The sequence below is a fragment of the Formosa sp. S-31 genome, assembly GCF_051172795.1.
In the GTDB taxonomy this organism is placed as follows: Bacteria; Bacteroidota; Bacteroidia; order Flavobacteriales; family Flavobacteriaceae; genus Formosa.
In genome coordinates, this window is sequence record NZ_JAENDK010000008.1 from 727,259 (window position 1) to 842,601 (window position 115,343).

88 protein-coding genes and 2 tRNA genes (2 of these 90 running past the window's edge) are annotated in these 115,343 nt (G+C 35.8%); 28 read left to right on the top strand and 62 right to left on the bottom strand.

Annotation, left to right across the window (positions count from 1 at the left end; genetic code table 11):
• The 4 genes in view from I3217_RS12830 to I3217_RS12845 are tightly spaced (at most 33 nt apart) and all read right to left on the bottom strand, a layout consistent with a single transcriptional unit that may run on beyond the window.
• A protein-coding gene (locus tag I3217_RS12830; RefSeq protein ID WP_435050160.1) for a heparin lyase I family protein crosses the window boundary here: on the bottom strand, positions 1-238 show its 5' end (the start). Its footprint begins 665 nt before the window's first position; only the first 238 of its 903 coding nucleotides appear in the window; it begins with the start codon at positions 236-238; its stop codon lies beyond the left edge, outside the window.
• Positions 239-271: 33 nt separating this feature from the next.
• On the bottom strand, positions 272-1,315 hold the full coding sequence (locus tag I3217_RS12835) for a glycosyltransferase family 4 protein (protein ID WP_435050161.1): 1,044 nt from the start codon (positions 1,313-1,315) through the stop codon (positions 272-274).
• Entirely contained in the window at positions 1,312-2,562 is a 1,251-nt protein-coding gene (locus tag I3217_RS12840) for a hypothetical protein (protein ID WP_435050162.1), read from the bottom strand. The genes I3217_RS12835 and I3217_RS12840 overlap by 4 nt, the downstream gene beginning before the upstream one ends.
• A 3-nt stretch (positions 2,563-2,565) precedes the next feature.
• On the bottom strand, positions 2,566-3,843 hold the full coding sequence (locus I3217_RS12845; protein WP_435050163.1) for a flippase: 1,278 nt from the start codon (positions 3,841-3,843) through the stop codon (positions 2,566-2,568).
• A gap of 138 nt (positions 3,844-3,981) precedes the next feature.
• Between I3217_RS12845 and I3217_RS12850 the strand changes: the two genes are divergently transcribed.
• Positions 3,982-4,836: a sulfotransferase gene (locus I3217_RS12850; RefSeq protein ID WP_435050164.1), complete on the top strand. Its 855-nt coding sequence runs from the start codon at positions 3,982-3,984 to the stop codon at positions 4,834-4,836.
• A 3-nt stretch (positions 4,837-4,839) separates the two neighbouring features.
• On the top strand, positions 4,840-5,823 hold the full coding sequence (locus tag I3217_RS12855; RefSeq protein WP_435050165.1) for a hypothetical protein: 984 nt from the start codon (positions 4,840-4,842) through the stop codon (positions 5,821-5,823).
• A 12-nt stretch (positions 5,824-5,835) separates the two neighbouring features.
• Here I3217_RS12855 and I3217_RS12860 read toward each other — a convergent pair whose 3' ends face one another.
• The 16 genes from I3217_RS12860 to I3217_RS12935 form a co-directional block, all read right to left on the bottom strand.
• Positions 5,836-6,618 (bottom strand): WecB/TagA/CpsF family glycosyltransferase, encoded by a 783-nt coding sequence (locus I3217_RS12860; RefSeq protein WP_435050166.1) that lies wholly within the window; start codon positions 6,616-6,618, stop codon positions 5,836-5,838.
• Positions 6,605-7,816, bottom strand: a complete 1,212-nt coding sequence (wecC, locus tag I3217_RS12865; protein ID WP_435050167.1) for a UDP-N-acetyl-D-mannosamine dehydrogenase — start codon at positions 7,814-7,816, stop codon at positions 6,605-6,607. The genes I3217_RS12860 and wecC overlap by 14 nt, the downstream gene beginning before the upstream one ends.
• Positions 7,817-7,819: 3 nt before the next feature.
• Positions 7,820-8,953, bottom strand: a complete 1,134-nt coding sequence (gene wecB / locus I3217_RS12870) for a non-hydrolyzing UDP-N-acetylglucosamine 2-epimerase (RefSeq protein ID WP_435050168.1) — start codon at positions 8,951-8,953, stop codon at positions 7,820-7,822.
• Positions 8,954-9,041: 88 nt separating this feature from the next.
• Positions 9,042-10,295, bottom strand: coding sequence for a sulfate adenylyltransferase subunit CysN (gene cysN / locus I3217_RS12875; protein WP_435050169.1), 1,254 nt, complete (start codon positions 10,293-10,295; stop codon positions 9,042-9,044).
• A 32-nt stretch (positions 10,296-10,327) separates the two neighbouring features.
• Positions 10,328-11,236 carry a sulfate adenylyltransferase subunit CysD gene (gene cysD / locus I3217_RS12880; protein ID WP_435050170.1) on the bottom strand — a complete coding sequence of 303 codons (909 nt, stop codon included), beginning with the start codon at positions 11,234-11,236 and terminating at the stop codon, positions 10,328-10,330.
• A 4-nt stretch (positions 11,237-11,240) separates the two neighbouring features.
• Positions 11,241-11,834, bottom strand: a complete 594-nt coding sequence (gene cysC / locus I3217_RS12885; protein WP_435050171.1) for an adenylyl-sulfate kinase — start codon at positions 11,832-11,834, stop codon at positions 11,241-11,243.
• Complete coding sequence (locus I3217_RS12890) at positions 11,834-12,247, bottom strand: DUF2061 domain-containing protein (protein ID WP_435050172.1); 414 nt, start codon at positions 12,245-12,247, stop codon at positions 11,834-11,836. The genes cysC and I3217_RS12890 overlap by 1 nt, the downstream gene beginning before the upstream one ends.
• Positions 12,247-13,041, bottom strand: coding sequence for a 3'(2'),5'-bisphosphate nucleotidase CysQ (gene cysQ / locus I3217_RS12895; protein ID WP_435050173.1), 795 nt, complete (start codon positions 13,039-13,041; stop codon positions 12,247-12,249). The genes I3217_RS12890 and cysQ overlap by 1 nt, the downstream gene beginning before the upstream one ends.
• 3 nt (positions 13,042-13,044) lie before the next feature.
• A complete protein-coding gene (gene rfbD, locus I3217_RS12900; protein WP_435050174.1) occupies positions 13,045-13,896 on the bottom strand; it encodes a dTDP-4-dehydrorhamnose reductase in 852 nt (283 codons plus the stop codon).
• Entirely contained in the window at positions 13,893-14,438 is a 546-nt protein-coding gene (gene rfbC, locus I3217_RS12905) for a dTDP-4-dehydrorhamnose 3,5-epimerase (protein ID WP_435050175.1), read from the bottom strand. The genes rfbD and rfbC overlap by 4 nt, the downstream gene beginning before the upstream one ends.
• Positions 14,438-15,304 (bottom strand): glucose-1-phosphate thymidylyltransferase RfbA, encoded by an 867-nt coding sequence (gene rfbA / locus I3217_RS12910; protein ID WP_435050176.1) that lies wholly within the window; start codon positions 15,302-15,304, stop codon positions 14,438-14,440. Before rfbA ends, rfbC begins: the two co-directional genes overlap by 1 nt.
• 2 nt (positions 15,305-15,306) lie before the next feature.
• On the bottom strand, positions 15,307-16,326 hold the full coding sequence (rfbB, locus tag I3217_RS12915; RefSeq protein ID WP_435050177.1) for a dTDP-glucose 4,6-dehydratase: 1,020 nt from the start codon (positions 16,324-16,326) through the stop codon (positions 15,307-15,309).
• Positions 16,316-17,398 (bottom strand): hypothetical protein, encoded by a 1,083-nt coding sequence (locus tag I3217_RS12920; RefSeq protein ID WP_435050178.1) that lies wholly within the window; start codon positions 17,396-17,398, stop codon positions 16,316-16,318. Before I3217_RS12920 ends, rfbB begins: the two co-directional genes overlap by 11 nt.
• Positions 17,399-17,403: 5 nt before the next feature.
• Complete coding sequence (locus I3217_RS12925) at positions 17,404-19,092, bottom strand: DUF6909 family protein (RefSeq protein ID WP_435050179.1); 1,689 nt, start codon at positions 19,090-19,092, stop codon at positions 17,404-17,406.
• 28 nt (positions 19,093-19,120) lie between these two features.
• Positions 19,121-20,620, bottom strand: a complete 1,500-nt coding sequence (locus tag I3217_RS12930) for a GH3 auxin-responsive promoter family protein (RefSeq protein ID WP_435050180.1) — start codon at positions 20,618-20,620, stop codon at positions 19,121-19,123.
• Between the two features lies 1 nt (position 20,621).
• A complete protein-coding gene (locus I3217_RS12935) occupies positions 20,622-21,491 on the bottom strand; it encodes a M23 family metallopeptidase (RefSeq protein WP_435050181.1) in 870 nt (289 codons plus the stop codon).
• Positions 21,492-21,608: 117 nt separating this feature from the next.
• Between I3217_RS12935 and tatA the strand changes: the two genes are divergently transcribed.
• A complete protein-coding gene (tatA, locus tag I3217_RS12940) occupies positions 21,609-21,785 on the top strand; it encodes a twin-arginine translocase TatA/TatE family subunit (protein WP_435050182.1) in 177 nt (58 codons plus the stop codon).
• A gap of 72 nt (positions 21,786-21,857) precedes the next feature.
• On the opposite strand, the gene I3217_RS12945 is transcribed toward tatA, so the two are convergent.
• The 3 genes from I3217_RS12945 to I3217_RS12955 form a co-directional block, all read right to left on the bottom strand.
• A complete protein-coding gene (locus I3217_RS12945; RefSeq protein ID WP_435050183.1) occupies positions 21,858-22,841 on the bottom strand; it encodes a DUF4837 family protein in 984 nt (327 codons plus the stop codon).
• A gap of 23 nt (positions 22,842-22,864) precedes the next feature.
• Entirely contained in the window at positions 22,865-24,505 is a 1,641-nt protein-coding gene (locus tag I3217_RS12950) for a LysM peptidoglycan-binding domain-containing protein (RefSeq protein ID WP_435050184.1), read from the bottom strand.
• 110 nt (positions 24,506-24,615) lie between these two features.
• Positions 24,616-25,803, bottom strand: a complete 1,188-nt coding sequence (locus I3217_RS12955) for a phosphoglycerate kinase (protein ID WP_435050185.1) — start codon at positions 25,801-25,803, stop codon at positions 24,616-24,618.
• A gap of 209 nt (positions 25,804-26,012) precedes the next feature.
• Between I3217_RS12955 and holB the strand changes: the two genes are divergently transcribed.
• Together holB and I3217_RS12965 are read left to right on the top strand one after the other, a co-directional pair.
• Positions 26,013-27,164, top strand: a complete 1,152-nt coding sequence (gene holB / locus I3217_RS12960) for a DNA polymerase III subunit delta' (RefSeq protein ID WP_435050186.1) — start codon at positions 26,013-26,015, stop codon at positions 27,162-27,164.
• 7 nt (positions 27,165-27,171) lie between these two features.
• On the top strand, positions 27,172-27,567 hold the full coding sequence (locus I3217_RS12965) for a DoxX family protein (RefSeq protein ID WP_435050187.1): 396 nt from the start codon (positions 27,172-27,174) through the stop codon (positions 27,565-27,567).
• An 8-nt stretch (positions 27,568-27,575) separates the two neighbouring features.
• Here I3217_RS12965 and I3217_RS12970 read toward each other — a convergent pair whose 3' ends face one another.
• The 7 genes from I3217_RS12970 to I3217_RS13000 all read right to left on the bottom strand — a co-directional run bounded on the left by I3217_RS12970 (position 27,576) and on the right by I3217_RS13000 (position 38,332).
• Complete coding sequence (locus I3217_RS12970) at positions 27,576-28,418, bottom strand: DUF4249 domain-containing protein (RefSeq protein ID WP_435050188.1); 843 nt, start codon at positions 28,416-28,418, stop codon at positions 27,576-27,578.
• A 5-nt stretch (positions 28,419-28,423) separates the two neighbouring features.
• Positions 28,424-30,793, bottom strand: coding sequence for a TonB-dependent receptor (locus I3217_RS12975; protein WP_435050189.1), 2,370 nt, complete (start codon positions 30,791-30,793; stop codon positions 28,424-28,426).
• Between the two features lie 133 nt (positions 30,794-30,926).
• Positions 30,927-31,439, bottom strand: coding sequence for an OmpH family outer membrane protein (locus I3217_RS12980; RefSeq protein ID WP_435050190.1), 513 nt, complete (start codon positions 31,437-31,439; stop codon positions 30,927-30,929).
• A gap of 231 nt (positions 31,440-31,670) precedes the next feature.
• Positions 31,671-32,528, bottom strand: a complete 858-nt coding sequence (locus I3217_RS12985; RefSeq protein ID WP_435050191.1) for a class I SAM-dependent methyltransferase — start codon at positions 32,526-32,528, stop codon at positions 31,671-31,673.
• A gap of 77 nt (positions 32,529-32,605) precedes the next feature.
• Positions 32,606-34,477 carry a tRNA uridine-5-carboxymethylaminomethyl(34) synthesis enzyme MnmG gene (gene mnmG / locus I3217_RS12990; protein ID WP_435050192.1) on the bottom strand — a complete coding sequence of 624 codons (1,872 nt, stop codon included), beginning with the start codon at positions 34,475-34,477 and terminating at the stop codon, positions 32,606-32,608.
• A 70-nt stretch (positions 34,478-34,547) separates the two neighbouring features.
• The gene (gene ybeY, locus I3217_RS12995; protein ID WP_435050193.1) at positions 34,548-34,955 is read right to left on the bottom strand and encodes an rRNA maturation RNase YbeY; all 408 of its coding nucleotides are present in this window, start codon (positions 34,953-34,955) and stop codon (positions 34,548-34,550) included.
• On the bottom strand, positions 34,952-38,332 hold the full coding sequence (locus tag I3217_RS13000; RefSeq protein ID WP_435050194.1) for a hypothetical protein: 3,381 nt from the start codon (positions 38,330-38,332) through the stop codon (positions 34,952-34,954). Before I3217_RS13000 ends, ybeY begins: the two co-directional genes overlap by 4 nt.
• 165 nt (positions 38,333-38,497) lie before the next feature.
• On the opposite strand from I3217_RS13000, the gene gltX reads away from it, so the two are divergent.
• A complete protein-coding gene (gene gltX, locus I3217_RS13005) occupies positions 38,498-40,009 on the top strand; it encodes a glutamate--tRNA ligase (RefSeq protein ID WP_435050195.1) in 1,512 nt (503 codons plus the stop codon).
• Positions 40,010-40,061: 52 nt separating this feature from the next.
• Here gltX and I3217_RS13010 read toward each other — a convergent pair whose 3' ends face one another.
• Positions 40,062-41,861 carry a T9SS type A sorting domain-containing protein gene (locus I3217_RS13010; RefSeq protein WP_435050196.1) on the bottom strand — a complete coding sequence of 600 codons (1,800 nt, stop codon included), beginning with the start codon at positions 41,859-41,861 and terminating at the stop codon, positions 40,062-40,064.
• Between the two features lie 310 nt (positions 41,862-42,171).
• Between I3217_RS13010 and I3217_RS13015 the strand changes: the two genes are divergently transcribed.
• Both I3217_RS13015 and I3217_RS13020 read left to right on the top strand, forming a co-directional pair.
• Positions 42,172-43,095 (top strand): SPFH domain-containing protein, encoded by a 924-nt coding sequence (locus tag I3217_RS13015; RefSeq protein ID WP_435050197.1) that lies wholly within the window; start codon positions 42,172-42,174, stop codon positions 43,093-43,095.
• A gap of 4 nt (positions 43,096-43,099) precedes the next feature.
• Positions 43,100-43,417: a heavy metal-binding domain-containing protein gene (locus tag I3217_RS13020; protein ID WP_435050198.1), complete on the top strand. Its 318-nt coding sequence runs from the start codon at positions 43,100-43,102 to the stop codon at positions 43,415-43,417.
• Positions 43,418-43,490: 73 nt separating this feature from the next.
• On the opposite strand, the gene I3217_RS13025 is transcribed toward I3217_RS13020, so the two are convergent.
• Entirely contained in the window at positions 43,491-43,700 is a 210-nt protein-coding gene (locus tag I3217_RS13025; RefSeq protein WP_435050199.1) for a hypothetical protein, read from the bottom strand.
• Between the two features lie 105 nt (positions 43,701-43,805).
• A complete protein-coding gene (locus tag I3217_RS13030; RefSeq protein ID WP_435050200.1) occupies positions 43,806-45,815 on the bottom strand; it encodes a glutamine--tRNA ligase/YqeY domain fusion protein in 2,010 nt (669 codons plus the stop codon).
• Between the two features lie 130 nt (positions 45,816-45,945).
• Between I3217_RS13030 and folB the strand changes: the two genes are divergently transcribed.
• Both folB and I3217_RS13040 read left to right on the top strand, forming a co-directional pair.
• Positions 45,946-46,314 carry a dihydroneopterin aldolase gene (gene folB, locus I3217_RS13035; protein ID WP_435050201.1) on the top strand — a complete coding sequence of 123 codons (369 nt, stop codon included), beginning with the start codon at positions 45,946-45,948 and terminating at the stop codon, positions 46,312-46,314.
• A 47-nt stretch (positions 46,315-46,361) separates the two neighbouring features.
• Positions 46,362-46,432: transfer RNA gene (locus I3217_RS13040), tRNA-Cys, on the top strand.
• Between the two features lie 92 nt (positions 46,433-46,524).
• On the opposite strand, the gene I3217_RS13045 is transcribed toward I3217_RS13040, so the two are convergent.
• From I3217_RS13045 to rnr, 3 genes are read right to left on the bottom strand one after another with little or no spacing between them, the layout of a single operon-like run.
• Positions 46,525-47,205: a LysE family translocator gene (locus tag I3217_RS13045; RefSeq protein ID WP_435050202.1), complete on the bottom strand. Its 681-nt coding sequence runs from the start codon at positions 47,203-47,205 to the stop codon at positions 46,525-46,527.
• Between the two features lie 42 nt (positions 47,206-47,247).
• A complete protein-coding gene (locus I3217_RS13050; protein WP_435050203.1) occupies positions 47,248-47,922 on the bottom strand; it encodes a head GIN domain-containing protein in 675 nt (224 codons plus the stop codon).
• 15 nt (positions 47,923-47,937) lie between these two features.
• Positions 47,938-50,127 carry a ribonuclease R gene (gene rnr / locus I3217_RS13055; RefSeq protein WP_435050204.1) on the bottom strand — a complete coding sequence of 730 codons (2,190 nt, stop codon included), beginning with the start codon at positions 50,125-50,127 and terminating at the stop codon, positions 47,938-47,940.
• Positions 50,128-50,860: 733 nt separating this feature from the next.
• Between rnr and I3217_RS13060 the strand changes: the two genes are divergently transcribed.
• The 3 genes from I3217_RS13060 (at position 50,861) to I3217_RS13070 (ending at position 52,721) form a co-directional block, all read left to right on the top strand.
• On the top strand, positions 50,861-51,295 hold the full coding sequence (locus I3217_RS13060) for an RpiB/LacA/LacB family sugar-phosphate isomerase (protein WP_435050205.1): 435 nt from the start codon (positions 50,861-50,863) through the stop codon (positions 51,293-51,295).
• Positions 51,296-52,210, top strand: a complete 915-nt coding sequence (locus I3217_RS13065) for a cation diffusion facilitator family transporter (RefSeq protein WP_435050206.1) — start codon at positions 51,296-51,298, stop codon at positions 52,208-52,210.
• Positions 52,211-52,277: 67 nt separating this feature from the next.
• Positions 52,278-52,721 (top strand): GNAT family N-acetyltransferase, encoded by a 444-nt coding sequence (locus I3217_RS13070; protein WP_435050207.1) that lies wholly within the window; start codon positions 52,278-52,280, stop codon positions 52,719-52,721.
• On the opposite strand, the gene I3217_RS13075 is transcribed toward I3217_RS13070, so the two are convergent.
• The 7 genes from I3217_RS13075 to I3217_RS13105 all read right to left on the bottom strand — a co-directional run bounded on the left by I3217_RS13075 (position 52,722) and on the right by I3217_RS13105 (position 61,311).
• On the bottom strand, positions 52,722-54,365 hold the full coding sequence (locus tag I3217_RS13075) for a S41 family peptidase (RefSeq protein WP_435050208.1): 1,644 nt from the start codon (positions 54,363-54,365) through the stop codon (positions 52,722-52,724).
• 46 nt (positions 54,366-54,411) lie between these two features.
• A complete protein-coding gene (gene rnpA / locus I3217_RS13080; protein ID WP_435050209.1) occupies positions 54,412-54,789 on the bottom strand; it encodes a ribonuclease P protein component in 378 nt (125 codons plus the stop codon).
• Between the two features lie 3 nt (positions 54,790-54,792).
• The gene (gene pncA / locus I3217_RS13085; protein WP_435050210.1) at positions 54,793-55,398 is read right to left on the bottom strand and encodes a bifunctional nicotinamidase/pyrazinamidase; all 606 of its coding nucleotides are present in this window, start codon (positions 55,396-55,398) and stop codon (positions 54,793-54,795) included.
• Positions 55,398-56,804, bottom strand: a complete 1,407-nt coding sequence (locus tag I3217_RS13090; protein WP_435050211.1) for a nicotinate phosphoribosyltransferase — start codon at positions 56,802-56,804, stop codon at positions 55,398-55,400. The genes pncA and I3217_RS13090 overlap by 1 nt, the downstream gene beginning before the upstream one ends.
• Before the next feature lie 85 nt (positions 56,805-56,889).
• Positions 56,890-58,749, bottom strand: a complete 1,860-nt coding sequence (locus I3217_RS13095) for a M1 family metallopeptidase (protein WP_435050212.1) — start codon at positions 58,747-58,749, stop codon at positions 56,890-56,892.
• 68 nt (positions 58,750-58,817) lie between these two features.
• Complete coding sequence (locus I3217_RS13100; RefSeq protein ID WP_435050213.1) at positions 58,818-60,428, bottom strand: S8 family peptidase; 1,611 nt, start codon at positions 60,426-60,428, stop codon at positions 58,818-58,820.
• Between the two features lie 22 nt (positions 60,429-60,450).
• Positions 60,451-61,311: an MBL fold metallo-hydrolase gene (locus tag I3217_RS13105; protein ID WP_435050214.1), complete on the bottom strand. Its 861-nt coding sequence runs from the start codon at positions 61,309-61,311 to the stop codon at positions 60,451-60,453.
• Between the two features lie 151 nt (positions 61,312-61,462).
• Here I3217_RS13105 and I3217_RS13110 point away from each other — a divergent pair, with 151 nt between their 5' ends.
• The gene (locus tag I3217_RS13110) at positions 61,463-63,298 is read left to right on the top strand and encodes a cation:proton antiporter (protein WP_435050215.1); all 1,836 of its coding nucleotides are present in this window, start codon (positions 61,463-61,465) and stop codon (positions 63,296-63,298) included.
• 10 nt (positions 63,299-63,308) lie between these two features.
• On the opposite strand, the gene I3217_RS13115 is transcribed toward I3217_RS13110, so the two are convergent.
• From I3217_RS13115 to lepA, 5 genes are all read right to left on the bottom strand, one after another.
• Positions 63,309-65,708, bottom strand: coding sequence for a glycoside hydrolase family 31 protein (locus I3217_RS13115; protein ID WP_435050216.1), 2,400 nt, complete (start codon positions 65,706-65,708; stop codon positions 63,309-63,311).
• Between the two features lie 140 nt (positions 65,709-65,848).
• Positions 65,849-67,759 (bottom strand): 1,4-alpha-glucan branching protein GlgB, encoded by a 1,911-nt coding sequence (glgB, locus tag I3217_RS13120; RefSeq protein WP_435050217.1) that lies wholly within the window; start codon positions 67,757-67,759, stop codon positions 65,849-65,851.
• 51 nt (positions 67,760-67,810) lie between these two features.
• Complete coding sequence (locus tag I3217_RS13125; protein WP_435050218.1) at positions 67,811-69,079, bottom strand: glucose-1-phosphate adenylyltransferase; 1,269 nt, start codon at positions 69,077-69,079, stop codon at positions 67,811-67,813.
• Entirely contained in the window at positions 69,076-70,488 is a 1,413-nt protein-coding gene (locus I3217_RS13130; RefSeq protein WP_435050219.1) for a glycogen synthase, read from the bottom strand. Before I3217_RS13130 ends, I3217_RS13125 begins: the two co-directional genes overlap by 4 nt.
• A gap of 127 nt (positions 70,489-70,615) precedes the next feature.
• Positions 70,616-72,412, bottom strand: coding sequence for a translation elongation factor 4 (lepA, locus tag I3217_RS13135; protein WP_435050220.1), 1,797 nt, complete (start codon positions 72,410-72,412; stop codon positions 70,616-70,618).
• A 168-nt stretch (positions 72,413-72,580) separates the two neighbouring features.
• On the opposite strand from lepA, the gene I3217_RS13140 reads away from it, so the two are divergent.
• Together I3217_RS13140 and dusB are read left to right on the top strand one after the other, a co-directional pair.
• Positions 72,581-74,983: a TonB-dependent receptor domain-containing protein gene (locus I3217_RS13140; protein ID WP_435050221.1), complete on the top strand. Its 2,403-nt coding sequence runs from the start codon at positions 72,581-72,583 to the stop codon at positions 74,981-74,983.
• Positions 74,984-75,109: 126 nt separating this feature from the next.
• Entirely contained in the window at positions 75,110-76,105 is a 996-nt protein-coding gene (gene dusB, locus I3217_RS13145) for a tRNA dihydrouridine synthase DusB (protein WP_435050222.1), read from the top strand.
• Positions 76,106-76,193: 88 nt separating this feature from the next.
• Here the strand turns inward: dusB and I3217_RS13150 are convergent, their stop codons facing one another.
• Together I3217_RS13150 and rbfA are read right to left on the bottom strand one after the other, a co-directional pair.
• Complete coding sequence (locus tag I3217_RS13150; protein WP_435050223.1) at positions 76,194-77,399, bottom strand: ABC transporter permease; 1,206 nt, start codon at positions 77,397-77,399, stop codon at positions 76,194-76,196.
• The gene (rbfA, locus tag I3217_RS13155; protein WP_435050224.1) at positions 77,400-77,795 is read right to left on the bottom strand and encodes a 30S ribosome-binding factor RbfA; all 396 of its coding nucleotides are present in this window, start codon (positions 77,793-77,795) and stop codon (positions 77,400-77,402) included.
• A gap of 197 nt (positions 77,796-77,992) precedes the next feature.
• Between rbfA and I3217_RS13160 the strand changes: the two genes are divergently transcribed.
• From I3217_RS13160 to I3217_RS13175, 4 genes are all read left to right on the top strand, one after another.
• Positions 77,993-78,066: transfer RNA gene (locus I3217_RS13160), tRNA-Ile, on the top strand.
• Between the two features lie 314 nt (positions 78,067-78,380).
• Positions 78,381-79,970 carry a tetratricopeptide repeat protein gene (locus tag I3217_RS13165; protein ID WP_435050225.1) on the top strand — a complete coding sequence of 530 codons (1,590 nt, stop codon included), beginning with the start codon at positions 78,381-78,383 and terminating at the stop codon, positions 79,968-79,970.
• 178 nt (positions 79,971-80,148) lie between these two features.
• Positions 80,149-81,213, top strand: coding sequence for a type IX secretion system outer membrane channel protein PorV (gene porV, locus I3217_RS13170; protein WP_435050226.1), 1,065 nt, complete (start codon positions 80,149-80,151; stop codon positions 81,211-81,213).
• 13 nt (positions 81,214-81,226) lie between these two features.
• On the top strand, positions 81,227-88,807 hold the full coding sequence (locus tag I3217_RS13175; RefSeq protein ID WP_435050227.1) for a S8 family serine peptidase: 7,581 nt from the start codon (positions 81,227-81,229) through the stop codon (positions 88,805-88,807).
• A 72-nt stretch (positions 88,808-88,879) separates the two neighbouring features.
• Here I3217_RS13175 and I3217_RS13180 read toward each other — a convergent pair whose 3' ends face one another.
• The 5 genes from I3217_RS13180 to I3217_RS13200 form a co-directional block, all read right to left on the bottom strand.
• The gene (locus I3217_RS13180; RefSeq protein ID WP_435050228.1) at positions 88,880-90,073 is read right to left on the bottom strand and encodes a TlpA family protein disulfide reductase; all 1,194 of its coding nucleotides are present in this window, start codon (positions 90,071-90,073) and stop codon (positions 88,880-88,882) included.
• 89 nt (positions 90,074-90,162) lie between these two features.
• Complete coding sequence (locus I3217_RS13185) at positions 90,163-91,131, bottom strand: hypothetical protein (protein ID WP_435050229.1); 969 nt, start codon at positions 91,129-91,131, stop codon at positions 90,163-90,165.
• 34 nt (positions 91,132-91,165) lie between these two features.
• Entirely contained in the window at positions 91,166-92,557 is a 1,392-nt protein-coding gene (locus I3217_RS13190) for a RagB/SusD family nutrient uptake outer membrane protein (protein ID WP_435050230.1), read from the bottom strand.
• 11 nt (positions 92,558-92,568) lie between these two features.
• Positions 92,569-96,084, bottom strand: a complete 3,516-nt coding sequence (locus tag I3217_RS13195) for a SusC/RagA family TonB-linked outer membrane protein (protein ID WP_435050231.1) — start codon at positions 96,082-96,084, stop codon at positions 92,569-92,571.
• Positions 96,085-96,294: 210 nt separating this feature from the next.
• Positions 96,295-97,437, bottom strand: a complete 1,143-nt coding sequence (locus tag I3217_RS13200) for a FecR family protein (RefSeq protein ID WP_435050232.1) — start codon at positions 97,435-97,437, stop codon at positions 96,295-96,297.
• Between the two features lie 123 nt (positions 97,438-97,560).
• Between I3217_RS13200 and I3217_RS13205 the strand changes: the two genes are divergently transcribed.
• The 8 genes from I3217_RS13205 to I3217_RS13240 all read left to right on the top strand — a co-directional run bounded on the left by I3217_RS13205 (position 97,561) and on the right by I3217_RS13240 (position 107,178).
• Positions 97,561-98,121 (top strand): RNA polymerase sigma factor, encoded by a 561-nt coding sequence (locus tag I3217_RS13205; RefSeq protein WP_435050233.1) that lies wholly within the window; start codon positions 97,561-97,563, stop codon positions 98,119-98,121.
• A gap of 92 nt (positions 98,122-98,213) precedes the next feature.
• Positions 98,214-99,878: an ATP-binding protein gene (locus I3217_RS13210; RefSeq protein WP_435050234.1), complete on the top strand. Its 1,665-nt coding sequence runs from the start codon at positions 98,214-98,216 to the stop codon at positions 99,876-99,878.
• Position 99,879: 1 nt separating this feature from the next.
• On the top strand, positions 99,880-100,545 hold the full coding sequence (locus I3217_RS13215) for a response regulator (RefSeq protein ID WP_435050235.1): 666 nt from the start codon (positions 99,880-99,882) through the stop codon (positions 100,543-100,545).
• A gap of 243 nt (positions 100,546-100,788) precedes the next feature.
• Positions 100,789-101,856 (top strand): zinc-binding metallopeptidase family protein, encoded by a 1,068-nt coding sequence (locus I3217_RS13220; RefSeq protein WP_435050236.1) that lies wholly within the window; start codon positions 100,789-100,791, stop codon positions 101,854-101,856.
• 73 nt (positions 101,857-101,929) lie between these two features.
• Positions 101,930-102,640: a class I SAM-dependent methyltransferase gene (locus tag I3217_RS13225; RefSeq protein ID WP_435050237.1), complete on the top strand. Its 711-nt coding sequence runs from the start codon at positions 101,930-101,932 to the stop codon at positions 102,638-102,640.
• Positions 102,641-102,799: 159 nt separating this feature from the next.
• Positions 102,800-105,352, top strand: coding sequence for a TonB-dependent receptor domain-containing protein (locus I3217_RS13230; protein WP_435050238.1), 2,553 nt, complete (start codon positions 102,800-102,802; stop codon positions 105,350-105,352).
• A gap of 4 nt (positions 105,353-105,356) precedes the next feature.
• The gene (locus tag I3217_RS13235) at positions 105,357-106,745 is read left to right on the top strand and encodes a hypothetical protein (protein WP_435050239.1); all 1,389 of its coding nucleotides are present in this window, start codon (positions 105,357-105,359) and stop codon (positions 106,743-106,745) included.
• A 46-nt stretch (positions 106,746-106,791) separates the two neighbouring features.
• On the top strand, positions 106,792-107,178 hold the full coding sequence (locus I3217_RS13240) for a VOC family protein (RefSeq protein ID WP_435050240.1): 387 nt from the start codon (positions 106,792-106,794) through the stop codon (positions 107,176-107,178).
• Here I3217_RS13240 and I3217_RS13245 read toward each other — a convergent pair.
• The 7 genes from I3217_RS13245 to I3217_RS13275 form a co-directional block, all read right to left on the bottom strand.
• Entirely contained in the window at positions 107,175-108,128 is a 954-nt protein-coding gene (locus I3217_RS13245) for an alpha/beta hydrolase (RefSeq protein WP_435050241.1), read from the bottom strand. The genes I3217_RS13240 and I3217_RS13245 overlap by 4 nt on opposite strands.
• Before the next feature lies 1 nt (position 108,129).
• The gene (locus I3217_RS13250; RefSeq protein WP_435050242.1) at positions 108,130-108,906 is read right to left on the bottom strand and encodes a rhamnogalacturonan acetylesterase; all 777 of its coding nucleotides are present in this window, start codon (positions 108,904-108,906) and stop codon (positions 108,130-108,132) included.
• The gene (gene pelA, locus I3217_RS13255; RefSeq protein WP_435050243.1) at positions 108,894-110,906 is read right to left on the bottom strand and encodes a pectate lyase; all 2,013 of its coding nucleotides are present in this window, start codon (positions 110,904-110,906) and stop codon (positions 108,894-108,896) included. The genes I3217_RS13250 and pelA overlap by 13 nt, the downstream gene beginning before the upstream one ends.
• A gap of 111 nt (positions 110,907-111,017) precedes the next feature.
• Positions 111,018-112,244, bottom strand: coding sequence for a glycoside hydrolase family 88/105 protein (locus I3217_RS13260; RefSeq protein ID WP_435050244.1), 1,227 nt, complete (start codon positions 112,242-112,244; stop codon positions 111,018-111,020).
• A 4-nt stretch (positions 112,245-112,248) separates the two neighbouring features.
• A complete protein-coding gene (locus I3217_RS13265) occupies positions 112,249-113,274 on the bottom strand; it encodes a DUF4861 family protein (protein WP_435050245.1) in 1,026 nt (341 codons plus the stop codon).
• A gap of 10 nt (positions 113,275-113,284) precedes the next feature.
• The gene (locus I3217_RS13270) at positions 113,285-114,214 is read right to left on the bottom strand and encodes an alpha/beta hydrolase fold domain-containing protein (RefSeq protein ID WP_435050246.1); all 930 of its coding nucleotides are present in this window, start codon (positions 114,212-114,214) and stop codon (positions 113,285-113,287) included.
• 97 nt (positions 114,215-114,311) lie between these two features.
• Positions 114,312-115,343, bottom strand: partial view of a RagB/SusD family nutrient uptake outer membrane protein gene (locus I3217_RS13275; protein WP_435050247.1) — the 3' portion only. It continues 576 nt past the right edge of the window; the window shows 1,032 of its 1,608 coding nt (coding positions 577-1,608); its start codon lies off the right edge, out of view; its stop codon occupies positions 114,312-114,314.

Here is a 115,343-nt window from a genome sequence, read left to right on the forward strand (position 1 = left end):
ATACACCCGTTCTATTCATTTCGGTTATTAAATAACCATCATTCATTCTTCCTTTTCCCGAAATTGTATCCATCAAAAAACAGTTATAATCCGTGATTTCAAAATTTCTATATCCCTTTTCTCTGGAAGGAAGTGTATTAAAATCATCCGTAAAACGTAAACGATTTTTTTTCTCATTTTGAGCATTAAATTTTAAAGAACTTAAAATAACTAAAAGAATAAAAGGATAATACTTCATAACTAATACTTAATATTATTTTTTTTACAAAACTTAATTGTTTTCACTATTCAGACCTTCATATATTTCAATTAGTTTTAAACATACGCCAGTCAAAGAAATTTCCCTGAAATATGTCCTGGTTTTCTCAACCATTTCGTCATATTGGATAACATCTATTTTTGCTAAGAACTCCATTTTTTCCAATAAAGCCAGACTATTATCTACAGGTATAATAAATCCGTTTTCCCCTTCAAACACCTGTTCTTTGGTCTGTGGAATGTCTGATACCAGAACAGGAACACCACAATACATAGACTCTATAGTTGATGTAGGAAACCCTTCATTTCTGGTAGGCAATAATAAAAACTTGCTTTTAACCAATATTTTTTGAATTTCCTGCTGTGTTAACCCCTCGTATAAAAACACATTGCTGTATTTATTAACTAAAGCTTCTATCTCGTGTAAATAATCACCCTGACCTATAAAACAAATCGATATTGACGAATTCATTCGTTTAACTGCCTCTATAATTAGATCGACTCCCTTTCTATGAACAAAAGATCCTACATAAACAAAGTCATATACTTTTTTTGTTTTTTCATAAAAAAACACCTTATCATTAACACCTACAGGTAAAATTAAATCAGATTGAACGTCCAATTTTTCAACAAGAATATCACCAAGTGCCTTTCCTACAGAAATATGACAATCTACTTTACTGGCTAGCTTCTTTAATTGATACTGATTTTTTGAATTTACTTTTTTTGTTAAATCAGAACCATGATAAGTAACGACAACCTTTGTTTCTTTATGAAAAATCTTATACAGGTTAACAAGATAAATTAACGGAAAAAAATAATGCAGATGAATTATATCGTATCTCCGAAATAAAAATGGAAAAAACTTAAAAAAAGTCTTAACATACTTAAACACACTACCGATTTTGGTAGTAAATTTTCGTTCCATATAAAAGACATCTATAAAACTATCTTTAGGTAAAAGTGACTTAAGTGTTAAGTATTGATTTTTAACAAAAATACCCGCAAAAGACTTTTCTTTAGACGGATACATGTTACTAACAATTAGTATTCTCATGGAGTTATGGTCTTAATATTATGAACGTGAGCGTAACCAAAAGCTAGCACTAATGCAAAAAAACTATTCATAAATAAAGGAGTAGTTAAACAATAAAAAATGGTTATCCAGTTTAAGGTTATAAACAAATTTTTATGATATACCTCGGCAGGGAATTTTTTCATCATAAAAAATAAACTTAAGAATAAAAGAACCCCTATAAAGCCAAACTCACCAACTATAGAAGCGAAATTACTATCATAAACACCATCCATATTAATAAAGAAATATCTATGTGCTACATGATACATTTCATAAACAACACTGCCCTCAGATAATACTGTTCCAAATGTAGCAGCTCCAGTCCCTATTGGGAAGAAATCAATAAAAATTTTACCAGATAAACAGTACATAATACCTCTTATGTAATAGCTATCCAGAGTGAAAAATAACGATAGATTTTGGATTGTTTTCTCAATAAAATTTGTCTTATAATAAACAACAATTAAAGACAGTACAACACCAATAAAAGCCGCTATCATGTACTTTGGTTGAAAAATAATACGTTTAAACTTTACAAACGGTAAAATAAACAGCATTATCAGTGCTGTTCTGCTTTTTACAGCTATAAAGAAAATAAAGATTAAAGAAAACCAGATCCAGTACTTTTTGTTACTAATAAGAGCGCCAAAATTGGATTTAATTGCAAAATAAATTAAGAATAAAAAAGACAGAAGATTAGCCTTAATAAATCCCCCATAAATAACCTTACCCTTTTTAGCGTATGGCCTTAAATACTCCTCTATTTGCATAAAATCGTAAAAGCTATTCCTAAATAAGAGCTCCAATAGTAAGCCAACAAGAGAAAAATAAACTATATATTTAAGAATGCTTAATAAGTTAATTTTAGATCCATTTTTGGAATAATAATAAAAAAATGAGAAATAAATAAAGAACTTTAAATGTATAATAGTTTGGAGAAGAATATCTATTAAAGTATGATGTTTCCCAAAAACTATGGAAATAAAAATGAAATAAATAAAAACTGATGTTAAACTTAAATAAAATAAATTCACTTTGTTTCTAAAAAGCATGTCCACAACAAGCACCGCTAAGATTAAAAGAATTGATATTTCATCCAAGCTTTTAAATACTTTTGAATTAAAAACTGATATAAGTAAATCTTGAAAAAAGATAGCAAAAACAAACAGAGCTGTAAAAAACTCAAAAGCTCTAATTCCACTTAATTTCAAAATAGCTTTCGACATTTTTTACTTTATAAAAATTACTCTTTTTATATAAACCACACTCGTCACATTCCAAAACGCTAAGCTTACTGCTGTAGCTGTTGCCACTCCATTTATTCCATATTTTTTCACCAAAAGTAGGTTCAAACTTATATTTATAATTAAAGCGATAAATAAAATATTTTGAAATACTTTTTGATGACCTGTCATTTGAAGTATAGACCCTACAGGGCCACAAATAGCGTTAAACAACTGGCCGACACATAAAATAATCAAAGCTGTGGATGCCATATAAAATTCAGTCCCAAAAATGCCTAAAATAAATCCTTTAAACAAAATAATTCCAAAAACAACAACTACCGAAACCCCTAAATTTATCAGAGTAGAAAATTTCACAAGCCTTTTAAATAAAGCCATATCATCATTATGGAAAGCCTTAGATAATTTTGGAGCTAAAATAGAGTCAATTGCCTGAAAAGTAAAACTTGTAACTGCTGCTACTTTTAATACAACACTATACATTCCAACAACACTACTGTCCCTGAATACACCTAAAATGATTGTATCCGACCAACCTAAAAAAACAATCATTGACCCTGCAAATAACATAGGCAGTGATTGCACAACAAAGGTTTTGGAGCGATACTTAGACGTCTTAACTCTTGGGAATATAAATTTATAGATATAATAAAACGACATTGCAAAAAGCCCAAAAATAGCCAGACTATGTGCAATAACGGCATAAACTGGATCTTTTTTAATACCGAAAAGTAATGCTCCAAAAAATAATAAAGTAAAAACAAATCGCCCACCGTTAAACAAAAAGGAGTACAACGTATTTTTTCTTAACCCTCTAAAAACAGCTGCATTAATTAAAATAAATGTATAAAAAACTATACAAGGAGCCGTCCATTGCAAATAAACATTAAGCTCTGGATCATCGAAAAACAAAACGCTTATTGTTGGTGAAAAATAAAATACCAACAAAGACACCAATACACTTAATGCTAAAATATAAGGAAGTAACTTAAAATAAACACCTTTTGCATTATCCAGATTGCCTTCTATCGCAAAAACCTTTACCAAGCTAATGTCAATACCCAAGCGACAAAACAAAGAACCAATTATCATGAAAGAAAAACTCAAAGCTAAGCGACCTTGTGTTTCTGCTCCAAAAAATTTAACAGTATAATAAATAAATATATAGCCTGCTAAAAAGCCCATAACTCTAATTAACAGAGCTACAATTCCTTTCTTAAGAACTTCGGAAAAGTCTTGATTTTCTTGAATTTTTTTTAGCAATTACTTCTTCTTTAAGCAGGAATAATCCTATTTTACAATTATAAATTGAAAAAGCAAAACTAGTTAAATATAATAAATGAAACATGGGATGTGCTTTTAAATTTATACATAAATTTGTGGCACATAAAATCATTTTTATTGAAACAAAATAACATTCTATATTTATTAGGTTCAGGACGAAGTGGCACAACATTATTAGCAACAATATTAAACAGCACTAATAAAGTTTTAACTTCTGGAGAATTACATCAATTTTACACTTATTTTAAAAACGACTCATCGTGTTCATGTGGAGATTCAGTTCATAAATGTACATTTTGGAAAAAAGTTATAGATGATTTAAATCTACCTAAAGACAAAATTGAGATCTGTGAAAAAAAACAAAATAACGAAGAAGGTCACCGGTATATCCCGTTGATTTTATTGGGCAAAAAAGCATCTCCAGATTATGTTATTTCACAAAAACAATTGTTTAATTCCATTACTAAACACAGCAAAAAACAATGGATTTTAGACTCTTCAAAATACATTGGCCGTTTTTTACTATTAAATCAAATAACTGGCTTTAATATAAAAGGAATTTATGTTGTAAGAGACGTAAGAGGTGTTATTAATTCTTTTAGCAAACAGGTACAAACCCCTCGCAAACCTTTAAACACTATTTTTTATTATTTGTTAACTAATTTCTTTGGTCAATTAATCTGTTGGACTAATAAAAATATTATAAAAGTACGTTATGAAGATTTAGTACAGAACCCAAATAAAACCATCGAAACGATTTACAATAATTTATTAAACTCTGAAACCGAAAATAAAACCTTAAATGAAGAGTTTAAAATGCCTCATATAATAGGGGGAAACAGATTAAAAACGAACAAAACAATTAAAATAAAGAAAGATAATGCCTGGGAATCAATTATTTCGAGGCCAAAACAAATATTATATTATATACTTTGTCTCCCTTTTATGATTATTAACAACTACAAAATATAGATTATGAATATTTATATCACTTTAGATTATGAATTATTTTTTGGTGATCGAAGCGGAGGTGTTGAAGACTGTATTATAACTCCAACCAATGAGCTTCTTAAAATTGTAGATCCCTTAAAGATAAAATTAGTGTTTTTTGTAGATGTTGGTTATGTTTCTAAATTAAGAGAATACAAAGAAACATTCCCTAGATTAAATGAAGATTACCATAAAATTACTTCACAAATAAAAATGCTTTCTTTGAACGGCCATGGTATAGAATTACATATTCATCCACATTGGGAAAATAGCAGCTATAATGGAGAAAAGTGGATTTTTGACACTTCTCAATATAAGCTTCAGGATTTCTCTAAAGCAGAAGCTTATAGCATTGTAACAAAATATGCTAGTATTTTAGAAAGTATTTCTGGTAAAAAGGCAGTTGCCTATCGTGCTGGAGGCTGGAGTGCTCAACCTTTTTATCATATAAAACAAGCTTTAAAAGACTCTGGAATTTATTTAGATAGCACGGTTTTCCCAAAGGGGTATCATGCATCAAATCATCAGGAATACAATTTTAAAAACGTACCGCAATACAAAACAGAATATAAATTTGAAGATGATTTAACTATCCCTCATCCTGATGGATATTTTACAGAATACCCTATAAGTTCTTACAAAATAAGTCCTTTTTTCTTTTGGCGTTTTGCTTTTGAAAAACTAAAAAAAGATAGTAAACACCTTGCTTTCGGAAACGGTTCTGCTATTTCAAAACCTAAAAAGGAAATACTAAAATTAATGTCTCAATACTCCAATAGTGTTGTTTCTATTGATGGATATAAAGCCTCTTTTCTAAAAAAGGCTTTTATAAAATACAAAGAAAATACTGGAAATAACGGTAATTTTGTTATCATTGGTCATCCAAAGGCCTTTACACTATATTCTATAAATAAAACAAAAGCATTTATAGAATCTGTTTACGAAGAACATACTTTTAAAGTATTTTAATCAATTCAAACACTAATTAGAACCAATTAACCTTTCTTTAAGCACTAATAATAAAAATTTAGAATTACCTACTAAATATCGTTTCCACATACGTTTAGGTTCCTGTAAAAACCTATAAAACCATTCCAAACCTGAATTTTGCATCCAGAGAGGAGCCCTTTTAACCAAACCTGAAACAACATCAAAACTACCTCCAACGCCCATAGTAAAATTCACTTTGGACAATTCCTTTCTATTTTGGTATAAAAAATTCTCTTTTTTAGGAGAGCTTATAGCAACAAATAATAGTTGTGCTCCACTGCTAGAAATTTCCGCAGCAATATCTTTTTCCTCTTCTTTTAAAAAATACCCATTCCTATACCCTGCGATAAGATCTTTACTATATTTTTTTGAGTAATGATTTACAACTTTTGACACAATCTCTTCCTTCGCGCCTAAAAAGTAAACTTTGTATCCTTTATTGTGAGCTAATTCAATTAGGTTCTCCATTAAATCAATTCCTGCGACCCGTTCCTTTAATGGCTTGCCACATATTTTCGAAGCCCAAACTACAGCCATTCCATCTGCATTAATAATATCGCAATTATTAACACTTTTCCTTAGTTCCAAATCGCGCTGCATTTCAACAATTTTGGATGCATTAACAACAACATGTCGTAATCGGATATTTTCTACAATTGACTGATTTATTCTGTCAACAGTTTCCCTCATTGTAAAATTATCAACGCTTGTGTTCAAAAAATGAGCCCTTGAAGTCATTGGTGTAATCGGAAAAATTAATCTAAGAAATTGCATTACAAAAATCTAATACCACTTTATCTTTTTCTATTTCTAATGTTTTAAACTCCTTATGCCCCACTAAAAATGCAATAATATCTGCCTTTTTAGCAGCCTCTTTGTAGTCTGTAATTTTAAATACTTTATGTTCCGTAATATTAGGTTCTACAATAAAATATTCTTCATTATTCGAATTCTGAAGTACTTTTTGAGCTATATATTTAGCAGGTGACTCTCTTAAATCGTCTATATCTGGCTTAAATGCTAAGCCCATTAAAGCTATACTTGGTTTTCTTCCATTTTTCAACTCAAATTCGAGTTTAGCAGTTTGAACTTTTTCTGCACACCAAAAAGATTTATAATTATTTATTTCCCTAGCTTTTCCAATAATTTTAGATTCCATTGGGTACTCAGCAACAATAAAATACGGATCGACAGCAATACAATGCCCTCCAACTCCACATCCTGGTTGAAGGATATTTACTCTTGGATGTTTATTTGCTAACTCTATAAGCTCCCAAACATTTATATCCGCCTTATCACAAATCAGTGATAATTCATTAGCAAATGCAATTTGAACATCTCGAGAAGAATTTTCTACCAACTTACACATCTCTGCAGTTCGTGCATTCGTTTTATGTAAATCCCCCTTTATAAACTGTTTATAAAAAGCTATAGCTTTTTCTGTAGATTTATCATCTACCCCACCAATAACACGGTCATTGTTAACCAATTCATACATTACATTCCCAGGCAAAACACGTTCTGGGCAATATGCGATGTTAATTTTGTCTCTTAATTCTGGTCTTTCAGAATAAATTAAATCCATCATTTTCTCTGTTGTTCCAACAGGAGACGTAGATTCTATAATATATAAATCATCTTCTTTTAACAATGAAATTATAGACTTGGTTGCAGCTTCAACAAAGGAAATATCTGGTTCATTTTTACCCTTAAATGGTGTAGGAACTACTATCAAATAAGTATTCGCCATTACAGGAAAGGTATCTGCAGCTAAATAGCCCCCTTTTACCGCTTTGGCAACTGCTAAATCTAATTCAGGTTCTACTATATGAATTTTTCCTGCATTAATTGTCTCTACCACCTTAGAGTTTATATCTACTCCATGAACTTTAATTTTGTTTTGTGCGATTAAAGCTGCTGTAGGCAAACCTATGTAACCTAAACCAATCATTACAACTTCTGGTTGTTTCATTCTCTACTTTAAATTTTTAATATAATCTACTATTCGGTTACTTGCCTGTCCATCTCCATAAGGGTTATGACGAGTACTCATAGATATATAAATATCATTATCATTAATTAATTTATTGGTTTCCGCTATGATTTTTGATTTATCTGTACCAACCAAAATTACTGTTCCCGCAGCTACAGCTTCTGGTCTTTCAGTAGTATCTCTCATAACTAAAACTGGCTTTCCCAAACTAGGCGCTTCTTCTTGTACACCTCCACTATCTGTAATTATTAAATAAGATTTTTCCATCAACCAAACAAATGATGGATAAGATAATGGTGCTACTAATTTAATATTTGTTACACCTGATAACAATTCATAAACTGGAGCTTGAACATTAGGATTTAAATGAACGGGATAAATTATTTGATAATTTGGATGTTGTAATGCTATTTCCTTTAATGCTTCACAAATATTCTGAAATCCTTGACCATGATTTTCTCTTCTATGACCAGTAACCAATATAATTTTCTTAGAAGTATCAATAACTTCGCTGTTTAAATAATCTATCTCTTTATCGATAAATGTTGAAGAATTCACTTTATTAACACTAAACAACAAAGCATCAATAACAGTATTACCTGTAACAATTATAGATGAATCTTTTTTATTTTCCTTTAATAAATTTTGCTTTGAGTTAGCCGTAGGCGCAAAATGAAAATTAGAGATTACACCTGTTACCGATCTATTCATTTCTTCTGGAAAAGGCGATTGCAAGTTGAACGTTCTCAAACCTGCTTCAACATGGCAAACTTTTGCACCGGAATAAAAACCAGCAATACTGGTTGCCATGGTAGTGGTAGTATCACCATGCACAAAAACATAATCTGGATGGAATTGTTCTAAAACAGGCTTTAAATCATTGATTATGTCTGCGGTTAAACCGTATAGATTTTGATTAGGCTTCATAATATCTAAATCAAAATCAGGAACTATCTCAAAAAAATGAAGTACTTGATCCAACATTTCCCTATGTTGAGCGGTTATACAAACCTTTGTATCAAACACTTCATTTTGAGATAAAAAAGCTTTTGCCAATGGCGCCATTTTTATGGCTTCTGGCCGAGTTCCAAATATAATTAGTATTTTTTTCTTCATGTTTAAACTTGAGGACAGTAATTTTGAATAATTACTTTTTCAATATAAAAACGCAAAAATACTATTAAAATTCTGTAAACAAAGATATTTACACTATCATTCCTGCTGCTACAGTTTCATTAGTGTCATCATCAATTAAGATAATACTTCCTGTAGTTCTGTTTTCTCTGTATGGATCACACATTAAAGGCTTGGTGGTACGGATTTTAACTCTGGAAATATCATTCATTTTTAAATCCTTATCGTCTGTATTTCGATCTAAGGTATTGATATCATATTTGTAAACCACTTCTTTAATCATAGCCTTCTGCTCGTTAGAGGTATGACGTATACTATATTTCGCTCTTGGCTTAGCCGGCACATTATTCAACCAACATAACATCACTTCTACATCCTGAGACGCTTCCGGTTTGTTATTAGATTTCACAATCATATCTCCGCGGCTAATATCAATATCATCTTCTAATGTAATTGAAACTGACATTGGAGCGAAAGCTTCTTCTAAACTGGCATCTAAAGTATCTATCGACTTTATTTTAGATGTAAAACCAGAAGGCATGACAGTTACCTCATCTCCTACTCTTAAAATTCCACTGGCCAAACGCCCTGCATACCCACGGTAATCTCTGTGAGATTCGTTTTGTGGTCTTAAAACAGTTTGTACCGGAAAACGTGCATCAATTTTATTTACATCACTCGCTATGTGCATGGTTTCCAAAGTGTGTAATAATGGAGCTCCCTGATACCAGTCCATATACTCTGAACGATTTACTACATTATCTCCATTTAATGCACTAATAGGGATAAATCTAACATCTTTAACCAATAGCTTTGATGAAAACTCTTCAAACTCCTCAATAACCTTATTATAGGCCTCTTCAGAATAATCCACCAAATCCATTTTATTTATACACACAATTACATGTGGAATTTGTAATAAAGACGCTATAAATGAATGTCTTTTTGTTTGTTCAATTACACCATGACGTGCATCTACTAAAATTATAGCTGCATTGGCTGTAGAAGCTCCTGTAACCATATTTCGGGTATACTGAATATGTCCAGGAGTATCTGCTATAATGAATTTACGCTTTGGTGTTGTAAAATATCTGTAAGCTACATCTATGGTAATTCCTTGCTCACGTTCGTCTCTTAAACCGTCCGTAAACAACGCTAAATCTACACCTTCATGTCCTTTTTTCTTACTGGTGTTTTCTATAGCTTGTAACTGATCTTCGAAAATAGATTTTGAATCGTATAATAAACGACCAATTAAGGTACTCTTTCCATCGTCTACACTTCCTGCAGTTGTAAATCTTAATAATTGGTTATTATCTAACATATGTACGTATTCTTAAATGATTAATAGTTAATTTAAAAGTATCCCTGACGTTTTCTGTCCTCCATTGCAGATTCAGATCGCTTATCATCGCTTCTGTTACCACGCTCCGTTTGGCGCATACCAGAAACCTCATCAGCAATTTTCTCCAAAGTATCTGCATCTGATTCTATACCACCTGTAATGGTAATATCTCCCAAGGTTCTAAATCTAATTTTCTTAGTAACTACTTCTTCATGCTCTTCCAACACTAAAAATTCTGAATTTGGAATCCATGCATCTTGTCTCCAAACTACTTCACGCTCGTGTGCGAAATATAGAGAAGGAATATCGATATTTTCTCTTTTAATATAGTTCCAAACATCCATTTCTGTCCAGTTACTAATTGGAAACGCTCTGAAATGCTCTCCTTCAAAATGTTTACCATTAAAAATATTCCAAAGTTCCGGACGTTGGTTTTTAGGATCCCATTGTCCAAAATCATCACGATGAGAGAAGAAACGTTCCTTAGCTCTTGCCTTTTCCTCGTCACGTCTTCCTCCTCCTATAGCACAATCTATTTTATTAGATTCTATAGCATCTAAAAGCGTAGTAATTTGAAGTGCATTACGCGTTGCATTTTTACCCTTTTCTTCTGCAACACGACCTTCATCAATAGATTCCTGTACCGAACCCACAATTAAATTTACACCTAAATCCTTAATGATATCATCTCTGAATTTTATAGTTTCAGGGAAGTTATGCCCTGTATCCACATGCATTAAAGCGAATGGTATTTTTGAAGGATAAAATGCCTTTTTGGCTAAATGTGTAACTACAATAGAATCTTTACCTCCTGAAAACAAGATTACAGGATTCTGGAACTGCGCCCACACTTCTCTCAAGACAAATATTGCTTCACTTTCTAATTCGTCTAAATAATTTAAATAATACTTACTACTCATCGCTTTATATTTTTAATTTGGGTAATATATATTCTACTATTTTATTTGCAGCGTCCTCTATAGACACTTCTTCTGTTTTAATTTCAATATCCGGATTTTCTGGAGCTTCATAAGGAGCTGAAATACCTGTCATGTTCTTAATTTCTCCAGCTCTTGCTTTTTTATAAAGACCTTTTACATCACGGCGTTCACATTCCTCTACACTGGTATTTATATAGATTTCAACAAAGTTATCATCTTTAACTATGTTTTTAATATTTAGCCTATCTTTTTTATAAGGAGACACAAAAGCAGCCAGAGTAACCACTCCGGCATCAATCATCAGATTAGAAATTTCGGCTATTCTCCTAATATTTTCTGTACGATCTTCTGGTGCAAAAGTTAAATCGCTATTAATTCCTTTACGAATATTATCACCGTCAAGTGTATAGGTTTTTACTCCCTTCTCGAATAATTTCTGCTCTACAACATTGGCTATAGTCGATTTACCAGAACCCGAGAGTCCTGTAAACCAAAGCAAAAAGGAATTATGTGCATTTTTATTTCTACGATCACCTCTAGATATCTGATAATCGTGTGGTATAATATTCTCTTTCATTAGTCGTGTACTTTTCTGTTTTCAAGGCCGTAGTTAATTTTATACCATGCCTTTTCGTGTAAATAATAGAAGAACATTTTAGTTAAAACCTCTGTAAAACCAACTTTTAATCCGACAAGCGGATCTCCGGAAATTAACCAGGCCAGAGTCATAGTATCTAGGGTTCCTACCATTCGCCAGGTTACTGTTTTTAGCAAATGACGCTTATTACTTTCCGGCATGGGTACCTTAAACCAGGCACGCTCATGTAAATAATACAAAAGCATTTTAGTAGCCACCTCAGCAAAACCTATTTTAAGTCCGGTAAGCGGGTCACCAGAAATTAACCAGGACAAAATTATGGTATCTATAGTACCTACAATTCTCCAGGTTATCGCCTTTGCAATATGCCTTTTTCTTGAATTATCCTGCATTATTTAGACACTAAAAACCAAGGGTTTAATAAATTCTCTTTGTTATACAATAAGGGCTTATCTGTTTCCTTAGAGATTACTTCTATACCGACTGCATTACAAATAGCCTGACCTGCAGCTGTATCCCATTCCATGGTTGGAGCAAATCTTGGGTATACGTCTGCCTGCCCTTCTGCCACCAAACAGAATTTTAAAGAACTACCTTTAGATACAATTTCAACTTCACTACCCTTTTCCTTAAGTGTATCTACAAAATCTAAAGTCTCCTGACTCATATGAGAACGACTTCCGACAACCTGTACTAAATCAGAATTAGCTTCTTTAGGTTCTAGTACTTTAGAATTTTCAATTATAAAATCCATAGAAAATTCATGAGCGTTTAATACTGCTTTAAATGCTTTCTGATTTTTTACATCGGCATAATACAAGGTATGAACTGCAGGTACATAAATAACACCTAAAACAGGGACTCCTGCCTCTACTAAGGCTATATTTACTGTAAACTCACCATTACGTTTTATAAACTCTTTAGTTCCATCAACGGGGTCAACAACCCAACAGGTATCCCATGTTTTCCGTATTGTAAAATCAGTCTGCTTATTTTCTTCACTAATTATGGGTAATTCTGTTGGAATTAAAAACGAATTAATGATATCATTAGCTTTTTTGTCAGCTTCAGTTAAAGGTGATTTATCATCTTTCAATTCAACATCAAAAGGTGTATTATACACTTGCATTATCACCTCTCCTGCTTTAATCGAAGCTTCTATGGCGGTTTGTAATAGGTTATTCATATTTTATAATTTGTTAATAGCGTGCTTTAAACTATCTCTCCAATAAGGAATTTCTAGTTTAAAAGTTTCTTTTATTTTCGACTTATCCATAACGCTAAACTTAGGCCGCTCGGCCGGTGTAGGATACTCTACTGATTTAATAGGGTATAAATGTATGGAAGTTTTTCCTAATTCAAAAATTGCGTAAGCAAAGTCGTACCAACTTGCAACACCTTCATTACTATAATGATATAATCCATATTTAGAATTATCTTCTAAAATGATTTTCAGCATAACTTCAGCTAAATCTGTAGCATAAGTCGGTGTACCAATTTGATCTGCCACAACTTTTAACTCAGTTCTGCTTTCAGCCAGCTTCAACATGGTTTTCATGAAGTTATTAGCATGTTCTGAATACAACCAGGATGTTCTGAAAATGAAAAATTCTTCACAATAATTTTGAATTTCCTGTTCTCCCTGCAATTTGGTTAAACCATAAACCCCTAAAGGATTTACTTCGTCTGTTTCTTTATACAAACTAGACGACTTTCCATCAAATACGAAATCTGTAGATATATGTATAAGTTTTGCTTTATGGTTCTTACAAGCGATTGCTAAATGTTTTGCTCCATTCTTATTGACTTTAACTGCCAATTCCATCTCAGATTCTGCCTTATCTACAGCTGTATAAGCCGCACAATTAATAACCCAATCAATTTTATTGTCCTTAAAATATTGGTTTACCTTGTCCTCAGCTGTAATATCCAAGTCTTCAGAGTCCGTATAAATACATTTTACGAGGTTAATTTCTTTAGTAACATCTTTTATGCATGCCGCTAATTGTCCGTTTCCTCCGGTCACTAAAACGTTTATCATACAAAAGCATTTTCTAAAGTTGGTAAAACCATATCTTTTTCGGAAATCAACATTTCGCTTTCATCAATTTCCCAATCGATATTTAAAGTTTTATCATTATAAATAATCCCGCCTTCTGAATCCTTATTATAAAAATTATCACATTTATATGAAAAAATTGCAGTCTCGCTCAAAACAACAAAACCATGAGCAAATCCTCGTGGCACGAATAATTGTTTTTTATTGTCTTCTGTTAATTTAACAGTAACGTGTTGACCAAAAGTTGGTGAGTTTTCTCTTAAATCTACAGCCACATCTAAAACTTCTCCTTTAACTACACGAACCAATTTTGCCTGAGCATGTTCTCCTGTTTGATAATGAAGTCCTCGTAATACTCCTCTAGATGAAAAAGATTCATTATCCTGCACAAAAGTTACATCTTGTTTAGTTAATTCTTTAAATTTAAGAGCATTAAAAGTTTCCAAGAAATACCCTCTTTTGTCACCAAACACTTGGGGTTCTATAACAAAACAATCTTTTAATTTTGTTTCTGTAACTTTCATTATTTTTTATTTAATAATCCCAATAAATTTTTCCCGTAACCACTCTTTAGTAATGGTTGAGCCAAGGCTTCAAATTCTTCTGCAGAAATATAGCCCATTTCATATGCTGCTGCTTCTATAGAACCTATTTTCAATCCCTGACGTTCTTCAATAACCTCAACAAATTGCGATGCCTGCATTAAAGACTGAAATGTTCCTGTATCTAACCACGCTGTTCCTCGATCCAAAATACTAACATTTAATTTACCTTGCTCCAAATAAACCTTATTAACATCGGTTATTTCTAATTCTCCACGGTGACTTGGTTTAATATTTTTAGCAATTTCAACCACAGAATTATCGTAAAAATAAATACCTGGTACTGCATAATTGGACTTTGGGTTTACAGGTTTTTCTTCAATTGAAATTGCATGTCCTTCTTCATCAAAATCCACTACTCCATAGCGTTCAGGGTCATGAACTCTATAGGCATAAATAATACCTCCTTCTGGGTCGTTATTTGCCTGTAATAAGTTGGCTAACCCAGTTCCATAAAATATATTATCACCTAAAATTAAAGCCACTTTATCATCACCTATAAAATCCGATCCAATAACAAATGCTTCTGCAAGCCCATTAGGGTGTTCCTGAACGGCATATTCAAAACGGCATCCAAATTTCTTTCCGTCTCCAAGTAAATCCTTAAATAAGGGTAAATCCTTCGGAGTGGAAATGATTAAAATTTCCTTTATACCGGCATACATTAAAGTAGACAATGGGTAGTAAATCATGGGTTTATCGTAAATAGGCATTAATTGCTTACTTACTGATAATGTTAGCGGATGCAGTCTGGTACCTGACCCTCCGGCTAAAATAATTCCTTTCATAATTAATTTTTATATTTATTGATATACCATTCAATGGTTTTCTTAATACCCGATTCAAAATTTTCGTCAGCCTTCCATCCTAATTCATTTTCTAATTTTGTAGCATCAATAGCATAGCGAAAATCGTGTCCCGCACGATCTTTAACAAAAGTAATTTGCTTAGTATAAGACTCTTCTTTTGGTTCGATAGCATCCAGAATACCACAAATGGTATTGGCTATATACAGGTTATCACGTTCATTTCTTCCTCCAACATTGTAAGTTTCACCAAACACCCCATTTTCATAAACTAATGCAATCCCTTTACAGTGATCTAACACATATAACCAGTCTCGGATATTTTTACCATCGCCATAAATAGGAATTTCTTCACCCGATAAGGCTTTACGTATAATGGTTGGAATTAATTTTTCATCGTGCTGTTTTGGTCCGTAGTTATTCGAACAATTTGTCGTTAACACATTCATTCCATAAGTATGAAAGTAACTTCTTACAACAAAATCAGAAGAAGCTTTCGAAGCACTATATGGACTATTAGGTGCATACGGTGTAGATTCTAAAAACAAACCGGTTTCACCCAAAGTTCCATATACTTCATCTGTAGAAATATGATGAAACTTATTATTTTCACACCCTTCTTTAAATTCAAAAGGACCATTCATCCAATACTTTTTAGCAACATCAATTAAGTTGAAGGTTCCAAAAATATTAGTCTGAATAAAAGCATCAGGATTTTTAATAGAATTATCTACATGAGATTCTGCAGCAAAATGAATTACTCCAGAAAAATTATATTTTTCAAATAAATCTTCAATTAATGCACGATCACAAATATCCCCTTCTACAAATGTGTAATTAGAGTTATCTTTAACCTCCAAAAGATTGGCTACATCTCCGGCATAAGTTAATTTATCCAGGTTAACAATATGAATATCTTGATTTTCTTCTAAAAAATAAGTAATAAAATTAGAGCCAATAAAACCTGCTCCACCGGTTACTAAAATTGAAGTGTTATCCTTCATAGCTTTTTATAAATTTAAAGATTTTTGATGCTGCAATTAATACATAGAAAATTATAAATCCGAGTATTGGTAAAACCAATAAATATCTTTTATAAATTTTAGATGATTTATAACCTACTTCCTGAAAACCTGATACAACATCAAATAAAACATCTTCTTTCAATCGTTCTTCTTCCAGCTCCACTAGTTGATGTCTTAACTGGACTTCTCTATTAAATAATTCGTATTCTTTGGTTACAGACTTATCTTTTTCAAATGTCAATCCATCTCCAATTGTTACTCCTTTTCTCGATTGAGACTTCGATTCTTCCTCTAAAACAGATATATAAACCTTTTGCAAGGAGTCAATTTTACTTAAAGAACCGTATAAATTTTTCTCTTGAAACTCTAATAATTGATTCTTCTTTTTCATTAAAGTCTGCGAATATTTATTCTCAAACGTTGTACTTAATCCTTTTTCTAAATTTTGAAATATATTATTCTTTAATGCTTCGACATTAATTTTAAAAATTTTAGATGAATAAATATCTCTCCCCTCTAAATACTTCTCGTAAGTAAAATTATTAGCTGTTGCAGAATCTGCAGACGATAAAAATTCTTCATACTCTAATAAACGATCTGATTCTGATTCTGGTCCAGGTTCTACTTCAAAATACTTTATGGATTTAGCTGTGTTTTCGTCTACACCAAATATTCTGGAAATATTTGTATAATCTTCATTTTCTAAAAGCGAATTATAGTAATCTATATTATTTACCAACTGATATTTGGAATCATAATACGGTTTAACCAACATAGAAGAACTATATACAACAGGTCTTTTCTTATCAACAAAAAACCCTATTAAAGCCAAAACAGCCATAACTATAGCAAAAATCTTTGCGTAATTAACAATCGGTTTTAAAGTATAAATAAATGCCTTAAAAAGCCCCTTAAACAACCTTCCTATAAAATTGAAAAAGTTAGAAAACCCTTTCCCTATATAATTAAATAAGACTATTAAATCGACTTCTTCTGAAGAGTTTTGTTGGTTTGGTGGTAAGTTAGATTGGTTTGGCAGGTTTGTATTCATTGAAATTAATTAAAAATCTGTTCTAAAATTTTTCTAGTTATTAAATAAGTAGGTTTTACTCCTGTGGTTCCCAAGCCTCCCGAAGCTAAAGTACTTCCGGTTTCCAACGGATTATCACTGGCATAATAGGCATATCTCACTTTTACGTCTGTTCCTATATTTCCTCTTACTTTAGATGCCGACTGAATAGCCTTTTGATAGTGTGCCCCTTCCATTTCTAACCCAATAACATTCCAGGTAGAAGTATAAAAAAACTTTAAGATGTCCTTATTCTGAAGTGAGGTTCCCAAAACCGTAATCATAGCACCTTCAAAAACATCTATACCATTATCATCCAGATCGGACTTACAAAGTTCATTTTTAAACGGATAATTATCTGCTGTACCTTCAAAGATATGAGCAGAAGGAATCATAATATCGCCTTTTACCCCTTCTAATATACCGGCTTTCCCCATTATGGAAACGGAATCAACTTTTAAATGCACTTTATTTTCTCCAACTATGTATGGTTTTAAAAGTTCATCCATAGTTTCATACGCCTGTTCTCCAAACGCATAATCCATAACTAAAATTACCGGAGCCTCCTCGTTTATTTTTTCAACATCACATTTCAAATCTGTTTTGGAGAAATCGATTTTCTTAGTATCAAAAATCTGAACATCAATATTGGTTCCCGAAGTATCTTCAACAAAAATCATCCCCTTCTGCAATGCCTCTTTATTAACTTTTTGTCTAAAAGCTGTATTTTCACTTTGACTTATGGCCTCATAAACTTCGAATATGTCCTTCTTGTTTACCAGAGTTTTTAAGGCGTTAGGTGCAAATAGCGCATTCATAACACTATGCATATTAGCACTTATAACATGAATTGGGCGATCTAAAAGATTATTTTTATATAAAATTTCTTTTATATTATTAGCCCAAATTTCTCCATGTATATGATGCCCTAAACGTTCTCTAAGCATAGGACTAAAACTTACGGTACGTTTGTGATTATTTACTTGTTCATCTATAGCCAGTTTCCCTAGCCAATAAACAATATGTAAAAAGCGCTCCGGGCGTTCTGGTGTAGAAAAACTATTGTAAACACCAGTAATTTCACTAAAGGTTCTCCCTAAAATATTAGCTGTATGTGTAATTGCAACTTCGCGTTCTTGTTGCGTTATTTTTTTACTTTCAAGAACCAGCTTTTCTAATTTAACCCAGTCTCTTGATGTTGTTCCTTCTTCATCAACAATAACACGTTTACTAATTTTATGAGATTCAATAAAAAGAAAAGTTAAGTGCGTTAAAATATCATAGATTTCAGATCTTCCTCTGGTAATCTCAATATTCATTTGCTCATCGTCTATTCTGTAACAGTTACGACGGCGTTTTGGAGGAATTATTGGTTTAAAATGTGAATTTATATACCCTTCATCGCTGGTTAAATTTATAAACCGACATTCTTCTATACCGTATGGCAATCTGTCCATAACATACAAAAGACCTTCCAACTCAGCTTTTTCATCTGCTATTGAGCCGTAAATTTCCGGACGTAAAAGTAACAAAGCTTCTCTTAAGGTTTCACCAGAAACACCCATGGGCTTATAAAATCCGCGATTAAATAAATGCCTCATGGTAATATACATGCGCTCTATAGCTCCAGAGCTTTCCTGTGCTCTCGTCCTCTCATGAAGTTTATTATTACTCATACACACATTTTAGCACGCTAATATAATACTATTTTGTTACTTTGAGCTGATAGAGGCTATCTGCTATTTTCCTGTCATTCGACAACCTTGGTATCTTGTTTTGTCCCCCGAGTTTTCCTATAGACTTCATATAATCCTGAAAGCCCCCTTTTTTAATTGGAGTAATTTTTAAAGGTTGCAGTACATGTCCTTGAATTAAATCGAAATAATAGCTGTTTTGTTTCTGAAGTGCTTCATCTAGATTTTTAACCAGATGAGCAATATTTTCTGGTTCATTTTCAAACTCTACAAACCATTCGTGATATGGCAATCCACTTTCCGGAGTTATTTGAGGGGCAACAGTAAATTCTGAAATTCTTGTCTCTGTATCCGCCGTTGCTTCTTCCATTGCCTGTTCAACCTCTTTACCAATTACATGTTCTCCAAAAGCTGAAATAAAATGTTTTATCCGTCCTGTTACAACCACACGATACGGTTTTACCGAAGTAAATGCTACGGTATCTCCAATATTATAAGCCCATAAACCTGCTGTAGATGAAATAATCATTACATAATTTACACCAGGTTCGACATCTTTAATTGTAATGCGCTTAGGTTTTTCTTCAAAGAACTCATCTGCTTTAATAAACTCATAAAATATACCTGAATTTAATTGCAGTAACATGCCCTTTTCATTCTGACTATCCTGAAACGCAAAAAAACCTTCACTTGCGGGATACAGCTCTATACTATCAACTTTCCTTCCTATTAAGTTTTCGAATTTAGCGCGATAAGGCTCATAATTAACACCACCGAAAATAAACAGATTAAAATTCTTAAAAACATCTCCCACCTGTTTTCCTGTTTTATGCTGAATTTTCTCGAAATACATTTGTACCCAGGAAGGAATTCCGGATATTATAGTCATATTTTCAGGTAGGGTTTCATCAACAATAGCATCCACTTTGGTTTCCCAGTCTTCAATACAATTCGTTTCCCAACTTGGCAATCTGTTTTTCTGGAGATATTTAGGGACATAATGAGCTACAATTCCAGAAAGCCGACCTAAATTAACCCCATTCTTCTTTTCTAGTTCCGGGCTACCTTGCAAAAAAATCATTTTACCATCAACAAAATCAGTTTTACCCGTTTCATAGATATACATCAATATGGCATTTCTGGCCGCATCGATATGCGTAGGCATACTTTCCTTGGTTATTGGAATATATTTAGCACCAGATGTAGTACCTGAAGTTTTTGCAAAATATAAAGGCTTTCCTTTCCAAAGTATGTCTTCTTCACCTTCAACCACGCGCTCAACATAAGGTTTTAAATCCTCATAATCTCTAACCGGTACGCGGGCTGTAAAATCCTGATATGTCTTTATTGTATTAAAACCATGATCTTTACCAAACTGCGTATTTTTTGCTTCAGAAATCAGTTGCTTGAAAACATTTTCCTGAGTTGCTACAGGAGCCTTTGCCCATTTCTGAATGGTATAGTTTATATATTTGGCAAAAGGCTTGGATAAAGCTGCTTTTATAGACATATTATTTAAAATCGATAAAATTAATTGGATTTATAGGATAGCCATCGCTCCACAGTTCAAAATGCAAATGCGGGCCGGTAGTATATTCGCCGGTATTTCCGGCCGTAGCAATAACTTCTCCCGCCTTAACTAAATCTCCCTGAGATTTTATTAATAATGTATTGTGTTTATATACAGAAATCAGTCCGTAACTATGTTCTAAAATAATAACAAAACCAGTTTCCGAGGTCCATTCTGCAAATATTACACGACCATCGGCAGTCGCTTTAACAGGAGTATCTTTAGCAACCACAATATCTACAGCGTAATGTTTATCCTTTACGTTGTAAGGTTCACTTATTTCACCTCTAACCGGCGGAAATAATATAAAATTGGCTGCCGATGTGGCTGACTCAAATAAATTGTATTTATCCTCCTTATCTACTTTTTCTCTTAAAATAGAATCGGCTTTGGTCGGATTAAAATCTACCTGACTTGCCTCTAATTTTGTTGCTGCTATAATGGAATCCTTATGTACATCTCGTGCACTTACCTCACCCTGAAGTACCTTTTTAATCGAAGCGTAATATTGCTCATTATTATACACGACCTGTTGCAACGAATCGGTTTTATAAGTTAACTCTGTAGCTTTCTTTTTTAATGCTGCTGATGAATATCCCGGAATATACTCTCTTAAAGGTGTAAAGGCGATTAAAAAGGTAGTTGCTGTTATTAAAAAAATACTTAGTAAAGACAAGACTACAAATACATTTAATCGTGTAAGTTTAAATGACAGTCGTTCCTCGAAGGTATCTTCGTTTAAAATAACCAAACGGTACTTATGCAGTAATTTTTTAGCTATTTTTTTGTTTTTCTTTTTTCCTGATTCCATTGTAAAACAAAATTAAATAATTTTATATCACTAAGCCTTCAAGTTTACTTAAAGTTGATATGAAAACGGTTATATTAAAGTTTAATTATTACCTTTGTAACTTAAACATTTAATAGTATGATTTCTTTAGGAATATTTTTAGTTATTGGAGCCTGGCAATATATTATAATTGCGCTAGCCATTTTATTATTATTTGGCGGTAAGAAAATACCAGAACTTATGAAGGGGCTTGGTAGCGGTATTAAAGAGTTTAAAGATGCTACCAAAGAAGACGAGAAAGATAAAAAAGAATAAATTTTATATCCCTTAATATAAAAAAGCCAACTAAAATTGTTGGCTTTTTTTATGCGATTTAAATAAGAATATTTATTCTATTTTAACCGATTTCATTATAGCATCCAGTTCAAAAACATAATCACGTTTAGAAACTGAAGGAGCAAAGGTGAATCCTTCAATAACAACTAATCGGTTATTAGCTTTATCTTCTATCATATAGTTTACAAATGGACCGGACATAAAAGCATTTTTAACATCCCAGATTCCTTTCGTTTCAACCGTCGGTTTATCATCTATGGTTGTATGAAATAAATACGGTGCATAAGCCTTTTCTGTAATCATATAGGTGCCTTCTGTTGGTCCCGGAATATGTACTTGCCCGATAGAATCTCTAATTTTAATAATTTGATTTACCAGGCTATCATTATGCTTTAAGGCATTAAGCGGCAACTCATAAATCATGATATTCTGAGTACCTGTTGTAATATCCTTTCTCAACCAAAAAAACTTTCCTTCGTGTTTGGCTATTCTATAAGCACTGGGTACGTTTAACTTAAGTCCTAAATCGGATTCAAGTCCTTCTATTTTTAAAGGAGATAAATTTATTCTACGCTGTTTTTCTTTTAATTCCTCATTTTTAAAGGCTTCGATAATTTTTTGCTGATTAGCTTCTAACTGCGAAATAATCTCTGAATCTGATGTCCCGGAAACTAAAACCACTCTTTGCGGTAATGCAAATACGTTTTTAGCTATTTTAACACCTGCTTCTTTATTTGGTCCTTCCTCTATTTTTAATACCGTTCTGTTTTTAGTAGCAAAACCAGAGAATACCTGTGGTGGTATCTGGTTTAACGCAAATAATGGCTCGTCTTGCGGCAACCCATCTACTGGAGAAGCTAATACATTTCTAATCGCTTCACCCACATTGCCCTGCCATAATTCATTACTTACTACTACAGATAAGTTATTAATATTACCCGAAGATTCCGGTAATAAGGATTGTGGTGATTGATTTCCACCATTACAGCTGCTTAATAGCACAACAGCCGAAAGAAAAAAGAAAATTTTACGCATAATAGTTTAGTTTTTAAAAAGATTTATCCCTTAAATAATTTTAAGGTCATTCCCGGTTTTAAATTACTACCACTAATATCGTTCCAATCTTTTATATTTTGAACAGAAATTCCAGAATGTTTTTGTGCAATGCTCCATAAAGAGTCACCTTTTTTAACAACATAATGTTTTTCTTCCCCAGATTCTGATGATTTTGAAGCTGATGAAGACGCTAGCGATGTGTTTTGTTTTGACGCTACTACATTTGCATTTCGAGGATAAATCGTTAAACGTTGCCCAATTCTTAAATTATTACTGCGTAAGCCATTCCATTGTTTAATCTGGCTCACCCTAACTCCAAATTTTCGGGCTATACGTCCCAGATAATCACCCGAACGCACGGTATATCTTGTTTTAGATTCCGATTCGAAAAACTGAGGTAATGGTTTTTCACGCTTGTCAAATTCAGCCTTAGCAAAAGCGTAAATCAACTCTTCATTAGCCACAAACGGACCAATGGCATGAACCGGTAAACGCAACGTATAATTTTCATCTTTTATGTATGGGATGATATCCAGTTTATACGACGGATTTAAAAACTGAAGCTCTTCTATTGCTACTCCTGTAACTTCAGAAACCTGATCTAAAGTGATCATTTGTTTCACATGAAGCGTATCAGTTTCCATGTAAGCAAACTCAGGCTTTGCTTTACTGAACCCTAATTCTTCAGCATTTTCAAAAATATACATGGTTGCCAAAAACGCAGGTAAATAACCTGCGGTTTCCCTTGGTAAAAACATTCTTATATTCCAGTAATTTTCATACCCCCCAGAACGTCTTATCGCTTTTGTAACATTTCCTGGTCCGGAGTTATATGCAGCTAAAGCCAGATCCCAGTCGCCAAAAATTTCGTAAAGTTTTGATAGATATTTTGCAGCAGCTTCTGTCGATTTTAAAGGATCGCTTCGTTCATCAACATAACTACTTACATCCAAACCATATAATTTTCCTGTAGAAAACATAAACTGCCAAAGACCTGTAGCTCCCACTCTCGATTTTGCTCTTGGCTTTAATGCAGACTCTACAATCGCCAGATACTTAATTTCTAAAGGTAAATCGTAATTATCGAGTTCGCGTTCGAACATAGGAAAGTAATACTCACTTAGCATCATAAGCTTTTGTAAAGTCTTACGACGATTTTTTAAATACGATTTAATAACACTTTCCAGAGAAGGATTATATGCCACATTAAAAGGCGTCTTCGCATCTAATTCGAGTAAACGTTTTTTAAGAGTATCCGTGTTTAACTCCGGATACTCTATATCTTCAAACGTTAGTTCTGCCACCGATTCATAAATCGTGTCGTATAAGGTATTACTGTATAATTCTTCAAGCCATTGCTTATCTATCGCAGCCGTATAGGCATGGTCCTGAATGTTTTTTACACTTAAAGAATCTACTACAGGTTTAATACTTTCGGGTTTATAATAGGTCTGACCATCTATAATGGTATCTATCACATATTTTTCTCCCGAAACTAATTCATCTTCTAATAATCGTTTTGATTGTACTTGTTCTACTTTTAACGAGTCTTGGGCCTTTACAGCCAAAGAATCCTGCGCAAAAGACACACTTACATGTAGCATGGCCACACCTAATGTGAAAATACTCAGTCGCTTCTTCATTTATTAACCATTTGGGGTATTAACGTCCTCGCGGCTAAATTCGTGTTTTTAAACTGAAAAAGAAAGTTAAAGTTATAAAACTCTTGTATTTACGTTATTAAAATGTTGTTTTAGCTTAAAATAGCTGCAATTCCAGGTAAAGTTTTTCCTTCCAAACTTTCTAACATAGCACCTCCACCTGTACTTACATAACTCACTTTTTCTTCGAAACCAAATTGTTTTACAGCAGCAACAGAATCTCCTCCTCCAACTAAAGAAAAGGCTCCCGCTTTAGTAGCATCTGCAATAGCATCTCCTAACGCAATTGTTCCTTTAGCAAAGGTTGGTAATTCGAACACGCCTAATGGTCCGTTCCATAAAATGGTTTTAGATTCCATTACAACCTTTTTAAAGTTTTCTATAGATTTTGGTCCGGCATCTAAACCTTGCCATCCATCAGGAATAGCCGTAACATCCACAATCTGAGTTTCGGCATCGTTACTAAATGCATTTGCAGCAACTACATCTACAGGAATATGCACCTTAACACCTTTTTCCTTAGCCTGTTTTAAAATATCCAGAGCCAAATCCATTTTATCATCTTCACAAATAGAATCTCCTACTTGGCCCCCTTGAGCTTTTATAAAAGTAAAGGTCATACCTCCACCTATAATCAAGTGATCCACCTTGTCTAAAATATTTTCGATAATGGTAATTTTCGAAGATACTTTTGCTCCTCCTAAAACCGCTAAAACAGGTTTTTCTCCAGTTTCCATAACTTTTTTAATACTATCGATTTCCTGAGCTAATAAATATCCGAAGCATTTATTTTCAGGGAAAAACTGTGCTACAATAGTTGTTGAAGCATGTGCTCTGTGAGCAGTACCAAAAGCATCATTTACATAAATATCTCCAAGTTTTGCAAGTTGTTCAGAAAAACCTAAATCACCTTTGGTTTCTTCACCGTGATAACGTAAGTTTTCCAATAATAAAACTTCTCCCGGTTGTAAGTTTTTCGCAGCTTCTTCAGCTACAGGTCCTACACATTCTGGAACAAATTTTACGGTTACACCAATAATTTCAGAAACTTCATCTACAATATGCTTTAAAGAAAACTCATCCTGAACGCCTTTTGGACGACCTAAATGCGACATTAAAATACAACTTCCCCCATCTTCCAAAACCTTAATAATTGTTGGTTTTGCAGAAACGATTCTCGTGTTATCTGTTACATTAAAATTTTCGTCTAACGGCACATTAAAATCGACTCTGATTAATGCCTTTTTATTTTCAAAATTGAAATCGTTAAGGGTTTTCATCTTTAATTTATTTCTTGTTATTACTACAAATGTAAGTAATAAAATAGAGGTAAAAAATGAGTTTTTTCACGAAAACGTTTTCTATTTTAAAAGAATTTTAAAAAACCCGTTAATTATTTAAATTATTGCATTTTAACCTAAAATCAACTTCAAACAAACTAAACAGCAATTCCATAATGGTTTCTCAAAAAAATATATAGTTTTGCGCTATGCTTTTTAAGGATATTTTAGGTCAGGATCATATAAAAAACCATTTAACACAAAGTGTCGATAATGGTCGTATTCCTCACGCGCAATTATTTGTTGGTCCGGAAGGTTGCGGAACCTTGCCGATGGCTATTGCTTACGCGCAATATATTTTGTGTAAAAACTCAGGTGGAGAGAATAATACCGGAAATGAATCCTGCAATATAAAATTCAAAAACCTTTCGCATCCCGATTTACATTTTGCCTTTCCTGTAACGACTACCGGAAGTGTAAAATCTCACCCAGTGTCCAGTTTATTTTTAACCGAATGGCGCCAGTTACTAAAAGAACAACCATACGGAAATTTGTTTGACTGGTATAAAGTTTTAGGCGTAGAAAACAAACAAGGCCAGATAGGTGTAGATGAAGCTCAGGACATCGTAAAAGCCTTGTCTTTAAAAGCCTATGAAGGCGGTTATAAGGTTATGATTATATGGATGGCCGAAAAAATGAATGCCGCAGCAGCCAACAAACTCTTAAAGCTTATTGAAGAACCGCCAAGCAAAACCATATTTATTCTTATTGCCGAAGAAGAACAAAACATATTAAACACCATTAGATCGCGTTGCCAGATTTTACATTTTCCAGTGCTGTCAGAAAACGTTGTTAAAACTGCTTTAATGCAGACTTACGACTTAAACGAATCTGAGGCTCAAAAAATAGCCCATCAAGCTAACGGAAATTACAATAAGGCCTGTGATCTGGTATATCACGATTCAGAAGACTCTCAATTTGAAGACTGGTTTGTTATGTGGGTTAGAAGCGCTTTTAAAGCGAAAGGAAACAAAGCTGCCATTCACGATATTATTACCTGGAGTGAAGACATCGCTAAAAACGGACGGGAAATACAAAAGCAATTTTTACACTTTTGTATGGACTTTTTCAGACAGGCCTTGCTATTAAATTATGGTGCTACCGATTTAGTTTATCTGGAACCCAAAACCGGATTTAAGCTGGAAAAATTTGCTCCGTTCGTGCACAACGGCAATATTTTAGATATTTACGATGCGCTACAAGATGCCATTTATCATATAGAACGCAACGGAAATTCAAAAATAATATTAACCGATCTTTCCATAAAACTAACGCGATTATTACACGCAAAACAATCTTAGTTAATCCGTGAAAACTCTTTTAGAACATAGTGCCGAAATCCTGATTCTTATCTTCTTATTCATCACGTTCTTTATGAGTTTTTTAGATAAGATTACCGATTGGAATGGCAACATATTGTTTTTAAAAGATTATTTTTCAAAAACCTTTATACATAAATTTATCCCTACTATACTGGTTAAAATTGTAATCTTAGAAGCCATAACCGCTATTTTTTGCGTACTGGGCCTATATCAGATTATTAGTTACGGAACCACATTTTTTGCCTTAATAGCCAGCATTTTATCCTGTATCATTTTACTGGTATTTTTATTAGGGCAGCGTATAGCCAAAGATTTCGACGGCGCACGAAACATTACAATTTATTTTATTGCAGCAGTCTTTGCCGTATTTCTATTTCAGTAATCTAAGACTTAATTTTCATCTGTAAAGGTATACGTCCTTTTATCTGTTTCGGTAACTCTAAAATAGCCGTAAGCATAATTTTCAGGATTGGTTTCATTTATACAATTTCCTCGAATCTCTACAGGAGGTGGAGCAAATGGATTGCCACTTAACTGGCTGTTAAGTAATTTAATATAATTGTAATATCGTTCGGAAACATTATACAAATTGATATCGACAACATCGCCAGGTTGAAACTCATCTTCCTCGTCGTCTCCATTTTTCTCAAAAAACAAATGCACTTCATTTCCGTTCAAAAATTCATCCGATACATCCATTAAAGAAGGAAAATCATCAGATTGATCCTGATATTTCAAAACATAAAAATTGGTTTCCTCTGCAGGATCGTTAAAATACACATTAACCTCCAATACATCAGAAAAAATACCACCATCTTTCGATTGAAACACCTGTGTTATCGGCGTTGTCGGTAACAACGTTTCGGTAGCTGTATAAACTTCTCCTTCATAAACCACAGTCAAAGTATAAGTTTCACCTAAAACAGCATCAAAACCAGTTGTAGTATACGTGCCATCGTTATTATCGGTGAATTCAAAAATTGTATTATCACTCTGCTTAGCAACCTGTACCTGTGCACCAGTTACAGCATTTGGTACGTCCAGTTCAAAATACGGTGTAGTGGTACTTAATTTTATTGTTTGTGTTTGGCCGGAAGTCCCTTTTAACCAGTCCAATGAAGCTTCAATAACTAATCTCGGTTCAGCAGTTGGAACTTCTACATCTACAACATCGGTACACGAGACACTTAAACTAAAAATGAATATAACAGCTAAAAATTTATAAAGTTTCATTAGGCTTAAAATTTAAAATTATACGTAACAGATGGCACAATACCGAATATTGCTGTTCGGGTGGCTTCATTAACCCCGGTTTCGAGGTTTTGACCAAAGGAAATAGAAGCTGCATTTTTTCGATTATAAACATTATAAATACTAAATACCCACTCGCCTTTCCATTTGGCATCAGGTTTATAATTAGGTTTAAAAGTAGCAGCTAAATCCAAGCGATTGTAAGCCGGTAATCTATTGGTATTTCTCCCCTGATAATTCGCTATAGACAAACCTTCATATTCGTACTGGCCCACTGGATAGGTTACCGGCCGACCGGTTTGAAAAATAAAATTTCCACTAAAACTCCATTTATCAGTAAACTTATAATTTCCTGTAAGTGAAATATCATGAGTTCGGTCGTAAGCTGTACTATACCATTCTCCCCTATTTATACCTGGACCACCAGCCTTCCCGCCTTCAGTTTTCTGTTCAGATTTTGATAAGGTGTACGCCAGCCAACCCGTAAATTTTCCTTTATTTTTTCGGAACAAAAATTCCAGACCATAAGCCCGGGATTCTCCGTTTAGTATTACGGTTTCAATCGTATTATTCGCTATTAAAGTAGCGCCATCTATATAATCTATTCTATTATCTACAGTTTTAAAATACCCTTCTGTTTCAATAGAATATGCCCCATTTAAAATATCTTTAAAATACCCTAAAGCATATTGATTTGCTAACTGAGGCTTAACAAATGGTCCACTTGGAGTCCATACATCCAAAGGTGTGGCATTAGCTGTGTTAGATAATAAATGCAAATACTGCGCAACTTTAGAGTACCCGAGTTTAAGTGAGGAATTTTCATTAATTTGATACGACAAACCTAAACGGGGTTCGAAATTAGAAAAGGTAGATATACTTTTACTCTTTTTATAATCTACTTCTCCTGTTACCGTCCCGGCTTCATAAATCTCCAGTTCTTCGTTATAAACCACCGGCTGATCATTTAAATAAGTTGAAAGTGTCTGCCCACCCAGACGATTAAACATACTATATCTAAAACCTAATTGCAGATTTAATTTATCAGATAATTTATGTTCGGCATTCAGATAAATTCCACTTTCCAAAGCTCGTTTTTTATCTAAAAACTCTTCATTTATTGCTGAAGTTTCATCGGTTGGTCTTACTTCACCCGGATTAAAATTATAAGTAATTGCACTTAAACCGAAATCTAAAGTTGTGCGATTATTTAGGTAATATTTAAAATCGTATTTCGCATTAAAATTTTTGATACTGGAAATCCAGTCCAGTCCAATAAATCCTAGCTCCAGACCATAATTGTAGTTTCCGTAAATAAAAGACAGATTAGAAAACAGCTTCTCATTAAATACATGATTCCAGCGTAAATTAAATGTACTGTTACCATAGCTATTCTTAAAAGCTTCATCGAAATTCAAAATATCACGTCCAAAATATCCGGATAAATACAGGCGGTTATTCTGGTTGATTTCGTAATTCCCTTTAACATTAAAATCGTAAAAATATGCCGTGTTATTCTGGTCTGCCAGTTTTAAGAATAAATGCGCATAAGACGACCTCCCGGCCACAATAAATGACCCTTTATTTTTAAACAAAGGACCTTCGGCAGCAAGTCGACTTGAAATAAGACCAATTCCGCCAGTTAAATCAAAGTTTTTACTATTACCATCTTTTTGTCGAATATCCAGTACAGACGACACTCTACCACCGTAATTTGAAGGAATATTCCCCTTATACAACTTCATATCTTTAACCACATCGGCATTAAATACCGAAAAGAAACCAAATAAATGCGACTCATTAAAAATGATAGCTTCATCCAGTAACACTAAATTCTGATCGGTTGCACCTCCTCGTACGTTAAAACCATTTGCGCCTTCACCATTATTAGTAACTCCCGGTAGTAACTGAATAGATTTTACAACATCTACCTCACCTAATACCGCAGGAATCTGCTTTATAGTAGCACTTTTTATTACCGCCACACTCATTTGCGGATCACGAATATTCGCTTTTTCAGTTTCCTCGGCTGTTATTACAACTTCATCCAGTGTTGTGGTGTCTTCCTGAAGCTCGAAGGAGAACGACTTATTTTCATTTAATTCAATCTCTTTTTTTATGGTTATATACCCCAGATAAGAAACAACTAAAGTGTAATTCCCTTTTGGAGCAGAAAGCGAATAAAATCCATAAGCATTGGTAATTCCTCCAATAGAAGAGTTCTCTAAAAATACAGATGCACCAAAAACAGACTCACCATTTGCAAAATCCTTAATCGTACCACTAATTGTAAAATTTTCCTGGGCTTGCAACAACACAGAAAAGAATAAAAAACAAATACTAAGTTTTAACTTCATAAGTTGATTTATAAATATTCCGTTTAATTAATTAGAATCTAATTCTAAAAATTATTTGAAATTTATTAGATGTAAAACACAAAAAAAGCCAGATGTAAAAAACAAATGGCTCAATTTTATTTTTCAAGTAATTTTACTTTTTATAAGCGTCGTTAAGCGCTTTAATTAAATCTTCGGTAATATCTTCAGACGCCTTACCATACATTACACTTCCGGCTTCGTTACTTCCCAAGATAAAATCGTAATTATGAGATTCTCCGTATTTATTTACGAATTTTCTTACTTTAGTAATTAAAGAATCTATTTCGACCTGACTTTGATTCGCAATTTGCTGCTCTGTCATTTGAATTTGTTGCTGCAACATTTGTTGTTTACGGCCCAGTTCCTGATAGCGTTGTTGCGCTTTGTCCTGAGACATTTTTGAAGCTTCAGATTGAAATTCCTGATATTCGGCCTGAAAACTCTGAACCAAACTATCTGTTCTTTTATTCGAAGCTTCTATCTGCAATTTATATTTTTCCTCTACGTCAATTTTTTCCTGATATGCGTTTACTAATTTAGAATTATCTACAAAACCGATTTTTTGAGATTGCTGACAAGAAGCCAAAGTAATTAATGTAATTACTAATACTGATATTTTTTTCATGTGCTTTTTAAAATTAATTTATAGAAGCAAAAATAGAAAAGTAACCAGCATTTATTTTACGAAAAGGTTAAAATCCAATAAATTATTAATTTTTATATTTAAAACAATTTCAATAAATAAAATTTATTAAAAACGAGTCGTTTTAAAGCGATTTAAGAGGGTTTTAAAAATCCAGCTACAAAACCCTTGTAATTTAAATTTAAAAACAAATAACAAGCTTAAATAACGAATTTACTTCTTTTTTGCGATATAAATTAACGATGAGTACTCTCCTGTACGTCTCGCCTTAATATTTGACACCAACCCTACCTTAAATGCATTAAAAACATTCATAACTCCTGATTTATATTTTTCTGATAGCAGACTAACATAAAACGAATCAAAAAACATAGGAAGTGTTTTTTCAAAAGAAAAATTAGTTTTCACCAACAGACGTTTTACTCCGTTTTGAGAAAAATGCCATAAATGTCTCGGAACATCATATGCAGCCCAAAACGATTTATAATACTTAGCATCGTAACTTTTAAAATTTGGCACAGCAACAACCAAATATCCATTTGGTTTTAAAAGGGCGTTATATAATTTCAGCTGTTCTTCCAAATCAGGTAAATGTTCTAAAACATGCCATAAGGTAATTACATCAAAAGATTCCGATTGCAATGTGTTTTCAGAAGCAACATTAAATATCTGCTTTCCCAATTTTTCCGAAGCTAAAGATCTTGCACCGGTATCTGGTTCCACACCCCAGACATTCCAATTTTGTTTTTTGGCTTCAACCAAAAAATCTCCGGTTCCACAACCTACATCTAAAAGTTTTTTTTCTTCAGAAGCAAAATCATTAATTAATCTTAATTTATTCTTTAACGCATTTTGTTTTACAAGATGATAAACTTTCTCAAAAAGATTTCGCTTGGCATCGGTATGCGAAATATAATCTTCACTTAAATAATACTTCCCCAACTCTCCTACTTCAGGTTGTGGAGTTGTAATTAAAATATCAGATTCTTTATTATAAATTAAATCGAATTGTTCCCCAGAAACGGAATGATCTTTACACGAAATATAAATTGCTTGTGATTTTTGAGGCATAAATTGTTAAGGAAAACCAGTTTGTTTTAATAAAAAATAGAAAACAATTTATAACGTTCCACGTGGAACGTTATAAATTATCGACCCATATAAACGAGTAAAACAGAAATATCATTAGGAGAAACACCACTAATACGAGAAGCCTGTGAAATACTAGTAGGCTGAATTTTCTTTAACTTCTCACGCGCCTCGAAACTCATAGATTTAATTTTTGAATAATCGAAATTAGAAGGAATTCGAATATCTTCTAATCGATTTAATTTATCAGCATTATTTTTCTCCTTTTCTATATACCCAGAATACTTAACCTGAATTTCTGTTTGCTCAATTATTTCACGATCCAAATCATGTTCCAATATATACTGCTCTACAGCTTCTATCTTTCTAACGTCATCCATTTCGATATTTGGACGCGCAAAAATTTTAAATAGTTTACCGGATTGATTCACTAAAGCCGATTCCTTTTCTTCCAAAACAGGATTTATCTCTTCAGGTTTAACACTGGTATCTTTAAAAAATTGAACAAAATTTTCAGACTTACTATGCTTTTCTTCCATACGACTCAAGCGTCCTTCAGATGCTAAACCTATCTTATATCCTTTAGGTGTTAATCTAAAATCTGCATTATCCTGACGCAACAAGGTTCTATATTCAGCACGAGAAGTAAACATTCTATAAGGCTCTTCAGTCCCCTTAGTTATTAAATCATCTATTAAAACACCAATATACGCTTCATTACGTTTTAAAATAAACTCTTCCTTTTCCTGAACTTTTAAACTCGCATTGATACCCGCCATTAAACCTTGCGACGCCGCTTCTTCATAACCCGTAGTTCCGTTAATCTGCCCAGCAAAATACAAGCCTTCCACAAGCTTTGTTTCTAAAGTATGCTTTAACTGTGTAGGTGGAAAATAATCATATTCTATAGCGTAACCAGGTCTAAAAAATTTCACGTTTTCAAATCCCACAACAGAACGCAAAGCTTTAAACTGAACATCCTCCGGTAGGGAGGTAGAAAAACCATTTACATACACCTCACAGGTATTCCAACCTTCAGGTTCTACGAATAACTGGTGACGATCCTTATCTGCAAAACGGTTAATTTTATCCTCGATAGACGGACAATAACGCGGCCCTAAACTTTTAATCCTTCCATTAAACATAGGCGATCTATCAAAACCTTCACGTAACAAATCATGCACCAAAGTACTGGTGTATGTCATATAACACGACCGCTGATTCGTTAAGGGTTTTGTAACATTGGAATACGAAAATTTCTCCGGATTTTCATCACCTGGTTGTTCTATCATTTTAGAATAATCTAAAGAACGACCATCAACACGCGGCGGTGTTCCTGTTTTCATTCTTCCAGAAGAAAACCCCAAATCAACCAACTGTTCGGTAATTCCAGTAGCCGCTTTTTCACCAGCTCTACCTCCACCAAAATTTTTATCACCGATATGAATTAATCCATTTAAAAAAGTTCCATTCGTCAAAACAACAGAACGGCCTCGAACCTCAACTCCAAGCGAAGTTTTAACACCAACTACTTTAGTTCCTTCAATTATTAATCCAGATACCATCTCCTGGTAAAAATCCAAATTAGGAGTATTTTCAAGCATCATTCTCCAATCCTCAGCAAAACGCATACGATCACTTTGCACACGCGGACTCCACATTGCCGGTCCTTTCGATTTATTTAACATCTTAAATTGAATAGCAGAAGTATCACTAACTATACCACTATATCCACCAAGCGCATCTATTTCACGAACAATCTGCCCCTTGGCTATTCCACCCATAGCAGGGTTACAAGACATCTGAGCAATGTTCTGCAAATTCATAGTAATAAGCAAGGTACTACTCCCCATATTTGCAGCAGCAGCAGCAGCTTCACTCCCCGCATGTCCAGCCCCGACTACAATAACATCATATACTTTATCAAACATTTTAAAGCCTGTTTAATTATCTAAACTTAATATGTTCCACGTGGAACATTACGTGTTTTAGCGTTAGTTTTTAAATTTTACTAAGATAATAATCTTCCTTAGCACGCATAGTTTTAGCATCCTCGTCGGTTTTATCCTTATAGCCACAATAGTGTAAAATACCGTGAATAATAACCCGATTCAATTCAGTAAAAAAATCAGTATTATAATCCTTTGCATTATCCTGAACCCGTTCTATAGAAATATAAATATCACCATGAAGTTCGCTTCCGACCGAATAATCAAAACTAATTATATCCGTTAAGGTATCATGATCCAGAAATTCTACATTTAATTTATGTAAGTACTCATCGTCACAAAAAATATAATTAATCTCCCCTTCCTTACAATTTTCCTCAGAAATCGTGCCAGTTATCCACTGAGAAATCCCCTCCTCATCAGTTAACTCAAACTTTGTTTCGTAATTGAATTCTATCATTCTACTGCATTAAAATACTGTTGCACTTTTAATTTAAAATTTTGCTGCAAAGGTAGGATTTGTCTATTTAATATTTCAGTAGTATTAAAATATTGTTTTACTGTATTCAAAATTTCATTTGTACTATTAGAAAACTGTTTAAAATTAGACTCTGATTGTCTCTTAGTATCCATATTTTGCTGAAATGCCGCCTGCTCTAATTTTAATAACTGATGTTCAAAATTCAACATTTTAGCCTTTGACTGCTCAGTAATACCATGATTCAATAAGTCCATTTCCACAGATTCCATATTACGCAACAACTGCTGTCCTTCTTTTACTAAACCCAATTCCTTTAATTTATCCTCCAACTGATTTCGCAATTCCTGTTGCCTTTGGTAAATACCATATAACTCTCCATTCATCTGCTCTGAATCCTGTTTTAGGCCAGTGTCAGATTCCTTTTGCCCCTTATCCCCACCACGAGAATTACGTTTATTATTTCCACCATCACCTTGTTCGCCTTCCTCTTTCCCAAAAGTTTTTTTACCCTCCGATTGATTTCCTTCAGACATTTGTTTATTCAATTCCTGTTGGGAAACTATTATATCCTGCAACTGCATTTCTCCTTTTCCACTTTGCTTACTCTTACTACCCTGTGAGGAAGCCGAAGCCTGTGCCTGTAATTGATCCTGCATATTTTCAAGTATATTACTTAAAAAATCCGCCAGTGTGTTTGTAGCTGTTAACACATAATGCTGAGAAGACACACCTTGATAAATGCGATTTTCGGAAAATTCATCCAAAGCTTTATCGATATTAAAATACACATTAGAAATTTCTGTATTAACCTGTTCAGATAACATAGGCTGTCTAAGCGATAAAGAAAACAAACTATCATCTACATGTTCAAAATATTCCCGTAATTCATATTGGTTCCTTAAAAAAGAAGCATACTTATTATGATTAACTTCTATGCCATTAAATTGATTCATTAATTGTTCTTCATCAAAGGAAAATACCAACAGATTATCTAAAATTTGACGAAGCATTTCAGCATCTTCCTGTAATTGTTCACCACCACCCATTTGCATAGCCTCTTGCATTTGAGCACTCATTTGCTTCATTTTCTGCCCAGCCTTCTTTTGATCTTGTTTAGCCCCATTACTCCCCTGCTCATTATTCTGACTATTTTGTTTAGCGTCCTGTTCAAGCTTTTCTTTAGCATCTTCCTGAAGTTTATCTATACTTTGTTCCTCATTTGTGTCACGAGGGATAGACATAGGTTTCTTTAATGCTTTATTTTGCTTAGAAAGTGAATCTAAATCTTTAGTAAAATCATCGAATTTTTTATTAAGAACTTCTTGCTTCTCAGAAGAGTTTTCATTCCTGTTTTCATTAGACTGTTTCAATTGTTCATTGGCTAATTGCTCTAAATCCTGTTGCAGTTTTTCCAGTTTTTTAGCAACATAAAAACGTTTGGTTAACTCTAATAACTGCTCTAAACTACGCTTCTGATTTTTATTTTGTTTAGCTAATTCTTCTAGTTTTTGAGATAATTCTTCACTATTAATTTTATCCTGTAATTCCTCTAGTTCCTTTAATAATTCCTCATCCTTTTCCAACTGAGCTTCGTTTTGCTCCAAACGTTTATTCAACTGATCTTTTAACGGATCATCCGCCTCGGTTTCAAATTCCTTTAAATTATTCTGGAAGGATTTATTGTATTGCTTCATTAACTGCTCCTGTTGAGACTGACGTTTCAATACATCTTCCAACTTCTTTTTATCATTAAAACTTAAATTATGCTTTGCTCTTTGTGCCTTAAACAACTCCTCAAGTTGTTCTTCATTGGCCTCGAATTGTTCTAAAGATTTATTTAAACCTTGAATACTCTCCTGCTGATTTTGAAGTTGCTTATCTTCCTTCTCCCCCTTAGTTAAAACTTTATACTGAAATATTTCACTTTTAGTGCGCTTAAAATTATGCAGCACATCATTGTCGGAAACTTCAAAATACATACTATAACTTGCCCCTTCCTCCAACACAATATCGTTTGGAAAAATGCTTAAAAACTGATCAACATTAGTTTTGGAAATTGGCAAAGGGACAGACTTTTTATCTGTTTCATCCGCCATTTTATAATACACCAGATTCAATTTATGCAACCCATAATCATCGCTCACATTCCCTTTAAAATACATCGTATTAAGATCTACCGAATCCTTAGCCATTTCGACAATAATTTCCGGATACTGATCTTTTATAACATCCAGCGAAAAATTTAAATTTTCGAAATTTTCCAAGGCAGCATTACTTGTATTAATCGCATAATGTAAAGAATTAAAAACCTTTTTAGTCGTTTTAAAATTTGTTCCCGTTCTGAAAAATAAAACCGTATCCGTAGACACCAAAGAAACACGATCGGTGGCCTTTGTATTTAAAATCCATGTTATCTTTGTCCCTTCGGGTACTACAGCATTACCCGTACTTTTTAAAACTTCATCTGTCTTTTGTGTATACGCAGGATAATCCAGAACCATTTCAAAACCCAGTAAAGTTGGTACCTCAACAAGCTTTAAAGTATAACTTTTGGAACGCACACCATTGGCCTGCAATTGAAACGAAATATCTGAAACAGGATTAGCAAATACATATTCAAATCCACCCAAAGCCGTTGGTTGAAGAATATAAGTTTCCTCGTTAAAACTTATCTCTACCTGTTCGGGAACAACTGTTCCAACGGTTTTAACCAATAATTTAAAATCCCTGTGCTCCAGCGTCTGTAAACTATCGTTTATTACAAAAAACTGAAACGGTGCAGGCGGTTCGTAGGCCGTTCTGTAATCTACAACACGTTTATAACTATCTGTAAACCAATTAATTTTACCTAATACTAAAACAATTAAAACGATTACAACAGGAATAAGAGCATATTTTACATACTTAATATTCCGATTAAAATTAACAGCCAATTTAAAAGGCACAGGACTTAATTCTCTGGCTTTCTGATTAATACTAGCCAATAAAAGCTCAGACTGATCCTTATCCCTACTAAGCTGTAAAACATTTAATAATTTATCATTTACCTCTGGAAAGTGTTTACCAATAATAACCGACGCCTGCTCGTAATTTATCCCTTTCTGCAGTTTAAACAATCGGGTTAACGGAATACACAGGAATTTTACAAACAATACAAATTCAACCGTAATAAATAGCCAGAATAAAACAGCCCGTGCTACAGAATTCAACCAAAGAAAATGCTCCACTAAAAGTGTTACTATAAAATACAAAAGCCCGATAGCAAAAAATAAAAGACTCCCTTTTATAAGTTCATTCACGTAATAACGCCTTATAAATGCTTCAAGCTTTTCAACTATAATTTTAAAATTATCCAAAGTAATAACCGTTTAACTCACTAATCTACAACAATAATTTTACTCTTTAATATCCGAATTTTGTAACATTCTGTTAAAGTGGATACTATAAAAATCGTAACTCTTTTACGAAAGTTTTCATCTTAACACATATCCCTGTATCTTTGCAAACCTAAACTAAAAAACATGACTAAAAATGTTCGTGTGCGATTCGCACCAAGCCCAACAGGACCACTACATATTGGTGGTGTACGTACAGCTTTATTCAATTATTTATTTGCTAAAAAACATAACGGTACTTTTGTTTTACGAATAGAAGATACCGACCAAAACAGATATGTAGAAGGTGCGGAAGACTATATTGTTAATGCCTTAAATTGGTGTAATATTCCTTTTGATGAAGGACCAGGAAAAAATGAAAAATTCGGGCCTTACAGACAAAGTGAGCGCAAAGCATTATATAAAACTTATGCTGAGCAATTAATTACAACTGGGCATGCTTACTATGCATTCGATACTGCCGAATCTTTAGATTTTCACAGAAAAGATCATGAAGAAAAAGGCAAAACATTTATTTATAACTGGCATAACCGCTTAAAATTAGACAATTCTTTATCGCTTTCAACAGAAGAAGTTCAGGCTAAACTAGATGCCGGTGAAGATTATGTTATTCGTTTTAAATCGCCACAGGATGAAACGCTGCATTTAAAAGATATGGTTAGAGGTGATATAAAAATTGATACTAATATTTTAGATGATAAGGTGCTTTTTAAAAGTGATGGCATGCCAACCTATCACCTGGCGAATATTGTAGACGACCATTTAATGGAAATTACACATGTTATTCGAGGCGAAGAATGGTTACCTTCTCTGGCTCTCCATTATCAATTATATCAGGCTTTTGGTTGGGAGGCTCCTGAATTTGCTCATCTGCCTTTAATTTTAAAACCTACCGGAAAAGGAAAATTAAGTAAACGCGATGGCGATAAATTAGGTTTTCCTGTATTTCCGTTAGAATGGACAGATCCACAAACAAAAGATGTTTCCAGAGGCTATAAAGAAGACGGCTATTTTGCCGAAGCTGTCATTAATTTCTTGGCATTTTTAGGCTGGAACCCAGGAACGGAACAGGAATTATTTTCTTTAGAAGAACTTGTTGAAGCGTTCGATATTAACAGGGTAAATAAAGCTGGTGCACGTTTCGATCCGGATAAAATAAAATGGTTTAACCACCATTACATGCAGGAGCAAAACAACGATGAGCTCGCAGAAGCCTTTAAAGCCAGCTGCGAAAAATTAAAAGATATCGATGTAAATTACGTGGCCATGGCTGTTAATTTAATTAAGGAACGTGCTACGTTTGTTAACGATCTTTGGGATTTAAGTCATTTCTTTTTTGAAGGACCAAAAACTTACGATGAAAAAGCTTATAAAAAGGCCGTAAAAGAAGACACCAGAGAGCTTTTAAGTGAAGTGGCGACACTTATTAACACTATTGAAGATTACACCGAAGAAAATCTTCAAAACAACATTAAATCGTGGATTACATCTAAAGAAATAGGATTTGGAAAAGTTATGATGCCACTGCGTTTAGCATTGGTAGGTGCTTTACAAGGTCCTGATGTTTTCGACATCATGTTTATGATAGGGAAACAAGAATCCATTAACAGAATAGAACAGTTGGCAACAACCATATAAACAAAAAGGAGCAGTATACTGCTCCTTTTTTATTTTATAATTTCCTTAAAACTTACTGTTTTATAAACTTCATTACGTTAGATACACCTTTAAAACCAACCAGATACATACCTTTGGAAAGATTGGATACATTTATTGTATTATTGCTCGCGTTTATATTTTTACGCAGTACAACTTGTCCCATAACGTTATAAATAGCAATCTCCTGATCGTCTGATAGGTTTTTAAATGCAATCGTCTCACTCGCCGGATTAGGATAAATTATTAGTCGTGAAACTTCTAAATCGGCCACCTCTAAACGTGCACATTGCTGTTCTGGTAAATTATAACCCGTTGCGTTAAAAATATCGGTAACCGTGGTAATATCGTTACACCCTAATCCCATATCTATCCCCGCCTGTCTGATAGCTAAAGCGGCTTCGGCCTGATTGGTTTCAGAAGTCGTCATTGACAAGCCTTCAAGTACCATTTTATCGGTAGTTTCTTTACCCAGTACCTCCCAGATTTTCATTAAGGCAGTTGCAAATATTTGTCCGTCCTTATGCACTTTTCCCGTAAGACCTTCCGGATATACAGCCTCATAATTGGTTACCCGACCACTCCAGAATTCATTATGACCGTCCCACTTAAATAAATTATTATACGATTTACTACTTCTGGAACTATTATTCTTTTGTAACCCCCTGCTATAAGATTGCGCCCAGTAATCACCAAAACCTTCACTTAAACCTTCTTTTTGAGAAATACTACTTTGTATTAACCATTCGTGTATTCCATGCCCCAGTTCATGAACTATTACATCGGCATCTTCACCATCATCTACCCCACCGGTTCCAAATTTTAAAATACCACCACCATAAGATGAATTATCGGCTCCGTTAAAAGCATGCGGATCGAAAAGGATTATCCCGTTATTAAACATAGATTGTAATGGAATTCCAAGCGTTTCATTAATGTATCTCATATTTCTATCGATATGATAGTACACGTTCACAGCTTCAAAACCATCCTCATCTCTGGAAAAGTTAAATACAGGGCTGGTTTGCTCGAATAATCCGGTTTCAGGGTTCTGAATTTCCTTGATTTCAGAATATTTACCCTTTAATTTATACACCCCGTTTTCGCTGTTTGCTATGGTAAACGTTACTTGGCTTCTGGCGTTATTTAAAGCATCGTTGGTTTCATCATTATTATCCATATACAATCCACCATATTCATTACCGCTGGCCGATAAAGGATCCGGATTAAAAATCATACCCTGTGCTTCTACCTCTTTATCCTTTTCATTGTTATCGCCGCTGGCATGATGATAATGAGCAATATCTTTAGTACTTATAATTTCAGAAGTTTTCGCATCTACCAGCGTTTCCCAATACCCGTTTAAGGTTTTGGAATTTGTGGTAATACGATACACTAACCTTGTTGATTCCTCATCTTTATAAACATATAATTTAGAATCCATTTGAGTAATTGTACCTTCTATATTTAAAGCTTTAGCAGCTAAACTAACTGCCTCTTTCTCATTAATATTTGGCGTAGTATTTATAGCGGATACATTTTTTTTATAAGTTCCGGAGTGAAATGTTACTTCGCTATCTGGAGATAAGTGAACGGAAAGATTAACACCGTAAACAGGTACATTATTTACATATTGTCCGTAACGAAATGTTTCACCAGAAGCTCCCGAAGTATTCGTTTCATGTTTTAATACTGAAGCCGATCTTTGAGTTTGAAGTTCTTTAAAATGATTAGTTAACCAGGTAGTCGCAACCGACTCGTTTTTGGTTTGAGAAAAGGTAAATTGGGTACAAAATATTGACAGTCCCACCAGAGGTAAAATCCTGCGAATCATAACTGTAGATTTGATTAATAGCTACTCAAATATATTGTAATCGCTAAAAAAACTTTAAATCTGCCGTTATAAAACGTTGAATTGAAAAATTTAAAGGGTGAATGAAAAATGAAATGCTTTTAATCTATAAAATGTGCCGTTTAATTTTATGTAAAACCATAAATTTTAAGGTTTTATGTAACGAATACCATAGTTTTTTATACTAATAACATATAAAAATTCATAAAAATCGCAGGGAATTAAACCTCGAAATGAAAAAATAAAGAAGTAATTTTAATTACGATAAAGTCTAACCTAAAAACACAGTACCATGTCAATTATTTTAATGCCCTTTTTATTCCTGGCTATAGTTATATTAATAACAGCCCTTTTTACAGTAAAACAACAATCTGCAGCTATTATTGAGCGCTTTGGAAAATTTCAATCTATAAGACAATCCGGTTTACAAATAAAAATACCATTAATAGATCGCGTGGCCGGACGCTTAAGTTTAAAAATTCAGCAATTAGATGTGATAGTGGAAACTAAAACACTGGACGATGTATTTGTACGTTTAAAAATATCTGTTCAGTTTAAAGTAATTAAAGACAAAGTTTACGATGCATTTTATAAACTGGATTATCCACACGACCAGATTACATCCTATGTATTCGACGTGGTACGTGCCGAAGTTCCTAAAATGAAATTAGATGACGTATTTGTTAAAAAAGACGATATCGCCATAGCTGTAAAAACAGAACTAAACGATGCCATGCTGGATTACGGCTACGACATCATTAAAACGCTTGTAACAGACATTGATCCTGATGCACAGGTGAAGGCAGCTATGAACAGAATTAACGCCTCAGAACGCGAGAAAATCGCTGCACAATTTGAAGGTGATGCACAACGCATTTTAATTGTTGAAAAAGCAAAAGCCGAAGCCGAAAGTAAACGTTTACAGGGTCAGGGTATCGCCGACCAGCGTCGAGAAATTGCCCGAGGTCTGGAAGAATCTGTAGAAGTTTTAAATCGAGTGGGTATAAATTCGCAGGAAGCCTCTGCACTAATCGTTGTAACGCAACATTACGATACATTACAATCTTTAGGTGAAGAAACGAACAGTAACCTAATTCTTTTACCGAATGCACCTCAAGTAGGTAGCAACATGTTAAATGATATGGTAGCCAGTTTTACAGCAAGTAATCAAATTGGTGAAGCCATGAAACAAGCCCGTAATACACCTAAAAAATAATAGTATGATTATATCTACAACACCCAAGCTGGAAACTCATAAAATAAGCGCATATCTGGGCATTGTTACAGGTGAAACCATTATTGGAGCAAATGTGTTTAAAGATTTTTTTGCCGGAATTAGGGACATTGTTGGTGGAAGATCCGGCTCTTACGAAAAAGTATTACGCGAAGCTAAAGATCTGGCTCTAAAAGAAATGGAACAGCGTGCTAAACAAATTGGAGCTGATGCTATCGTTGGCGTAGATCTCGATTATGAAACTGTTGGGCCTAATGGCGGAATGTTAATGGTTACCGCTTCGGGAACAGCTGTAAAATTATAATACTACGATAACGACGAAAAAGTGCCGTGTTAAAATTAAATTTAAAACGGCACTTTTTATTTAAAACTATAAGTTATAAACCTTCTTCGGCCTTGTAGCGTTCCAAAATATCTTTAAGTCCCTGTAAATAGCCTTCCAGTTCTTCAATATTTACGTTTGGATGTTCTTGATTGGGAATCGTAATTGGATTCTCATCGAGATAGCGATATACTTCAGGATAATCGTTTTCTATCATCAACATAAACTGAGATATTTCACTTAAAAGTTTATCTGTAGATTTCATCTTAATAATTTTTAGTTAAGATATTGAAAACCTATATTTTATAAAAAAAATAAACCCTTAAAACGTTGTTAAAAGGGTTTACTAAATGTTTATGTAAAACGAAATTTAAATCGCCTTTGCAGCCTCTACAAGTAAATCGTTAGAATCTGAAAGTCCTTTATCTATAAACTCATCAATTTCGGCATTACGCTGTAAGCCATTTTCTAACAATACTTTTAAAACCAAGGTAGCGGCAATACGCGTACCTACTTTTTTAGCTGCCGTACCAAATAAAGGTTCCAACTCATGATAAGACACATTTTTAGCTAATTCCAGAATATCTGCTTTAACCTTTTCCTGTTTTGCTTCAGGTAAATTTGTGTATTTTTTACCTAATTGCTGAATAATATCTATAGCCTTACGCTCTGGTAAATGTTGTTTTGGTTTATTTTGTTGCTGTTGTGGCCTTTCTTTTGGTACTGCTTTAGCCCATGAATCTCGCAATCCAACGGTTTTATTAAATACCAGTTTTTCTGCTGTAGCATCATCATCTACATTAAAATAGCCTAGACGTTGAAACTGAAAACGGTCGCCTGTTTTTGCTTCCTGTAAACTAGGTTCTACATATGCCGTTACTATTTTTAAAGATTCCGGATTTAGAAACTCCATAAAATCCTTCTCTGCATGACTGTCTGGTGCTTCGTCTAAAAATAAACGATCGTATTCTCTAACTTCTGCCTTTACCGCATGTTTTATAGAAACCCAGTGTAAAGTACCTTTAACTTTCTTTGACGTATCTTCTGAATAAGTACAATGTATTTCTAAAATCTCACCATTAGCATCCTTTACAACATCTTCAGCCTTTATGATATAAGCATTTTTCAGACGTACTTCTCCACCTAATTTAAGTCTGAAAAACTTACTGTTTGCCTCTTCTTTAAAATCGTCCTTCTCGATATAAATTTCTCTTGAAAAGGGCACTTTTCTAAAACCAGCGCTATCATCTTCCGGATTATTTTCAGCATCAAACCACTCTTCTTTTCCTTCAGGATAATTGGTAATTACAACTTTTACAGGATCCAGAACAGCCATTACACGAGGTGCTGTTTTATTTAAATCTTCACGAATACAAAATTCCAGTAAAGACACGTCAATCACATTTTCGCGTTTAGCAACCCCAACAGTTTCTACGAACTTTCTAATAGCTGCAGGCGTATATCCGCGACGACGTAAACCAGAAATTGTAGGCATACGCGGATCATCCCATCCATTTACCACACCGTCTTCTACCAGTTTTAGTAATTTACGCTTACTCATAATGGTATAGCTTAAATTTAAACGCGCAAATTCACGCTGTTTTGGTAACATAGGTAATTCCTTTTCTGAATATTGAAACACATTATGTTTAAACCAGTTATAAAGCTCCCTGTGTGGCTTAAATTCTAAAGAACATAAAGAATGTGATACCTGTTCTATATAATCACTTTCACCATGTGTCCAGTCGTACATTGGGTAAATACACCAATCGTTTCCGGTACGGTGATGTGCTTTCTTTAAAATACGATACATAATAGGATCGCGCATTAACATATTAGGATGCGCCATATCTATTTTAGCTCTTAAAACATGCTCCCCTTCATTAAATTCTCCGGCTTTCATTCTGTTAAATAAATCCAGGTTTTCTTCAATGGTTCTGTTACGATACGGCCCATCTACTCCAGGCTGAGTTGGTGTTCCTTTTTGTTCGGCCATAGCTTCGGAAGATTGCGAATCGACATAAGCTTTACCATCTTTTATTAACTGAATCGTCCAATCAAACAATTGCTGAAAATAATCTGATGAGTACACTTCCTTATCCCACTGGTATCCTAACCAAGAAACATCGCGCTTAATGGCATCAACGTATTCCTGTTCTTCCTTAACCGGATTGGTATCATCAAATCGAAGATTTACAGGAGCATTATAGCGCTCCCCTAGTCCAAAACTAATACCGATAGCTTTGGTATGCCCAATGTGTAAATATCCATTAGGTTCTGGCGGAAAACGAAATCGCAGATTATCCTGAGCTAATCCTTCTTTTAAATCGTTTTCCACTATATGTTCTATAAAATTTAGAGATTTAGTTTCTTCAGACATATGTTAAAAAATACCTTTTTAAATGAAGCACAAAATTAATGAAATATACTCACCCTTTCTATAATTATACGAGATAATGCTTACTTTTATCCTGTCAAATTAACTGTTAAAACACATTAATTTTAAGTTTATGGGCATTATAAAAGTAGAAAACATAAGAATTTTTGCTAACCATGGGTGTTTAACCGAAGAAACTAAAATAGGAAGCGATTATCGCGTCGATTTGGTTATTAAAGCAAATCTGCAGGCCTCTGCAAAAACAGATGCTTTACACGACACCGTAGATTATGTTTTTTTAAATCGTATTGTGAGAGAAGAAATGAAAAAGCCCTCTTATTTACTGGAAACTGTAGCCAAACGTATTTTGGTTAGAATTTTAAAAGAAAATAATCAGGTCGATAAAGCTACCGTAAGTGTAAGTAAATTAAACCCTCCCATTGGCGGAGACGTGGAAATGGTAACCATTAAAATGTCTGAAAAAAGAAAAAAGTGGAAGTAAATAGTATAAACTATATATTTTTTTTACATTTGCCGAACCGTTAATAGGGCGTCGTGGCCGAGTGGCTAGGCAGAGGTCTGCAAAACCTTGTACAGCGGTTCGAATCCGCTCGACGCCTCGAAAAACCTTCAGAATATTCTGGAGGTTTTTTTATGATTAATACTTAAGCTTTTACCAATTAAAGCTCCTTTTAAGCTGTATTTTTTCAGTCTAATTTAAAGGACTAATACGTTCAATTTTTTCTTTAAGTCGCTCCTTCTCTTTTGGAAAAAATCCCTGAATTAACAACAATGCCCCAAAGCCTAAAATAACAAGCGATACTATTTTTTTGGTTTTAAATATAATACGGGGTGTAAGTCTGCTTTTTAAAGATTTAGCTGCTACAATTTTAAAAAGATCAACAATAAAATAAACCGTTAAAATGGTTCCAAGAAATACGTAAACTCCGGTTTTAGAATCGGTCATGGAATTTCCTATAACTATAAAACCCAGCCAACCTAAAAGCACACCAACATTTATAAAATTAAGAAGAAAACCTTTTACAAAAAGCCTTCCGTATTTTTTACGAATTTCCACTTTATGGTATTCCCTAACAATAGAGCGGAAAGATTTCTGATTTTTAACAAACGAAATAAAGCCGTAAACCACGAGTAAAACTCCTCCGAAAATAAAAAAGTTTGGATCGTCTTTTATCCGTTCCAGGATACGACTTGTACTGTAAAAAGCGACAATAATAAAGAAGATATCGGCTAAAATTACCCCAAGGTCAAAAATAAGAGCACTCTTAAAACCCTTTGTAGCACTGGTTTCCAGTAGTACGAAAAACACCGGACCAATAGTAAAGGATAACAAAATTCCGAAAGGAATTGCCTTTAATATGTCTTCAATCATAAAGCGCGAAATCTTTCCGCAAATTTAGGAAATCTTAAGGGATTAGTCTACTTTAAGTATGCGTCCGCCCAAGACTTTATTTTCGTTAACCGTTTCCGGATTACCGTAAATATAAACATCTCCCCCGGCACGAATTACTACATCAACTAGTTTAGAAGCTCTTACGTGCGCTTCGCCCGCTGCGTGAATCGTTACGCTCGATTTTTCAGATTCTAAATTCTGACCGTCGTAAATTCCGCCAGTGTAAATATTTATCTGCTCGTTCTTAGCTGTACCTTCAGTCTTTATATTACCGCCTGTAATGGATTTTATTACAGCAAACGATACTTTTACTGGTACATTAATAATTGCGCCCTCCTGAGCTCTTAAATCAATTTCAAACTGCTCTATAGTATCTTCAGAAGATACAGAAGCGCCCTCGTTAACATCTATAATTTCTATAGATTTATAATATACCGTAACTTTTGTTTTATCGCCATTAAAACTATTGTCGATACTCATTCTAACCTTTAAGGTTCCATTTTTATTTATCGTTTCAACCTTATCTGCATAGTTTCCACTTATAACAACTTTATTTTCATTCCCTTTTACAAGATTAACTTTAATTAAATCGTAAACTTTTAGTTCTGTAAATTCACCAATACTCTTTTCAATATCATTCTGAGCCGTCATGTTTAATGTTAATAAGGCTGCAAAAAGAATTATAAACTGCTTCATTTTAATTGCTATTGTTTAATTAATGTGTTTTCCTATTAAATAAAAATCGAGATGCTTTTTAACCAAATCGGTTTCCTTTACTTTTACTACTACTTCATCGCCAAGCTGATACATATTTTTAGTAGATCGTCCTATAATGGCAAACTGACTTTCGTCGAATTCGTAATAATCATCTTTTATATCGCGAATTCTTACCATGCCTTCGCATTTATTATCAATGATTTCCACATAAATTCCCCAGTCGGTTACGCCACTAATAACGCCTAAAAACTCCTCTTCTTCATGATCCTGCATGAATCGAATCTGCATGTACTTTATGGAATCGCGCTCTGCTTTGGTAGCTAAATATTCCATATTACTAGAATGTTTACACTTTTCTTCATAAATCGCTTCATTAGCAGATTTTCCACCATCGAGATAATGTTGCAGCAAACGATGTGCCATAACATCGGGATAACGACGAATTGGCGAAGTAAAATGACTGTAATAGTCGAATGCCAAACCATAATGCCCAATATTATGCGTCGTATACTCGGCCTTACTCATGGTTCTAATCGCCAAAGTATCAACAAGATTCTGTTCTTTTTTACCTACTACATCCGTCAATAAATTGTTTAAAGATGCCGTAGTGGACTGACGGTCTTTAAAATTTAATTTATATCCGAATTTAGATACCACATTTTGTAACGCGTATAATTTACTTTCATCGGGTTCGTCGTGAACACGATATACAAAGGTCTTTTCAGGTTTCTGTTTACCAATAAATTCGGCAACTTTTTTATTGGCAAGAAGCATAAATTCTTCTATTAATTTATTGGCATCTTTAGAGGTTTTAAAGAACACGCCAACCGGGTTATTATCCTGATCCAGATTAAACTTAACCTCTACCTTATCAAACGAAATAGCACCGGAACGCATACGTTTAGAACGCATTTTTTTTGCTAATTCATCCAGTTTAAGAATAGCATCGGCAATATTCTGATCTGTATTATACGTTTTACCTGTTAAAGAAACGTCTTCCGGAATGACATTCGACTTTGTTTCGATAACAGCCTGAGCTTCTTCGTAAGCAAAACGTGCATCGCTGTATGTTACTGTTCTTCCAAACCACTGGTTTAAAACTTCGGCTTTATTATTTAATTCGAACACTGCAGAAAAGGTATATTTTTCTTCATTCGGGCGCAAAGAACAGGCATTATTAGATAAAACTTCCGGTAACATAGGCACTACACGATCTACCAGATATACAGAAGTTGCTCGTTCGTACGCTTCGTCATCTAAAACCGTACCTTCCTGAACGTAATGCGAAACATCTGCAATATGGATTCCAATCTCATAATTTCCGTTATCTAAAATTTCGAAAGATAAGGCATCATCAAAATCTTTAGCATCTTTAGGATCAATCGTAAACGTAAGCGTTTGACGCATATCACGGCGCTTCTTTATTTCTTCGGCTGTTATTGACGTGTCTAAGGTATTTGCATAATGTTCAACCTCATAAGGAAATTCGTAAGGCAAACCGTAATCGGCTAAAATCGCGTGAATTTCGGTATTATGTTCTCCAGGTTTCCCCAGTACTTTTAAAATTCTTCCATAAGGCGAATCGGCCTTTTCCGGCCAGTCTTCCAATGCCACCAAAACTTTATCGCCATCTTCCGCATCTCCGGTTTTATTAATAGGCACAAAAATATCCTTGTACATTTTGTTACCGTCTACAACTACAAATCCGTAATTTTTATGCAATTGTATTACGCCAACATACTCACTTTTAGCACGTTTTATAATACGCGTAATTTCTCCTTCTAATCGCCCTCGCTTTCTACGTTTATACACATAAAGCTCTACTTCATCTCCATTAAGAGCTTTATTTATATTATTAGAGGCTATATAGATATCATCTTCAAATTCGTCGCAGATAACATAACCTGAACCTTTAGCACTTAAATCTAAAATTCCGGTATAATACTCGGTGTTAACAACCGCTTTAAATTTACCCCGTTCTACTTCTTCAATTTCTTTTTTAGCTAATAGCTGCTGTAGTTTTTTTATAATCTGATTTCTACTACTGGCATCATTAACATTTAATATAGCAGCGATTTGCTTGTAGTTAAAGGTCTTATTTCGCTCCTTTCTAAGAATATTTAAAATTGTTTGAGAGAGGTTGGCAATGCCTTTAGAAGCTTTCTTATTTCGCTTTCTTGTCATATTTTATTTTTCTATTGTAACAAAGCTACATTATAAAAACTAAACCGAATGTTTCTTTAGTAATAAGTTTAACGTATATCATTTAAAAACATGACCGAATTAATTTTCAAAAACAGTTATCCACATATTATATAATTATCTATTCTTCTTTTTTAAAAATTTAAAATAAAATACTGTTTATTATGGTTTGTTAATAACTGGTATAACTTTTTTAAGTTTTTTTTTGATTTCTTGAAGTTTACACTCTGTCAGGATGAAATAAACATATTATGAGAGTTGCAATTCTTTGAAAATAAAGTGTTTTTTGATAACTGTTAACAATTGTTAATAACTCAAATTCACAGTTAATTCTGAATAAAAATTTTGAATTTTGATGTTTATAGCGATTAATTTAGGTCTAAAAACTTTTCCAAAAAAAAGGGATAAAATTTTTGGAGCGAATCAATTTAAAATTGATTATAAAAAAAGTTGAGATTTGAAAATTAAAGTTTCAAAAAATTATAAATAGATATTAACAATTAATTAATACTTAATTGCGATTTATAAACATATGTTATGTAAACGTTTACAAATAGTAACAAAATCGCAAAATTATAACAGTTTGAAAATGAGCTAACATATGTAATTATGAGTGATTTAGATGTATTATTAACACTCATTTTGTACCTTTACAATCCTAAAAAAACATGCTAATTAACACGGCATACTAATTTATAACATAGCTTAATTTATTATGAAAATTTCAATTGGAAATGATCACGCAGGAACTCAGTATAAGTTCGCCATTGTAAAACATTTAGAAGCAAAAGGTTACAGTGTTAAAAACTATGGAACCGATGAAAACTCGAGTGTGGATTACCCGGATTTTGTTCATCCTGTTGCTACAGATGTTACTGAAAAAACTGCCGATTTCGGTATTATTATTTGTGGAAGCGGTAATGGTGCCAATATGACGGCCAACAAACACCAGGCTGTACGTTCTGCTTTATGCTGGACTAAAGAGATTGTTGTGTTGGCCAGAGAGCATAATAATGCTAACATATTAAGTATTCCTGCACGTTTTACAGCTTTAGAACAGGCTATAGAAATGGTAGATGCCTTTTTAAATACAGCGTTTGAAGGCGGACGTCATCAAAACCGTATCGATAAAATGCCGGTTAGTTGTTAAATGGGTCACACACATGTTCATAACCACGACCATCATCACGATTTAAAAGGACGAAATTTAGTTATTTCCATCTTTTTAAATCTACTTATAACTATAAGCCAGGCAGTAGGCGGACTGCTGTCTGGCAGTTTATCTTTATTAAGTGATGCACTTCATAATTTAACCGATGTTATTTCGTTAATCGTTAGTTATATTGCAACTAAACTTTCCCGACAAAAAGCGTCTATAGACAGGACATTTGGTTATAAACGCGCCGAAATATTAGCTGCATTTGTTAATGCTTCAACGCTAATAGTAATTGCTATTCTGCTTATTATAGAAGCTTATAAACGGTTTCAGGATCCAAAAGTTATAGAATCTAATCTGGTAATCTGGTTGGCGTTATTAGGTATACTGGCTAATGGGTTTAGTGTTTTATTACTGCGCCGGGATGCCGATGCTAACTTAAATATGCGTAGTGCTTATTTACATTTGTTAACCGATATGATGGCAAGTGTGGCCGTTTTAATCGGTGGTTTATTAATGAAATATTTTCAGTTATTCTGGGTAGATAGCGTGTTGACCTTTTTAATAGGTTTATATTTAATCTGGGTAGGTTTTGATTTACTAAAATCATCTACTCAAATGATTATGTTATTCACACCATCACATATTAATATAAAAAATGTCATTAGAAGTGTACACCAGATTCCAAAAGTAAACCGTTTACACCATATTCATATCTGGAATCTTAACGATGATGAATTGCATTTGGAAGCCCATCTGGATTTTAAAGAAGATATTACCTTAACCGAGTTTAATAAAATTTTACAGGAGGTGGAAACCGTTTTACACGACGAGTTTGGTATTAATCATGTTAATATTCAACCGGAATTTAATAAGGAAGATCCTAAAAATATTATAGTTCAGGATTAATTCATAACATGTACTCAACATAGATTCTTAGTCGGTTTAAAAGCTTTACATTTGTTCCTTTTTTATTATGCTGGATATTACTATTAAATTTTTTGATGAATTAACAACTACAGAATTGTATGAGATTTTACAATTACGAAGTGAAGTTTTTGTGGTAGAACAGGAATGTATATATCAGGATATAGATGGTAAAGATGCAAAAGCTATACATGTATTGGGCTATAAAAATGGCGTGTTAATAGCTTATACCCGGTTATTTAAACCAGGCGATTATTTTGAAAATGCAAGTATTGGTCGCGTTCTTGTTAAAGCCTCTCAACGCATGCATAAATACGGTTACGACATTATGAATGCTTCAATTCAAGCCATTAGTGAGCAGTTTAACGAAGCTATAATTAAAATTTCAGCACAAAAATACCTGGAATCCTTTTATAATAATTTAGGATTTAAAACCATCTCCGAGTCTTATTTAGAAGATGGTATTCCACATATAGCGATGCTTAAAAGCTAATTAATTTATAACAAAAAATTTGCTGTAGGTTGTAGGGTTGCTTAATATCTCTGTAGAACGTTTTATCTCAGGGTTGTGTATTTTATAATAGTCGTACAGCCCTTCTCTATAGGCATAACGTCTAACAATTTCTGAGGTTAATAAACTGGATAATTGCTCTTTATTTTCATCGATTCCTTTAATTTTAGAATCATTTAAATGCGTAATTAAGGTATTGTAATCCTTTTGTATTTTATCGTCTAAATCCTCCTTTTCTGCACTTTCATAAGCTTTAGCCAGTGCTTTTTCGGTTTCGGTTTCGAATGAAAAGTCGTTAGATTTTAAAAAGGATTTAAAATCTAAAAAATCAGCATCAGTAAATTTAAAATTCATGATGTCCGATGTATTTTCATGATTGTAATAGTACTTGGTAGCGTAATCAAAAATTAAATCTTCATGCAGTATAGCTGAGGTAATCGCCGAATTTTTTGAAGTTTCCAGTTGTTCATCCGGTAATACCCCTCCACCATCGTAAACTGGTCTTCCGTTTCTGGTTTTAAATTCGTGATAGTTGTCTTTAGAAATACGTACGGCATCGCCTTTTTCGTCTCTGTGGGTGTAATCTAAAGCTTGTATACAACGTCCGGAAGGCGTGTAATATCTGGAAATGGTTACTTTTAACTGCGTACCATAAGTTAGTTGTTTAGGGCGCTGTACTAAACCTTTACCAAAACTTCTGGAACCTACAATTACGGCACGATCCAGATCCTGTAAAGTACCGGAAACAATTTCACTGGCAGAAGCACTTCTTCCGTTTATAATAACAATTAATGGAATTTCGGTGTCTAAAGGTTCTTTTTGAGTGTAATAGGTTTTATTAAATTTTTTAACCTTGGATTTTGTAGTTACAACCAGTTGCCCTTTAGGTACAAATAAATTAACCGTGTTTACGGCTTCGTGTAATAATCCCCCTGGATTATCTCTTAAATCTAAAATTATACTTTTTGCACCCTGGGCTTTTAAATCTTTTACGGCGTAAGCGGTTTGGGAAGATGCTTTACTGTTAAACTGACTTAAAACAATGTACCCCGTGGTTTCATTTACCATAGAAAAATGTGGTACTGCATTTATTTCTACCTCTGCCCTGTTTATAGTTGCCGTTTTTGTTTTTCCCTGACGTTTATAAGTAACCTCTACAGTTGTACCCGGCGATCCTTTTAATAAATCACCTTTGTTTTCTTTATAATTTTCTAACTGGATATTCCCTATTTTAATAATTTCATCTCCCGCTTTTAAACCGGCTTTATCGGCTGGATAATCTTTATAAGGCTCCACTATTATTAATTTATCTTTTAGTGTTTTTACACGTGCCCCTATGCCTATATAATCGCCTGTATTGTTTATTCTGGCAGCTTCAACATCTTGCTCATTCATAAATACAGTATATGGATCCAGATCGTTTAACATGCTTTTAATGGCAGTATCCATTAAATCGCCAGGATTGGTTTCATCAACATAATTCATGTTAAGTTCCTTAAACAGGGTCGTAAAAATTTCTATCTGTTTAGCGATTTCGAAGAAATCATTTTGAAATGCTGTGGTCGATACAAATAATACCACGGCAACTACCGGAATTAAAACCTTTTTCTTAACTAATGTTTTCATGTAGAGACATGTTTTTGTGGGTCATGCAATTTTAGGCTAAAAATTTTTATTCTTTAGCAATAGCCTGTGAGAACTTACTAAATAAGCGATTCATTTTGCGTTCTATAAATGCGTAATCGGGCATCTCTTTACCAAAATACAAAATCATAAACGCATATTGTGTAGATAAGTTGTTAAAATGCGTGTTTTTATTTAAGCGGTAGGCTTCTCGTAACAATCGTTTTATTCTGTTTCTGTCAACAGCAAGTTTAAACTGGCGCTTACTTACAGATACGCCCGTTTTAAACCTAATATCCTCTTGAAAACTGGATTCTAAATATACCAGACGCAAGGGATAACTGGAAACCGATTTGCCTTCGGTAAATAGCTGTTCTATTAAAATTTTACTCTTTAGCTTTTCAGCTTTGTTGTAGGTTTGTTTCATATATTAAATCTCTACACTTGTAACCAGATGTACTCCGTTTTCTTTTAGGTCTTTTAAAGCACTTTTAAACGAATCTTCATCTATGTATCGTGTAGCATCGGTAATGTAATAGGTATTAAATCCGGTTTGTTTAGCATCTTTTGCGGTGAAATATACGCAATAGTCGGCAGCTAAACCACAAACGTAAACATCAGTAATATCCATACTTTTTAAATAAGCCTCTAATCCTGTATGTTGTGAATAATCATTGTCGAAAAATGCACTGTAACTGTCTATATTTTTATTCATGCCTTTTCTAAAAATAGCCGAAATATTTTCAGTTTTTAAGTCTTTAGAAAAGGCTGCGCCATCAGAACCCTGTATACAGTGATCCGGCCATAAAACCTGTTGGGTTTCACCTAAGGATATTACATCAAAAGGTACTTTATTTTTGTAATTACTCGCAAAACTGGCATGATCTTCAGGATGCCAGTCCTGAGAGGCTACAACCAGATCGAATTTGTTTTGTATGGTATTAACAACAGGAAGTATTTCATTACCAAAAGGGACAGCTAAGGCACCGCCAGGTAAAAAATCGTTCTGAATATCTACTAGAATTAAAGCTTTCATTAGCCGTTTAGTTTATCTTTTTTTAGTTGATAGCGTAAAGCTTCCAGTTCCGGACTTAGTCCTACTTTGTAAACATGCGGATTTGAAAAACGTTTGTGTTCCATTGGTAAATTTTCCAGATTTTGTTTTGCCAGTTTTGCAATTTCGTCTGGTGATTTTTTAGCGTGTACACGTTTTCCATTTCGCATAACATCCTGTAATAAAGGTTTTACCCCTGCGCCTTCTACCGGCATACGTTTATGGGGTTCAAACGGATGGGACATAATTCTTGGAGCTTTCAAAGTTTGTAAAGTAATAGCATCTGCAATGTATTGTCCGTCTTCATTCAGATATCTGTAGACTTGTTTTTTTCCTGGAAAATTCATCTTTTTTAAATTTTCTGAAATCTTAATTCTTGGGGTATTATTAAAACTGCAAAGTTTATAAACACCGTCTAAGGCACCATTTAATTTACCCACTACCAAATTAGTACCAACACCATAAATATCAATTTTGGCCTGTTGTTCTTTTAAACTTCTAATAACATGTTCATCTAATTGGTTAGAAGCTGCAATTTTTACTTCAGGTAAACCTGCAGCATCCAATTGTTTTCTGGCTGCTTTAGATAAATAAGCCAAATCACCGCTGTCTAATCGTATACCTAATAATTTTTCTCCACGTTGTTCCATTTCTTTTGCTACTGTAATGGCATTAGGAACTCCACTTTTTAAAGTGTCATAAGTATCTACCAGTAACACGCAATTTACAGGACGCGTTTCAGCAAAATCTCTAAAGGCTGTAAGTTCATCGTCGTAACTCTGAATATAAGCATGGGCCATAGTTCCCGAAACAGGAATGTTAAAGGTTTTCCCTGCCAAAACGTTGGAAGTATAATTAAAACCACCTATAAAAGCCGATCGGGACGCCTGAATGCCCGCATAACCCTGTGCGCGTCGTAACCCAAATTCGGCAAGGCTTTTTTCTTCCCCAGCTATATATCTTATCCTACTGGCTTTGGTTGCAATTAAGGATTGAAAATTCAGGCTGTTTAATACAAAAGTTTCAATAATCTGGCATTCTAAAATGGTACCGGTAACACTTAAAATGGGACTAAAAGGAAATACAATTTCACCTTCAGAAACACTTTGTATCTCTCCCTTGAATTTAAAGGTTTTAAGGTATTCAATAAATTCCGGATTAAAATTTTCAGCCTTTAAATATTCAAGATCTGTTTCGGAAAAGGACACCTGTTCCAGCCAGTCTAGTACTTCTTCTAATCCACAAAACAAGACATAGCCGCCGTCAAAAGGTGTTTTTCTGAAGAAATAATCGAATGTCGCTGTGGTTTCGTGTTTGCCTTTTAAAAAATAGGCCTGTCCCATAGCCAGCTGATATAAATCGGTGTATAAGGCTGAATTAAAATTCATTAGGATATAATTTTATATAAAAATAACGCATGTTTTTTACAAAAGTAAAGACATGCGTTATAAATTATAGGGTTAAAGTAATAAATTACTTGCTGTAAAGATTGTTTTCTCTATCAATATCAGCCATTAAACCTTTAGAATCAATCTCTATAAATTTGATGTTTTCCTTGCTATTGGCAATGCTAAAGGTATAAGTTGGGTAAGCCCAGGCCCAGTCTTTTAATTGTGTTCTAGTTCCGGTTTCAGGTTTTTCTCCACGCATCATCGTTAACGGAATATATAACTGTTCCTTATTACCGTTGGTATAGGTAACTTCTATATCTAAAGGCATAGGCATTAAACCAATGCGCTCCAAAGTTACTGTAGTATTGCTTCCTGTACCTTCCACCGATTTAATTCCGTAATCTATAGTGTTTGTTGTCTGTGTCCAGTCGGTTAAATACCAGTCCAGTTCTAAACCACTTACTTTTTCTGCAGATCTGATAACATCTATTGGTCTTGGATGTTTAAAAGAGAAATCATTGAAATATTTTTTAAGCGTTTTCTTTAAATTATCTTCACCGATGACATAACCTAACTGCGATAAAAAGACTTCTCCTTTACTATAAGCAGCAATACCATATGCCATATTACAGTCATAACGATCGGCATGTGTACTTTGTGGTTGTTCTTTTCCTGATTTTACTAAATAAAAATAGCCTTTATATGCGTTTGCAGATGGGTTATCTTTATTCTCGTTCATGATTGAATTCATGGCTTGATCACTGATATAACTAGTAAATCCTTCATCCATCCATTCGTGTTTGGATTCATTAGAAGCTAATAAAAACTGGAACCAGGTATGTGCCATTTCGTGAGCAGTAACACCAATTAAACTTCCTAGTTTACGTTCGCCGGTAATAAGCGTACACATGGCATATTCCATACCGCCGTCGCCACCTTGAATTACAGAGTATTGTTTGTATGGGTACTTCCCTACTTTTGTACTGTAATACTGCATTAATTCTGCAGTTTTTGGTTGTAACTTTTTCCAGTTATCTAAAATATCCGGATTGTTTTTATAGAAGAAATGTAACAAAGGTCCATCTGGAACCTGAAGCGTATCATGAATATAATCGGGATCTGCAGCCCAGGTAAAATCGTGAACATTTGGAGCTACAAAATGCCATGATAATTTATCACTATCGGTAGTTTTAACTGTTCCTGTTTCGTAGCCGTGACCAATTTCATTAGGATTTTGAAGATAACCAGAACCTCCTATGGTGTAGTTTTTATCGATATTGATAGTAACATCAAAATTACCCCAAACACCATGGAATTCTCTTCCTAAGTATGGATCTGCGTGCCAGCCTTCAAAGTCATATTCGGCTAATTTTGGGTACCATTGCGTCATAGAAAGAGCAACACCCTCAGTATTATTTCTACCTGAACGACGAATTTGTAATGGAATCTGTGCATCGTAATTCATATCAAAAGTTACTTTTTCTCCCGGTTGGATAGGTTTATTTAATTTAACCTCTAAAATAGTTCCAACAGTTTCGTAGTTTATTGGCGTGCCGTCCTGTTTTAAGCTATTTACTTTTATATAGCCAATTTCATTTGGTTTTAAGGTGCTTATTCTGCTAACACCATTGCTCATCATTCGTGAATCCGGATCTTCTATACTTTGCAGGCGCGCATCCATTTCACTTCCCGGCTGGAAGGCATTTAAAAATAAATGGTAATACACATGAGTTAAAACATCTGGTGAATTATTGGTATATACCAGTTTTTGAACACCTTGATACTGATAGGTATTTACATCCATATCAATAGTCATGTTGTAATCTACATGTTGTTGCCAGTACGTTGGATCGGATTTTGTGTTTGCGGTAGTTACATCGGAAGATTTACAGGATGTAAATACTAAGCCGAGAATTAGTAAGGAAGAAGCGAGTTTTTTCATTCAGTGATTGATTTAAAATAAAAAACCTCATCAAAACATTTGATGAGGTTTTTTAAGGATTAATTATTTTACTTGGTCTGTGATGCTAAAATTAAGGCATTGTACGCATTTACCATTTTTGTAGATTTAGATAAATCGGCAAATGGTCTTTTATCCTCTGCATCTCCTCCAACAATGACATTAGTATTAATTGGTAAACCAGAATCCATTAAAACCTGTTTTACTTGAGCTGCAGATAATTTTGGATATTGCGAGCGAATTAAAGCTGCTACGCCGGCTACAGCAGGTGCTGCCATAGAAGTACCACCTTTAGTATCGTATTCGCTTTCTGGTGTTGTAGAATAGATTTTTGCTCCAGGAGCAAATACATCTACATTTATTTTTCCGTAGTTTGAGAAACCGGCAACCATTTCCGGTCCGTATTTAGGTGCTAAAGCACCAACTGTAATAAAAGTATCTCCTACTTCTGGTCCGTTGTCTACCTGATCGTTAGGGTAACATGCTTTTTTGTCCAAATCTAAACCTTCGTTACCCGCAGCATTTACAAATAATACGTCATGCTTGCTGGCGTAAGTAATTGCATCTCTTACCCAGTCGCTGTGCGGCGAGTAGTATTTACCAAAACTACCATTGATAATTTGAGCACCGTTATCTACTGCATAACGAATAGCTAAAGCTATGTCTTTATCGTACTCATCGCCATTTGGAACGGCTCTTAAACTCATAATTTTCACATTATTAGCCACACCGTTAACACCTAAACCATTGTTGCGTTCTGCAGCAATAATACCGGTTACGTGAGTACCGTGGCTTTCTGATTTTTTCATAGGTAATACATTACCATTACCGTAACCAACATCGGTTAAATCGTCTGGGTTATCTCCGGTTTTACGGCCTTTAAAATCTTTGTTTAAGTTGAAGTTTAAACGCTCTGAAATACTTTCTAAACCATTGTTTAAATCTTCTTTGGCTGCATTATTATCTTTAAAACCTAAATTTAAGATGTATTGTGCTACAGCTACAGATTGTTTTAATTCGTCGTTTCCATCGGTATTAATACCTTTTAAATCTTCTACAGTATAGGTAGATTTGTTAAGGCTTTTTGCAATAGCGTCGTCTGCATTTTTTAATTGCTGAAGAATTTTTTCGTACTGTGTTTTGTAGTTTGTGAATTTTTGGAATTCTTCGTCGTACTCTTTTTGAGCTCTGGCGTAGTCTGGATTAGAAGTATCTCCGCTAGCTAATAGTCTTACGTATTCCAATTGCTCGTCGTAAGTATCTCCAAGGAAATTCCATCCGTGAATATCGTCTACATAACCGTTTTTATCATCGTCAATTCCGTTACCAGGAATTTCTTTTTCATTGGTCCAGATTACACCGTCAAGATCTTCGTGTTCAATATCAATTCCTGAATCGATAACGGCTACAATTACAGTTTTTCCTGTATCGCCTTTAAGGATTTCGGTATACGCTTTATCAACACTCATTCCTGGAATAGTGTCTTTTACAAGGTCTAAATGTCCCCAGGTGTGTTGTTGTTGTTCTGTTAAATCTGAAACTTTTAATGGAGAACTATCAATATTTTCGATAGGAGTTGATAGTACTTTTGCCCCGCCCCCGCAGCTGGTTAATACAGTTGCTGCCAAAGCAGATAAAAAAATTGGCTTAATAATATTCATGTGTAAGTATATGTATAAAATGTTAGTTTAAAATGTCGTTACAAGTGTATATGTCCTTTAAGCGAACACCCTTTTCGGTATGTTGTACCGTAATGATTTCGTTATGAGCGTCGTGTTCCAAAAATAAATAATAATTATTATCGGCAGCTATATTAAGGAATTTTTCTTTCTCGTCCAGAGTTAATAAAGGTCTGGTATCGTAGCCCATAACGTAGGGTAAAGGTAAATGGCCAACCGTTGGCAATAAATCGGCCATAAAAGCAATGGTATTGTCTTTATATTTTATAAGTGGAATCATTTGCTTTTCGGTATGCCCGTCAGCCAGGAAAATATCAAATCCCAGTTCGCAATTTGTAATTAAATCAGTATCAGATAATGCTGTAAAAGAAAGCTGACCAGACTCCTCCATAGGTAATAAATTTTCTTTTAAAAAAGAGGCTTTTTCCCGTCTGTTTGGTTGTGTGGCCCACTCCCAGTGTTTGGAATTTGTCCAGAATTTGGCATTTTTAAATGCTGGCTCGTAACCGGTTCTGTCTTTATTCCATTGGACACTACCCCCGCAATGGTCAAAATGTAAATGCGTCATAAACACATCGGTAATATCGTCGCGGTGAAATCCGTATTGCTTTAAAGACCTGACTATAGAATGATCTCCCCAGAGGGAGTAATAACTAAAAAATTTGTCAGATTGCTTATTACCCATTCCGGTATCGATTAGAATAAGGCGATTGCCATCTTCTATAAGTAAACTCCGGGCTGCGATATCTATTAAATTGTTAGCATCGGCAGGATTGGTTTTTTGCCATATGGTTTTGGGTACAACACCAAACATAGCACCGCCATCCAGCTTAAAATTGCCTGTTTCTATGGGGTATAATTTCATAATATTAGCTTAATGCGTACACAAAGTTAAAAATAGTAAGGTATTTAAAGGGTTTTCCTAATTTTTATTGGCTCTTTTTTAACATTAAAAACTGTTGTGGTTAATAAATTGTGTAAATCTTTTTTATATTCAACAACTGAAAAACCAATGCATGTTAGAACTCGCAGGAATTATTATTTTAGGAATATTAGCACAATGGGTAGCCTGGAAGTTTAAAATACCAGCTATTTTACCCCTGATTCTTATTGGGTTACTTGTTGGACCCATTGCTGCCGAATTTTTTTCTGAAGATGGCAGTAAGTGGATAGAACCCATCTGGAATGAGCGCGAAGGGCTGTTTCCAGGAGAAAGTTTGTTCTATTTTGTGTCTTTAGCCATTAGTATTATTCTTTTTGAAGGTGGATTAACACTAAAATTAAGTGAAATTAAAAATGTGGCGCCTTCTATAACCAAGTTGATTACTCTGGGGGCTGCCGTTACTTTTTTTGGTGCAGCAATAGCAGCGCGATATACGTTCTATTTAAGCTGGGAAATTTCCTTTTTATTTTCGTCATTAATTATTGTTACTGGTCCTACGGTAATTACACCAATTTTAAGAAACATTCCCTTAAGTAAGGATGTCTCTGCAGTACTTAAATGGGAAGGTATTTTAATTGATCCTATCGGAGCTTTAATTGCGGTACTTGTCTTTGAGTTTATTAGTGTAGATGCCGGTGGAGAGTTCACTAAACGTGCCTTTATAGAATTTGGTAAAATTGTATTATTCGGGTTTACGTTTGGATTTACTTTTGCTCATGCTTTAAATACCATAATTAACAAAAAATGGATTCCGCATTATTTACTTAATGTGTTTGCTCTGGCCTCTGTTTTAGGTGTTTTTGTTTTATCAGATTCCTTTGCTCACGAATCCGGACTATTAGCAGTAGTGGTTATGGGAATGGTTTTAGGAAATTCCAAATCGCCGTATCTTAAAGAGTTGTTATACTTCAAGGAATCTTTAAGTGTACTGTTAATTTCCATTCTCTTTATTCTACTGGCTGCAAATATCAATATGAGTGATTTATTGCTTATCTACAATTGGAATACACTGGTATTATTTTTAATTGTGGTGTTTTTAATTAGACCTTTGGCTGTATTTTTAAGTACGTATAAATCGTCTTTAAAATTCAGAGAAAAACTGTTTATAAGCTGGGTAGGACCACGTGGTATTGTGGCAGCTGGTATTGCCTCGTTATTTGGTTTAAAACTTGCAAAAGATGGAGTAGCAGATGCCGAATACATTACACCTTTGGTATTTATGATAGTTTTAGGAACGGTATTATTAAATGCAACTACTGCGCGTTTATTTGCTAAAGTGGCTGGAGTATTCCTTAAAAAATCTGAAGGTATCTTAATTGTAGGTGCATCGAAAGTATCGCGATTAATAGGACATTATTTGGAAGCTAATGGTCGTCATGTTGTTTTAATTGATAGTAACCAGGTAAATATTAAAAAAAGTGAAGAATTAGGGCTGGAAGCTTTAAATACCAATATTTATTCCGATACTTTAATGGATAACATCGAACTGAATGATGTTGGGTATTTAATGGCTTTAACAGGAAGTTCTGATATTAATAAATATGCTATTAATAAATTTGGGAAGCAGTTTGGAGAAAACGGATCATTTCGATTATTAACTTCGGAAGAAATGAGTAATCCGGATAAAATTCCGCGTGAAGGATTATTTTCTCAAACCGACGATTTCGTGTCTTTAAGTGAAGTTACACGTAAATATCCGGCGATACATGAAATGGATTTAAAAGACAAGGCTCATTTTATTAGTTTAATGAATATAACAGATAATGATGAAGATATTATTCCGCTATTTATAAAGAATGACAAAGGTATTTTAGATATCATTTCCTCTATAAACAAAGAAAAGCACAAGGTAGAACCCGGATTTAAACTGGTTTATCTGGGTAAACCTTTCGATGTGGAAAAAGTTTAAATTGTTAGTTTTACATAATATGAATTTCGGTAAAATTCTTGTCTATTATCAATTCCTGAGTTTCTGAAAAACTCAGGGCATCGAAACTAATTTCAATTTTATCTATTTCAATTTTTGAAATTTCAAAGGGCAGACCTATAAGTTTTAATTTATAGCGTGTATAAGGTGTTATAAATTTTCCTGAGATATGCTGATGGATAATTAACTCGTATTCCGATCCTTTTAAATTAAATCTGCTCAGGCAGTAACGCCCTTTTGTATAATCGTAACCATCGTGAGCGTCGTCGAAAAGGAGCGAGGTTTCCTTACCCATTTTAAAATACACCTCTAAAGTAATTTCGTGTATTTCTTTTTCACCAACATACTGCTGTATTGGGTATTTTGGTATTACAGATCCGGCTTTTATAAATATTGGGATGGTTTCCAGTTTTACATCTACCCAGAGTTCGCGACCACCTTCTACAAGCTCTCTGGTCCAGTAGTTATACCAGTTTCCGCGAGGCATGTACATACGGCGTCCTCTGGAATTTGGTTCTAAAATAGGGCAGACTAAAATATCGTTACCAAAAATAAATTCGTCGGTTCTGTATTGGGTCTGGTAATCTTCCTGATCGTATAATACCAGGGATTTTAAAATCGGTATACCATCGTCTATATATTGCCAGAACGCTGTGTATAAATAGGGAAGTAGCTGGTATCGTAGTTCTATAAAAGATCGGACTATATTAGTTACTTCTTCGCCAAACATCCAGGGTTCCTGTTCGCCGTGATCTCCTGAAGAATGTGTTCTGCAAAACGGATGAAATACGCCTAATTGCATCCAGCGTGCATATAATTCACCATTAGGGTGTTCTGAAAATCCTCCAATATCGCTCCCCACAAAAGAATAGCCTGATAAAGCCAGGCGTTGTGCCTGTACATTGGCAATCCATAAATGTTCCCAGCTAGCCGTATTGTCTCCCGTCCAGGTAGAAGTATAGCGCTGTGTGCCTGAATACGCTGCTCGCGTAATAACAAACGGGCGCTTTGGGTAAGCAAATTTCTTTAAGCCCTGATACGTGGCGCGTGCCATTTGCATGCCGTATACATTATGGGCCTTTCTATGACTGCATCGGTTTCCGTCGTAATCGTGGCGTACATCGTCAGGGAATGTTTTATTAGGTACTTCCATAACGGCGGGTTCGTTCATATCGTTCCAGACGCCTTTAACGCCTAAATCTTCAATTAACTCTTTAAATAAATCTGACCACCATTCCCTTACTTTTTTATTCGTAAAGTCTGGAAAATAGCAATAGCCTGGCCACACTTTTCCTTTCATATACGGACCGTCGGCACGTTTGCAGAAATAATCGTTTTCCAGACCTTCCTGAAAAATTCTGTAATGCGGATCTATTTTTATACCCGGATCTATAATAACGATGGTTTTAAAGCCCTCGTTTAACAGCTCTTTTATCATGCGTTTCGGATCGGGAAAATGTTCCTTGTTCCAGGTGAAACACCGGAAACCATCCATATAATCGATATCCAGATAAATGGCATCGCAGGGAATACTGAGTTCCCTGAATTTTTCAGCAACTTCTTTAACTTTTTGTTCGGGGTAATAGCTCCATTTGCACTGATGATACCCTAAAGACCAAAGCGCTGGTAACTGATGAGGTTTACCGGTTAAATCGGTGTAATTGGCAACCACATCATTCATTTTAGGACCGTAAATAAAATAGTAATTCATTTCTCCACCATTGGCCCAGAAACTAGTTACGTTTTTGCGTTCATGAGCAAAATCAAAATAGGTTCTGAACGAGTTATCGAAAAAAATACCGTAAGATTTATTGTGATGAAGTCCCGTATAAAAGGGGATAGCCTTGTAAATTGGGTCGGTGGTTTTACCGTAGGCATAAGAGTCGGTTACCCAGTTCTCAAAGCGTTTACCTTTAAGGTTTAAATGTTCCGATTTATCTCCAAGGCCATAGTAACATTCACCATCATGCGAGATTTTACTCATTTTTACAATATTACCGCCTTTTTCGTAGCTTTCTTCCCAGTGAAAACCTAATTCGTCCTGATTGATTAAGCTGTTATCTTTAGAGTCGTAAATTTTAATTTTTAAATCGCTTTTATCCAGTTCGCAAATAAGTTTCGAGGTGGTAACTATAAATAAATCTTTGGTTTCCTTAATATCCAGATGGTTATAGCCTGTGCTCGCATATTTTGTAATGGCATAAGAAAAGTCGTTTTCGAAATTAGAATCGGTGGCATAGCGAAATCGCAGTACACTGTCTCTGACTATGGTGAGTTGAAGTGCTACACCGTTGTCTGATTTGAATTCTAAAGTATCTATGTTTTTTTCGTAAGAAACGAGGTGGGTAGGAAACTGATTCCCTTTCAGTTCTAATTCGGTATTTGTAATCATAGCCCTAGGAATAAGATGTACTATAAACCTAATAAATAAAAAAGGGTTTATTAGTTATATTTTCATAAAAATAAACCCTTTTTTTAATTAAAAATTAATTATTACTACTTGTAAGTCAGTATTTTATAATGAATTTTATGTTATTTATAAGTGAAAACTGATACTGCTAAAGGTGGTATAATAACACTGGCAGAATATGGTTTTCCATTCCATGATTTTTTATTGATTTTAATCGGTTTTGGGTTGTTAACGCCGCTGCCACCAAATTCAGTAGCATCTGAATTAAAAAGTTCTACAATTTTTCCTGCTCTAGGCAGTCCCAGACTGTAATCCTTGTGCATAGTAGGCGTAAAGTTGCAAACTACAATTAAATCGTTTTTAGTATCATGACCTTTGCGTATGTAAGACATTACGGCATTTCTGTGGTCTTCGTAGCTAATCCATTCAAAGCCGTCCATACTAAATGCTTTTTCGTATAAAGCCGGATGATTCTGGTAAAAGCTGTTTAAAAATTTGATGAATTTTTGCGTTTGCTGATGCGGAATAAAATCGAGTAAATTCCAGTCTAAGCTACTTTGAAAATTCCATTCGTTGTACTGACCGAATTCAGCGCCCATAAACATTAATTTCGTTCCGGGATGCGTGTACATATAGGCGAAAAGCAGTCTGAGGTTAGCAAAGCGTTGCCATTCGTCTCCCGGCATACGACCTAACACCGAATTTTTGCCGTAAACCACTTCATCATGAGAAATAGGAAGCATAAAATGTTCAGAAAAAGCATAAGCCAGACTAAAGGTTATATCGTTCTGGTGATAGCTTCTGTAAACAGGATCCTTTTTAAAATAATTTAAAGTATCGTGCATCCAGCCCATCATCCATTTCATACCAAAGCCTAATCCGCCAAATTCCACTTTATTGGTAACGCCGGTAAACGCTGTAGATTCTTCGGCAATGGTTTGTACGCCTTCAAAGTTGGTATATATTGCTTCATTAAATTCCTTCAGGAAAGAAACAGCGGCCAGATTTTCGTTTCCGCCATACATATTGGGTTCCCATTGCCCGTCTTCTCTGGAATAGTCCAGATAAATCATTGAGGCAACGGCATCAACACGCAGAGCATCGATATGGAACTGTTGCATCCAGAAGATGGCATTACTAATTAAAAAAGATCGTACTTCGGCACGTTCGTAATTGAATATTAAACTTTCCCAGTCCGGGTGATAGCCTTTTTTTGAATCCGGATGTTCGTAAAGATGCGATCCATCGAAAAAACCTAATCCATGAGCGTCAGAAGGGAAGTGGGAGGGTACCCAGTCCAGAATGACTCCTATATTGGCCTGATGAAATGCATCGATGAGTGCCATAAATTCTTGCGGCGTTCCAAATCTGGATGTGGGAGCGAAATAGCCTGTTATCTGGTAGCCCCAGGACGGATCATAAGGGTATTCCATAATTGGCATAAACTCTACATGGGTATAGTTCATGCTTTTTACATAGGGCACTAAATTTTCGGCAAGTTCTTTATAATTTAAAAACCGCTTTTCTTCCAGATTTTTCATCCATGAGCCCAGGTGTACTTCGTAAACAGCATAAGGTTTATCTAAACCGTTTTTATCTTTTCGGTAAGACATCCAGGACGTGTCTTTCCATTTATAATCGGAATTATCCCAAACAATAGAAGCTGTTTTAGGGGGGTGTTCTGCGCGAAGCGCATAAGGGTCAGCTTTTTCTGTTTTGATGTCGTTATTATGGCTTAAAATAGCGTATTTGTATAGAGAACCTTTTCCCAGATTAGGAATAAAGCCTTCCCATATACCGCTGGAATCCCAGCGCACATAAAGCTGATGTTCTTGGGCGTTCCAGTAATTAAAATCGCCAATCACAGAAACCGATTTTGCACTTGGTGCCCAGACGGCAAAATATACGCCGTCTTCACCATCGACGGTGCAGATGTGAGATCCGAATTTTTCAAATAAATTATAGTGTTTACCTGCTTTAAACAGATTGATATCGAAATCTGTAAACAAGCTGAATGGTTTAACCTTAGCCATAAAAAAATGTTATGATACTACCCGAATGGACTATTAAAGTAGTTTTAAATGTTATTTTAATACAAATCCTTCAGGAATTGTTGCGCCTTTTTTAATTACGACTATACCATCTTTTATGAGGTATTTATCGGTTTCTGCGTCTTCCAGATGCGGACCGCCAATAATGGTAACATCGTCTCCAATACGACAGTTTTTATCTATTATGGCATTTTCAATATGGCAGCGTTCGCCAACACCAATTAATATTTTAATGTTTTGATTCTCAATTTCCTCTAAGGTTTCGTAAAAATCGGTTCCCATAATATACGTTTTTATAATAACCGAATCTTTACCAACTCGGGTGCGTATACCAATTACCGACTGTTCTATTTTTTTGGCGTGAATAATACAGCCTTCAGAAATAACGGCTTTATCCAGTTCTTTGCACGATACTTTAGAAGTAGGGAGCATACGGGCGTGGGTGTAAATACGTTTTTCTTTATCGTATAAATTAAATTTAGGAATCTCATCTGTGAGTCCGATATTGGCTTCAAAAAAGGAATCTATATTTCCTATATCGGTCCAGTAGCCTTCGTAAGGATAACTCAATACTTTTAGTTTACCGATTGATTGCGGTATGATTTCCTTTCCAAAATCTATAGTACTTGGGTCGTTCATTAAATCGATTAACAGCTGCCTGTTAAAAACGTAAATTCCCATTGAGGCCAGATATTCTCTGCCTTCAGCTTTCATTTCGTCGCTTACTTCAGATTCCCAGCCTTTAAGTAATTCTGAGTTTGGTTTCTCGATAAACGAGGTAATCATACTGTCTTCGTTACTCTTTAAAATTCCGAAAGAAGTAGCATCCTTGGCATTTACAGGCAGTGTGGCTATGGTAATATCGCAACCACTCTCCTTGTGTTTATTAATAATATCATTAAAATCCATCTGATAGAGTTGATCTCCAGAAAGGATTAAAGCATATTCAAACTCATGACTTAAAAAATGATGCATACTTTGTCTTACGGCATCGGCTGTCCCCTGAAACCAGTTATAATTGGTCATGGTTTGTTCGGCAGCTAGAATATCAACAAAAGCCGAACTGAAAAAACTAAAATGATAGGTGTTTTTAATGTGCCGGTTTAATGAAGCTGAATTAAATTGGGTTAACACATACATGCGTTTAATGTCGGAATTAATACAGTTTGAGATTGGGATATCTACCAATCTGTATTTTCCAGCAATGGGTACAGCGGGTTTAGAACGGTCTGCTGTTAAGGGGTATAGTCTGGAGCCTTGTCCGCCTCCTAAAATAATAGAAAGTACTTCTTCATTAATCATAATGCTGGTTTTAAAGAGTTATAGAGATTAAGATATGCTTTAGCGGAAGCATGCCAAGAGTGATCTATGGTCATGATTTCGCGTCTTATTTGTGTAAATTTCGGGTCGTCGTAAAATGCGACAGCCCTGTTTATGGCATTACAGATTTCTGCAGGTGTTGCCCCGTCATGGCAAATCCCAAATCCGTTTGGTGTATTAATATCAATAACTGTGTCCTTTAAACCTCCTATTTTATTCACAATAGGAATAGTTCCGTATCGTAAGGAATACATCTGATTTAAACCGCAGGGTTCTACGCGGGATGGCATGAGTAAAAAATCTGCTCCGGCATATATAATATGCGATAATTTTTCATCATATCCAATAAAAGTATTGTAAATTCCTGCAAAAGATGGTTTTAAGGTGTTAAGCTGCAATTCTACATCGCTGTTACCTGAACCCAGCAACAGGATGTTGCAGTTGTTTTGTTGTAAAATCGTGTCGAAAATTCCAGGGAACAAATCGCTTCCCTTTTCATGAACCAGGCGACCAATAAAGGCAATTAATGGCTTGTTAATATCTAAATTGAATTCTTTACAAATCCATGCCTTATTGCTTTCCTTGCCTTCGGCAATAGTATCTATGTTATAGTTTTTAATTACATAGCTGTCGGTTTCAGGATTCCATACTTCGGTATCTATACCATTTAGGATGCCTATACATTTTGCATATTCATGGCGTAGTAAAGCTTCAAGACCGTTAGCCGAAGCTTTTAATTCTTCCATATAACTTGGAGAAACTGTGGTTACCCGCCAGGCACATTTTATAGCGGACGCAAGTGGATTTATTACAGAATACCAGTCCAAAAGACCAACATGTACAAAATTGAATTCGGGAATTAAACCTACCAGATCGTGCGAAAACCAACCCTGATATTGTGCATTGTGAATGGTTAATATGGATGGGACACCTTGTAATTTGGCATATTTATAAGACTCTTTCATCATAAAAGGCACCAGACCTGTATGATGGTCGTGACAATGAATGACCTCTGGTAGTTCGTCTTGTTGAATAATCCAGTCTAAAGCACCAATCTGAAAGGCTAAAAAGCGGAGTGTATCTTCGGCAGAGTAGACGTAGTCCTTAAAGAGTAATTCGGGAACGTGAACAAAAAAAATATCAAATTCCAAAGCCTCATTTTGAAGTTTCAGAATTTGATATTCGTAAGTTGTTTCTCCTAAATTTAAAACCGAATTGTAAATGCTATGAAACTGATGTGTACTGGTGTAGGCATTATTATAAAAAGGCATAATAACCCGGCTGTTTGCTCCAAGTTCGTTTTGATACTTCGGCAAAGCCCCAACAACATCGGCAAGACCACCTACTTTAGCTATAGGGTAACATTCGGCACTTAAGTGGGTAATATTCATAGAGTATTAATAGCATTACTCTATAAACTTAAAAATATTATTTGAAATCTGTGTTATTATTCTGTCACTATTACTATAAATATTTTTATGCCCATAATTAATTAACAATTTTAAAATTAAACGGGTGTTAATCGTTTAACTTTAAAACTGCCATAAAGGCCTGTTGCGGTATTTCTACGTTACCTACCTGGCGCATACGTTTCTTACCTTTTTTCTGTTTTTCCAACAGTTTACGTTTACGGGAAATATCTCCACCATAACATTTTGCTGTAACGTCTTTACGTAAAGCTTTTATAGTTTCTCTGGAAATAATTTTAGCTCCGATAGCCGCCTGAATCGGTATATCGAATTGCTGACGCGGAATTAATTCTTTTAATTTTTCACACATTTTCTTACCAATAGTCTGGGCGTTATCGGCATGGATTAATGCAGATAAGGCGTCTACAGGCTGAGCATTTAAAAGAATATCTACACGTACAAGTTTTGACTCACGCATACCAATAGGTGAATAATCGAAAGAGGCATACCCTTTAGATACTGTTTTTAAGCGATCGTAAAAATCAAAAACGATTTCTGCTAAAGGCATATCAAAATTCAACTCAACACGTTCTGGAGTTAAATAGGTTTGATTGGTAATCATACCACGTTTTTCGATACACAGCGACATTACGTTTCCAACAAAGTCTGCTTTGGTAATAATCGTCGCTTTAATATATGGTTCTTCCACACGATCTAAACCAGAAGGATCCGGTAAGTCGGTTGGGTTATTTACAATAATAATCTGGTCAGGATGTTTTTTTGTAAAGGCGTGGTACGATACGTTTGGTACGGTAGTAATTACCGTCATATCAAATTCACGCTCCAAACGTTCCTGAATAATTTCCATGTGAAGCATACCTAGGAATCCACAACGGAAACCAAAACCTAAGGCAGCAGAACTCTCCGGAGTAAATACCAGAGACGCATCGTTAAGCTGAAGTTTTTCCATTGAGGCACGAAGTTCTTCGTAATCTTCAGTATCTACAGGATAAATCCCGGCAAATACCATAGGTTTTACATCTTCGAAACCACTAATGGCATTTTTAGTCGGTTCTTTAGCGTCGGTAATCGTATCACCAACTTTAACTTCTTTTGCTTCTTTTATACCGGTTATAAGATAACCAACATCGCCGGCCTTAATTTCGTTTTTAGGTAGCTGAGTTAGTTTTAAAGTGCCAACTTCATCGGCGTTATAGGTCTTGCCAGTAGCGATAAATTTTATTTGTTGATTCTTTTTAATAGAACCGTGAATAACTCTAAAGTACGTTTCCACACCGCGGAACGGGTTGTAAACCGAGTCGAAAATCAAGGCTTGTAAAGGGGCTTCCGGATCGCCTTTAGGGGCTGGAACACGCTCAATAATAGCCGTTAATATCTCTTGTATACCCAAACCTGTTTTTGCACTGGCAGGAATAACATCAGAAGGATCGCAGCCTAAAAGGTCTACAATATCGTCTGTAACTTCTTCCGGATTTGCGCTAGGGAGATCGACTTTGTTAAGTACAGGAATTATTTCAAGGTCGTTTTCTAAAGCCAGATACAGGTTAGAAATCGTTTGAGCCTGTATACTTTGTGCAGCATCTACAATAAGTAATGCACCTTCACAAGCGGCAATAGATCGAGATACCTCATAAGAGAAATCTACGTGACCCGGAGTGTCAATTAAATTTAAAATATAATGTTCACCATTGTGAATATAGTCCATTTGGATGGCGTGCGATTTAATGGTAATACCACGTTCACGCTCCAGATCCATATTGTCCAGTAACTGATTTTGCTTTTCGCGTTCGGTAACAGAACCTGTAAAATCTAATAAACGATCTGCTAGGGTACTTTTACCATGATCGATGTGTGCAATGATGCAAAAATTTCTGATGTGTTTCATAAAGAAAACTATTCCTTGCTTTAATCTGCAAATATAGTTGATTTACATGACTAATATGAATTTTTTAATCGGGCTTTTTGTAAGAATTAAACTACGTATAAAATGCGGGTTTGCCGTAATTCTATTCAATGTAATTATTTTAAGTTTGTATTCCTAACTAACCTACCTATGCATCAAAAGCTTGCCTTGTTATTCTTTTTTAGCTGTTTATGTTGTTTTTCTCAGGACATAAAGTTAACAGGGCGCGTTACCGATGCTAATAATATTCCCATAGAGTTCGCAAATGTAATTCTTACCCCTGTCGATAATCAGGAGGTTTTAAAAGGAACAACGACCAATCAGGACGGTTATTTTTCTATAGAAGGCATTTCTGCCGAAGCATATCAATTCAACATCAGTTTTATAGGATTTGAAACCTACAAAAAAGAGCTGGCGTTAAAACAGAATTTAGATTTAGGTACGCTTACGCTAAAGGTACTTAATGAAGAGCTGGCTACGGTAGATGTTATTGCAAAAGCGCCAACCTTTAAAAAGCAGCCCGATCGTATTATTTTTAATATAGAACAAACGTCTTTAACCGAGGGCAGTTTAATGGATGTGTTAAAAAGTACGCCTGGCGTTTTAATTATGAACGATGAGATTAGTGTTAAAAATGCGTCTAATATTATTTATCTCATTAACGATAAGCGGGTGTATTTAAGTGGCGAAGATATTCAGCAGTTGCTTTCAGGAACCAGTGCCAACTATGTTCAGGAAGTTGAGGTAATTACAAATCCGCCGGCAAAATACGATGCCGAAGGTGCTGCGGTTATAAACATTAAAATGAGTAAAACTTTTGTTGCGGGGTATCACGGAAGTGTTTTCGGGAATTATACTCAGGGGATTTATCCGAGGTATCATGCCGGAATGAGCCATTTTTACAAAACGAAAAACCTGAATATTTTTGCCAATTATGCGTATAATCAGGATAAAATTAACCGCTATAATTCCGGAACGGTAATTTTTTTGGAAAACGGAGTTAAAACCGGGCAGTGGGATAACGACATAGATCGCGATACGAAATCTAAAACACATACTGCAAATGTGAATATCGATTACGATTTAAATGAAACCAGTTTACTTTCGTTTTCAGCAAATGCCAATATTACGCCATATTGGAAACGGAATACGTACATGGATACCCAGGCGGTAGATTCGGCGTTTACCTCTTTAAATAAGACCGATGATTCCACAACCAATTTAGCTTTTAATCTGGATTATGTGAATCAATCAGAATCCGGAAATCGTCTGGCTATAAATTTACACCATACTAATTACGATTACGATAGAATGCAGGATATCGATTCCAGATATTTCGATGCCGACCAGCAGTTTTTAAGAGATCATGCCTACCATGCCATGGCTGCTCAAAAAACGTATATCTATTCAGGGCAACTGGATTACAGTTTGCCACTTGAAACTATGAGTCTGGAAATGGGGGCGAAGGTGTCGTTTATAGACTCCAACAGCGATGTGGTGCAAATAGTTGATGGATTTTACCCTACGGTAGATGTGACCAATACAGGACTTTTCGACTACACCGAACTCAATTATGCCGGGTATATAAGTGCATCCAAATCCTGGGATTCCTGGCAGCTGTCGGCTGGATTAAGAGGAGAGTATACCGATGCCGAAGGCGATTTGTCTAATCCTGTAACTAAAAACACCTTTAATTATTTTAAATTATTTCCAACAGTTAACATTGCACACGATTTTAATGAAAATCACAGTTTGGGACTCTCTTATGGAAAACGCATTCAACGCCCTACGTATTCGGCTTTAAATCCGTTTAAATTCTATTTTAACGATTATACCTATTTGCAGGGAAATCCTAATTTACAACCTACCATTTCGCATTTAATAACCTTGTCGTATACTTTAAAACAAACCTATACTTTCGAGGTGTACTACCGTTACGAAAATGATCCTGTTTCGGAACTGGTATTTCAAGAAAATAATGCTAATCAGTTAATTTATATGCCTGTAAATCTGGATAAATCGGTAGATTATGGTTTCGATTTTATGACTTATAAGCCGTTTACTAATGTCTGGTCGGTATATGTTATAAATTCCATTTTTCATGAAACCGCCTATTTTAAGGCCTTACAAAGTGGCAATTCTATTGAAACCAACAAAACCTGGGCGATGTATACCAATGTTATGAATTTCTTTACGTTTCTGGAAGACCAGAGTTTAACGGGCGAAATTTCATTATTATACATGTCACCAATGATAAACGGTTCGGCAGATGTGTCTTCCAGAACTCAGGTGGATTTAGGGTTAAAGAAGAGTTTTAACGATGGAAAATGGGTGGCCTCAATAAAAGCCAGTGATATTTTCAGAACTACTGATTTCACTGAAAAAAACAAGTATTTAAATCAGGATAATACCTATTACAGTCGTTTCGATAACCAATGGATTCGCGTTGGTCTGCGTTATAATTTCGGAAACACTAAACTCAGTGTGGCTCAGAAAGAAGAAAAAGAACGTAAGGAACGTAACCGTTTAAAGGGGGAGAGCGCGGGTAATTAATTCATAAAATCCACAAAATATAGTCTTAAGTTATTCGTTTTTAGAATTTTGTATATTAAACAAAATATAAAATAGTAGATAATTCTATCAATTTGAGTACTTTTGCACTCCTAAAAAAACAAGACTTTGGTTAAGATAGATACTATAGAACTTCCGGATTTTCCGTTATTGTTAGCACCAATGGAAGATGTTAGCGATCCGCCGTTTCGCGCTTTATGTAAAGAACAGGGTGCCGATGTGGTATATACTGAATTTATTTCCAGTGAAGGTTTAATTCGCGATGCAGCGAAAAGTACCATGAAACTGGATATTTACGAAAAGGAACGCCCTGTTGGAATTCAGATTTTCGGAGCTAATCTGGATAGCATGTTACAAACGGTAGATATTGTAACTGAGTCGAAACCCGATATTATCGATATTAATTTCGGATGTCCCGTTAAAAAAGTAGTGTCTAAAGGAGCAGGAGCCGGTATTTTAAAAGATATCGACCTAATGGTAAATCTAACCAGAGAAATGGTAAAACGTACACATTTACCTATTACCGTTAAAACCCGATTGGGCTGGGATCACGATTCTATTCGTATTGTAGAAGTTGCAGAACGTTTACAGGATGTGGGTTGTAAAGCCATTTCTATTCACGGGCGTACCAGAGCACAAATGTATAAAGGCGATGCGAATTGGGGACCAATTGCCGAGGTGAAAAATAATCCGCGTATGCATATTCCTGTATTTGGTAACGGCGATGTCGACACACCGGAACGTGCCATGCAAATGCGAGACGAGTACGGTTTAGATGGTTGTATGATCGGACGTGCCAGTATAGGTAATCCGTGGTTTTTTAAACAGGTAAAACACTTTTTCGAAACCGGTGAGCATATGGCACCAATTAGTATTGAAGAGCGTGTAGAAGCAGCCAGACGTCATTTACAAATGGCGATTGACTGGAAAGGAGAAACACTGGGGGTATTTGAAACCAGACGTCATTATACCAACTATTTTAAAGGGATTCCGCATTTTAAAGAATACCGACAGAAAATGGTTACCAGCGATGATGCTAAAGATGTTTTTGCGGCCTTCGATGAAGTTTTAGAACATTTTTCCGATTATCAGTTTACAAATTAAAATCAAAAAAATAGATGTCTATTCACCCTGAATTCTTTTAAAAGGATTCAGGGTGAATAGTTTTAGGTAATTACCTTAGTAATTAGGGTTAGTGTGTATCGATTAAGGATTCCGAAATGCGTACCGAAGCAATTTTAGAAGCCAAAACGCCTAAAACGGAAATGGTGATTAATACCAGAAATACATTCGGAATAGTTATGGTAACCGGATAGGGCAGGCTTGGTGTTATCATAACCAGAGCAAAAGCCTGCTGTAATCCTACAATAACAAGGCCTAAAACAATACCAATAATCCCGCCTAAAATGGCCATTAAACTCCCCTGGTAAAAGAAAATCCTGCGAATGTCTTTAATAGACGCTCCTAATTTAAACAGCGTGCTTAAGGTTTTTTTCTTATCTAAAATCATCATAATAATAGAGCCGATAACATTAAAAAGCGCAATGATTAAAACCAAGGTGAATATTAAGTACACCGCTAAATTTTCGGTATTCAGCATTTTATAAAGCGCATCATTTAGCTGAGCTCTGTTTTTTAGGACTACGGTATTACCCAAAATGTTTTGAAGTTGCTGTTTTATTGTTTCTTCATCAGTATTAGGATTAAGTTTAAATTCTAATGCAGAAACCTGACTGGGTTTATAACTTAAGAGTTCCTGAGTTATTTCAAAAGGGGCATAAACATAGGTGTCGTTTAAGGTTTCGTTTATATCGAATAAGCCTACGTTTACACATTGAATGGAATTAAATGCATTTTTGGTACTTGTAATCTGACCTGTTCCCGGTTTTGGCACGTAAATAGTTACAGCTTTACCATAGTCTAAAACCCCTAAAGATAGCTGGCTGGAAACGCCCCACCCTGAAATCATCTGGTTCGTACCCTGATTAATCCAGCTACCCTGAACAATTACCGAATCAATAGCATTAACGATACCATAATTTTCATCAACCCCTTTAATATAAGCAGGATAATTTTTATTATCGAAAGCCAGAATAACGCGTTCTTCAATAATTTTAGAATAGGAGGCAATGCCTTCTATCTCTTGTAATTTATTCGAAGTAGCAGCATCCAGAATAAAAGATTTTCCTGAAGCCGGTTCTGCCTTTAAATCGGGGTCAATTATAGTTGAAAATTGTAAGGTAAAATCTTTTAAGCCTGCAAAACCAGAAAGTACAATAAACAACGAAGCAGCACCTAGCACAACGCCTACAGCTGCTATTATAGTTATAAAATTAATGGCATTGTTGCTGCTTTTGGAGCGCAAATAACGTTTGGCTATATACAGCGGGAAATTCACTTACGACTTCTTGCGTTTTCCTAACAGATCGGTATCTTTAATAGGGTTCTCTTTGCCTTTTAAAGACTGTTCGATGCGATCGATATATTCTAATGAATCATCAATAAAAAATTCAAGGTTAGGCATGCGGCGTAACTGGTTTTTGGTGCGCTGTGCCAATTCGTGTCTTATTAAGGTCGTGTTGGAACGAATACCAGTTAGTAGTTCTTTGGCTTTATCGTTAGGGAAAATGCTGAGGTAAACTTTGGCAATAGACAGATCAACTGTTACATTTACTTTAGATACCGATATAAGAATCCCTTTCATACCACCTTGCGTTGCGGCTTTTTGTAGTACATCTACTAAGTCGCGTTGTAAAACCGAACCTATTTTTTTCTGTCTGTTACTTTCTTCCATGATGCAAAAATAGTCGATATTTAAAAATAAATTTAGTTTTAGAGCCAAAATTTACAATTCTGAAAGAAAGTAAACATAAATAGGTAAACCTAATATTATGAGCCTGTTGTAAAATTGAAGCTGTATTTTTAAAAAACATTTTAGAAAAAGGCTTGCAGTATATTAAAAATAATAGTAATATTGCACTCCAATTTTGAGGTCCTATAACTCAGTTGGTTAGAGTATCTGACTCATAATCAGAAAGTCCCTGGTTCGAGCCCAGGTGGGACCACTTTTAAGATTGTAAAAGCCTTGCAGACATGCAAGGCTTTTTTGGTTTATAACAGTTAGTTTTTTTATTATACAGTAATATTGCAATTATTTTAAGCAAAGCAATTAACTTAAAAATAGTATTCTTAATATTGGAGGTTTAAAATTGTGTTTTTTGTTTTTAAGTTGCTATTTTGGTTGTATAAATTTAAAAAATTCTGATTTTTAAGTAAAAAAGGACAGTTTTTATATTTTTGCGCGATTCGTAATAAGAAAACATGTTTTTTTAGAGACATTATCTCTTCAAGAATTATTGGATATGCAAAATATATAGATATGAAGAAGTTGTTTGTTTTATTGTTTTTTATCGGTAGTTCAGTTTTTGCCCAAGATCAAAAAACAACTAAGGCAGACAGTGTTTATTTTGCCAAGATGTATTTAAAAGCTGAACAGTACAGAGAAAGCAATCTGGATTCTTCGTTGTATTATTACCAGAAACTCAATACCTTTTTAAAAGAAAAAAAATATGTTCAGAAACAATTAAGAATACTTCTGGATATTGGGAATCTCTATGTTAACAAAGGCCAGACAGATAGGGCAATGGATACCTATTTGAAAATTCTGGAAGAGGCTGAAGAAGTAAATAATTCACAGTATAAACTATACGCCGAAATAAGTATTGCCGGAATTTATCTGGAATCTGAAGATTACAGAAAAGCGCTCGATCTTTATAAAAAAATTAGAGAAGACCAGGTCGTTACAGATTCTACATCATTGTCGCTTCGTCCCTATTGCGCGATTTATAATAATGAAGGGATAGCCAACGAAAATCTGGGAAATTATGAAGAAGCCGAAAAACTATACCATAAAAGTATAGAGCTATCCAAAAAGATTTCTGAGTTTTATTTAATGGCGAATGCTATAAGCAATATGGGGTCTCTGCAAAATAAATTAGGACATTTTCAGGAGGCTTTAAACTGGCACGAGCAGGCGCTGGAAATACGGGAACGTGAAAATATAATTTCGGGTATCTGTCAGTCCCTTACACATATCGGGAAGACCTATGTGTCTTTAGGCGAAATGGAAAAGGCCGAAGATTATCTGCTTCGTGCTCTGGATACATCTACCGAAGTTGGATTATCTAAAAACACTCTGGAAACGGCAATTGCTTTAAAAACTATTTACGAAAATAAACAGGATTTTCAGCGGGCCTTTCAGATGCAGGAACAAGAAATGACGGCGAGAAAGGAAATTTTAAATGAAGAAAGTGTAAAAAATCAGGAGCGCTTAAAAGCTGATTACGAGTACGAATTAGAAAAGAAGACTGAAGAAGATCGCCACAGATTTAAAGAAACCATGTATCAGTTTGGGTCTGCAATTTTAATTTTACTCCTTATTATAGCGCTTATTTTGTTTTTGCTTCAGAAGAGTAAGACGAAACGAACACAGTTGCTTAACGAAAATATTCAGAAAGAAAAAACCTTGCTTCATAAAGAGCTGGATTATAAAAATAAAAAGCTCATGTCTAATCTGATGTTCTTACTTGAAAAAAACGAACTGATTTCAAGTTTAACCAAAGATCTTAAACAGACCAGAAAAATGACGAAGCAGCAAAGCGATAAATTAATATCAGATACACTTATTAATTTAAATCATCATTTAAATCATCAGACCTGGGAAGAATTCGATTTGTATTTTCAGGAAGTTCATGCCGAATTTTATTCAAAACTGGCTACAAATTATCAGTTAACACCTAACGAATTAAAACTGGCAGCCTTTACAAAATTAAATCTGTCATCAAAAGAAATCTCTTCGCTTACCGGACAAAGTGTGCGTACCATAGACGTTGGTAGGTACCGTTTACGTAAGAAATTAAACATAACAAATTCCGAAATTAACTTAACCACCTTTTTAAATAGTATTTAGTGTAACGCTTTGTTGATTTGTGTTTTAAGTGGTTTTGTATACATTATGTATAGGGTAAAAATGAAGTCTGTATAGATTTTGTGACCCCTTTTATTAAGTTTTTAGAAACAATAATTTTTTTATTTGATAACATTAATAACGGTTTTTTTAACGAGAACCATAACTAATCAAATCAAATATGAGAAAACTATTGTTTATGTTTCTTTTGATGTCATTGACCACATTTCAGGGTCATGCTCAAGAGGAATCCGGGGTCCAAACTACAGCCGCCCCGTTTTTATTAATTAATCCCGATGCCCGGAGTGCAGGGATGGGAGATATTGGTGTCGCGACCTCTGCCGATGCCAATTCACAATTCTATAATGCCGCTAAGAATGCTTTTATGGATGATGAAATGGCACTGGGATTTAATTATACCCCTTGGATGAGAGACCTTTCAAAAGACCTGTTTATAGGAAGTTTGTCTTTTGCCAACAGAATTAATGAAAGAAGTACCTGGGGTGTAGGTTTAAGATATTTTTCTTTAGGTTCTATAAATCTTTACGATGCTGCTGGTAACAGTACAGGAAGTGAAAACCCTTACGAACTGGCATTAGACGGATCGTATGCATTAAAACTTAGCGAACATTTTTCTATGGCGGTAACAGGACGTTATGTACGTTCTGACTATGCTATTGCAGAAGAAAATTCCGGCATTAAAACCGTTAATACTGCGGTAGTAGACTTAGGAGTGTATTACCAGTCTGATGAAAAAAGCATAGGAAGTATTTCAGGAATCTGGCGTGCCGGTTTGTCTTTAAGTAATCTTGGTTCTAAAGTAACCGTTGTTGAAGGCGACGATAAAATGCAAATACCTACCAATCTTAAATTAGGTACAGGTTATGAGTTTTTATTAAACGATGCTAATAGTGTAACCGCTAATGCCGAGTTGAGTTCACTATTACTTTCAGATAATGATTTTGGTAAAATCGCTTATGCTTTAGGTGCCGAATACAGTTACAAAAATGTATTTGCCTTACGTTCTGGATATTTTCATGAGGCAGAAGACTACGGAAATAGACAATATGCAACTTTGGGTGCCGGTGTGGCTTTTAAAAGTGCCCGATTAGATATGTCGTACTTAATTAATACGTCGAGTATAAACAGTCCTTTAGCTAATACACTTCGTTTTTCTTTGAGTTTTGTTTTTGGAGGCCAGAATAAAATAGATCAATCTGTAGAAAATACAACTGCATTAAATTAAATAGATAGCAGGGATGGGTAAGGATAATGTAGAACGGTTACTGAAGAAGAATGCATCTCAGCGTAAGGCTTTAAAGTCTTTGCTAAAATCGCTTCAGCAAAATGAAACATCACCGGAATCAACCGAAATAAAAATTGAAACTAATAAATCAAATAAAAATATATTTATGACGATAATTACAAAGCTATTTAAAAAACTGGGCATTCTAACCTTACTTTTCTGGTTAGCCGGTTCTTTAAATGTTATGGCTCAAGAATTCGTTCCGGGAAAGGTCCGGGTAAAAGTAAAACCGAATTCTGTTGAATTGGTAGCCAATAGTTTAAAAACAGCAAAAACAAAAAGAGGGCTTTTAACTACAAACATTGCCAGCTTAGATGCTGTTAATGCTAAGTTTTCTGTTAGTAAAATGCAGCGTGTTTTTCCTCATGCCGGAAAAAACGAGGCTAAACATATTAGACATGGTCTTAACTTGTGGTACGAAATAGATGTAACCAGTCAGGCCGATGTACAGGCAGTAGCACGCGAATATACCAATAATGAGTATATCGATTTTTCTGAGCCTATACGTAAAAAGACCTTAGATTATGCGGGAGTTACAGAAGTAAAACAACTTGCTGCAGGTGCAGCAGCTATGGCTTACAACGATCCGTATTTGGCAGATCAGTGGCATCTTAAAAATAATGGTACTTTGGCTAATTCTGTTGCAGGATCAGACATTAACGTGTTTCCGGCTTGGGAAATTAATGCAGGAACACCAAATGTTATTGTTGCTGTAGTAGATGGTGGTATAGATACCAAACACGAAGATCTTATACCTACGCTTTGGGTAAACGAAGCCGAGTTAAACGGTGAACCTGGAGTTGATGATGACTTTAATGGTTACATAGATGATATTCACGGTTATAACTTTGCCGAAAATACCGGAGCTATATCTGCGCACGAACATGGTACACATGTTGCCGGAACCGTAGCTGCTGCAAGCAATAACGGTAAAGGTGTTGCGGGTGTTGCAGGAGGTACAGGAAAAGGTGATGGTGCACGTCTTATCTCGGCACAGGTGTTTAGCGAAGATGGTACAGGTAATTTTGCTGCAGCTATAGTTTATGGTGCAGATAATGGTGCGGTAATTTCTCAAAACTCCTGGGGATATCAAACTTCAGGGTATTACGAACAAACCGTTTTAGATGCGATAGATTATTTTATTGAAGAAGCAGGAAACTATCCGGGAAGCCCAATGAAAGGTGGAGTTGTTTTATTTGCAGCCGGAAATAACGGAACCGATAGTGAGCACTATCCTGGGTATTACGATAAAACAATCGCTATAGCTTCTACGGGGTCGTCTTATGTAAAAGCACCGTATTCCAATTATGGAAGCTGGGTAGATCTTACCACTACCGGAGGTGATATTGAAGAAGGTACAAAAAACCAGGTGTTAAGTACCTTACCAGATAACCGTTATGGTTATATGCAGGGAACGTCTATGGCAACGCCACATGCTTCGGGTGTAGCGGCTTTAATCGTTTCTCAATACGGTTCTTCAACATTTACAAACGCAGATTTAAAGTACCGTTTATTATCAGGTGTTAGAGATGTAGAAGTGTATAACCCAAATTATACAGGAAAATTAGGGGTTGGTTTTATGGATGCCTACCTGGCGGTAAAGCCTAACGATAATATGGCGCCAGCTGCGATAAGCGATTTAACTTTATTAGGGACATCTGAAGATTTTGCTACGCTTAGCTTTACTGTTCCTGCAGATAAGGGCGATATCACACCTTACCAGTTTAAATTAATCTGGTCTAAGACTACAGATTTCTCTTCTAAAAAAGAGAAAGTTATTAAAAACGGTTTTAATCCGGTTGGACAACTTGTAGAAGTGAATGTTGAAGACCTGGAGTTTGAAACGACTTACTATTTTACAGTTGTAGCAGAAGATCGCTGGGGGAATGTGTCTGAGCAATCTAATGTGGTTGAAGCTACTACAAACAGAGGTCCGGATATTGCTGCCGGAAAGACAAGTGTAGAACTAACAATTGATGCAACACAGGCGCTTAATGCTTCAGAAACATTAGCTGTATTAAATCAGGATACTGGTATTTTAAACTGGAAAGCAGAAACGCGCGAAGTATCGGCTGCTGCATCAGCGACCAGTGTAAAGTTACCTGAAGCAGGAACTTTAAAATCGATGGCCCAGTTCCATGTTGAGAAGCAAAGTGTTCCACTTGTTGAAAAATTTGCGTCTAACAGTGCTGTACCTATGGCCTGGGAAGCTTCAGAAAAAAAGCACTATTTACAAGGATCGATTTATGTTATTGGTGAAGTAGATACGGCTGTTACCAATTCTTCGGCTACTAAATTTGTGGTAAACGATGAAGAAGGATTTAACTTAACTTATGTAAGTGCTTACTTAAATCTAAATCAGGAATTCGGGCCTGCCGTAATGGAAATTTATAAGGGGACGACTATAGATAAGAAAAACCTTATTTATTCAGACGATAGATTTACAGCGTATTCTGAAAGCGATTCAAGAAATTATAATGTAAACTTAACCGAGCACCTGTTCTTTAATAAAGGAGAAACCTTCTGGATTGTATTTCATGTTCCTGCAGGTAACTTATATCCGCTGGGTATAGGGCAGGAAAGCAGCGCAAATGCTTCAGATAATTGTTTAATGAGTTTCGACTTAGGTAACACCTGGGTGTCTCTGGAATCTGCCGTAGAAAATGAAAATTTTGCATGGGTGGTAATCGCTTCAAGTAAAGTAAGCCCAATGCATAAATATATGACCTTAAATCCTGCCGAAGGTAGCATTTACGGTGTAGGAGAAACCGAAATGGGTATTGCTGTTGATGCCAGCGAACTTATTAACGGCACGTATAAATCTAACATCGTAATCCGTTCTAACGACGAGGATACACCACAGTACAGAGTACCGGCTACAGTTACAGTTTCCGGACACAAACCAAGTTTATCTACAGATAATATCCTTGATTTCGGAAGTGTATTTAACGGTTTATCTTCAACTAAAGAAATGACCGTAACCAATAGTGGTTTAGGGCGTTTCCGTACACAAACCATAACATCTTCTAATCCGCAGTTTACAGTAAACACTTCTGTTTATGGTTTAAACGTTGCTGCTAAATCGGAATCAATAATTTCACTTACGTTTACTCCAGATGGTACAGGTAATAAAAATGCTGTTATTACCATGACCAGCAGAAATGGCGATGTGCACGAATTTAATGTGTTTGGTGTAGGTACAGAATCTGCAGAAATTGCAATTAATCCGACAGAGCTAAACTTTGAAAATGTCATGGTAGGCGATGCTGCCGAGGCTAATATTACCATTACAAATAACGGGCAATATCCGTTACAGTATGGTTTCCCTGCTTTTGCAGACGATTTAAATCATATCGAGAATTTACCTGTAAATGTACAGCGTTATCCATATACTTTAGAGGCTATGCCGTATAACGGGTATCAATTCCATGATATCACTGCCGATGGTACAGATATTACAGATTTCTTTAAAGCGTCTAATACCAACGAGTATTATAATGTAGATTTAGGGTTCGATTTTCCTTTCTATGGTAATGCAATTAACGCAATTAATATTACAAAGCGTGGGGTGTTAACACTTGGTGAAGACAGTAGTTTTAATTCGTCACCTAAATTCCACGACACTTATATGCCTGAGGGTTATATAGCAGCCTTATTAAAAGAAGCAGCGCTAGCCGTTACAGGAAGTGTACATTATAAAAGAGAATTAGGAAAACTTATTGTACAGTATACCAATGTACGTCAAGCCTCAGATAAAGAGACGATAAGTTTAACGTTCCAGATAGAACTTTACAGTAACGGAGATATTAAATTTATCTATGATAAGTTAGACGGGTTATTTGCATTCCAGATGAACGGACTTTATAGTGCTATTGAAAATGCAACCAAGACCGACGGTGTACTTGTAAATTCTAGTCTTGATGGCGTATCACTGCCGTTGGCTGCACAAAAAATTGTTCATATCCACAGCCCGGGACTTGGTTTAATTAAAAGCGTATCAGAGCCAAAAGGCATGATTCAGCCGGGAGCATCAAAAGAGGTTGTTATAACTTTAGATGGCGATAAGCTTATAGAAGGTACACATACAGAGTATCTGTCTGTATTATCTAACGATAATTTTAACAGCTCGGTTCCTGTAAAAGTAAATATTAATGTTGTCGGTGGCGGAGCATCAGAATTGGTGTTAAGCGAGACTGAAGTTAGTTTTGGAAATGTGTTCCAGAATGCTAAAGTTAAAGGCATAGTAGGTCTTAAAAATGAAGGAACCAAGCAAATTGCTTTAACCGATGTGAGTTTTAAAAATGTGCAGTTATCTCATACGGCAGAAACTCAGCTGGTATTAGAACCAAACCAGACGTTATTTATACCATACGTATTGAATACCCAAAATATAGGTGAAGTTTCAGATGTTTTAGTAATTACAGATGGAGAAGGTAAAACGTATCAGGTGACCTTCAGCGGAAGCATTACAGATGCACCGGGTATAGAAGTTGCAGAAACTTCATATGTAGAAACTATGGAGACTGAGGCTACTTTGGTAAAACCATTTGTGGTTAAAAACACAGGTAAAGCAACTTTAGAGTATGCCATCGCAGCAACAGAGCATGTAACTGTTGACCAGCCGGCTACAACAACTAGTGTAGAAGACTTTACTTATGTATACAGATCGACTTACGATGCGGTTATGAAACCAGTTCACCAATGGATAAAACTTACAGAAGACGATAAAGTACCATTTTATGTTGCAGATGGTGATTATTGGGAGGTTATAGATTTACCTTTCGAATTTGAGTTTTATAACGAAAAGTACAGTAAACTTTGGATGGGAACTCAAGGGTTGTTAAGTTTTACCGAAGTAGAAGAAAACCTGTCGTATTTCTTCCCTCCTGTGGTACCACAACAAGACGAATTAAATAATTTTATTGCACCATATTTTGCGGCTGGAGGTCCAAATACCAACAATCCTGTAGATACCTGGGGGCGTTACATGAAGGCTTTTGATGACAAAGTTGTGTTTGAGTGGAGAGGTTATCTTAACCTTTATGGTACAGGCGGAGTTTATAGTTTTCAGGCCATTTTATACAAAAACGGAAAAATTAAATTCCAGTATAAAAATGATCCAAGTGTAGGTGTTAGAGCGATTTACGGTTTAGTAGGGATTGAAAACAAAGATGGAAGCGACGGAATTCAAATTGCGCATTTCCAGGAGTATACAAATAATGGCGTAGCGATAGATATTTATCCGGCTAGAAAAGAAACGCTTGAAGCTGGTCAGTCTAAAACTTACGATTTAACTCTTAATACTGCAGGTGTTAATGCCGGAGTTTACGAAGAATCTTTAAAAATCTTTAATAATTCACCTTTAAATCCGGAGGTTGTTGTACCAATAGAATTAACGGTAAACGGGGCATCAGATTTAGCATTTAATCCTGAAGTAGTCGCTTTAGGCGAAAAAATGCTTGTGCCAGATGCATCATTTGTTACAGAGTTTAGTGTAAGCAATACAGGTAATAAAACCATGACTGTGAATAACATCCGATTAGAAGATGGAAGCACAGCTGTTTTAGAACAATTAGTATATAGCTTTAGATGGGGATGGTCGTGGACCACTTTAAGTCCTTCATATAGTTTTGATGTAGAACCAGGTTTTGAATCTGAAACCTTCAGACTTACAATTAACCCGGTAGAAGCAAACGATGCGTATACTAATAAAATACTGGCAGATACTGAAGTTGGTGTAACAGCAGAATTACCAATTACGGCAACCTTTAAATTACCGCCGTCATTCACAGTTAATCAGGAAGAGATTTATCATCTGGCTTATAACAACGATGTGTATTCTCATACCTTAAACTTAGGAAATGCTGAAGGTGAATCGCCATTACAATACGGTATAAGCATGAATTATTTACGTGCAGATGTAGTGCCATCTGCTGTATTAAATGTAACTGAAAATGCCAGCGCATTATTAAGTCAGAGACTGGATAAAACAGCAACTTTAAGCAGAGCGGCCGTACAAGCAGATTTTGCAAATGTCTTAGCACACGACACTGCTGTAACGCCTTACACATCGGTAGGTTATAACGGTGCGACAGAGCTTATTACTTCTACAGAGTTTATTGCACCTGTAACAGGGTTTAATTTATCTCATATCCAAACCTGGTATGTGTCTGGAACCTGGTTAAATTCAGATATTCATGTAGAAATTCGTGTAGGAGATAATGTAGAAAATGCAGATGTATTACATGCAGAAGTTATTAACTATACTATAGATTCAGTAATTCAAGGTGGTGAATTAATTACGTTAGAATTAAGCAAAACAGTTGAATTACAGCCTTACGAAAAATTCTTTGTAGTTATCACGCATCCGCTAGGAGCTGCTTACCCTCAAGGTGTGGCTAAAGTAGAAAAGCATGTTTTAAACCAATTTAAGTTTATTTCTGGCGGACTTTGGTTCGACATACAATCTGCTGGTTTAGCAGGTTACGGCTGGATGGTTCGTGCTGCTGAGGTAACTGCTTCTGAGAAAAACTGGATTACCATTAACGGCGATTACGAAGGCGAAGTTGCCGTAGGCGGTGCTTTAGATGTAGATGTACATTTAAATCCGGCAAGAGCAAATCAGCCAACAAACAAAGGACATATTATTATTTCTACAAACGACCCTGATAATAGTCTGGTAACTATTCCTGTAACACTTGAAATTAATCAGGCTCCTGTTTTAAAATCAGAAGCTAAGTATAGTGTGTACGAAGCAGAAACTTTAAACGTTTCTATTCAAACCAGCGATTTAGAGGCCGATCTTGTAACAAATGCTCAACTGGTTACTGTTAACGAAAAAGCAAGTTTAAGCTTTGATAACGGTGTTGTAAATTTTGTTTATACACCAGATTATGACGATAGCGGTATTAAAACTTTTGAGGTGTCTTTAGAAGACGAAAATGGCATCAAAGGTGTTTCTACAATTACTGTAGAAGTACTGGATGTAAACAGAGCGCCAGAGGTTGCAGAACTTGCTACGCAATACATAAACCTGTATACAGGTTCTTATAAATTAGTATGGGAAAACGTATTTAGCGATCCTGATGGTGATGCTGTAACGTATTCGGCTTCTGTAACAGATAATGGTGTAACAGACTTGTATTTTAATGAAGGGTCTATGTTAGTATCTCCATTAAATTTAGGAACTTCTACAGTAACAATTACAGGTACCGATGAATTTGGAAGTCAGGTAACTGCAGCTTTTGATGTTGTTGTAATTGGTATGATCCAGAATAACAATGAATTAGATAGTAGCTGGGAAGTACATCCTAACCCAGTAGAGGATATTATGTATTTAAAAATGTATAATCCAATATTAGAAGAAGTAAACATTAAGATTTATAATGCTTTAGGTGTTGTTGTAAAAACAGCGCAATCGGAAGGATCAGATAATATGATCGAAGTTCCGGTACAGGAGGTAAATCCTGGTGTTTATTTTGTAGAGTTAACTACCGCCAATGCGAAATCTGTAAAAGAGATTATTAAGAAGTAATTTTTAATTCGTCTTTTTTTAAACCCGGCTCTTTTGAGCCGGGTTTTTTTGTTTAAGAGTTCTGCTTAAGATTTAATTAAAATAATAGGTTTGTATCTGGTTGTCTATAAAGCTGTACATGTCCTTATCGTAACCTACATATTTTTTTAAGATTTTACCCTGAGGATTCAGAATGATTTTTGTAGGGAAATTGGTCACATTAAACTGGTTTACAAAGTTGCTTTCTGTATCTCCTTTTTCACTTAAAAGTTGAATCCAGTCGTATTCGGGATGCTTTTCAAGAAAGTCTGAAATGCGTTGTTTGATATCTCCTGAGTTTATAGCAACTATTTTAAGATGTTGTTTATTTTCGTGATAATAGGTGCTTAATTCCGGCATTTCAGAAACACATGGTCCGCACCAGGTGCCCCAGAAATCAAGGATTACAAACTGACCTTTGTAAGTACTTAAGTCGAACAGGTCTCCATAAAGCGTTGAAGTGGTTTTTATATTGGTAACCGTCTGGCCAATGCGTGTGTTTTTAATACCGTTAATACGTTTTTTCAGTTCTTTATAGTAAGATGTATTGGATAGCTGCGGGTTAAGGTTTTCAAACAGGGCTATGGCAGCTTCACCTTCCAGTTGTTTACGACCCACCATATCCAGCATGGTTTCTACAGAAACGACCGAATTTAAATTCTTAGTAATAAAGTCAATTTTAAGATCCTGAACCTGTAAAGCCAAAGTGTTGGCTACTTTATAGTGCTGGTTTTTTACAATAGTATCCTTCTCATAAAATGCAGCGACATTTTTGTCGGCTATAGTGTTTATTAAAGGATATATTAGTTTATTAAGTTCGGTGAGTTTTGTGTTGGTAATATCTCCTGAGGGAAAGGCATTCATATAATTTGTAACTTCTCCCGTAACTTCAACCTGAGCACCAGGAAAAACATAAAGGGTGAGATAGTTGGACTTGGCAGGAATCCATCCGCGATCTACTTTTTTAATTAAAGCTTCTTTTTTAGAGTAATATTCTCTTTTTTCGACAGATGATGCAAAACCTGTATAAGAAAAGGAATCGTTAACTATTTTTAAGGTGTCTATTCTGTATCCTGTTTTTGAAGTAGAATCCAGTATTCTGGTAAACAACAAATCGTTACCCATACCTTTAATCGTTCCCGAAATATTAAAAACATTGGTGTTAACAGGGCTAGATGGTTTGTTTGAACAGGATAAGGTAAAGAGTGTTATCAGGAAAAGGGAAACAAAGGGTTTGATAAATTTCATGGTATTTCATTTTTAGAATTAAAGAATAGAAAAAGGAATGGGTGTCATTCCTTTTTCTTCCCTAATTCAAATAAACAATCATTACTTGTTTAATTGGTGTGAATTATAGTTGGCCAGTCTTTGCCATCTGTACGTGTTAATCTAACTGTACAGTATTCGTTATAACCGGTGCTGTATCTGTATTCCAGGGCAATATCTATAGAGGCGCCGTCAATTTTTACGACATTCCATTTTTCGTCTACCTGACTTTCAACAGCTACTAATCCGCTGGTATAGTTGTAAATAATTTTTCCTGATTTACTGTAGTAGTAGCCAAACATCAGGTTTTCCATATAATAGGTCTGTCCTTCTAACTGTGTAATGGTTACAGTTCCGGTATCGCCTACATTAATTCTTCCGTAGTTCGAGGCATTTGTCGTTGCTTCAATCCACTCGTAGTTAAAAGTACCTGCCCAGATTGGAGGGGCAATGTCTAAAAATTTGGTTGTAAATGTAAAGCGCTGGTCAGAGCCGGACTGTTTTCTGGAATCTAAAGTGTCTCCGTCTTTATTGTAAATCACCCAGTGGATTTCAAAAAGATCGCCTTCACGTGGTAATTTATCACTTCTGTCAAACTGAAGTTTATTGATGAATTTCCCGTAGGCTTCTTCTGCATTTACAGTGAGCGTAAACAAGCCCTCGTCATTCCATTCGGTTTGGGTAGCAATTAATGTACCGCTGTAATCGAAAGGAGTTGTGTAATTGTATCCGTTTTCTTCCTGCATAGTAAGATAGAATTCAATTTTACTGAACTGGTCTTTGGAAATGTTCGAATTAATCTGAATATCGTAGGCTATATCTGCAACACCCCAGATTTCTTCGTTAGTTTCTAGATAGGTTTCGTAAACAAAATTTCCCATTTCGCTTACTGGAGTTACTTGTAATGAAGTTGTGGCTTGCCAGGCTAAATCGTCTGGATGCGCAGCTTCAATTATAGGGTCGTCATAGCCTTCGTCGTTGCAGGAAACCACAGCTGTAAGGGCTATAAAACAATGTATTAAAACTAGTATTTTTTTCATACGTTTTATATTAAGGTATTAAACAATATGCCTGTTAAAGGTTTGGATTTTGATTAAGAATTTTCGGAGAAATAGGCACAACATATTTGTCACTTCCCGGTTCTAAAGTGATGGTTTGCCCGTCTATTGTTCGGGTAAACGTAGGTATGCTTTCGCCGTAAGCGTGGTAACGTTTCATGTCGAACCAGGTTTTACCTGTAGCAAAAAATTCTTTTCTGCGTTCGTCCTTAATAAACTGTAATAAAGCGGCATCGCCAGAGAAATCTGAACTTGACATCGGTGTATAATTCAGAATTCTGTTGTCTAACAAGGTGTTTAAGCGCTCTATGGCAGTAGCTGTATTTCCAGTTCTAGCATGGCCTTCTGCACTAATCATATACAAGTCCGGCGTTGTAACACCTACCTGGCGCTCTGAATTTATACGGGAATAGGCAAAATTTGGACTTACATCTGCACCGGCATAGGTGAAGTGATTAGCATATAATACGAAGCGGTAATCGTTGTCCTGATCGTATAACGGAATCAGATCAGGGTTATACAACATTCCTGGTCTGTTATAAGAGAAGTTGTAATATTTCGCCCAGACGTTGTCTTGTGTTGTCGTACCAAAATACAGTTCGTTGGTGGAAAGTCCCGACCAGGTATTGCCCGGAGTTCTTAAAGTAAACTGGGTATAATCGTACATAAAATTATACAGGGATAAAGCCTCGTCGGCATAGGTTTTTGCGGCTTCAAAATCGCCTTTGTATAATGCAATCCATGCTCTTAATCCAAGAATAGACGCTTTTCCTGGTCTGAAATTTGTCTCGTCTATAGCGGTAAAGTTTTCCAGAAGCGGCTCGGCGGTATTCAGGTCCTTTTCTATTTGTGCATAAATTTCACCCACGGTAGATCTTGGCAATTGGGCTGTAAGATCTGGTTGTAATGGCATTGGTACTGCCGGAGTGTTTAAGGTGGCATTGGAATAATGCGGTGCGTATTCGTTTACCAGATAGAAGTACGAGAACGCACGCTGGGCATAAGCCTGCCCTTTAATTACTTTGCGGTCCTCTTCGGTGCGTTCGGATAAATCTGCATCGTTTATATCCTGAATAATCAGATTGTAAACATAGATGTTTTTATAACGGTATTTCCAGCTGTTATCCGTTTCGTTTTGTAAATACAACTCCGAACTCCAGCGGTATTGATTGCGTTGAAAATCGTTCAATAACCCGTTGTATAATTCGTCTGTAAGCAGAATATCCGGATCCATGTGTACGATGTTAGCCCAGCCTATATATGTCGGTTCCGGGTTTTCTAGTAGTTTGTCGAAATCTTCTATTGTGTTTGGAATTTTAGATCCAGTAGGGACTACATCCAAAAATTCATCAGGATTACAGGAATAGAAGAAAATGGTCGATATAGCGAATAATATAAGTTTTTTCATTTTCTAGTGTTTTAAAAGGTTGCTCTTAGTCCTAATGTAAACGTCTTTAAATTGTCGTATGCCATGGTGTACATAGCTTCCGGGTCTACACCTCTGTCGTTAGCTACCCAAAGGAACGGGTTTCTAACCTGCGCACTAAATCTTAAATTGGTTAGGAAGGTGTTGGTTAAGAATTTTTCAGGCATAGAATATCCTAAAATCATGTCTCTTACTCTGAAGAAATCGGCTTTAATAACGTTATCCTGAGAATACATGTAGTAATAATCGCCATTCCAGCTGTTTACTCGGCTTTCGGTTTCACCGTTGTATGGGTTTGCGCCCTGATACGATATTTTTGGAATTCTGGTATTCGCTTCGTCTCCTGATTGCTGCCATCTGTTATTCCAGATTTTATTCATGCGTTTGTTGTAATACCAACCGTCGTAACCGCGACCGTAATTGTGGTTAAGTACATGACCAAATTTATAGGTCGCATTTATAGTTAAGTCGAATCCTTTAAAAGCTACCGTACTGCTAAGTCCGCCATACCATGGGGCAAGTGTTGTTCCGTGGTATTTAAGTTCTTCTTCGCCGGCTACACCGTCTTTCCAGGATTTTGTAGTGCCATCGGTGTTTTCAAGTAAAATATTACCACCATTGTCTAATCCTGCGTAGTTAAAGCTGTAAAGGTTTCCGATAGGTTTGCCAACAGCAAGTATACCGTTTTCCACGATTTGATTAGCCGTTTGTAACTGGTCTTCAATATCGGTAACCTCGTTATGGTTGTAAGCAATATTTGCAGAAATATTCCAGTTAAAATCATTAGTGCGGATAATAGTAGTATTTAAAGTAACTTCCACACCGCGGTTAAGCATAGAGGCGTAGTTTATATCTGCACTCTCAAAACCATTGGTCATATCCAGAGCTTTTGTAGCAATAAGGTCGTTACTTTGTCTGTTGTAGTATTCAATCGTACCACCAAGACGGCTGTTAAATAAGTCGAAGTCCAGACCGAAGTTCGTGGTTCTGGTTTCTTCCCATTTTAATTTGTCGTTGGCCGCTTGCGTTAAAATTAACATGTCTAATAATTTACCCCACTGTCTTACATAATTATTGGCAGAAGCATATGGCGAGTAAAAGCTTGATGCGTTACCGTTTATACCGGTAGTGGCACGAAGTCTAAGTCTGTTAACCCAGGAAACACCTTCCATAAAGTTTTCGTTTTCGATATTCCAGGCAACTCCGGCAGACCAAAGTGGCTTGTATCTAAAATCCGGGTCGCTACCAAACAGGTTTTTCTGGTCGATTCTGAAACTGGCATTTACCGCATAGCGTTTGTCGTAATCGTAAGATGCATTGGCAAAGCCTGAAAGTTCGCGTTGGTCATCGTTTGTTGTGTCAAAACCATAATCGTAATATCTGAAACCATTCCATTTGTTATATAGACCGCCTTCAAGAGCAGCTTCGTTAACAGGGATATAGGCCAGGGTTTGTTTGTTAAATCCGTATTTGCGATCGCGAATTTGTTCCGAAGTGATTTTTCTAACTTCCATGCCTCCAAATACATTCAAATCATGCTTATCCCAGGTTTTATCGTAAGTAAGCGTATTTCTAAAAACATAACCCTCTCTGTTATATCTGGAATAGGCGTATCGTGTGCCTTTTGGTAATAAAAAAGTAGGATCGGTTGAGGTTGAAAAAGGATCAGCTGCATAAACATCAGCCACACGAATACGTTGATCGTAATGATTCATTGTCTGATAGATATCGTAATTTCTGGAGCTTTTTTCGTATTGGAAATTCGAACCGAATTTTAAATTTTTAAATAAAGTGGCCTGAGCGCCTAACTGTGCTCTTAGGTATAAACTTTCCTGACTATTATCGTTATGTTCTATGTAATCCAGAGCGTTATACGTGTGCGAGATGCCAGTAAGAGCTTCGCGCTCTCTGGATGCCCAAGGGTTCCAGGTTTTGTAATACTGAATACGTTGACCATATTCGTCTACCAATTCGTTGTATGCCTTTTCGTTTTCAAGGTCGGAAGCATCAAGTCCGTTAAGGATGTCTTTACCTGCAATTCCAGTTAGAGCTGCATTAAATTCAAGTGTTTCGTTAAACTTATACGTGTCTCTCATGTTTAAAACAAACTGATTGGAAGCGTTTCCTATAGAAGCCGTTTTGTTGTCGTTATACATGATGGAAGCGTAAGTCGTGTTTTTTTCGCTACCTCCGGAAACAGCAATATTGTAAGTGTTTTGTATTGGAGTTCTTAGTAAGTACTTTTCCCAGTCTACCGTAGCATTTTTTTTTCTTAAGTTGTTTACAAATTTGTTGTATTCAGCATTGGTCCATTGATCGCCGTTAGGTGCAAGACCAGACACAGACATCTGAGCTTCGTCTAAAAGGCTAACCGGATACCCGTAATTTAAAGCGGTGCTGTAGTTTAAATTCCAGTTTTTATCGATGTATTCCATATCCAGGTCAATCTGGTCGTTAGTGCTCATCCAGTCCATTTTACTATAGTCTACTTTTTGTCCAATAGAGGTAAATGCAGACACATCTACTTTTAATTTCTGATTGGCTTTTCCTTTTTTGGTAACAATTACAATAACACCATTACTGGCACGTGCTCCCCAGATGGAGGCTGCCGAAGCATCTTTTAAGATATTTATAGATTCTACATCTTCAGGGTTCACTTTTAATTCGTAAGGATTCGATACCGGAAACCCGTCTACAACAACTAAAGGTGTGTAAGATAAATTAATGGTACTGCGTCCGCGAACGGTAATCGCGCCGTTACTTGGGTTGTAATCTAAACCCGCAACAGTTCCTTCCAGACGTTCAAGAATATTTACCGAGGATGGACGAGTTTGTAATTGTTTAGCGTCTACCTGACCAAAAGATCCCGCAGAGCGTTCTTTTGCCAGTGTCTGGTATCCTGTAACGACAACTTCGTCAAGTTCGCTGATGTCTTCTTTTAAAGTTACAATTACATTATCTAAACTGGCGTAGGTCGTTAAGTCGATTATGGTTTCTTCGAAGCCCAGATAATGAAATTTTAAGGCCGTTGTGCCTTGAGGGACTTTAATCTTGTAATTACCGTCAATATCACTCATGACTCCGGTGCTACTGTCTACAGTGCTGATTAATACTCCGGAAAGAGGAAGTCCCTGAACATCTTTAACTGTTCCTGCAATAAGCAGATCTTCCTGGGGACTATTGGGAGGTACGGTTTGAGAAACTTGTTTTTTAGGCTTAAGTAAAATTTGTGTATCTCTTACGATATAGGTAATGCTGGTTTCTTTTAAAAGGGTATTTAAAACCGTATCAATTTTTTCTTTACTGGCAGAAATAGAAACTTTACGATTTAAATTGATTTCGTTGGTGCGGTAAATAAATTTAAAGTCAGACGTGGTTTCTATATGGTCTATGGCCTCTTTAAGAGTAACGTTATTCAGTTCTAACGAGATTCTGGCTTTTTGCGCATAATTGTCGTTAGCGTGTAGGCTAAAAAGCGCTGTTAGAAAGAGAAGGAGGGTTAATTTCATCTTCAGATCAAATTTGGGAATTTGGCAATATATGCCAGGCACCCTAAAAATTTTTTTCATATTTTTATTGGTTGAATTTCGTGGTTAATACTTCTTAATCACTACTTAAATCCGGAAGGTGTTCGCAGCATCTTTCGGTTTTTTATTTTTAGTGATTGTCTGTTTGGATTTTTATTGGTGTTTTTCTTTTTCTTATTTATTTCATAGGCATTAGTTTTTAGCTTGGTTTATATAAATGGTATTGTTTTCTATACGATAATTCATGTTGTATAAATCCTTAAAGTAGGATAAAACGGTTTCTATATTTTCATAATCTAAAGTCGCGCTAAACGGTTCTTTTTTCAGTATGTCATCTTCTACGCTTATAACCACATTATACTGGCGTTCCAGTTTTTTGGTTATGTTTTCAAAAGGCATATCTCTAAATACCAGACGGTCCTGCATCCAGGAGGTGTAAATGGCTGTATTTACCTTAGAAACAGAAATGGTTTTGCTGGCATCCTGTTTGTTTAAAGCGCCTTTATATCCCGGATTTAAGAGTGTTTTGTTTTCTGTTTCCTGACTATTAAGAGCTACAGCGCCTTCAACTAATACCACGGCTGTAGTCTGGTCTTCTTTGTAAGCGGATACATTGAATTTTGTTCCTAAAACAGTTACATCCAGTTCGGAAGCTGAGACTATAAATGGCTGATCTTTGTTTTTAGTTACATCAAAATAGGCTTCGCCGCTAAGAAATACTTCTCTTTTACCCGTTGGCATAAATTTTACAGGGAACCTTAATGAGCTTCCTGCATTTAAAAACACAGTTGTGCCGTCAGAAAGGGTTACTTCTAATTTTTTACCGTATGGAATATTTATGGTGTTATACTCCAGGTGGGTTACAGCTGCATTTTGCTGATAATTCAAGGAGTTGCCTTGTTCTACAGCCACCAGATTGCCTTCTGCATCGGTGATGTCTTCAGGTTTATCTGGATTATAAATGTGAATCTGGCCATTATCAAGTTCTAAAGTAATGGACTCGTTACCTGGAGTTAAGGTGTTAAAATTGGAGTTGAATTGTGTTTTTAGTAGAAAGCCAACACAAAGGGCTAAAATTAACAGGGCAGCATATTTGTAAATGCGTTTCCAAAGAGGTTTTACTGCAGGCTGGTTTTTAGATTCCAGGGTCTTCATTACCTGATTATACTGGGCATCTAAATCCAGATTAGTTTTTGATAATCTGATATCGTGACTGGTCTTAACGTAAAAATCAAACTTCTTTTGATTTTTAGGGTCTTGTAGCCAGAGGATTAGCGTATCCAGTTCGCTGGAAGAAATTTCGTTAGATAAATATTTTATAATTAGGTCTTTCAAAATTTGATTGAATTTCTTTTATATTTAGTCTCTATTTAGTAGACGAAAACATTTTAAAAAATCACTATAAAATTTTACAAAAAATTAATATTTAATTTAATATTTTTTTCTACACTTCTATTTATGAGTGACTTAGAGTTGGTTGTGGCTATTGCGAAAAATGATAAAACGGCATTTAAAACCCTTTTTGAGCGCTATTACCAACGCATAAATACCTATGTTTTTACGTTTGTACACGATAATGAAAAAGCTAACGATATTGCGCAACAGGTTTTTGTAAAGCTTTGGGAGCAACGAGAACGTATGTCTTCTATTAGTTCTCCAAGAAGTTATTTGTATTCTATAGCTTATAATATATATGTAGATGATTATCGTGGACTAAAACGGGAGCAGTTGTTTTTAGAGGAATTGCAACGCAGATCTTTGGCCGCTCAGATAGAGGTAAACGACGAGTTAACTCAGGCACGGATTAAAAAATTAAAAGCGGTAATTGACACCTTACCAAAACGCTGTAAAGAAGTTTTATTACTAAATAAAATTGAAGGGTTAAAGTATAAGGAAATTGCCGAGCAACTCGATATTTCTGTGCATACTGTAAACGCACAAATGCAGAATGCCTTTGCTAAAATTAAAGAGGCTTTTGCTAACGACGAATCTATATTTCTTTTAATTTTAAAGTGGTAGCAAAAGTCTTTTTTCGAATGAATACCAAACAAGAATTTAAATATTGAGGAAATATAGACAGTTTCAGTGCGTATTCTTATTATTTTTAAGCCATGAAAGTATTTAAAACGGCGGGCGTAATAGTATGGGGATATTTCCTGTTTGCTGTGTGTTGGTGCCATTCCGCCTTTGCTATTCAAAATATAGAAAAAGACAGTATAAACTACTATTCTAAAGTATTGTCTAATCCTGGAGCAGCATCTAGTCTGGCGCAGGCATTTAAATATTTTGAAAATAAAAGACTTGAAAGCCTGGAGTTAAAAGATACCGTTAGTGCCATTTATTTTTATCAGAAAACGTCTCTTGCACAACATAAGCTGGGCGATTATTACGGTTGTGAAAATTCCATAGTAGAGGCACTTAAACTTATTGGGGATTCGTCATCGCATCATTTAATTCAAAATAAATTGATTTTTTACTTCAGACTCGGAAAAGTCTATACCGAGTTATTGGATTATGAACGGGCATTACAATATTATAAATCAGGCCTGGAACTTGATGTTGATAATAAATACATTAACAAATTTCAGAATAATTTAGGTCTAACCTATTTAAAACAAGGCAATCTGGAATATGCCGAACAAATGTTTCAACACGCTTATAGCAAAGGAAAGGCTTTGGGAGATCTGGAATCAGCCTACAGGGCTTTAGATAATCTGGGGTTTACGCAGTCTAAGTTAAACAATCCGGAAGGTATAAGTAATATGCTGGAGGCTTTGAAATTAAAATCAGAACTAAAGCATAAAGGTAGTATTTACGCCAGTTATATGCATCTTACCCAATATTATCTGGATAAACACAATCAGGAAAGAGCTTATTATTATGCCCTGAAAGGCTACGAAGAAGCCAGACAAATTAACAGTCCGGCTTATGTAAAAGATGCTTTAACACATTTGTTAGCGTCCCGTAGAGATACCATTTTTCAGGCTTATATTACACTTACAGACAGTCTCAATACAGCAGAGCAGCTGGAAGACAATAAGTATGCTAAAATTAAATACGATTATTCTTTAAATGAAAAAAAGGCTCAGGATAATCTCTTAAAACTGGAACGCGAAAAACGCTGGAAGTTTACATATTTATCTTTGGGAATCCTTGTAGCTCTTGGAGGAGGATTTTCCATAAGATATCAGAAGTTAAAACATCGTAAAGATAATTTGCAGCAAATTTATAATACCGAAAAACGTATTTCCAAAAAGCTACACGACGAAGTTGCGAATGATGTACATCGTGTTTTAAACAGATTATACGACAGTCCTAAAATTAACGATAGTGTGTTAGACGATCTGGAACATATTTATAATAGAACCCGCGATATCTCTAAAGATAACAGCGAGCTGGAAGTGAATCGTAATTTCGATAATTTACTGAATGACCTGTTGTTTAGTTATAAAACGGAGCAGATTAATATTATAACCCGAAAATCTTCGGAGCTGGATTGGAATCAAATCGATCCGATTATGAAAGTAGTATTATTTAGAAGTGTGCAGGAACTTCTGGTAAATATGAAAAAACACAGTCAGGCTTCTGTAGTGGTTTTTCAAATGGAAATGAAACATAAAAAAGTCGCGCTGAAATATGCCGATAATGGTATAGGATGCGAGATAAAAAAAGGTTCTGGCATGCAGAATATGGAAAACCGTATTAAAACCATTAAGGGAAGTATTACATTTGAATCTGAACCCGGAAAAGGATTTAAGGTTAAAATGTTATTGTAGTATGATTTCAAAAGTTTTAATAGTAGACGATCACGATATAATAAATGAGGGTGTATTAGCGGTTTTGGAACGTAAAGGTATTACCAATGTAGAAAAGGCGAATTATTGCGATCAGGCCTTTTTAAAACTGCAAAGGGCAGAACTGGAAGGTATGCCATTCGATTTGTTAATTACCGATTTATCATTTCAGGACGATCATCTTAACGTAAGACTGGCTTCTGGCGATCAGCTGGTAGAAGCTGTTCGGGAAGCGGGGCTATCACTCCCCGTTATTGTATATTCTATGGAAACCAGATTGCAGCGCGTGCGAACCCTGGTGCAGCAATTTAATATTAATGGGTATGTTTGTAAAGGGCGACGAAGTAGTTTCGAACTGGACCAGGCCATAGAGGCTGTGCTTCAGAATAAACTATTTTTGTCGGAACCGGTACAACAGGCGGTACACAGCCAATCCTGTACAGATATTCAGGAGTACGATATTTTGCTGATAAAACAATTGTCTTTAGGACTGTCTCAAAGCGAAATCAGTACCTATTTAGAAACTCAAAATATTACACCTAGAAGCTTAAGTTCTATAGAGAAACGTTTAAATAAATTGAAAGATGAATTTAAGGCGAATAATGCCATTCATCTGGTGTCTATAGTTAAAGATCTGGGACTTATTTAGCGTTTTTTTAAGTGGTTACGGTAACCCGTAAACTTTTAATCGAATTAAAATATAGCTTTGCTGAGCTATTAGTTACAAGAGGAAAGGCATTTAACGGCGTGTGAAAACGGATGTTATTTGCCTTTTTATTTGCCGTTTTTTCAAATGGGTTAAAATGCTAAACATTAGCAGTATAATAATGTATTATATTTATACAGTGCCTTTCACTGGGGCAATTTTGTGGGGTATTTATAATGCGTTAGTATGAAGGTATTTCAATGTAGCAACTGTAATTTTCCGGTATTTTTTGAAAATACCATGTGCCAGAACTGTGGTTCTGCTTTAGGCTATTTAAGTAGCAGTAATCAGATTATCTCCAAATATACAAATCAATCAACCTGGAGTATTAACGGGCAGCATTACGGGTATTGTCAGAATTATGCTTTACAGGCCTGTAACTGGCTGGTGCCGGTAAACCACACTTCAGGGTTTTGTGACTCCTGCAATTTAAACCGAACAATTCCTAATTTGTCGGTTCCCGAATATTTTGAGCGCTGGCAGAAAATGGAGGGTGCTAAACATCGTTTAATTTACAGTCTGGAACGGTTGGGACTTCCTGTACAGAGTAAGTTTGAACACGAGGTCTCCGGATTGCTTTTCGATTTTCTGTCAGAAGAAGATGCCCGAGCCGAAGGGAAACAGGTTATGACCGGTCATGCCAATGGTGTAATTACCATACTTCTTGCCGAAGCAGATGCTGTAAGCAGGGAGCAGATACGTAAGTCTTTAAACGAAAAATATCGCACCCTTATTGGACATTTTCGGCACGAGGTAGGACATTATTACTGGGAGCTTATTTTTAAAAATAACGACAATCTGTTAGCCGACTTTCGTGCGATATTTGGCGATGAGCGTCAGGATTATTCCGAAGCCTTAAAACGGCATTATGCCAACGGAGCACCAGCAAACTGGAAATCTTATTTCATAAGTCAGTATGCCTCCTGTCACCCCTGGGAAGACTGGGCCGAAACCTGGGCGCATTATCTTCATATTCTCGATGCCTTGGAAACCGCTTATTATTTTGGTCTGGAAGGGAAACCAAAACTCAATAATTCACCGCACATGGATATTTATCCGGTATTTCCTTATGATAATGAAATGTCCTTTAAGCGTATAATAGATGCTGTGAGTCCGTTGTTTTATGCGGTAAACAGTATAAACCGGTCTATGGGATTAAGTGATGTGTATCCGTTTGTAATATCGGATGCCGTAGAGAAAAAGCTGGAATTTATTCATTTTACACTGCAAAATTACAGGAAAAACTTAGCTTGAACGTCGTAGGGAAAGTTGAGATGCATTCGGAAAAGAGTTACAGGTCATTTAGCTTTCCTGAAATTTACAAAATATGCAGTATAAATCTACCGTTCAGGATATCCAGGCGCGTTTCGATAAGGATGTGGAACGCTTTTCTAATTTAGAAACCGGGCAGGTGTCTACGCTCGATGCAACACTTACTTTAAACCTGATTACCGAAGCCTCTAAGCGTTTGGTGCCAAAAGCAACTCAGGTTTTGGATGTAGGTTGCGGTGCCGGAAATTATACCTTGAAAATGCTGGGAAAATTACCGAACCTAAATTGTACTCTGGTAGATTTAAGTATGCCTATGCTGGAAAAAGCGCAGGAGCGGGTATCTGCTTCAACTTCTGGTTTGGTAGATATTATTCAGGGCGATATCAGAACGGCTGACCTAAACCATAATCAGTTTGATATTATACTGGCCGGTGCTGTTTTACATCATTTACGGGACGATGCAGACTGGGAACAGGTGTTTGAAAAATTGTATCGACTTTTAAAACCTGGTGGCTGTTTAATGATTTCCGATTTGGTCACTCAGGATAATGAGGTGCTCAATGCCTTAATCTGGGATATGTATGGCGAATATCTGGAAAGCGTAGGTGGACTGGATTATAGAAAAACAGTACTCGATTATATAGAAAAGGAGGATTCGCCACGTTCGGTAACATATCAGCTAAAACTGATGCATAAGGTCGGATTTAAGCAGGTGGAATTGCTGCATAAAAATTTGTGTTTCGCTGCGTTTGGTGGTGTAAAATAGCGTGTTTAAAGGTTCTGCTATTAGAAAATTCCTTTTTATTCGATATTGATTATTGTTTTAATGTTTTGTTAAACAATAAGTTGTGGTGATTTGCTTTTAATTTGTTAAATTGGGAGAAGGCAAAAACAGTTGCCGGTTTGTAACCCTTTTCCATTAAAAATGAGGAGCAATAAGATACTAATATTTGGATTCTTGTTCTTTATCACCGGTGCTTGCTTTGCTCAAAATTCGAAGTCAGAGGCACAACAAGATGAGGAAATAGACAGTATTATTTTACAACATAACCGTGCCGCTAATTTTGAAGAACGTCCGATAGGTTTATATCTGGATAAAAGTGCTGTGCAGCGTCAGGGAGGTTCGGGCGTTGCGGTACTTAGCCGGATTTCGGGAGTGTCTTTCGATCGCGGATCTTTATTATCGGTTCGTGGATTGAGCCCCAGATATGCAACAGTTTTAATAGATGGTCTTTCAGCACCAATAACTGAACAAACGGTAAAAGCCTTTGCCATTGGTTTGCTTCCCGGAACCGCGGTTCAGGAACTTGATGTTTTTAAATCGGGAGTTTATAGTAATCCGGCAGAGTGGGCAGGAGCTTTGGTGAATGTGTCTACTAATGCCGATGTCAATCAGGACTATAATACAGTTGCTTTTAATTTAGGCTACCAGCTGCATTTTACATTTAATACCTTTTTAAAAGATACTGATTACGGATCGAAATTTGGTGATTTTTTTGGTTATGGAGCTGCTTCCAGAAAACTTACAAATAATCTTGTTAGTCGTGACGATTTTTCGAAATTAAATAGAAATGAAGCCGCTGCACTTGGGGCACTTCAAAGAAACAGCTGGGCCTTAGAGCAAAGTACGGCGCTGCCTAGTTTTAAATTGGCGTATAATATGGGACGGATTTTAAAAGCCGATTCGACTTCAAAATTAACCACTATAAATTCCGTTTTATTTTCCAGAAATCAAGGCGGTAGCCATGTTAATCGTGCCAATTATTCCGGATATAAAACCGATGATAATGGAACTGTTATTTCGAGCGATTTAGAATCGTATATGACAGATGGGGTTTATAAAACCAGTGCTAGCTTTGCCTTGAATTCCGGATGGTATTATAAGCATAATGATGACAATAGCTATAATTTAGATTTCACTTATTCTCATAACGGGACTAACAGCACGTTATCCAGATATCGCGTGGGGCTAAAGTCAGATAACGAAGCTTATGCGGCTCAATACGGTATGTTAACTAAAAGTGTCCTGCTTTCGAGACTTTCCGGGAGTCATGAGTTTTTTGAAGATACAGATGTCGACTGGTCTTTTGGAGTTTCAGTAACAGGAAGGCAGGAACCAGATTTAAGACGAGCCGGAGCTCAACGCGATTTTAACAATCAGGATGATCCGTTTTTATTAATTATTCCAGAAAGCTCCAAAGCGGACCAGGGGGCTCGATTTTTTAGCGATTTAAACGATGCGTATCTGGGAGGCCGAATAGATGTTGACCATGATTTTATAGATGATGTTTTTGAATTAAAAGCAGGAACCTTATTTGAACGTAATACACGAGATTTTGAAGCGCGAATAATCACTACGGCAAAAGATGATTTTACAGACCCGCTTTTAAGGTTTGTTAGTGCAAGTGAGCTGGGAACGGTGTTTTCTCCGGAAAATTATGGGCCAAACGGTTATTATCTGGTAGATGGTACTACCGATTTCGATGTGTATACCGCTTCTAATTATACGGTAGCAGCCTATGCAGGACTGGAGAATTCTTTTTTTGAAAATCGATTAAAAAGCTCTGTAGGCATACGATTCGAAAAATTTAACCAAAAGCTTCAGTCCGGAGATGTAAATGTAGATGCGAATTCCAATGATGTTTTACCTTATATAAATTTAAATTACAGACTGGGAGACCGGTCTGTAGTTAAAGCGGCCTATACAAAATCGATTAACCGCCCAGCATTCAGAGAGCTTTCGCCGTTTTCATTTTATGATTTCGATTACCGAGCCGATATTTCAGGGAATCCCGATTTAAAAAATGCCAGTATAGATAATTACGATTTAAGCTGGGAGTATGTGTTTGGAAGAGATGAATATCTTGCTGTGAATGCTTTTTATAAACAGATTTCAGACCCTATCGAAATGATTTATGTTATTCGGTCCGATTCTCCTTTGTTTAGTTTTAATAATGCTTCGGGAGCTAATGTGGCGGGACTGGAGCTGGAATGTGCTAAATATCTTAGTTCAAACATAAATTCCTTTCTGTATCGTTTAAATTTCAGAGCCAATATCACTTATACTAACAGTGTTATAGATCTGGGAGCAGATACCAGTGAAGCTACTTCAGAAAGGCCGTTACAAGGTCAGATTCCCCTAATAATTTCTACAGGTTTTGTCTATGCCAACTTAAAAAATACCGTACAGCTAAATCTGGATTATTTATATCAGGGAAAATCTCTTTTTTCGGTTGGTAACGGTGTGGATACCTTTCCGTGGTATATTAAACCTCAGCATTTTTTGAATGCAGGTTTGAGTTTCGCTTTGAATAAAGCGACGAAATTAAGAGTGTTTGCTTCTAATATTTTAAATACGCCTTACGAACAGGTTGAAGATGCTAATTTAGATGGAAAACTGAACGGAAGTGTAGATAAGCAGGTGCTTTACGGCTTGTCTTATCAAAGTTACAGCCTGTCTTTAAGCTATAATTTTTAGAGCTATGGATTTGAAAAAGATTTATATAAAGTTAGTAATACTCTCTGGTGTTTTTCTGCTGGTTCTTGTTTGCGGTTGCGAAAAAATTGAAATATTAGATCCGCCCGATACGACTGGTGAAGTAGAAAAATCAAGTACCGGAGATTCTGATGCACGTGGTATTTATTTTGGATTGAATGAAACCACTACGCAATTTATTGAACCGGCTTCGCTCGATACATATCTGATAGATGATGCTGTTTCTAATTATTTTTCGAATACCAGATTTGCCAGACCAATAAATCTCGATGAGGCTACGGTTTTGGCTCTTGATGAATTTCCGTTGCTTCAGGATGAAGGATTTTTAGATGTTGTGGATACCAATTCAGCTTTTGAGTATACTCCATATGTTGGTGCTTTTGGTGCTGTTATGTCGGATTCCTGGTATATAAACTCCAGTTGGTTTCAGTTAGATCCTCAAAATATAGTGTATGAGTATAATGAAGATACAGTGGTGGAAATTGAGGGGGCTATAACAGTAAATACAAGATGGACCAGCGATAAGCAGTACCTGTTAAAAGGGCAGGTGTTTGTTAAATCAGGAGTCACTTTAACCATAGAACCGGGAACTGTAATTTTTGGCAATAATGGTACTGGAGTAAATGCGGGAGTACTGGTATTTAATCGTGGATCAAAAATAGATGCCAATGGTACTCCCGAACAACCCATAATATTTACAGGAACGGCGGCTCCGGGAGAACGTACGCGCGGTCAGTGGGGTGGCGTGGTTTTTTTAGGAAAAGCGCCTAATAATAAAGGAGACAGTGTTTTGGTGGAGGGGATACAGGGAGAAGAAGATGATGATGGTTTATTTGGCGGTACCGATATAAATGATAATTCTGGAACGTTTAGTTTCTGGCGCGTGGAATATGCAGGCATCGCCATTACACCTGGAAACGAAATTAACAGCATAACATTTGGTAGTGTAGGGGCGGGAACTACAGCGCATCACATTATTATTACCGGAGCCGGAGATGATGCGATGGAATGGTTTGGCGGCGCTGTGCATTTGTCTTACATCGCTACCTATAATACTTTGGATGATGATATGGATATGGATTCCGGATTTTCCGGAGGTATTCAGTTTTTGTATATAGTAAGAAACCCTTATGCCGCAGACGAGTCCGGTTCCAAGGCTTTAGAAATTAGTAGCTCCAGTACCGTGGGAGTAGAGCCTATAACCAAAGCTCAGGTTGTAAATGCTACCATAGTTGGACCTTTATATCAGCTGGATGGGACAGATATAATTTACGATCGTTTATTTCAGGCCGGTTTATCTTCGACTAACGATGCAAGAGCAGAACTTTTAAATTCCATAATTCTGGGGTGTCCGGTTGGTGCGGAAAATCCCTAGGAACTGAATTTGAAATACAGTAACTTTAAAGTGAAAAATAATCTCTATGAACACATTCGAACATTTTGCCATTAACGTAAAAGACCCTAAAGCCATAAGCGATTGGTATTGCCAGCATTTAGGAATGAAAAAAGTGTTGGAAAAGCAAGAAGCACCTTTTATGACCTTTTTAGCCGATGCAACAAACAGGGTCGTGGTAGAATTGTATTACCAGCCCAGTATGCCCATTACCGATTTTAATGAGCAACATCAACTTACTTTTCATTTTGCTTTCGAATCGGATGATGCTGAAAAAGATAAAAACACCTTGTTAGTGGCAGGAGCCACTTTTATAGAAGAGCAGCAGCCGGGACCAGGAACGCATCTGGTGATGCTTCGAGATCCCTGGGGATTACCGCTTCAATTGTGTCAGCGTGCTCAAAAGCTGATTTAGTTTACAGGTATTAAATTTTGTAAACGCAGCCAGTTTTCGCAAGCAGGTTGCCAGTACAAATGAATTTCGGGTTTACTTAGCCCGAAACCATGGCCGCCTTTTTCAAAAATATGCATTTCAGCAGGTACTTTGTTGGCTTTTAAAGCCAGGTAATAATTCAGGCTGTTTTCAACAGGAACTGCTCCATCGTCTGTGGCATGAATTAAAAAAGTCGGGGGTGTGTCTGGAGTAATCTGCAATTCGTTGGAATAGAAGTTTACGGTGTCTTCAGCTGGGTTTTTTCCTAATAAACAAGTTTTAGAACCCTGGTGCGTAATGCCGTCTTTCATGGAAATTACAGGATAAATTAATATGGAAAAGTCCGGTCGTGCCGATATATTGTCGTGTTGATAAACAGCGTCGTTATAATGTGTGGACAGTGTGGAAGCCAGATGGCCACCTGCCGAAAATCCTAAAACACCAATCTTATCAGGATTTAAATGATAGTTCTTGGCATGGCGTCGGGCATAGCGCACAGCTTCCTGAGCATCCTGTAGTGGCCCAATGGTTTTATTAGTCATAATATCGTCGCTTGGTAAGCGGTATTTTAACACAAATACGGTTATACCTAACTGGCTTAGCCAGCTTCCAACTTTTAATCCTTCTTTGTTCATGGCCAGATGACTGTAGCCTCCACCTGGGCATACTACTACAGCGGTACCGTTGGCTGTTTCGGGAGCAGGGGTGTAAACCGTTAAAGTAGGTGTTGTAACTCTGGATGTGCTGGAAAGGATATCGTTGTCATATTCCGGAGCTTCCTTGTAATTACTGTTTGAAATACTGTTTGGAATTTCGGTTTCCCAGAGGGGAATTGTTTTTATGTTCTGACTGTATACAGATGTAATCATGCCTAAACTTAAGCATAATAAATACACGAAAGGTGTTTTGTAAAGGAGTGTTGTAATTTTCATATTATCGGGTTTTAAAGTAGGCTGCTAATTCCGGAACCTGTTTTTGTAATGCTTCGATTACCAGTTCGCTAACTTCTGTGGCGCCTTTAAAGGATAAATGGGTATTGTCCTCTTTGCCGTCGGGGAAATAGGAGTTTTCTCCGGGTTTAAAATGTAAATGTAAAGCAGCTGAAGCTTCCGGGCCGTATTGCATTTCCAGAGTTTCGGTAAGCCATTGTAAGTCGATAAATGGAACGTCTAAATCTTTAGCCACCATTCGCGTTACCAGTGGATAAGCGCCGTGCGTATCTTCCAGTGTACCGAATTCATTAAAATTTCTGCGTACTATAGAAGACAGTAAAATAGGAATGCCTTGTTTTTTGCGGGTTTCTTGTACAAAGCGTTCAAGATTGTACCGGTATTGAGTATAGGGGTTGGTATAGCGATTAGGATCTTTAAACTTTTGGTCGTTATGCCCAAACTGGATAAATACATAATCTCCTGGTTTTATAGCATTGTAAACACTGTCCCAGCGTCCCTCTGTAATAAAACTTCGAGTGCTTCTTCCATTAACAGCTTTATTCTGTACTGTAACATTTTTATTAAAATAGGTGGCAAAAACCTGTCCCCATCCAAATTCCGGATTGGTTTCGGGATTTTTTTTATTTGCCATGGTGGAATCCCCAATCATAAATACGGTGATGGGTTTAGTTTGCAAAGTTCCAAAAGCAGTTAATGCTAAGCTGATAAGGAATAAGACTATAAGTTTTGAACGATTTGAAGATATTATTGCAGCCATTCGGTTTCTGAGTTAATTCCTAAAATGTTTTTTGTTGTATATGTTTTTGCTTCTTTTTTACTTAGTTGATGGGACCAGTTTACTCGGTTTTTCGTTTCGGCACCAGGGCCGGTATTATTGTATTCAGCATAGAACCCGAAAGATTCCGCTTCGGTTTTTTTCCAGTTGTGCCAGCCTTCAGGTAAAATATGGTCTCCTAAATTACAGTCCAGAAAGACCGTTTTCGCATAATAGCGCCAGGGTCTGCCTAAATAGACCTTATGGACATTTGGTGTTGCGGTAAGGGTACAGTTTTGAAAAACAAAGCCAAATTCGGAATGTTTTTCGGTCGAAGCTGCCGTGATGTAAGAATCGCTTTTACTTTTAATTTCGCAGTTTGTAAATAGGGCCGTAGCGTTGCCGAAAATAAAATCGGTAGTACCGGTAATTAAACAGTTTTTAAACCATAGTTTATGATGTTCCCCGGTAAGGTAAACCGTGTCCTGATTACCCAGTATGTTACAATTTTCGATAATACAGGCATTGGCATTGATGCTTAAGGCTATAGCCTGGCCTACAGGTCCTGAAGCATTTTCTATGGTTAAGTTTTTAATATGGGTGTAATTGCCTTCTACCAGAACTGTAGCCGTATGAAAGGTGCTATTTCTCCCTAAATTGATACTTTTAAAATAGTCGTTATAGCTAATGATGGTTTCGGCTTTATCTTCGCCGATAAAGGTGATTTTAGGGTTCCATTCGTACACATGAATTTTTTCGAGGTATTTTCCTTTTTTGATATGTATTGTTATACGGTCGTAAGGGAACGATTTGCAATTATTTATAGCATCCTGAATGTGTGTGTAATCGCCACTACCATCTTGGGCTACCGTTATGTTGTAACTGTTTTTTGGAGTAGGTTTAAGTGCTTTTTTCCATTTTGGATAGGCTTCTAATACTTTGTTTGGTTGTGAGTTGTACCAGGCATAACCCACGCGGCGTTCTCTGCCAATATCCATAATTGACGCTTTTTTTATACCATCGCGATCGCAGAAAAAGGGAGTATTGTCTTCCAGATTCATAAATCGTGCCCAAAGGGGTTTAGCTCCGGGATCCTGGATATAGCGTTTTTCTTTTTTACCGTCATCAGTTGTGTAACGTTCTTCTTTTAAACCGGTAATTTTTGTTTTTTCTAACCACACCACTGCGGCATCTACAGCACGTTTTACTTCGTCTGAAGGATTGTCTATCGACATTAGTAATAAAACGATTTGTGCGGTGTCTACGCCTCCTAAAGACGGTAATTCATAAGCTCGGGCTTTGGCAGGGAGGAAGGTGTTTTCGTCATGTTGGGCACACCATCCTGTAAGTGTACTGTCTTGTTTGTATTGCGTTTTTAATATGCAGGAAATGCCTTTTTTAAAAGCCATTTCGGTTTTAGCTCTGGTGGCTTCATCGAGAGTAATGCCTAAGGTTTCAGAACCTTGGCTAAGGTCTTTTAAAAGCGACATGACGTGTACCATAGCGCCGTCGTTATAGGTAATATGAGTATAGTAACCCTCTTTTAACGGGTAAAATTGTGGCCATCCGCCATTGGCATACTGCGCCTCTAGCAAATAATCCACACCTTTTAAAAAAGCGATTTTGTAAGCTTCGTTTTTTGTGTGCTTATAGACTTTAGACAAATACAGCATTTCCAGGTAGGTGGCGCCGTTGTCTATAGTGCAGCCTTTACTTTTTGATTTAGATTTCTTTAATTCATCTTTTTCAGATTCAGATAAAGGGGTTTGCATAGCAATATTTTTATACCAGCCTCCAATGTCTTTCTGATATAATAGGACGTAATCTGCTATGTCTTGAGCGTCTTTACTTCCGTACCAGTCTTCATCCATTTCCAAGACAATATGCCTCCAGGAATGATCTAAAATTTGGGCTTGTACATGACAATGACACACAGGTAAGTAGAAAAAGGTAAATAAAAATAATAAGGTCTTAAATGTTTTTTGTTGTGTGAAGTACGACATGATTAAGCGATTCAAATGCTATAAGAAAAATTTAAGATGATTTTATTCCTTTGATTTTATAAAAAACGGGGTTTGCAATTAGTAAACCCCGTTAGGTTTTTATATTTTGAACTATTTGTCCAGTTCTATGGCGCCAAGAATAAATGGCCCTACACCTTTAGGGTCGTTATCCTTTTTTCTTTCGTTTACATAGTATTCAAAGGAACCATCGCGATAAGGATTTCCACCTAATCCGGCTACCTGGCACACTTGTGTTAAAGTCAGTTGTCCGTCTGGAGCTACTAAAATTAAATCTCTGGTCATACCATCAAATCCTTTTTCGGCTACGGCTTTGTATTGCTGAGGTAAATATCCCTTGTTCACCCCTTTGGCTAAAGCATAAACAAACATGGCAGTTCCAGAAGCTTCCAGGTAATTTCCTTCTTTATCTCCCATATTGGTAACCTGATACCACAATCCGGAGTCATCCTGATATTTGGCTAATCCTTCGGCCAGTGTATTTAGATAGGTGATAAGTTCTTTGCGTTTTGGGTGATCTTCCGGAAAATAATCCAGGACATCTACAAGAGCCATGGCGTACCAGCCTAAAGAGCGTGACCAGAAATTTGGTGACGTACCGGTTTCTTTGTCGGCCCAGTCCATAGCCTTACTTTCGTCCCAGCCGTGATATAATAACCCTGTTTCTTTATCGTAGGCGTGCTTTTGGATTAGTTCAAACTGTTTGGCTACATCGTCTAAGTTTTTACCGTCTTCGAATTTAAGCGTGTATTCCGCATAAAACGGGGCGCCCATGTATAAACCGTCCAGCCACATCTGGCTTGGATAAATCTTTTTGTGCCAGAATCCGCCTTCGCTGGTTCTTGGGTGTTCTTCCAATTGTAGTTTTAGGGCCTTCATGGCAAGTAAATACTTTTCGTCTTTGGTGTCTTCGTAAAGATCGAACAGTAATTTACCGGCTTCAATCATGTCGATGTTGTATTTCGATTTTTCGTAAGTGGCAATAGTTCCGGTGCTGTCAATTAATTTATCAGCATAAGCTTTAACGTAATCGAAATATTTCTGGTCTTTGGTTTTGTGGTATAAGTGCTCAAAACCGGTTAGAACCAAACCGTGAACATAGTCCCATTTTGCAACCGTTCTGTCGTCTATCATATAGGATTCCGGGCTGCGTTCCATTTCCGATAAGGCCATACGTTCGGACCATTTTAAATGTTCGGGAACAGTTAATTCCGGTGTTGTTTCCTGAGTTGTTTGTGTTTGTGTCGATTCTTTTTTGTCGTCTTTACAACTTGTAAATGCAAGTGTAAGGGCGCAAAGAAATACTAATGGTTTTTTCATGTTATTATAAAGTATCGTTGTTGTTTAATTCTGTTAATTTCTGGTTGATGTAACTTAGAAAGTCAGCTTCATTGGTAATTCCATTTTTCTCTTTTTCCCAGGCAGCCAGAAAATAGAAGCTTACAGGGGCAGTATCTGGTTTAAAAATAACCAGATGGTCGTCTTTCCCTTCTTTTAAGCTTTCTACAGTATCTTTTTTGTAGAACAAGGCCATACCTAACTGATCCGGTACCAGAGTCTGCTCGCCGTAAGTGGCAATGTATGCCCAGTCACCTTCGGTATTTTCGCTTTTAATTAATCCAACCTTATGGTCTACAATTCCGGTACAAATGCCTTCCAAAGCTTCAGAAGTTTGTATAGTGTGTTTGGTAATTCTGGAATCTGGTTTTATACTTAAGGTTGATTTTAAATCGATGGTTTTTCCGGCTGTTTCCCAACCTTTGTAATTTACGTACACCATGGATTGTTCCGGAGTGTTTTCTACCTTAGCCGTGGTTTCCTCTACGGTATTAAAGTGAAGCACTTCGTTATTTACGTAACGTCCAATAGAACCAATTCCCATGGATTTTCCGGCTTTAAGAATGTCCATTCCCCAATCGCTCATTTCATGGTATGAATCAAAACCGTTCTGACCAACACGGTATAGCTCAAGCGTATCGGTAACTTTACCATAAATATCTATGGCATTACGCCAGTCTAAATATAAACGGTAGCCCACTTTATTGCTTTCCCAGCCCGGACCTTCGTAACGGATATACCAGGAATGGTCGGTATGTTCTTTTGGTACGGTAAGTTCAGATACATTTTTAAAACCGGTACTGTTGATGTATTCTTTATGACCTCTGGAACCATCTATCCATTCGCCTCCCTGGGCTATGGAGATTTCGGCGTAGGTTTTTGGCGTTACAACTTCTGTTACCACAGGAGTTTCTTCAATAGGTGTTTCTGCAGTATTGTCTTGTTTTGTATTGTTTTTACAGGAGAAAAGTGCTGCAAGGGATACAATAGGTATAAGGTGAACTGTTTTCATAATGCATTATTTATTTGAGAATATAATTTAAGAAATTTATAGTGGAATCAGCTACGCTATCAAACCATGGGTTAAATAACCAGAAGGTATGTGGTGCGTTGTGTACAGCTGAAATTTTATAATAAATATGGTGTTGTTCTAAGATTGCAATCATCTCATCGCGCCCGGCCTGAAAGCGCTCAAAATTGCTTGGTATAAAAAGCGTCGGGGGACAGTTTTGGTCGACATAGGTTAAAGCCGAAGCTTGTTTCCATAATTCCGGGTTATTGGTTTCGGTATCGCCTAACCAACTTGCTGCCAAAGTACCTTCTTCAGACTTTGGGTGACTAAAAGCCAGAATGCCATCAATATTTACAAGGCCTTTAATGTTTACCGGTGTTTTAGTGAAAATAGGTTTATGAGCCGTAGTGGCAACCAGAGAGGCGATTTGTGCTCCCGAAGAACTGCCCAGAATAATAAGCTGTTCCGGGTTGATATTATAGGTAGCTGCCTGTGTCTTTATAAATGAAATAGCATCGAATACATCACTTACTGCATCCGGAAATTTATTCTGTGGCGCTAATCTGTACTCTATAGTAAAACTATTATATCCGTTAGCTGCCAGTACAGATGCTAAAGGATGTAATAATGATTTTGAACCAGATTTCCAGCCGCCGCCATGAATTAAAATTACCGCAGGTGCGTTTGTGTTTTTTGTATTGATAAACGCATCCAAATACAAACTGTAATTCGGAGTTGTTTTATAGGCAATATTCGGTGTGTATTTTACAATTGAAGTATCGCGTGTTTTGGCAATACTAATATCCGGGTATTTTTTTAAGGCTTTGTTGTAGGCGGATGTAATAGTGTAGGAGGTGTCTTTGATAGGTCGATTTTGAGCAAAAACCACTGTGTTACTAGCTAATAATAACAGTAAAAAAATGTAGTGGCTTTTTAACATGAGTGTTAGGGTTTAGAGGTTATTTTAAATGATTTAGGAGCTCGATAAAATCAAGCTCCTAAATCAAAAGACTAATTCAAACAAACATTACTATATTTTAATCGTAAGCCGGGTTTTGAGTAAAATCGTTATTTTGATTTAAGTCAATGGCTATTTGAGGAATCGGGCGTAAAATTTTAAGTTCGCCATTATTTCCTGCAAAGTTTTCTTCGTTAACTAAATAGTTATACATCGAGGCTCTTTCAACCAAAGTGCCTGTGCGTTTCAGGTCGAACCAACGGTGATATTCACCAAATAATTCACGGCCTCTTTCATCTAAAATGACATCTATATCTATAGTAGTCATTGGGTCAACCCCGGCTCTGCTTCTTACTTCATTTAAACGTTCTAAAGCTGTTCCTGAGTTTCCTGCTTTAAAATAGGCTTCTGCGGCAATTAAATAGGTTTCACCAAGGCGTGATAAAATAATATCTCTGGTACTTGATCTTCCGTTAGAAAATGGCTCGTCCGGATCGTCAAATTTCTTAGCCGTTATTAAAGCGCGGTCACCACTAACTATGCTGGCACTGTAAGTACCATAACTGTGGAATGTTGCTTTTGGATGCGCGGCTTTATAATCTAAACTGTCTTGAGTAGTCGATTTCCAGCTCGGCGCATAATAATCTACAACTTCTAAACCACTATGGTCTTTTTTGTCGTAGTAGTCGTAGTAGCGATCAAAGATTTCTATCATAAAAGTACCTTCCCAACGAGCATCTTTTTCAGTAAACAAGTCGATAGCATAGTCTGTAGCGATTAAGTTATAACTACGGTTAGGTGCATCTCCGGCAACTTCAGCTCCACCGAGGTAAGATCCGAAATAATAAGATTGTAAATTCCCTAATCCTGTTGGGTCTGCAGCGGTTATGGCCTCGCTGTATTGTACAGAAAATAAAGTTTCTGCATTCATTTCGTTTCCAGGTTGCCATAAGTCGTTAAACGGAATGCTTAAGGCCTGACCGTTTATAGCCGCATCGGCTAAAGTGGCTGCCTGGTTAAAGTCGTCTGAAGAACCGAAAGATAAGTATCCTCGTGTTAAATACACTTTAGCTAAAAGGTGTTGTACGGCACGTTTGTTTACGCGACCGTT

Bases quoted from the DNA above. Each gene is read 5' to 3' on its own strand.
- glgB (WP_435050217.1), bottom strand. From the start codon at position 67,759: ATGGCTAAGGTTAAACCATTCAGCTTGTTTACAGATTTCGATATCAAT.
- I3217_RS12930 (WP_435050180.1), bottom strand. From the start codon at position 20,620: ATGTCTATAAAAGCAGCTTTATCCAAGCCTTTTGCCAAATATATAAAC.
- I3217_RS13250 (WP_435050242.1), bottom strand. From the start codon at position 108,906: ATGGCTGCAATAATATCTTCAAATCGTTCAAAACTTATAGTCTTATTC.
- ybeY (WP_435050193.1), bottom strand. From the start codon at position 34,955: ATGATAGAATTCAATTACGAAACAAAGTTTGAGTTAACTGATGAGGAG.
- I3217_RS13060 (WP_435050205.1), top strand. From the start codon at position 50,861: ATGAAAATTTCAATTGGAAATGATCACGCAGGAACTCAGTATAAGTTC.
- I3217_RS13075 (WP_435050208.1), bottom strand. From the start codon at position 54,365: ATGAAAACATTAGTTAAGAAAAAGGTTTTAATTCCGGTAGTTGCCGTG.
- I3217_RS13050 (WP_435050203.1), bottom strand. From the start codon at position 47,922: ATGAAGCAGTTTATAATTCTTTTTGCAGCCTTATTAACATTAAACATG.
- I3217_RS13195 (WP_435050231.1), bottom strand. From the start codon at position 96,084: ATGAAATTAACCCTCCTTCTCTTTCTAACAGCGCTTTTTAGCCTACAC.
- I3217_RS12955 (WP_435050185.1), bottom strand. From the start codon at position 25,803: ATGAAAACCCTTAACGATTTCAATTTTGAAAATAAAAAGGCATTAATC.
- I3217_RS13175 (WP_435050227.1), top strand. From the start codon at position 81,227: ATGGGTAAGGATAATGTAGAACGGTTACTGAAGAAGAATGCATCTCAG.
- I3217_RS13125 (WP_435050218.1), bottom strand. From the start codon at position 69,079: ATGATTAATGAAGAAGTACTTTCTATTATTTTAGGAGGCGGACAAGGC.
- I3217_RS13205 (WP_435050233.1), top strand. From the start codon at position 97,561: ATGAGTGACTTAGAGTTGGTTGTGGCTATTGCGAAAAATGATAAAACG.
- pncA (WP_435050210.1), bottom strand. From the start codon at position 55,398: ATGAAAGCTTTAATTCTAGTAGATATTCAGAACGATTTTTTACCTGGC.
- I3217_RS12855 (WP_435050165.1), top strand. From the start codon at position 4,840: ATGAATATTTATATCACTTTAGATTATGAATTATTTTTTGGTGATCGA.
- I3217_RS13240 (WP_435050240.1), top strand. From the start codon at position 106,792: ATGAACACATTCGAACATTTTGCCATTAACGTAAAAGACCCTAAAGCC.
- I3217_RS12945 (WP_435050183.1), bottom strand. From the start codon at position 22,841: ATGCGTAAAATTTTCTTTTTTCTTTCGGCTGTTGTGCTATTAAGCAGC.
- gltX (WP_435050195.1), top strand. From the start codon at position 38,498: ATGACTAAAAATGTTCGTGTGCGATTCGCACCAAGCCCAACAGGACCA.
- I3217_RS12840 (WP_435050162.1), bottom strand. From the start codon at position 2,562: ATGTCGAAAGCTATTTTGAAATTAAGTGGAATTAGAGCTTTTGAGTTT.
- I3217_RS13245 (WP_435050241.1), bottom strand. From the start codon at position 108,128: ATGAAAATTACAACACTCCTTTACAAAACACCTTTCGTGTATTTATTA.
- I3217_RS13105 (WP_435050214.1), bottom strand. From the start codon at position 61,311: ATGAAATTATACCCCATAGAAACAGGCAATTTTAAGCTGGATGGCGGT.
- I3217_RS13180 (WP_435050228.1), bottom strand. From the start codon at position 90,073: ATGAAATTTATCAAACCCTTTGTTTCCCTTTTCCTGATAACACTCTTT.
- wecB (WP_435050168.1), bottom strand. From the start codon at position 8,953: ATGAAGAAAAAAATACTAATTATATTTGGAACTCGGCCAGAAGCCATA.
- I3217_RS13020 (WP_435050198.1), top strand. From the start codon at position 43,100: ATGATTATATCTACAACACCCAAGCTGGAAACTCATAAAATAAGCGCA.
- I3217_RS13165 (WP_435050225.1), top strand. From the start codon at position 78,381: ATGAAGAAGTTGTTTGTTTTATTGTTTTTTATCGGTAGTTCAGTTTTT.
- I3217_RS13140 (WP_435050221.1), top strand. From the start codon at position 72,581: ATGCATCAAAAGCTTGCCTTGTTATTCTTTTTTAGCTGTTTATGTTGT.
- I3217_RS13025 (WP_435050199.1), bottom strand. From the start codon at position 43,700: ATGAAATCTACAGATAAACTTTTAAGTGAAATATCTCAGTTTATGTTG.
- pelA (WP_435050243.1), bottom strand. From the start codon at position 110,906: ATGTCGTACTTCACACAACAAAAAACATTTAAGACCTTATTATTTTTA.
- rfbB (WP_435050177.1), bottom strand. From the start codon at position 16,326: ATGAAGGATAACACTTCAATTTTAGTAACCGGTGGAGCAGGTTTTATT.
- rfbD (WP_435050174.1), bottom strand. From the start codon at position 13,896: ATGATAAACGTTTTAGTGACCGGAGGAAACGGACAATTAGCGGCATGC.
- I3217_RS13210 (WP_435050234.1), top strand. From the start codon at position 98,214: ATGAAAGTATTTAAAACGGCGGGCGTAATAGTATGGGGATATTTCCTG.
- mnmG (WP_435050192.1), bottom strand. From the start codon at position 34,477: ATGTTTGATAAAGTATATGATGTTATTGTAGTCGGGGCTGGACATGCG.
- I3217_RS13095 (WP_435050212.1), bottom strand. From the start codon at position 58,749: ATGAAAAAACTCGCTTCTTCCTTACTAATTCTCGGCTTAGTATTTACA.
- I3217_RS13090 (WP_435050211.1), bottom strand. From the start codon at position 56,804: ATGAATTTTAATTCAGCCTTATACACCGATTTATATCAGCTGGCTATG.
- I3217_RS13115 (WP_435050216.1), bottom strand. From the start codon at position 65,708: ATGATTACAAATACCGAATTAGAACTGAAAGGGAATCAGTTTCCTACC.
- I3217_RS13130 (WP_435050219.1), bottom strand. From the start codon at position 70,488: ATGAATATTACCCACTTAAGTGCCGAATGTTACCCTATAGCTAAAGTA.
- I3217_RS13270 (WP_435050246.1), bottom strand. From the start codon at position 114,214: ATGTTAAAAAGCCACTACATTTTTTTACTGTTATTATTAGCTAGTAAC.
- porV (WP_435050226.1), top strand. From the start codon at position 80,149: ATGAGAAAACTATTGTTTATGTTTCTTTTGATGTCATTGACCACATTT.
- I3217_RS12890 (WP_435050172.1), bottom strand. From the start codon at position 12,247: ATGCAGGATAATTCAAGAAAAAGGCATATTGCAAAGGCGATAACCTGG.
- cysN (WP_435050169.1), bottom strand. From the start codon at position 10,295: ATGTTAGATAATAACCAATTATTAAGATTTACAACTGCAGGAAGTGTA.
- I3217_RS13015 (WP_435050197.1), top strand. From the start codon at position 42,172: ATGTCAATTATTTTAATGCCCTTTTTATTCCTGGCTATAGTTATATTA.
- I3217_RS13110 (WP_435050215.1), top strand. From the start codon at position 61,463: ATGTTAGAACTCGCAGGAATTATTATTTTAGGAATATTAGCACAATGG.
- I3217_RS13030 (WP_435050200.1), bottom strand. From the start codon at position 45,815: ATGTCTGAAGAAACTAAATCTCTAAATTTTATAGAACATATAGTGGAA.
- I3217_RS13185 (WP_435050229.1), bottom strand. From the start codon at position 91,131: ATGAAAAAAATACTAGTTTTAATACATTGTTTTATAGCCCTTACAGCT.
- I3217_RS13065 (WP_435050206.1), top strand. From the start codon at position 51,296: ATGGGTCACACACATGTTCATAACCACGACCATCATCACGATTTAAAA.
- I3217_RS13190 (WP_435050230.1), bottom strand. From the start codon at position 92,557: ATGAAAAAACTTATATTATTCGCTATATCGACCATTTTCTTCTATTCC.
- cysD (WP_435050170.1), bottom strand. From the start codon at position 11,236: ATGAGTAGTAAGTATTATTTAAATTATTTAGACGAATTAGAAAGTGAA.
- I3217_RS13070 (WP_435050207.1), top strand. From the start codon at position 52,278: ATGCTGGATATTACTATTAAATTTTTTGATGAATTAACAACTACAGAA.
- I3217_RS13230 (WP_435050238.1), top strand. From the start codon at position 102,800: ATGAGGAGCAATAAGATACTAATATTTGGATTCTTGTTCTTTATCACC.
- wecC (WP_435050167.1), bottom strand. From the start codon at position 7,816: ATGAAACAACCAGAAGTTGTAATGATTGGTTTAGGTTACATAGGTTTG.
- holB (WP_435050186.1), top strand. From the start codon at position 26,013: ATGCTTTTTAAGGATATTTTAGGTCAGGATCATATAAAAAACCATTTA.
- I3217_RS12985 (WP_435050191.1), bottom strand. From the start codon at position 32,528: ATGCCTCAAAAATCACAAGCAATTTATATTTCGTGTAAAGATCATTCC.
- I3217_RS13260 (WP_435050244.1), bottom strand. From the start codon at position 112,244: ATGAAAAAACCATTAGTATTTCTTTGCGCCCTTACACTTGCATTTACA.
- rfbC (WP_435050175.1), bottom strand. From the start codon at position 14,438: ATGAAAGTTACAGAAACAAAATTAAAAGATTGTTTTGTTATAGAACCC.
- I3217_RS13045 (WP_435050202.1), bottom strand. From the start codon at position 47,205: ATGATTGAAGACATATTAAAGGCAATTCCTTTCGGAATTTTGTTATCC.
- cysQ (WP_435050173.1), bottom strand. From the start codon at position 13,041: ATGAATAACCTATTACAAACCGCCATAGAAGCTTCGATTAAAGCAGGA.
- I3217_RS12975 (WP_435050189.1), bottom strand. From the start codon at position 30,793: ATGAAGTTAAAACTTAGTATTTGTTTTTTATTCTTTTCTGTGTTGTTG.
- I3217_RS12920 (WP_435050178.1), bottom strand. From the start codon at position 17,398: ATGAATACAAACCTGCCAAACCAATCTAACTTACCACCAAACCAACAA.
- cysC (WP_435050171.1), bottom strand. From the start codon at position 11,834: ATGAAAGAGAATATTATACCACACGATTATCAGATATCTAGAGGTGAT.
- I3217_RS12970 (WP_435050188.1), bottom strand. From the start codon at position 28,418: ATGAAACTTTATAAATTTTTAGCTGTTATATTCATTTTTAGTTTAAGT.
- I3217_RS12860 (WP_435050166.1), bottom strand. From the start codon at position 6,618: ATGCAATTTCTTAGATTAATTTTTCCGATTACACCAATGACTTCAAGG.
- I3217_RS12835 (WP_435050161.1), bottom strand. From the start codon at position 1,315: ATGAGAATACTAATTGTTAGTAACATGTATCCGTCTAAAGAAAAGTCT.
- I3217_RS12925 (WP_435050179.1), bottom strand. From the start codon at position 19,092: ATGAGTAATAATAAACTTCATGAGAGGACGAGAGCACAGGAAAGCTCT.
- tatA (WP_435050182.1), top strand. From the start codon at position 21,609: ATGATTTCTTTAGGAATATTTTTAGTTATTGGAGCCTGGCAATATATT.
- folB (WP_435050201.1), top strand. From the start codon at position 45,946: ATGGGCATTATAAAAGTAGAAAACATAAGAATTTTTGCTAACCATGGG.
- I3217_RS13215 (WP_435050235.1), top strand. From the start codon at position 99,880: ATGATTTCAAAAGTTTTAATAGTAGACGATCACGATATAATAAATGAG.
- I3217_RS13220 (WP_435050236.1), top strand. From the start codon at position 100,789: ATGAAGGTATTTCAATGTAGCAACTGTAATTTTCCGGTATTTTTTGAA.
- I3217_RS13010 (WP_435050196.1), bottom strand. From the start codon at position 41,861: ATGATTCGCAGGATTTTACCTCTGGTGGGACTGTCAATATTTTGTACC.
- I3217_RS12935 (WP_435050181.1), bottom strand. From the start codon at position 21,491: ATGGAATCAGGAAAAAAGAAAAACAAAAAAATAGCTAAAAAATTACTG.
- I3217_RS13225 (WP_435050237.1), top strand. From the start codon at position 101,930: ATGCAGTATAAATCTACCGTTCAGGATATCCAGGCGCGTTTCGATAAG.
- rnr (WP_435050204.1), bottom strand. From the start codon at position 50,127: ATGACAAGAAAGCGAAATAAGAAAGCTTCTAAAGGCATTGCCAACCTC.
- I3217_RS13100 (WP_435050213.1), bottom strand. From the start codon at position 60,428: ATGAATATTATTAAGCCAATTTTTTTATCTGCTTTGGCAGCAACTGTA.
- I3217_RS12950 (WP_435050184.1), bottom strand. From the start codon at position 24,505: ATGAAGAAGCGACTGAGTATTTTCACATTAGGTGTGGCCATGCTACAT.
- I3217_RS12980 (WP_435050190.1), bottom strand. From the start codon at position 31,439: ATGAAAAAAATATCAGTATTAGTAATTACATTAATTACTTTGGCTTCT.
- I3217_RS13265 (WP_435050245.1), bottom strand. From the start codon at position 113,274: ATGAAAACAGTTCACCTTATACCTATTGTATCCCTTGCAGCACTTTTC.
- rfbA (WP_435050176.1), bottom strand. From the start codon at position 15,304: ATGAAAGGAATTATTTTAGCCGGAGGGTCAGGTACCAGACTGCATCCG.
- rbfA (WP_435050224.1), bottom strand. From the start codon at position 77,795: ATGGAAGAAAGTAACAGACAGAAAAAAATAGGTTCGGTTTTACAACGC.
- lepA (WP_435050220.1), bottom strand. From the start codon at position 72,412: ATGAAACACATCAGAAATTTTTGCATCATTGCACACATCGATCATGGT.
- rnpA (WP_435050209.1), bottom strand. From the start codon at position 54,789: ATGAAACAAACCTACAACAAAGCTGAAAAGCTAAAGAGTAAAATTTTA.
- I3217_RS13235 (WP_435050239.1), top strand. From the start codon at position 105,357: ATGGATTTGAAAAAGATTTATATAAAGTTAGTAATACTCTCTGGTGTT.